At 63.2% G+C, this 112,657-nt stretch carries 109 protein-coding genes, 1 tRNA gene and 2 pseudogenes (2 of these 112 running past the window's edge); 55 read left to right on the top strand and 57 right to left on the bottom strand.

The features are described from left to right. Positions 1–491, bottom strand: partial view of an Rne/Rng family ribonuclease gene (locus tag OYT13_RS20845; protein ID WP_268566874.1) — the 5' portion only. It extends 2,734 nt beyond the left edge of the window; the window shows 491 of its 3,225 coding nt (coding positions 1–491); its start codon is at positions 489–491; its stop codon lies beyond the left edge, outside the window. 621 nt (positions 492–1,112) lie between these two features. On the opposite strand from OYT13_RS20845, the gene OYT13_RS20840 reads away from it, so the two are divergent. The 4 genes from OYT13_RS20840 (at position 1,113) to OYT13_RS20825 (ending at position 4,298) form a co-directional block, all read left to right on the top strand. Next, the gene (locus OYT13_RS20840) at positions 1,113–2,117 is read left to right on the top strand and encodes an RluA family pseudouridine synthase (protein ID WP_026131693.1); all 1,005 of its coding nucleotides are present in this window, start codon (positions 1,113–1,115) and stop codon (positions 2,115–2,117) included. Continuing rightward, complete coding sequence (locus OYT13_RS20835) at positions 2,104–2,766, top strand: HAD family hydrolase (protein ID WP_017232494.1); 663 nt, start codon at positions 2,104–2,106, stop codon at positions 2,764–2,766. The genes OYT13_RS20840 and OYT13_RS20835 overlap by 14 nt, the downstream gene beginning before the upstream one ends. After that, the gene (locus OYT13_RS20830; RefSeq protein WP_268566873.1) at positions 2,763–3,179 is read left to right on the top strand and encodes a Rieske (2Fe-2S) protein; all 417 of its coding nucleotides are present in this window, start codon (positions 2,763–2,765) and stop codon (positions 3,177–3,179) included. The genes OYT13_RS20835 and OYT13_RS20830 overlap by 4 nt, the downstream gene beginning before the upstream one ends. A gap of 63 nt (positions 3,180–3,242) precedes the next feature. Further along, positions 3,243–4,298: a S49 family peptidase gene (locus OYT13_RS20825; protein ID WP_268566872.1), complete on the top strand. Its 1,056-nt coding sequence runs from the start codon at positions 3,243–3,245 to the stop codon at positions 4,296–4,298. Positions 4,299–4,388: 90 nt separating this feature from the next. Here the strand turns inward: OYT13_RS20825 and OYT13_RS20820 are convergent, their stop codons facing one another. Beyond that, a complete protein-coding gene (locus tag OYT13_RS20820; protein ID WP_017232497.1) occupies positions 4,389–5,105 on the bottom strand; it encodes an SAM-dependent methyltransferase in 717 nt (238 codons plus the stop codon). Beyond that, positions 5,102–5,728: a Maf-like protein gene (locus OYT13_RS20815; RefSeq protein ID WP_026131694.1), complete on the bottom strand. Its 627-nt coding sequence runs from the start codon at positions 5,726–5,728 to the stop codon at positions 5,102–5,104. Before OYT13_RS20815 ends, OYT13_RS20820 begins: the two co-directional genes overlap by 4 nt. Before the next feature lie 179 nt (positions 5,729–5,907). Between OYT13_RS20815 and OYT13_RS20810 the strand changes: the two genes are divergently transcribed. The 21 genes and pseudogenes from OYT13_RS20810 (at position 5,908) to nagZ (ending at position 25,526) form a co-directional block, all read left to right on the top strand. After that, on the top strand, positions 5,908–6,510 hold the full coding sequence (locus OYT13_RS20810; RefSeq protein ID WP_017232499.1) for a YceD family protein: 603 nt from the start codon (positions 5,908–5,910) through the stop codon (positions 6,508–6,510). Positions 6,511–6,638: 128 nt separating this feature from the next. Next, the gene (rpmF, locus tag OYT13_RS20805; RefSeq protein WP_017232500.1) at positions 6,639–6,818 is read left to right on the top strand and encodes a 50S ribosomal protein L32; all 180 of its coding nucleotides are present in this window, start codon (positions 6,639–6,641) and stop codon (positions 6,816–6,818) included. A 118-nt stretch (positions 6,819–6,936) separates the two neighbouring features. Beyond that, positions 6,937–7,989, top strand: a complete 1,053-nt coding sequence (plsX, locus tag OYT13_RS20800; RefSeq protein ID WP_051060079.1) for a phosphate acyltransferase PlsX — start codon at positions 6,937–6,939, stop codon at positions 7,987–7,989. A 39-nt stretch (positions 7,990–8,028) separates the two neighbouring features. Further along, the gene (locus OYT13_RS20795; protein WP_017232502.1) at positions 8,029–9,018 is read left to right on the top strand and encodes a beta-ketoacyl-ACP synthase III; all 990 of its coding nucleotides are present in this window, start codon (positions 8,029–8,031) and stop codon (positions 9,016–9,018) included. A gap of 140 nt (positions 9,019–9,158) precedes the next feature. After that, a complete protein-coding gene (fabD, locus tag OYT13_RS20790) occupies positions 9,159–10,088 on the top strand; it encodes an ACP S-malonyltransferase (protein WP_268566871.1) in 930 nt (309 codons plus the stop codon). Between the two features lie 24 nt (positions 10,089–10,112). Further along, positions 10,113–10,862, top strand: a complete 750-nt coding sequence (gene fabG / locus OYT13_RS20785) for a 3-oxoacyl-ACP reductase FabG (RefSeq protein ID WP_017232504.1) — start codon at positions 10,113–10,115, stop codon at positions 10,860–10,862. A gap of 136 nt (positions 10,863–10,998) precedes the next feature. Then, positions 10,999–11,238, top strand: a complete 240-nt coding sequence (gene acpP / locus OYT13_RS20780; RefSeq protein ID WP_017232505.1) for an acyl carrier protein — start codon at positions 10,999–11,001, stop codon at positions 11,236–11,238. A gap of 147 nt (positions 11,239–11,385) precedes the next feature. Beyond that, a complete protein-coding gene (gene fabF, locus OYT13_RS20775) occupies positions 11,386–12,624 on the top strand; it encodes a beta-ketoacyl-ACP synthase II (RefSeq protein ID WP_017232506.1) in 1,239 nt (412 codons plus the stop codon). A gap of 167 nt (positions 12,625–12,791) precedes the next feature. Beyond that, a complete protein-coding gene (gene rpoE / locus OYT13_RS20770) occupies positions 12,792–13,391 on the top strand; it encodes an RNA polymerase sigma factor RpoE (RefSeq protein WP_017232507.1) in 600 nt (199 codons plus the stop codon). 38 nt (positions 13,392–13,429) lie between these two features. After that, a complete protein-coding gene (locus tag OYT13_RS20765) occupies positions 13,430–14,125 on the top strand; it encodes a sigma-E factor negative regulatory protein (protein WP_261939771.1) in 696 nt (231 codons plus the stop codon). Further along, positions 14,126–15,184 carry a MucB/RseB C-terminal domain-containing protein gene (locus tag OYT13_RS20760; RefSeq protein ID WP_017232509.1) on the top strand — a complete coding sequence of 353 codons (1,059 nt, stop codon included), beginning with the start codon at positions 14,126–14,128 and terminating at the stop codon, positions 15,182–15,184. Positions 15,185–15,314: 130 nt separating this feature from the next. Next, the gene (locus OYT13_RS20755; RefSeq protein WP_017232510.1) at positions 15,315–16,802 is read left to right on the top strand and encodes a DegQ family serine endoprotease; all 1,488 of its coding nucleotides are present in this window, start codon (positions 15,315–15,317) and stop codon (positions 16,800–16,802) included. Positions 16,803–16,814: 12 nt separating this feature from the next. Further along, a complete protein-coding gene (locus OYT13_RS20750; RefSeq protein WP_017232511.1) occupies positions 16,815–17,060 on the top strand; it encodes a glutaredoxin family protein in 246 nt (81 codons plus the stop codon). A gap of 199 nt (positions 17,061–17,259) precedes the next feature. Further along, positions 17,260–19,065 carry a translation elongation factor 4 gene (gene lepA, locus OYT13_RS20745; RefSeq protein ID WP_130026949.1) on the top strand — a complete coding sequence of 602 codons (1,806 nt, stop codon included), beginning with the start codon at positions 17,260–17,262 and terminating at the stop codon, positions 19,063–19,065. Between the two features lie 18 nt (positions 19,066–19,083). Next, positions 19,084–19,998 carry a signal peptidase I gene (gene lepB, locus OYT13_RS20740; RefSeq protein WP_017232513.1) on the top strand — a complete coding sequence of 305 codons (915 nt, stop codon included), beginning with the start codon at positions 19,084–19,086 and terminating at the stop codon, positions 19,996–19,998. A 276-nt stretch (positions 19,999–20,274) separates the two neighbouring features. Next, positions 20,275–21,225 (top strand): annotated as a pseudogene (gene rnc, locus OYT13_RS20735) (ribonuclease III); the annotation flags it as partial. A 59-nt stretch (positions 21,226–21,284) separates the two neighbouring features. Next, positions 21,285–22,178, top strand: coding sequence for a GTPase Era (era, locus tag OYT13_RS20730; protein ID WP_017232515.1), 894 nt, complete (start codon positions 21,285–21,287; stop codon positions 22,176–22,178). Further along, positions 22,165–23,178: a DNA repair protein RecO gene (gene recO, locus OYT13_RS20725; protein WP_261939773.1), complete on the top strand. Its 1,014-nt coding sequence runs from the start codon at positions 22,165–22,167 to the stop codon at positions 23,176–23,178. Before era ends, recO begins: the two co-directional genes overlap by 14 nt. Continuing rightward, positions 23,175–23,936 (top strand): pyridoxine 5'-phosphate synthase, encoded by a 762-nt coding sequence (pdxJ, locus tag OYT13_RS20720; RefSeq protein ID WP_017232517.1) that lies wholly within the window; start codon positions 23,175–23,177, stop codon positions 23,934–23,936. Before recO ends, pdxJ begins: the two co-directional genes overlap by 4 nt. A gap of 40 nt (positions 23,937–23,976) precedes the next feature. Beyond that, positions 23,977–24,495: a holo-ACP synthase gene (acpS, locus tag OYT13_RS20715; RefSeq protein ID WP_017232518.1), complete on the top strand. Its 519-nt coding sequence runs from the start codon at positions 23,977–23,979 to the stop codon at positions 24,493–24,495. Next, positions 24,492–25,526 (top strand): beta-N-acetylhexosaminidase, encoded by a 1,035-nt coding sequence (gene nagZ, locus OYT13_RS20710; RefSeq protein ID WP_261939774.1) that lies wholly within the window; start codon positions 24,492–24,494, stop codon positions 25,524–25,526. The genes acpS and nagZ overlap by 4 nt, the downstream gene beginning before the upstream one ends. A gap of 123 nt (positions 25,527–25,649) precedes the next feature. Here nagZ and efp read toward each other — a convergent pair whose 3' ends face one another. Beyond that, positions 25,650–26,207, bottom strand: a complete 558-nt coding sequence (gene efp, locus OYT13_RS20705; protein WP_017232520.1) for an elongation factor P — start codon at positions 26,205–26,207, stop codon at positions 25,650–25,652. Positions 26,208–26,346: 139 nt separating this feature from the next. Further along, positions 26,347–27,588, bottom strand: coding sequence for an elongation factor P maturation arginine rhamnosyltransferase EarP (earP, locus tag OYT13_RS20700; protein WP_268566870.1), 1,242 nt, complete (start codon positions 27,586–27,588; stop codon positions 26,347–26,349). Positions 27,589–27,733: 145 nt separating this feature from the next. Between earP and uvrC the strand changes: the two genes are divergently transcribed. Further along, entirely contained in the window at positions 27,734–29,971 is a 2,238-nt protein-coding gene (gene uvrC, locus OYT13_RS20695) for an excinuclease ABC subunit UvrC (RefSeq protein WP_157211368.1), read from the top strand. Positions 29,972–29,984: 13 nt separating this feature from the next. Here uvrC and kch read toward each other — a convergent pair whose 3' ends face one another. Then, positions 29,985–31,211: a voltage-gated potassium channel protein gene (gene kch / locus OYT13_RS20690; protein WP_261939775.1), complete on the bottom strand. Its 1,227-nt coding sequence runs from the start codon at positions 31,209–31,211 to the stop codon at positions 29,985–29,987. Positions 31,212–31,387: 176 nt separating this feature from the next. Here kch and pgsA point away from each other — a divergent pair, with 176 nt between their 5' ends. The 3 genes from pgsA to OYT13_RS20675 all read left to right on the top strand — a co-directional run bounded on the left by pgsA (position 31,388) and on the right by OYT13_RS20675 (position 34,405). Continuing rightward, positions 31,388–31,981: a CDP-diacylglycerol--glycerol-3-phosphate 3-phosphatidyltransferase gene (pgsA, locus tag OYT13_RS20685; RefSeq protein ID WP_026131696.1), complete on the top strand. Its 594-nt coding sequence runs from the start codon at positions 31,388–31,390 to the stop codon at positions 31,979–31,981. 177 nt (positions 31,982–32,158) lie between these two features. Next, a tRNA-Gly gene (locus tag OYT13_RS20680) sits at positions 32,159–32,234 on the top strand. A gap of 227 nt (positions 32,235–32,461) precedes the next feature. Continuing rightward, positions 32,462–34,405 carry a tyrosine-type recombinase/integrase gene (locus OYT13_RS20675; RefSeq protein WP_033996660.1) on the top strand — a complete coding sequence of 648 codons (1,944 nt, stop codon included), beginning with the start codon at positions 32,462–32,464 and terminating at the stop codon, positions 34,403–34,405. Positions 34,406–34,462: 57 nt separating this feature from the next. Here the strand turns inward: OYT13_RS20675 and OYT13_RS20670 are convergent, their stop codons facing one another. After that, positions 34,463–35,107, bottom strand: coding sequence for a LysR family substrate-binding domain-containing protein (locus OYT13_RS20670; protein ID WP_033996658.1), 645 nt, complete (start codon positions 35,105–35,107; stop codon positions 34,463–34,465). A gap of 117 nt (positions 35,108–35,224) precedes the next feature. Between OYT13_RS20670 and OYT13_RS20665 the strand changes: the two genes are divergently transcribed. After that, complete coding sequence (locus OYT13_RS20665) at positions 35,225–35,518, top strand: helix-turn-helix domain-containing protein (protein ID WP_079381700.1); 294 nt, start codon at positions 35,225–35,227, stop codon at positions 35,516–35,518. Positions 35,519–35,541: 23 nt separating this feature from the next. Here OYT13_RS20665 and OYT13_RS20660 read toward each other — a convergent pair whose 3' ends face one another. The 4 genes from OYT13_RS20660 to OYT13_RS20645 are packed head-to-tail and all read right to left on the bottom strand — an operon-like array spanning position 35,542 to position 39,274. Beyond that, on the bottom strand, positions 35,542–36,432 hold the full coding sequence (locus tag OYT13_RS20660) for a LysR family transcriptional regulator (RefSeq protein ID WP_033996657.1): 891 nt from the start codon (positions 36,430–36,432) through the stop codon (positions 35,542–35,544). 49 nt (positions 36,433–36,481) lie between these two features. Further along, the gene (locus tag OYT13_RS20655) at positions 36,482–37,459 is read right to left on the bottom strand and encodes a DMT family transporter (protein WP_033996656.1); all 978 of its coding nucleotides are present in this window, start codon (positions 37,457–37,459) and stop codon (positions 36,482–36,484) included. Then, a complete protein-coding gene (locus tag OYT13_RS20650) occupies positions 37,459–38,310 on the bottom strand; it encodes an alpha/beta fold hydrolase (protein WP_033996654.1) in 852 nt (283 codons plus the stop codon). The genes OYT13_RS20655 and OYT13_RS20650 overlap by 1 nt, the downstream gene beginning before the upstream one ends. Positions 38,311–38,353: 43 nt before the next feature. After that, the gene (locus OYT13_RS20645) at positions 38,354–39,274 is read right to left on the bottom strand and encodes a ketopantoate reductase family protein (protein WP_033996653.1); all 921 of its coding nucleotides are present in this window, start codon (positions 39,272–39,274) and stop codon (positions 38,354–38,356) included. 89 nt (positions 39,275–39,363) lie between these two features. Here OYT13_RS20645 and OYT13_RS20640 point away from each other — a divergent pair, with 89 nt between their 5' ends. Then, positions 39,364–39,978 (top strand): TetR/AcrR family transcriptional regulator, encoded by a 615-nt coding sequence (locus OYT13_RS20640; RefSeq protein ID WP_201969913.1) that lies wholly within the window; start codon positions 39,364–39,366, stop codon positions 39,976–39,978. An 18-nt stretch (positions 39,979–39,996) separates the two neighbouring features. Here OYT13_RS20640 and yczR read toward each other — a convergent pair whose 3' ends face one another. After that, on the bottom strand, positions 39,997–41,436 hold the full coding sequence (gene yczR / locus OYT13_RS20635; protein WP_047783232.1) for a MocR-like transcription factor YczR: 1,440 nt from the start codon (positions 41,434–41,436) through the stop codon (positions 39,997–39,999). 61 nt (positions 41,437–41,497) lie between these two features. On the opposite strand from yczR, the gene yczE reads away from it, so the two are divergent. Next, positions 41,498–42,169 (top strand): membrane protein YczE, encoded by a 672-nt coding sequence (gene yczE / locus OYT13_RS20630; RefSeq protein WP_033996651.1) that lies wholly within the window; start codon positions 41,498–41,500, stop codon positions 42,167–42,169. Between the two features lie 117 nt (positions 42,170–42,286). On the opposite strand, the gene OYT13_RS20625 is transcribed toward yczE, so the two are convergent. Together OYT13_RS20625 and OYT13_RS20620 are read right to left on the bottom strand one after the other, a co-directional pair. Then, positions 42,287–43,147 (bottom strand): EamA family transporter, encoded by an 861-nt coding sequence (locus OYT13_RS20625; protein WP_033996650.1) that lies wholly within the window; start codon positions 43,145–43,147, stop codon positions 42,287–42,289. Further along, a complete protein-coding gene (locus OYT13_RS20620; RefSeq protein ID WP_033996648.1) occupies positions 43,147–44,031 on the bottom strand; it encodes a MurR/RpiR family transcriptional regulator in 885 nt (294 codons plus the stop codon). Before OYT13_RS20620 ends, OYT13_RS20625 begins: the two co-directional genes overlap by 1 nt. Before the next feature lie 75 nt (positions 44,032–44,106). On the opposite strand from OYT13_RS20620, the gene OYT13_RS20615 reads away from it, so the two are divergent. Next, positions 44,107–45,003 carry an oxidoreductase gene (locus OYT13_RS20615; protein ID WP_033996647.1) on the top strand — a complete coding sequence of 299 codons (897 nt, stop codon included), beginning with the start codon at positions 44,107–44,109 and terminating at the stop codon, positions 45,001–45,003. A gap of 11 nt (positions 45,004–45,014) precedes the next feature. After that, positions 45,015–45,737, top strand: coding sequence for a sulfite exporter TauE/SafE family protein (locus tag OYT13_RS20610; protein ID WP_033996646.1), 723 nt, complete (start codon positions 45,015–45,017; stop codon positions 45,735–45,737). Positions 45,738–45,941: 204 nt separating this feature from the next. On the opposite strand, the gene OYT13_RS20605 is transcribed toward OYT13_RS20610, so the two are convergent. Continuing rightward, complete coding sequence (locus tag OYT13_RS20605) at positions 45,942–47,027, bottom strand: IS5-like element ISPst12 family transposase (protein ID WP_011913346.1); 1,086 nt, start codon at positions 47,025–47,027, stop codon at positions 45,942–45,944. Positions 47,028–47,181: 154 nt separating this feature from the next. After that, a complete protein-coding gene (locus OYT13_RS20600; RefSeq protein WP_230682781.1) occupies positions 47,182–48,090 on the bottom strand; it encodes an AraC family transcriptional regulator in 909 nt (302 codons plus the stop codon). A gap of 124 nt (positions 48,091–48,214) precedes the next feature. Here OYT13_RS20600 and OYT13_RS20595 point away from each other — a divergent pair, with 124 nt between their 5' ends. Next, positions 48,215–48,976, top strand: coding sequence for an SDR family NAD(P)-dependent oxidoreductase (locus OYT13_RS20595; protein ID WP_033999039.1), 762 nt, complete (start codon positions 48,215–48,217; stop codon positions 48,974–48,976). 36 nt (positions 48,977–49,012) lie between these two features. On the opposite strand, the gene OYT13_RS20590 is transcribed toward OYT13_RS20595, so the two are convergent. The 3 genes from OYT13_RS20590 to OYT13_RS20580 all read right to left on the bottom strand — a co-directional run bounded on the left by OYT13_RS20590 (position 49,013) and on the right by OYT13_RS20580 (position 51,647). Further along, complete coding sequence (locus OYT13_RS20590) at positions 49,013–49,636, bottom strand: TetR/AcrR family transcriptional regulator (RefSeq protein WP_052150458.1); 624 nt, start codon at positions 49,634–49,636, stop codon at positions 49,013–49,015. After that, positions 49,633–50,598, bottom strand: coding sequence for an aldo/keto reductase (locus OYT13_RS20585; RefSeq protein ID WP_033999041.1), 966 nt, complete (start codon positions 50,596–50,598; stop codon positions 49,633–49,635). Before OYT13_RS20585 ends, OYT13_RS20590 begins: the two co-directional genes overlap by 4 nt. Positions 50,599–50,741: 143 nt before the next feature. Continuing rightward, entirely contained in the window at positions 50,742–51,647 is a 906-nt protein-coding gene (locus OYT13_RS20580) for a LysR substrate-binding domain-containing protein (protein WP_047783233.1), read from the bottom strand. Between the two features lie 134 nt (positions 51,648–51,781). On the opposite strand from OYT13_RS20580, the gene phnD reads away from it, so the two are divergent. From phnD to OYT13_RS20550, 6 genes are all read left to right on the top strand, one after another. Beyond that, positions 51,782–52,636, top strand: a complete 855-nt coding sequence (gene phnD / locus OYT13_RS20575; RefSeq protein ID WP_033999043.1) for a phosphonate ABC transporter substrate-binding protein — start codon at positions 51,782–51,784, stop codon at positions 52,634–52,636. Beyond that, on the top strand, positions 52,633–53,457 hold the full coding sequence (gene phnC, locus OYT13_RS20570) for a phosphonate ABC transporter ATP-binding protein (protein ID WP_047783234.1): 825 nt from the start codon (positions 52,633–52,635) through the stop codon (positions 53,455–53,457). Before phnD ends, phnC begins: the two co-directional genes overlap by 4 nt. A gap of 16 nt (positions 53,458–53,473) precedes the next feature. Further along, positions 53,474–54,298 (top strand): phosphonate ABC transporter, permease protein PhnE, encoded by an 825-nt coding sequence (phnE, locus tag OYT13_RS20565; protein WP_033999045.1) that lies wholly within the window; start codon positions 53,474–53,476, stop codon positions 54,296–54,298. 87 nt (positions 54,299–54,385) lie between these two features. After that, the gene (gene psrA / locus OYT13_RS20560; protein ID WP_033999047.1) at positions 54,386–55,486 is read left to right on the top strand and encodes an iron-containing alcohol dehydrogenase PsrA; all 1,101 of its coding nucleotides are present in this window, start codon (positions 54,386–54,388) and stop codon (positions 55,484–55,486) included. A 34-nt stretch (positions 55,487–55,520) separates the two neighbouring features. Then, entirely contained in the window at positions 55,521–56,348 is an 828-nt protein-coding gene (phnX, locus tag OYT13_RS20555) for a phosphonoacetaldehyde hydrolase (RefSeq protein WP_033999049.1), read from the top strand. 30 nt (positions 56,349–56,378) lie between these two features. Then, positions 56,379–56,948 carry a phosphonate degradation HD-domain oxygenase gene (locus OYT13_RS20550; RefSeq protein ID WP_033999052.1) on the top strand — a complete coding sequence of 190 codons (570 nt, stop codon included), beginning with the start codon at positions 56,379–56,381 and terminating at the stop codon, positions 56,946–56,948. Positions 56,949–57,051: 103 nt separating this feature from the next. Here the strand turns inward: OYT13_RS20550 and OYT13_RS20545 are convergent, their stop codons facing one another. The 4 genes from OYT13_RS20545 to OYT13_RS20530 are packed head-to-tail and all read right to left on the bottom strand — an operon-like array spanning position 57,052 to position 60,305. After that, a complete protein-coding gene (locus OYT13_RS20545) occupies positions 57,052–57,465 on the bottom strand; it encodes a siderophore-interacting protein (RefSeq protein WP_052150459.1) in 414 nt (137 codons plus the stop codon). Then, positions 57,462–58,703, bottom strand: a complete 1,242-nt coding sequence (locus OYT13_RS20540; RefSeq protein WP_047783235.1) for an arabinose transporter — start codon at positions 58,701–58,703, stop codon at positions 57,462–57,464. Before OYT13_RS20540 ends, OYT13_RS20545 begins: the two co-directional genes overlap by 4 nt. 28 nt (positions 58,704–58,731) lie before the next feature. Beyond that, entirely contained in the window at positions 58,732–59,598 is an 867-nt protein-coding gene (locus OYT13_RS20535) for an SDR family oxidoreductase (RefSeq protein ID WP_033999055.1), read from the bottom strand. A gap of 47 nt (positions 59,599–59,645) precedes the next feature. Further along, the gene (locus OYT13_RS20530; RefSeq protein ID WP_033999058.1) at positions 59,646–60,305 is read right to left on the bottom strand and encodes an O-methyltransferase; all 660 of its coding nucleotides are present in this window, start codon (positions 60,303–60,305) and stop codon (positions 59,646–59,648) included. A 434-nt stretch (positions 60,306–60,739) separates the two neighbouring features. Between OYT13_RS20530 and OYT13_RS20525 the strand changes: the two genes are divergently transcribed. After that, a complete protein-coding gene (locus OYT13_RS20525; RefSeq protein WP_047783236.1) occupies positions 60,740–61,411 on the top strand; it encodes a TetR family transcriptional regulator in 672 nt (223 codons plus the stop codon). 135 nt (positions 61,412–61,546) lie between these two features. On the opposite strand, the gene OYT13_RS20520 is transcribed toward OYT13_RS20525, so the two are convergent. From OYT13_RS20520 to OYT13_RS20510, 3 genes are read right to left on the bottom strand one after another with little or no spacing between them, the layout of a single operon-like run. Next, positions 61,547–62,560 carry an alpha/beta hydrolase gene (locus OYT13_RS20520; RefSeq protein ID WP_033999062.1) on the bottom strand — a complete coding sequence of 338 codons (1,014 nt, stop codon included), beginning with the start codon at positions 62,558–62,560 and terminating at the stop codon, positions 61,547–61,549. Positions 62,561–62,582: 22 nt separating this feature from the next. After that, complete coding sequence (locus OYT13_RS20515; protein WP_033999065.1) at positions 62,583–63,476, bottom strand: MBL fold metallo-hydrolase; 894 nt, start codon at positions 63,474–63,476, stop codon at positions 62,583–62,585. A gap of 32 nt (positions 63,477–63,508) precedes the next feature. After that, positions 63,509–63,727, bottom strand: coding sequence for a hypothetical protein (locus OYT13_RS20510; RefSeq protein WP_033999068.1), 219 nt, complete (start codon positions 63,725–63,727; stop codon positions 63,509–63,511). 192 nt (positions 63,728–63,919) lie between these two features. Between OYT13_RS20510 and OYT13_RS20505 the strand changes: the two genes are divergently transcribed. Further along, complete coding sequence (locus tag OYT13_RS20505; protein WP_033999070.1) at positions 63,920–64,861, top strand: LysR family transcriptional regulator; 942 nt, start codon at positions 63,920–63,922, stop codon at positions 64,859–64,861. A 129-nt stretch (positions 64,862–64,990) separates the two neighbouring features. Here the strand turns inward: OYT13_RS20505 and OYT13_RS20500 are convergent, their stop codons facing one another. Beyond that, on the bottom strand, positions 64,991–66,136 hold the full coding sequence (locus tag OYT13_RS20500) for a YbfB/YjiJ family MFS transporter (protein ID WP_033999071.1): 1,146 nt from the start codon (positions 66,134–66,136) through the stop codon (positions 64,991–64,993). Further along, entirely contained in the window at positions 66,133–67,008 is an 876-nt protein-coding gene (locus OYT13_RS20495) for a LysR family transcriptional regulator (protein ID WP_033999074.1), read from the bottom strand. The genes OYT13_RS20500 and OYT13_RS20495 overlap by 4 nt, the downstream gene beginning before the upstream one ends. Positions 67,009–67,099: 91 nt before the next feature. Here OYT13_RS20495 and OYT13_RS20490 point away from each other — a divergent pair, with 91 nt between their 5' ends. Next, the gene (locus OYT13_RS20490) at positions 67,100–68,095 is read left to right on the top strand and encodes an NAD(P)H-dependent flavin oxidoreductase (protein ID WP_047783237.1); all 996 of its coding nucleotides are present in this window, start codon (positions 67,100–67,102) and stop codon (positions 68,093–68,095) included. Here the strand turns inward: OYT13_RS20490 and OYT13_RS20485 are convergent. Next, a protein-coding gene (locus OYT13_RS20485) for an IS3 family transposase (protein ID WP_153570567.1) occupies positions 68,088–69,229 on the bottom strand; the annotation gives its coding sequence in 2 pieces (ribosomal slippage) (positions 68,088–68,962 and positions 68,962–69,229; 1,143 coding nt in all). The genes OYT13_RS20490 and OYT13_RS20485 overlap by 8 nt on opposite strands. A 70-nt stretch (positions 69,230–69,299) precedes the next feature. Between OYT13_RS20485 and OYT13_RS20480 the strand changes: the two are divergent. Beyond that, positions 69,300–69,437, top strand: a pseudogene (locus tag OYT13_RS20480) (nitronate monooxygenase); the annotation flags it as partial. A gap of 178 nt (positions 69,438–69,615) precedes the next feature. Here OYT13_RS20480 and mobH read toward each other — a convergent pair. Beyond that, a complete protein-coding gene (gene mobH / locus OYT13_RS20475; RefSeq protein WP_033999079.1) occupies positions 69,616–71,472 on the bottom strand; it encodes a MobH family relaxase in 1,857 nt (618 codons plus the stop codon). Between the two features lie 313 nt (positions 71,473–71,785). Here mobH and OYT13_RS20470 point away from each other — a divergent pair, with 313 nt between their 5' ends. The 3 genes from OYT13_RS20470 (at position 71,786) to OYT13_RS20460 (ending at position 73,507) form a co-directional block, all read left to right on the top strand. Continuing rightward, positions 71,786–72,412 (top strand): hypothetical protein, encoded by a 627-nt coding sequence (locus tag OYT13_RS20470; RefSeq protein WP_033999081.1) that lies wholly within the window; start codon positions 71,786–71,788, stop codon positions 72,410–72,412. Between the two features lie 12 nt (positions 72,413–72,424). Further along, positions 72,425–73,057: an RES family NAD+ phosphorylase gene (locus OYT13_RS20465; RefSeq protein ID WP_033999083.1), complete on the top strand. Its 633-nt coding sequence runs from the start codon at positions 72,425–72,427 to the stop codon at positions 73,055–73,057. Positions 73,058–73,141: 84 nt separating this feature from the next. After that, a complete protein-coding gene (locus tag OYT13_RS20460) occupies positions 73,142–73,507 on the top strand; it encodes a DUF3742 family protein (protein ID WP_033999086.1) in 366 nt (121 codons plus the stop codon). A gap of 11 nt (positions 73,508–73,518) precedes the next feature. Here the strand turns inward: OYT13_RS20460 and OYT13_RS20455 are convergent, their stop codons facing one another. From OYT13_RS20455 to OYT13_RS20380, 16 genes are all read right to left on the bottom strand, one after another. Next, a complete protein-coding gene (locus OYT13_RS20455) occupies positions 73,519–75,039 on the bottom strand; it encodes a conjugal transfer protein TraG N-terminal domain-containing protein (RefSeq protein WP_033999089.1) in 1,521 nt (506 codons plus the stop codon). A gap of 15 nt (positions 75,040–75,054) precedes the next feature. Continuing rightward, complete coding sequence (locus OYT13_RS20450) at positions 75,055–75,423, bottom strand: hypothetical protein (protein WP_033999091.1); 369 nt, start codon at positions 75,421–75,423, stop codon at positions 75,055–75,057. Then, positions 75,420–76,814 (bottom strand): integrating conjugative element protein, encoded by a 1,395-nt coding sequence (locus OYT13_RS20445; protein WP_033999093.1) that lies wholly within the window; start codon positions 76,812–76,814, stop codon positions 75,420–75,422. Before OYT13_RS20445 ends, OYT13_RS20450 begins: the two co-directional genes overlap by 4 nt. Positions 76,815–76,823: 9 nt before the next feature. Beyond that, positions 76,824–77,771: a TIGR03756 family integrating conjugative element protein gene (locus OYT13_RS20440; protein ID WP_033999095.1), complete on the bottom strand. Its 948-nt coding sequence runs from the start codon at positions 77,769–77,771 to the stop codon at positions 76,824–76,826. Beyond that, positions 77,768–78,214 carry a TIGR03757 family integrating conjugative element protein gene (locus OYT13_RS20435; RefSeq protein WP_033999097.1) on the bottom strand — a complete coding sequence of 149 codons (447 nt, stop codon included), beginning with the start codon at positions 78,212–78,214 and terminating at the stop codon, positions 77,768–77,770. Before OYT13_RS20435 ends, OYT13_RS20440 begins: the two co-directional genes overlap by 4 nt. Before the next feature lie 165 nt (positions 78,215–78,379). Further along, positions 78,380–78,874 carry a RadC family protein gene (gene radC, locus OYT13_RS20430; protein WP_033999098.1) on the bottom strand — a complete coding sequence of 165 codons (495 nt, stop codon included), beginning with the start codon at positions 78,872–78,874 and terminating at the stop codon, positions 78,380–78,382. Positions 78,875–79,053: 179 nt separating this feature from the next. Beyond that, positions 79,054–79,824: a DsbA family protein gene (locus OYT13_RS20425; RefSeq protein ID WP_033999100.1), complete on the bottom strand. Its 771-nt coding sequence runs from the start codon at positions 79,822–79,824 to the stop codon at positions 79,054–79,056. A gap of 24 nt (positions 79,825–79,848) precedes the next feature. After that, positions 79,849–82,722: a conjugative transfer ATPase gene (locus OYT13_RS20420; protein WP_033999102.1), complete on the bottom strand. Its 2,874-nt coding sequence runs from the start codon at positions 82,720–82,722 to the stop codon at positions 79,849–79,851. Beyond that, positions 82,722–83,162 carry a TIGR03751 family conjugal transfer lipoprotein gene (locus OYT13_RS20415; protein ID WP_033999104.1) on the bottom strand — a complete coding sequence of 147 codons (441 nt, stop codon included), beginning with the start codon at positions 83,160–83,162 and terminating at the stop codon, positions 82,722–82,724. Before OYT13_RS20415 ends, OYT13_RS20420 begins: the two co-directional genes overlap by 1 nt. Beyond that, the gene (locus OYT13_RS20410; protein ID WP_033999105.1) at positions 83,143–84,561 is read right to left on the bottom strand and encodes a TIGR03752 family integrating conjugative element protein; all 1,419 of its coding nucleotides are present in this window, start codon (positions 84,559–84,561) and stop codon (positions 83,143–83,145) included. The genes OYT13_RS20415 and OYT13_RS20410 overlap by 20 nt, the downstream gene beginning before the upstream one ends. Further along, on the bottom strand, positions 84,551–85,468 hold the full coding sequence (locus OYT13_RS20405; protein WP_033999106.1) for a TIGR03749 family integrating conjugative element protein: 918 nt from the start codon (positions 85,466–85,468) through the stop codon (positions 84,551–84,553). Before OYT13_RS20405 ends, OYT13_RS20410 begins: the two co-directional genes overlap by 11 nt. Continuing rightward, positions 85,465–86,157: a PFL_4703 family integrating conjugative element protein gene (locus OYT13_RS20400; protein WP_003821110.1), complete on the bottom strand. Its 693-nt coding sequence runs from the start codon at positions 86,155–86,157 to the stop codon at positions 85,465–85,467. The genes OYT13_RS20405 and OYT13_RS20400 overlap by 4 nt, the downstream gene beginning before the upstream one ends. Continuing rightward, entirely contained in the window at positions 86,154–86,564 is a 411-nt protein-coding gene (locus OYT13_RS20395; protein WP_023095488.1) for a TIGR03750 family conjugal transfer protein, read from the bottom strand. Before OYT13_RS20395 ends, OYT13_RS20400 begins: the two co-directional genes overlap by 4 nt. Positions 86,565–86,576: 12 nt before the next feature. Beyond that, positions 86,577–86,936, bottom strand: a complete 360-nt coding sequence (locus tag OYT13_RS20390) for a TIGR03745 family integrating conjugative element membrane protein (RefSeq protein WP_023095489.1) — start codon at positions 86,934–86,936, stop codon at positions 86,577–86,579. A gap of 16 nt (positions 86,937–86,952) precedes the next feature. Further along, the gene (locus OYT13_RS20385) at positions 86,953–87,186 is read right to left on the bottom strand and encodes a TIGR03758 family integrating conjugative element protein (protein WP_003050225.1); all 234 of its coding nucleotides are present in this window, start codon (positions 87,184–87,186) and stop codon (positions 86,953–86,955) included. Then, the gene (locus OYT13_RS20380) at positions 87,183–87,563 is read right to left on the bottom strand and encodes an integrative conjugative element protein, RAQPRD family (protein ID WP_033999109.1); all 381 of its coding nucleotides are present in this window, start codon (positions 87,561–87,563) and stop codon (positions 87,183–87,185) included. Before OYT13_RS20380 ends, OYT13_RS20385 begins: the two co-directional genes overlap by 4 nt. A gap of 207 nt (positions 87,564–87,770) precedes the next feature. Between OYT13_RS20380 and OYT13_RS20375 the strand changes: the two genes are divergently transcribed. From OYT13_RS20375 to OYT13_RS20345, 7 genes are all read left to right on the top strand, one after another. Beyond that, on the top strand, positions 87,771–87,968 hold the full coding sequence (locus OYT13_RS20375; RefSeq protein ID WP_023095491.1) for a helix-turn-helix domain-containing protein: 198 nt from the start codon (positions 87,771–87,773) through the stop codon (positions 87,966–87,968). A 62-nt stretch (positions 87,969–88,030) separates the two neighbouring features. Continuing rightward, positions 88,031–90,943 (top strand): SNF2-related protein, encoded by a 2,913-nt coding sequence (locus OYT13_RS20370; RefSeq protein ID WP_033999112.1) that lies wholly within the window; start codon positions 88,031–88,033, stop codon positions 90,941–90,943. Continuing rightward, the gene (locus OYT13_RS20365) at positions 90,940–94,026 is read left to right on the top strand and encodes a TrlF family AAA-like ATPase (RefSeq protein ID WP_033999115.1); all 3,087 of its coding nucleotides are present in this window, start codon (positions 90,940–90,942) and stop codon (positions 94,024–94,026) included. Before OYT13_RS20370 ends, OYT13_RS20365 begins: the two co-directional genes overlap by 4 nt. A 25-nt stretch (positions 94,027–94,051) precedes the next feature. Then, positions 94,052–95,824, top strand: a complete 1,773-nt coding sequence (locus OYT13_RS20360) for an AIPR family protein (protein WP_228383604.1) — start codon at positions 94,052–94,054, stop codon at positions 95,822–95,824. 10 nt (positions 95,825–95,834) lie between these two features. Then, positions 95,835–97,553, top strand: a complete 1,719-nt coding sequence (locus tag OYT13_RS20355; RefSeq protein ID WP_023095495.1) for a site-specific DNA-methyltransferase — start codon at positions 95,835–95,837, stop codon at positions 97,551–97,553. Beyond that, complete coding sequence (locus tag OYT13_RS20350) at positions 97,553–100,303, top strand: DEAD/DEAH box helicase family protein (RefSeq protein WP_023095496.1); 2,751 nt, start codon at positions 97,553–97,555, stop codon at positions 100,301–100,303. The genes OYT13_RS20355 and OYT13_RS20350 overlap by 1 nt, the downstream gene beginning before the upstream one ends. 17 nt (positions 100,304–100,320) lie before the next feature. Then, on the top strand, positions 100,321–102,075 hold the full coding sequence (locus tag OYT13_RS20345) for an ATP-binding protein (protein WP_023095497.1): 1,755 nt from the start codon (positions 100,321–100,323) through the stop codon (positions 102,073–102,075). Between the two features lie 53 nt (positions 102,076–102,128). Here the strand turns inward: OYT13_RS20345 and OYT13_RS20340 are convergent, their stop codons facing one another. From OYT13_RS20340 to OYT13_RS20290, 11 genes are all read right to left on the bottom strand, one after another. After that, positions 102,129–102,878: a TIGR03747 family integrating conjugative element membrane protein gene (locus OYT13_RS20340; RefSeq protein ID WP_023095498.1), complete on the bottom strand. Its 750-nt coding sequence runs from the start codon at positions 102,876–102,878 to the stop codon at positions 102,129–102,131. Then, the gene (traD, locus tag OYT13_RS20335) at positions 102,875–105,061 is read right to left on the bottom strand and encodes a type IV conjugative transfer system coupling protein TraD (RefSeq protein WP_023095499.1); all 2,187 of its coding nucleotides are present in this window, start codon (positions 105,059–105,061) and stop codon (positions 102,875–102,877) included. Before traD ends, OYT13_RS20340 begins: the two co-directional genes overlap by 4 nt. A 4-nt stretch (positions 105,062–105,065) precedes the next feature. Next, positions 105,066–105,605 carry an integrating conjugative element protein gene (locus OYT13_RS20330; protein ID WP_023095500.1) on the bottom strand — a complete coding sequence of 180 codons (540 nt, stop codon included), beginning with the start codon at positions 105,603–105,605 and terminating at the stop codon, positions 105,066–105,068. Then, positions 105,602–106,213: a transglycosylase SLT domain-containing protein gene (locus OYT13_RS20325; RefSeq protein ID WP_033999119.1), complete on the bottom strand. Its 612-nt coding sequence runs from the start codon at positions 106,211–106,213 to the stop codon at positions 105,602–105,604. The genes OYT13_RS20330 and OYT13_RS20325 overlap by 4 nt, the downstream gene beginning before the upstream one ends. Continuing rightward, entirely contained in the window at positions 106,195–106,920 is a 726-nt protein-coding gene (locus OYT13_RS20320; protein WP_033999121.1) for a TIGR03759 family integrating conjugative element protein, read from the bottom strand. Before OYT13_RS20320 ends, OYT13_RS20325 begins: the two co-directional genes overlap by 19 nt. Positions 106,921–106,934: 14 nt before the next feature. Then, a complete protein-coding gene (locus OYT13_RS20315) occupies positions 106,935–107,576 on the bottom strand; it encodes a hypothetical protein (RefSeq protein WP_023095503.1) in 642 nt (213 codons plus the stop codon). Further along, the gene (gene pilL2 / locus OYT13_RS20310) at positions 107,573–108,172 is read right to left on the bottom strand and encodes a PFGI-1 class ICE element type IV pilus protein PilL2 (protein WP_023095504.1); all 600 of its coding nucleotides are present in this window, start codon (positions 108,170–108,172) and stop codon (positions 107,573–107,575) included. Before pilL2 ends, OYT13_RS20315 begins: the two co-directional genes overlap by 4 nt. A 227-nt stretch (positions 108,173–108,399) precedes the next feature. After that, a complete protein-coding gene (locus tag OYT13_RS20305; protein ID WP_268566869.1) occupies positions 108,400–110,679 on the bottom strand; it encodes a helicase-related protein in 2,280 nt (759 codons plus the stop codon). 135 nt (positions 110,680–110,814) lie between these two features. Continuing rightward, complete coding sequence (locus OYT13_RS20300) at positions 110,815–111,120, bottom strand: hypothetical protein (RefSeq protein WP_023095506.1); 306 nt, start codon at positions 111,118–111,120, stop codon at positions 110,815–110,817. An 88-nt stretch (positions 111,121–111,208) separates the two neighbouring features. Further along, positions 111,209–111,529, bottom strand: coding sequence for a hypothetical protein (locus OYT13_RS20295; protein WP_023095507.1), 321 nt, complete (start codon positions 111,527–111,529; stop codon positions 111,209–111,211). Positions 111,530–111,580: 51 nt separating this feature from the next. Then, on the bottom strand, positions 111,581–112,657 hold the 3' portion of the coding sequence (locus OYT13_RS20290) for a DUF6094 domain-containing protein (RefSeq protein ID WP_023095508.1). 33 nt of this gene lie beyond the right edge of the window; only the last 1,077 of its 1,110 coding nucleotides appear in the window; its start codon lies off the right edge, out of view — the gene reads right to left on this strand; its stop codon occupies positions 111,581–111,583.

Genomic DNA, 112,657 nt, shown 5'->3' with positions numbered 1-112,657 from the left:
CTCATGCCTTCCGGCAGTTCGAGCTGACCCATCGTCTCGCGCAGTTCCTGACGGTCTTCGCCCTCGATGCGGCGCGACACGCCACCGCCACGCGGGTTGTTCGGCATCAGCACGAGGTAGCGGCCGGCCAGCGAGATGAAGGTCGTGAGGGCGGCGCCCTTGTTGCCGCGTTCTTCCTTTTCGACCTGAACGATGAGTTCCTGGCCTTCGGAGAGGGCGTCCTGGATGCGCGCATTGCGCACATCGGCACCTTCGCGGAAGTACGCGCGGGCGACTTCCTTGAACGGCAGGAAGCCGTGACGGCCTTCGCCGTAGTTGACGAAGCAGGCTTCGAGGGAGGGTTCGATACGGGTAATAATACCCTTGTAGATATTGCCTTTGCGCTGTTCGCGGCCGGCCGTCTCGATATCGATATCGATGAGTTTCTGCCCATCGACAATTGCCACGCGCAGTTCTTCCTGCTGCGTGGCGTTGAACAACATGCGTTTCATGAAAACGACTCCCACCCGCCGCAGTTGCCAATGTGCAGTGCGTCGGGCACGTATCACTCGAGTTATCCAACACGCGAGGTTCGAGCCGGGAGTGGAAGAATTGCCGGGGGGTCCGGGCGATGAGGCCAACGGACGCAATGGCGCCAGCGAATACGTTATCGCGCTCACCCGGATCCGCCGAGGCACCGGAAAATTCCGGCCCGGCGCGGATCACTTCGGGCTTGCAGTCCCTACCAAGAGATACTGGACGAGAAACTTCATCAGCGTTTTCTCGGGGCGCCTGCCGACACTTTTTCTTCTTGTGACGGCGCCTCACCAAGACTCTTGCGCGAACGATACTCAGCAAAGCGATCAGCCCAGACAATCGAACCCGGGCTGACCACCAAAAAATTCTATAACCACCAACTCTATCCGCATCCCGCGCGCTGCGACCGAAGCGGCCTATGGGCCCACTTCCTGCCGACGCTGCGTGATGTGCGTGCGCTCGCTGCTCCAGGGTCACCGGACGAGCAGCCTGCCCGGGGTGCAAGTAAAATACCGTTTTGAGGTCAGCACCGACAGAGGTGGGGATTTGGCATGATTCCCGCTACCGCCACCTCTGTTGGGCAAATTATATTCATAATGAATGAGTTAGGCAAAAATCGGCAGAAAATGGTTTCGCCGGCGTCTCCGCCGCAGGTTCGACTGGTCGAAGTCGACGACGGCTCGGCCGGCCAGCGGATCGATAATTTCCTCTTGCGCGAGTGCAAAGGCGTGCCGAAAAGTCACATTTACCGCATTTTGCGTAGCGGTGAAGTGCGCGTAAACAAAGGAAGAATAGATGCTACCTATCGCCTTGTGCTTGGCGATATCATTCGTATTCCGCCGGTTCGCGTTGCGGCGCCGGCTGCCGAAGCGCCGGCCTACGTTCCCGCCGCCACCTTCCCCGTGTTGTTCGAAGACGATTACCTCATGGCGATCGACAAGCCGGCCGGGGTGGCGGTGCATGGCGGCAGCGGCGTGTCGTTTGGGGTGATCGAGCAACTGCGCCGCGCTCTGCCGCACCTGAAGTTTCTTGAACTGGTGCACCGTCTCGACCGAGAAACATCCGGGATCCTGCTGCTCGCGAAAAAGCGCTCGGCGCTGGTCGGCATGCACGAGCAGATCCGGCACAACCGGATGGACAAGCGTTACCTGGCTTGCGTCACGGGCGAATGGCGGGACCGTCAGCGTGCGGTCAAGGCCCCACTGTATAAGTATGTGACGGCAGAGGGCGAGCGTCGCGTGCGTGTACAGGAAGACGGTCAGGCATCGCACACGGTATTTCGCATGATGGAGTCGTATCCGCCCTATACGTTGCTCGAAGCGGAACTGAAAACGGGGCGGACCCATCAGATTCGCGTTCACCTGGCGCATTGCGGTACGCCGATCGTCGGTGACGACAAGTACGGCGACTTCACGCTGAACAAGACATTGGCCCGTCCCGGCGCCCGTCCCGGCATCAAGCGGATGTTTCTGCACGCGTGGCGGCTGAAGTTCAACCATCCGGTTTTAGATACGCCGATTGCGTTGGAAGCGGCGTTACCGCCAGAATGTCAGCAATTTCTGAACCAACTTCGAGGCGCTTCTGCCGATGCCAAGCCCTGAGTTCGACCTGGTCGTGTTCGACTGGGACGGGACGTTGATGGACTCGACGCCCACCATTACCCGCTGCATCCAGGCCGCCTGCCGCGATCTGGGGCTGCCCGTGCCGTCCGACGAGATCGCGAGCCACGTGATCGGCCTCGGCCTGCGCGATGCCCTGCAAATGGCCGTGCCATCCCTTGACCCCGCGCACTATCCGCGCCTGTCTGAGCGCTATCGCTTTCATTATTTGATAGGCGACAAGGAGACCGTGTTGTTCACCGGAATCCGTGAGTTGCTCGAAGCCTTGCGCGCGCGGGGGCGTTTTCTTGCCGTGGCGACGGGCAAGTCGCGTGTCGGTCTGAACCGGGCGCTCGAAGCCGCCGGGCTGATGCGGATGTTCGACGCAACGCGTTGCGCCGATGAGACATTTTCGAAACCGCATCCAGCCATGCTGCAAGAGCTGACGCGCGAACTCGGTCAGGACCTGCGTCGCACGGTCATGATCGGCGATACCACGCACGATTTGCAGATGGCGCACAGTGCAGGAACGTCCGCCGTGGCCGTGGCTTACGGCGGTGCGCATCCGCGCGAGCAACTGGTGGCGCTGGAGCCCGCGTATTGCGCCGGGAGCGTGGCCGAGCTGCGCGACTGGCTGCTGGAGCGCGTGTGAGCGAGTCCGTCGTGCCGCTGCCGATCTGCGCGGGCGCCGCGCTCGAGGATGGGGGGCGCGGCGTGCGTTTCGAGGTATGCGTGAGCGGTCGTCGTACCCCGGCGTTCGTGATTCGCTATGGCGGGCACGTCTACGCCTATCTCAATCAGTGCGCTCATGTGCCGATGGAACTCGACTGGTCTGAGGGGCAGTTCTTCGAAACGTCCGGCTTATACTTGATGTGCGCGACGCACGGCGCAACCTATGAGCCCGATACGGGGCATTGCGTTGGTGGCCCGTGTCGCGGCGGTGCGCTGCAGCCCGTGCACGTGGAGGAGCGCTCGGCTGACCCGAACGGGGGCGATGCCGCTCACACGACCGTCGTCTGGTGGCCCGATGCGTACATCGAAGCGCCCGGACCTTCGACACACTGACGACACGACATCCCGGTTTCAATCGCAGTTTTCGCTTTTTACCCAAAGTTCTCTGGATACTTTATGGCTGACGCCCTGCCGCCTGATTCGCCCCGCACCGAACCTGGTTTTCCTCCGCCCGGTGGGCGGTCGTCGTCGGCAGCGGGGGCCGGCGCGGGCCGCGATCCGGGCGAGGTGAAGCTCTGGGAGCGCGAAATGCTGGAAAAGGTGTTGATGGCCGGCATTCGCGAGCAACGCGCGTCGCGCCGCTGGAAAATATTCTTCCGGCTGCTGGCGCTGGCGATCGTCGCGCTTGTCATCTGGTCGATTTCCGATTTCGATGGCGGTACGGCAACGGTCGGCGCGGGCTCCGGCAAACATACCGCGCTGGTCACGCTGAGCGGCGAGATCGCGCCCGACAGTCAGGCGAGCGCCCGGAAGATCAACGCGGCGCTCGAATCGGCTTTCGAAGACTCGTCGGCGGCGGGCGTGATTCTACGCATCAACAGCCCTGGCGGCAGCCCGGTTCAGGCCGGCATGATCTACGACGACATCATGCGTTTGCGGGCGAAGTACCCGAAGAAGCCGCTGTATGTCGTGGTCGAAGAGATTTGTGCCTCGGGCGGCTACTACGTTGCGGCGGCCGCCGACAAGATCTACGTCGACAAGGCGAGCATCGTCGGTTCCATCGGCGTGTTGATGGATGGCTTCGGTTTCACCGGGTTGATGGACAAGCTCGGCATCGAGCGGCGATTGCTGACGGCTGGGCGTAACAAGGGGTTCCTTGACCCGTTCTCGCCGCAGACGGATCAACAGAAGACGTATGCCCTCGACATGCTCGAGCAGGTCCATCAGCAGTTCATCGGCGCGGTGAAGAAGGGGCGTGGCAATCGACTGAAGGACGACCCGGATCTGTTCAGCGGCCTGTTCTGGACGGGCCAGCGTTCAATCGAGCTGGGTTTGTCGGACGGCCTCGGCACGGTCGATTCGGTGGCCCGCGACGTACTCAAGGCGCCGAATCTCGTCGACTACACCGTCAAGGAAAACTTGCCTGAGCGCGTGGCGCGACGTTTCGGTGCGGCCGTGGGTGCCGCGGCGATGAAGACGATGATGATGGGCGCGACCCTCTCGCTCAAGTAACGCCCACGCATCGCGGAACGCAAGCACGCAAGCGACAACGCCACGGAAGATCTCCGTGGCGTTGTCTTTTGCTGAGGCCGATAGCGGGCGTTACTGGCCCAGAAATAGGAAAATGGCGGGGCGCTTGTGCAGATCGATACGCGTCTGAGGCCATCCCTGGATCCGATGCGTGACAATCTGCTCGCCGTCCTGCGTGACGTCGACCGCGACGCACAGCAGGGTGGAGGCGTCGCAGGTCTGCAGTAGCGCATCGAGCATGGCCTTGTTGCGATAGGGCGTCTCGATGAAGATTTGCGTCTGCTTCTCCTTGCGCGAGCGTTGTTCGAGTTCGCGCAAGCGCTTCGCTCGATCGGCCGCGTCCGTCGGCAGGTAGCCGTGGAAGGCGAAACTCTGCCCGTTCAGTCCGCTGGCCATCAAGGCGAGCAGGATCGAACTCGGGCCGACGAACGGCACCACGCGCACCCCTTTCTCGTGCGCCCGTCGCACCAGCAGCGCACCCGGGTCCGCCACGGCCGGGCAGCCGGCCTCCGAGACGAGGCCGCCATCGGCACCGGCAAGCATCGGCGCGAGGAGCGCATCGATGGCCGCTGCCGGCGTGTTGACGTTCAACTCGCGAATGTCGATTTCCTGAATCGGCGTGGACACCCCGACCAATTTGAGGAATGCTCGCGTGCTCTTGGCCTGTTCGCCGACAAAATACGTCAGACCGGCCGTCACGTTGCGGACGTCTTCAGGCAGTACCGCCGGCAGGCCGCCGCGGGTGTTCGTGCCAAGCGTATTCGGGATCAGATACAGCGTGCCGCTCATGCTGGCGCTCCTGTTGCGTCGGGGCCGGGGCCTGGCAGGCGAATGCCGGTGTTCATCAACATGGTCGTGAGCGCAATCAGCGGCAAGCCGATGAGCGCGGTCGGGTCGTCATTCTCGATGGTTTCGAGCAGCATGATGCCCAGTCCTTCGGATTTGGCGGCGCCGGCGCAGTCGTAGGGTGTCTCGGCATGAAGATAGGCGGCGAGCACCTCGTCGGGCAGATTGCGGAACTTCACCCGTGTCACGACATCTTTGGCCTGACTTTCGCCGTTGCGGGCATCGTGCACGCACAGGGCGGAGTGAAACTCGACGACCTTGCCGCGCATGTCGCGCAACTGTGTCATGGCGTTCTCGAAATTGCCGGGTTTGCCGATCTGGCGGCCTTCGAACGTGGCGACCTGGTCGGCGCCGATGACGATGGCGCCCGGTCGGCGCCCAGCCACCGCCCGGGCCTTCTGACGGGCCAGGCGCAGCGAGGTATCGTGCGGCGTCTCGCCGGGGACGGGCGTTTCGTCGATGTCCGGGACGTCGACCGTAAAGGGCACGCGCAGGCGCTCGAGCAACTCACGTCGATAGCGCGATCCGGAGGCCAGGATCATGGGTGGCGGGGGATGTGCGGTCATCAGGTTTAAGTGTTTGACGAGAAACGAAAAACTATTTAGAATTCACGGCTTTTGCAATCTGGCGCTCGGTCCCGCCAGTCTGCGCGGTACGGGTCCAAACGTCCGGAAACGGTGTTGGATCAAGGCGCTGCGGGTGGCAGGGGACGTTGAAAACGCGCTCAGATGCGCCAAAGGCAAGGATGAGCGTGATGAACGAATATATCGTCGATCTGTTCGAATTCGCGCGTACCGGCCGGGTGGCGGAAGGTGACGTGCAACTTGCGGCATTGCCGCGCATGGTAACCGAAGTGCCTGCCGAAGTCTCGGCGTCGGGGCGCGCCCAGGGCGTGTTCCACTGGCGCGCCGCAGGCGTCGAGAAGCAGGTGCTGCGTGCCGACGGGAAGCCTGCGGTGGCGCAGTTCCTGACGCTGTCGGTCGAAGGCCCGATGTGGCTCGAATGCCAGCGATGCCTTACGCCGTACCAGGAGCCGCTCGATTCGGAGACGACCTTCGAGGTTGTGCGTGACGAAGCGGCCGCGGAAGCCCGGCCCCTCGATGAAGATGAGTTCGAGGCGTTGGTCGGCTCCAAACATTTCGATTTGCGCGAGCTGATCGAGGAAGAATTGCTGTTGGCTTTGCCGATCGTGCCCAAGCACGAGGTGTGTCCGACTGTGCACGAAAGCCTGGCCACGGGCGACGACGGGTTGACCGAACCTGCCCCGCCGCCCGAAGAAGAGGATAAGCCGTCTCCGTTCGCGGCGCTGGCAGCGCTCAAGCGCTCGCCGGACAAGGACGGAAAGTAACGTGCGGCCGGGTCTCCGGCGCACCAAAGTACAAGTTTGCGTTAGTCGCACAGGTCGGGCCGACAGGCCGACACCGTAGGGCGGCGCTCGAACTGTGTTAAAATTTCGCGATATTTTGAGGAGTTATCATGGCCGTTCAACAGAACAAGAAGTCGCCGTCGAAGCGCGGCATGCACCGTTCGCACGATTTCCTGACCGCGCCGGCGACTGCCGTCGAGCCGACGTCGGGTGAGACGCATATGCGTCACCACATCTCGCCGAACGGTTTCTACCGTGGTCGCAAGGTCATCAAGACCAAGAACGACTAACTCGGCCCTCCAGGCGATACGCGCCCATCATGGCGCTGTTTGATCGTCCGATGTGGCAAAAGCGGCACTCATCCTGCCGCTTTTTTTGTTACCTGTACCGCAAGCCAATCACGTCGACATGACAGTCACCCTGACGATCGATTGCATGGGCGGAGATCACGGCCCATCGGTGACGGTGCCGGCCGCGGTTCGCTTCGTGCAGTCCACCGACGATGTCGAACTTGTGCTGGTCGGACAGCAGGAGGTCATTAACGCGCAACTCGCAAAGTTGCGCGCGACGGATCATCCGCGCCTGTCCGTGGTCAACGCGACCGAAGTTGTCGCGATGGACGACTCCGTCGAGACCGCCCTGCGCAGGAAGAAAGACTCCTCGATGCGTGTGGCGCTCAACCTGGTCAAGGACGCGCGCGCGCAAGCCTGCGTATCCGCCGGCAATACCGGCGCGTTAATGGCCGTTTCGCGCTATGTGCTCAAGACGCTGCCGGGCATCGAGCGGCCCGCCATCGCCACCGTGCTGCCGAACCAGAAGGGCGGTTACACCACGATGCTCGATCTCGGCGCGAACGTCGATTGCGAGCCGACCCATTTGCTGCAATTCGCCGAGATGGGTCATGCGCTCGTCGCGGCGGTCGATGGCAAGGAGCGTCCGTCGATCGGCCTGCTTAATATTGGCGAAGAAGTCATCAAGGGCAACGACGTCATCCGGCAGGCCGGCGAGCTGTTGCGCGGCTCCACGCTTAACTTCTACGGCAACGTGGAGGGCAACGATATCTATCGCGGCACGACCGACATCGTCGTGTGCGACGGATTCGTGGGCAATGTTGCCCTCAAGACTTCCGAAGGCCTGGCACAAATGCTCGGCGACATGATCCGCGAAGAATTCACCCGTACGTGGTGGACGAAGGTGATCGCTGTCGTTGCGCTGCCGATTCTCTCCCGCTTCAAAAGCCGCGTCGATCATCGCCGTTACAACGGGGCAGCATTGCTCGGGTTGCGTGCGCTCGTGATCAAGAGCCATGGCTCCGCCGATGCCTACTCGTTTGAATGGGCCATCAAACGCGGCTATGATGCAGTTCGCAACGGCGTGCTCGACCGTTTGTCGCGCGCCATGCATGAGAATCAGACCCAGCTCCAGGACAACAAGCCGGTGGGCGCCATTCCGGCGCTCTGACGCCGGCGGCCTCGCTCCGGCGCTCTAACCGATCATAAGATGACTCAGTCCGCGATTCATTCCCGCGTCGTTGGTACCGGCAGCTACCTGCCGGCGCGCCGCGTGACCAATCAGCAGTTGGCCGACGAGCTGGCCACCCGTGGCATCGAGACGAGCGACGAGTGGATCGTTGCTCGCACCGGTATCCAGGCTCGCCATTTCGCCGCGCCCGATCAAACGAGCAGCGACATGGCGGTGGAAGCCGCCAGGCGCGCGCTCGACATGGCCGGCTTGAGCGCCAACCAGCTCGACCTCATCATCGTCGCCACGTCGACGCCGGATTTCGTGTTCCCGAGCACCGCCTGCCTCGTGCAGAACAAGCTCGGTATCGACAACGGCTGCGCGGCGTTCGACATTCAGGCGGTTTGCTCCGGCTTTGCCTACGCCATGGCGACGGCCGACAACTTCATTCGCACCGGTGCGTACCGCAACGTCCTCGTGATCGGTGCCGAGACCTTCTCGCGCATTCTCGATTTCACGGACCGCACGACCTGCGTGCTGTTCGGCGACGGTGCGGGCGCGGTCGTGTTGCAGGCGTCCAGCGAGCCGGGCATTCTGGCGAGCGCGCTGCATGCGGACGGCAGCCACGCGAACATTCTGTGCGTGCCGGGCAATGTGAGCGGCGGCGCGGTGCAGGGTGAAGCGTTCCTCTATATGGACGGCCAGGCCGTGTTCAAGCTGGCGGTGCGCGTGCTGGAAAAAGTGGCCAACGAGGCCCTTGAGAAGGCCGGTTTGGCGGCGTCGGCGATCGACTGGCTGATTCCTCATCAGGCCAACCTGCGCATCATGACGAGCACGGCCCGCAAGCTCGGACTGCCGGAAGAGAAGATGGTCGTGACCGTCGACCAACATGGCAATACGTCGGCCGCGTCGATTCCGCTGGCGCTCGACGTCGCGGTTCGTGACGGGCGCATCAAGCCGGGCCAGAACGTCATGATCGAAGGCGTGGGCGGCGGCTTTACGTGGGGCGCCGTGCTGTTCCGCATGTAAGTGGACCCGGCGCCAAGGCGCCACGCGGACCTGACGGTGGGCCTTCGGGGCGCCGCGTGGGGCGGCGCGCCCCACGCCGCCAGGTCGGTGCGCGACAGGGGGCCGCAATGTTTCTGAATCTGACTGCAAAACCAGGCGCTATGACATTCGCTTTCGTTTTCCCGGGACAAGGTTCCCAATCGGTGGGCATGCTCGATGCCTTCGCGGACAACGCGGTAGTGCGCGAGACCCTTGCCGAAGCTTCGGATGCCCTTGGGCAGGATATGGCCACGCTTATCGCCGCCGGCCCGGCCGAAGACCTCAATCTGACGACCAACACTCAGCCGGTGATGCTCACCGCCGCCTACGCGATGTACCGCGCATGGTTGGCCGAGGGCGGTGCCAAGCCCGCGTTCGTTGCGGGCCACAGCCTCGGTGAATACACGGCGCTGGTCGCCGCGGGCGTCATCGCGTTCAAGGATGCCGTGCCGCTCGTGCGTTTTCGCGCGCAAGCGATGCAGGAGGCCGTGCCCGTCGGGCAAGGGGGCATGGCGGCCATTCTGGGGCTGGATGACGACACCGTTCGCAACGTCTGCGCCGAAGCATCGGCCGCGGGCGTCGTCGAGGCCGTCAATTTCAATGCTCCGGCACAGGTCGTGATTGCCGGCGCGAAGGCGGGCGTGGAAAAAGCCTGCGAACTGGCGAAGGCCGCCGGGGCAAAGCGCGCGCTCGTGCTGCCGGTGTCGGCGCCGTTCCACTCGTCGCTGCTCAAGCCGGCGTCGGATCGTCTGCGCGAATATCTGGCCGACGTGACGTTCAGCGCGCCGCAGATTCCGCTCGTCAACAACGTCGATGTCGCCGTCGAAACCGACGTGGCGCGCATCAAGGAGGCGTTGGTGCGTCAGGCCGCGGCGCCGGTGCGCTGGGTCGAATCGGTCAAATGGCTCGCGGCGCAGGGGGTGACCCAAGTCGTTGAATGTGGTCCGGGCAAGGTGCTGAGCGGCCTGACCAAGCGCATCGACGGCACGCTCACCGGGCTCGCGATCACCGATCCGGCGTCGCTCGGCGACGTGCGCGCGCAACTCTCGTAAGACACAGTCAAGGGTATTTCTCTCATGAGCAAGCAACTCGATAACCACGTGGCGCTGGTGACCGGCGCTTCGCGCGGCATCGGTCGTGCCATTGCCCTCGAACTCGCTCGCCAGGGGGCGACGGTTGTGGGCACCGCCACCAGCGAAGCCGGCGCGCAGGGCATTACCGCGTATTTCAGCGAGGCCGGTGTGACGGGCAAGGGCATCGTCCTGAATGTAACCGATGCCGAAGGCGTGGCTGCGGCACTCGACGACATCCTCAAGCAGTACGGCAAGCTCGACGTCCTCGTCAATAACGCCGGCATCACGCGCGATAATCTCGCCATGCGGATGAAGGACGACGAGTGGGACGACGTGATCGACACGAACCTCAAGGCGATCTTCCGTCTGTCGCGAGCGGTCATCAAGCCGATGATGAAGGCGCGCAGCGGCCGCATCATCAACGTGACGTCGGTCGTCGGCTCGGCGGGCAACCCGGGCCAGGCCAATTACGCGGCCGCCAAGGCGGGCGTTGCCGGGATGGCCCGTTCGCTGGCCGCTGAGATCGGCAGCCGAAACATCACCGTCAACTGTGTCGCCCCGGGCTTCATCGACACCGATATGACCAAGGCGCTGGGCGAAGCGCAGCACGAGGCGCTCAAGGCACGGATTCCGCTGGGCCGCCTCGGTGCGCCGGAAGACATCGCCAACGCCGTGGCGTTTCTCGCGTCGCCGCAGGCGGGTTACATCACCGGGACGACGCTGCACGTGAACGGTGGCATGTTCATGAATTAAGGGAATTTCGTCGGAATTGTGCTAATAATGCGCAATTTTGAGCGATATTGAACATTATTTGGCGCAGGCTAACTTTGCTTGGCAAACCTGTTAAAATGCGCGCACTTGTCTGAACTAACTACCCCGGAGGGTTTGAATGGATAACATTGAGCAACGCGTCAAGAAGATCGTCGCCGAACAACTTGGTGTGAACGAAGCTGACGTCAAGAACGAATCCAGCTTTGTGAACGATCTCGGCGCCGACTCGCTCGACACGGTTGAGCTGGTGATGGCACTGGAAGAAGAGTTCGAGACGGAAATCCCGGACGAGCAAGCTGAAAAGATCACCACGGTGCAGCAAGCCATCGATTACGTTCAAGGCAATTCCAAGGCCTAAGAGGCCCGCGGAGGATCGCCTGGACGGCCGGGGTGCCGACCGGTTCCCGGCGCCAGGCATGCCTGTCAGCCGCAGGGAGCACAGGGTCGAACCCTGTCGCCTCTGTGGCTTTTGTTTTGTAAGACCCAGCAGAAGAAGGGGAGTATCGTGAGTCGTCGTCGCGTCGTCATTACCGGTCTGGGCCTGATCTCGCCGGTCGGCAACACTGTTGCCGAGGGTTGGGAGAATCTGGTCGCAGGCCGTTCGGGCATCGCCAACATCACGAAGTTCGATGCGAGCGAATTCAAGGTGCAATTCGCCGGCGAAGTCAAAAACTTCGAGACCGAGAAGTATCTGTCGGCCAAAGAAGCGCGCCGCATGGATACCTTTATCCATTACGGCCTCGCCGCAGGCATTCAGGCGTTCGAAGACAGTGGCCTCGCCGTCACCGAAGCGAACGCGGAACGTATTGGCGTGCTGGTCGGTTCGGGCATTGGCGGTCTGCCGATGATCGAAGACACGCATGACGATTTGCTCAAAGGCGGCCCGCGCAAGATTTCCCCGTTCTTCGTGCCGGGCTCGATCATCAACATGATCTCGGGCCACCTGTCGATCAAGTACGGCCTGAAGGGGCCGAACCTGGCGATCGTTACCGCCTGCACGACCGGTCTTCACTGTATCGGTCAGGCCGCGCGCATGATCCAGTACGGCGACGCGGATGCGGTGCTTGCCGGTGGTGCAGAATCGACGGTGTCGCCGCTGGGGATTGGCGGTTTTGCCGCGATGACCGCGCTGTCCACGCGCAACGACGATCCGGCGACGGCCAGCCGTCCGTGGGACAAGGATCGCGACGGCTTCGTGCTGGGCGAAGGCGCCGGCGTGATGATGGTCGAAGAGTACGAGCACGCCAAGGCGCGCGGCGCGAAGATTTACGCCGAGCTGACGGGCTTCGGCATGAGCGCCGACGCGTATCACATGACGGCCCCGTGCGAAGACGGCGACGGCGCGCTGCGCGCCATGACCAACGCGCTGCGCGATGCCGGCATCAATGCCGATACCGTGAACTATGTGAATGCGCACGGCACGTCGACCCCGCTGGGCGATATCGCCGAGACGGTTGCCGTCAAGCGCCTGATGGGCGATGCCGCCAGGAACGTCGTGGTGAACTCGACCAAGTCGATGACCGGTCACCTGTTGGGTGGCGCGGGCGGCCTGGAGTCGGTGTTTACCGTGCTGGCCGTTCATCATCAGAAGTCGCCGCCGACGATCAACATCTTCAATCAGGACCCCGCTTGCGACCTGGATTACTGCGCAAACGTGGCGCGCGATCTGAAAATTGACGTCGCATTGAAGAACTCTTTCGGATTCGGCGGGACTAACGGCACGCTGGTCTTCCAGCGAGTCTAAGTTCGCGGGACGCCGCGCAGGCGTCCCGTTCCGCTGACCCACGCTCCGGTGAGTGTGCCCGGGCGTGCGGCGTAACAGACACTTCCCGCCGCGGTGGCCCGTGCTGCCGTGGAGCCATCAGGCCCGACCGGGGCCTGGCCGCCAGAGAAAATACGGATCCCAATCAGGTGAGTGAACGAGAAATCGACCAGGCGCTCGTCGAGCGCGTGCAAAAAGGCGACAAAGCCGCCTTCGAGCTGCTGGTCGCGAAATATCACCGCAAGATCATCCGCCTCGTATCGCGGCTCGTGCGCGACGCCGCCGAGGTCGAGGATGTGACGCAGGAGGCCTTTATCAAGGCCTACCGTGCCTTGCCGCAGTTTCGCGGCGAGTCGGCGTTCTATACCTGGCTGTATCGTATTGCTGTCAACACGGCAAAGAACCACCTGGCAACGCAGGGACGCCGTGCACCGACTTCGACTGAAGCGAACGCTGAAGAAGCGGAAACTTTTGCCGAGGCTGATCAACTAAGGGATATCAACACGCCTGAGTCGTTGCTGATGAGCAAGCAGATTGCTCAAACGGTCAACGCGGCGATGGAGGCTTTGCCCGATGAGCTTCGAACGGCCATTACCCTGCGGGAAATCGAGGGGTTGAGCTACGAAGAGATCGCCGAAGCCATGGGGTGCCCGATCGGAACGGTCCGTTCGCGAATTTTCCGGGCGCGTGAAGCGATTGCCAGCCGGCTCAGGCCGCTGCTGGACACGCCTGACGGCAAGCGCTGGTGAGCGCGCCGCCGGGGAAGTTATTTTCGTTAGGGGATATCATGGGATCAGCGACGGTGCAAACGCAGCGGGGGCTGCAAGCCGAGCGAATTTCCGCGTTGGTGGACGGGGAATTCGATTCGGACGAGCTGGCTGCCCTGCTGGATGAGGCTGACGCTTCCGGCCGGCCTTTGTGGGACGACTACCACCTGATTGGAGACGCCTTGCGTTCCGATGAGTTGACGTTGCCGCGATCGGAGTCGGCCTTCATGGCGGCCTTCTCGGCGCGCCTCGAAACCGAGCCTCACCTCCTCGCGCCGGCCGCACTGGTCGATGCCCAGGCAAGCGCCGCACAGGGCGCCAAGACCGCGGGCTCGCGCGTCACCCGTATCAATCCGTTCCTGCGCGTACGCCGCGTGCTGCCAACGGCGGCTGCCGCGGCGGCCGTGGCGGCGCTGTCATGGGTCGTGGTGCCGCGTCTACAGGATCACCCAGCCGGCGGCACGCAGCCGCAGGTGTTGGCTCAGGCCGCAACGCCGGCCGCCGGGGGCAGTAACCTCACGCGCGTTACGCTGTCGCAACCGTCGCAAGCCGCCGTGGCGGCCAACGGCGCGAGTGCGGGGGCGCCGAACGATCTGATCGTGCTGCGCGATGCGCGGCTTGACCAGTATCTGGCGGCACATCAGCAATATGCCCCGACGCCGATCGGCCAGGGCGTTTCCCCTTATATGCGAGCCTCGGCGCAAGCGGACGAATAAATGCAGCGCCTGAGTATCGAATCCTTGCCACGTGCGCCCATCGGGCGCACCTTCTTCCTGTTCGCCTTGCTGCTGGCGACCACGCTGCAATCGCAGGCGTGGGCCCAGGCTTCCGCGCCGACGAACGACCCGCTGATCGAGCGGCGCGAAGTCGGCGCGTGGCTCAACAAGATCCATCGCGCGGCGCAGACGCAAAACTACATCGGTACATTCGTTTATCAGCGTGGTTCGACCATGCGCTCTTCGAAGATCAGTCACTTCGCCGAGAAGGGTAACGAGTACGAAGCGCTCGAGACGCTGGACGGACGTCAGCGCCGCATTCTTCGGCAGAACGACGATGTCTACACGCTCATTCCCGAGCAGAAGACCGTGTTTCTGGAAAAGCGCGAGAGCAAGGACTCGTTCCCTGCCTTGCTCGCCACGCCCAATCGCGATGTGCTCGACTATTACGCACCGAAGCTGCTGCCGAATGAGCGCATGGCGGGCTTTGACTGCATGGTGATCGAACTCACGCCAAAGGACGAGTACCGCTTCGGCTACCGGCTGTGGGCCGATCGCAACACCGGCCTGTTGCTGCGCGCACAGACCCTCGATGCCGAAGGCCATTTGCTCGAGCAGGCGGCGTTCTCGCAGATCTCGATCGGTGTGCCGAGTGAGAAGGCGCGCATCGTGCACGCCATTCAGGCAACGCATGGCTGGCATGTCATCAAGCCGCAAATCGTACCGATGCATCTGTCCGATGCCGGCTGGAGCATCGACGTCGACAAGAAGGTGCCGGGGTTCAAGGCGGTGCGCGAAGTGCGTCGCACCATGCGATCGACGGCCGACGGCAAACCGTTGGAAGTCCAGCAGGTGGTATATTCAGACGGCATGGCCGGACTTTCGGTATTTATCGAACCGGCCACGCGAGAGCGCAAGGAAGGCCACGGCAGCGCCGGCGCGACGAATATTCTCATCAAGCGCTTTGGTGACTACTGGCTGACCTTGCTTGGCGAAGTGCCGCAGGCAACCTTGCAGCAGTTTGCTTCCAGTATCGAGTACAAACAGCCGGCGAAGTGACCGGCTGTCGGGTGGGCCGCGACCGGTGACGGTGCGGTCCGGGCAGCGAGGCACCGACAGACGCAATGCCCTGTCGGAGGGCTGGACTGCCTTCAAGCATTCCGAGACTATCGCGCACCACGATCTTCCAATGAAGAAGACCTTCCTGCTTCGTGTCATCCTTGGCGGTGCCATTGCCGCGCAATTGGCGGGGGCACCTGCTGCTTTTGCCGCCCCTGCCTCGGGGTCGGCGGCGCCACTTGTCAGCAATCTTCCCGATTTCACCCAGTTGGTCGACCGAGTCGGCCCGGCCGTCGTGAACATTCGGACGACCGAGCGCGTCAGCCGCAGTCAGAGTGGCTTGCCGCCCGGCATGGACGGCGACATGGCCGAGCTGTTCCGCCGCTTCTTCGGTGTGCCCCTGCCGCAGCAGCCGGGCCCGAAGGGCGGTACGCCCCGACGCGGCCAGCCGCAGCCGGATGAAGAGCAGAACAGCGGCGTCGGATCGGGCTTCATCGTCTCGGCCGACGGCTACATCCTGACCAACGCGCACGTGGTCGATGGCGCCGAAAGTATCTACGTCACCCTCACCGACAAACGCGAGTTCAAGGCGAAGCTGATGGGGGCGGACAAGCGCACCGACGTCGCCGTGGTCAAGGTCGACGCCAAGGACCTGCCGACCGTGCCGGTGGGCGACTCGAACAAACTGCGCGTTGGCGAATGGGTGGTGGCGATCGGTTCGCCGTTCGGTCTCGACAATACGGTAACGGCGGGCATCGTATCGGCCAAGGGCCGCGATACGGGCGATTACCTGCCGTTCATTCAGACGGACGTGGCCGTGAACCCGGGCAATTCGGGGGGGCCGCTCATCAACATGCGCGGCGAGGTGGTCGGCATCAACTCGATGATCTATAGCCAGACCGGTGGCTTCATGGGCATTTCGTTCGCGATCCCGATCGACGAAGTCATGCGCGTGGCCGACCAGCTCAAGAAGAGCGGCAAGGTCGTGCGCGGCCGGATCGGCGTGGCGATCAGCGAGGTCAGCAAGGAGGTCGCCGATTCGCTGGGGCTGCCGCGGGCGCAAGGCGCGCTGGTTCGCAGCATCGAGCCGGGGAGTCCGGCCGAGAAGGCGGGGGTGCAGCCGGGTGACATCATCATGAAGTTCGAGGGCCGGGCCGTCGATCATGCGACCGACCTGCCGCGCATGGTCGGCGAGACCAAGCCCGGTTCGAGCGCGATGCTGCAGGTGCTGCGCAAGGGCAAGAACCAGGACTTGCGCATCACCGTCGCGGAAGCCGATACCGATACGCCGAAGGCGTCCAAGGCGCAGAGCGGGAGTGCGGACACGCCCCACCCGAATGCGCTGGGCCTGGTGGTCTCCGACCTGACCGAGTCGCAGAAGAAGGACATGAAGCTGCGCGGTGGCGTGCAGGTCGAACTGGCCGAAGGTTCGGCGGGACGGGCCGGTTTGCAGCAGGGTGACATCATCCTGCGCGTGGGCGATGCAGACATCGTCAGCGCGAAGCAATTCGAGGACGTGGTCAAGGCGCTCGATCCGAAGCGCCTCGTGCCGATCCTCGTGCGGCGCGGCGATGCCACGCAATTCGTGCCGCTGCGTCCGCGCACGCCCGGCAAGTAATACCGCTGTCTCATGCATACGCCGGCGCTGACGCTCTATGGCCGCAAGTGGTGTCATCTTTGCGATGACATGCTTGCGGCGCTCGAAGCGATGCGTCCGGCGTGGAATTTCTCCGTCACCGTCATCGACGTCGACAGTGACCCGGCGCTGGAAGCGCAATACGACGAGATCGTGCCGGTGCTTGCGCTTGGCGAGCGCGAGTTGTGCCGGTATCGTTTCGACGCAGCGGCGGTCGCTGCCGCATTGCGCTCAGGTTGACGTTTCGCGCTATCCGCTCCCTGCCTCGAACGACGCCCGATCGTCTCAAGCTTCCCGCCATTTCCGATGGACTGCCGCGATACATGCGATTCCAGACGGCATCGCCACGCTTTCGGCTAAAATATCGTGTTTGCCGATTCTCTCGAAAGTCGCTGCCGAGCCGAATCCGATGGCACCGACTCTTCTCTAGCCTCGCCTCATGGACCATATCCGCAATTTTTCGATCATCGCCCACATCGACCACGGGAAATCGACCCTGGCCGATCGCATCATCCAGTTGAGCGGCGGTCTGTCCGATCGTGAAATGGAATCCCGGGTCCTCGACTCGATGGATCTCGAGCGAGAGCGTGGCATCACCATCAAGGCACAAACGGCCGCCCTGGAATACAAGGCGCGTGACGGCAAGGTGTACAACCTGAACCTCATCGATACGCCGGGCCACGTCGACTTCTCGTACGAGGTGAGCCGCTCGCTCTCCGCATGCGAGGGCGCACTGCTCGTGGTGGATGCCTCGCAGGGCGTGGAAGCGCAGACCGTGGCGAACTGCTACACGGCGATCGAGCTGGGCGTGGAAGTCGTGCCGGTGCTCAACAAGATTGACCTGCCGTCGGCCGAACCGGAGAACGCGATCCAGGAGATCGAGGACGTGATCGGTATCGAGGCAACCGACGCCGTGCGCTGCTCCGCGAAGACCGGCTTCGGCGTGGAAGAGGTGCTCGAAGCGCTCATCGCCAAGGTTCCGCCGCCCAAGGGCGATGCCGCCGCCCCGCTGCAAGCGTTGATCATCGACTCGTGGTTCGATAACTACGTGGGCGTGGTCATGCTGGTGCGCATCGTCAACGGCACGCTCAAGCCGAAGGAAAAAATTCAGTTGATGGCCACGGGCGCGACCTACCCGGTCGAGCAAGTGGGGGTCTTCACGCCGAAGTCGCAGCCGCGCCCGTCGCTGTCGGCCGGCCAGGTGGGCTTCATCATCTCGGGCATCAAGGAACTGGGCGCCGCGAAGGTCGGCGATACCGTCACGCATGCGCTGACGACCACGACCAAGCCAGCGCCCGAGGCGCTTCCGGGCTTCAAGGAAGTCAAGCCGCAGGTGTTCGCCGGCCTCTACCCGGTCGAGGCGAACCAGTACGACGCGCTGCGCGAATCGCTCGAAAAGCTCAAGCTCAACGACGCCTCGCTGCAATACGAACCTGAAGTTTCGCAGGCACTGGGATTCGGTTTCCGTTGCGGCTTCCTGGGCCTGCTGCACATGGAAATCGTGCAGGAGCGTCTGGAGCGCGAGTTCGACATGGACCTCATCACCACGGCGCCGACCGTGATCTATGAGGTGGTCGAGCGCGATGGCACGGTGACCACGGTGGAAAACCCGTCGAAGATGCCGGATCCGGGCCGTATTGAAGAAGTGCGCGAGCCGATCGTCACGGTCAACCTGTACATGCCGCAGGAGTATGTCGGCTCGGTGGTGACGCTGTGTCAGCAAAAGCGCGGCGTGCAGATCGATATGCAATACCACGGCCGTCAGGTGCGCCTCATTTACGAAATTCCGATGGCCGAGATCGTGCTCGACTTCTTCGATCGTCTGAAGTCGGTGTCGCGCGGTTACGCGTCGATGGACTACGAGTTCAAGGAGTACCGCACGTCGGACGTCGTCAAGGTCGACATGCTGATCAACGGCGACAAGATCGACGCGCTGTCGATCATCGTGCACCGTTCGGAGAGCCGCCGTCGCGGCGCGCAGGTCGCGTCGAAGATGCGCGAAATCATTCCGCGCCAGATGTACGATGTGGCGATTCAGGCGGCTATCGGCGCAAACATCATTGCCCGTGAGAACATCAAGGCTTTGCGCAAGAACGTGCTGGCCAAGTGCTATGGTGGCGACATCTCGCGCAAGAAGAAGCTGCTTGAGAAACAGAAGGAAGGTAAGAAGCGCATGAAGCAGGTGGGGAGTGTCGAGATTCCTCAGGAAGCGTTCCTTGCCATTTTGCAAGTCGAAGACAAATAACGTAGCGACAGGTCCCGCATGAATTTCGCCCTGATTCTTTTTGTCCTGGTGCTGGTGACCGGGGTGGCCTGGTTGGCCGACAAGTTGGTGTTTCAACCGGCGCGCCGCCGGGCAGCACAGGACGCCCTGGCGCAATTCGATCAACAGCAGCTTGCCACGCAGGGGTCTGGCATCCAGGGCTCCGGCTCACAGGATAGCGGCGTGATCGCAAGTGCGCGTGCGAAAGTGCGCGACGACAAGCTGCGTCAGCCCTGGTGGCTCGAGTATTCGGCGAGCTTCTTCCCCGTGATTCTCGCGGTGTTCGTGCTGCGCTCGTTCGTGGTCGAGCCGTTCAAGATTCCGTCGGGCTCCATGATTCCGACGCTGCTCGTGGGCGACTTCATCCTCGTGAACAAGTTCGACTACGGCATTCGCCTGCCGGTGGTCAACAAGAAGATCATCTCGATCGGTGAACCGAAGCGGGGCGATGTGATGGTGTTTCGCTACCCGAAAGATGAGTCGATGGACTACATCAAGCGCGTGATCGGCCTGCCGGGCGACGTGGTGGCCTACGAGAACAAGAAGCTCACGGTGAACGGCCAGCCGGTGTCGGAGACCGCCATGCCGGACTACTTCGACGAGGAGCATATCGCCTACTTCAAGCAGTTCGAAGAGACGGTGGGCGGCGTGAAGCACCGCATTCTGAACGACCCGAACGTGCCGCCATACATCCTGGGCGCCGACGACTTTCCGAACAAGCAGAACTGCCAGTACAACAGCCAGGGCGTGATCTGCAAGGTGCCGGAGGGCAACTACTTCATGATGGGCGATAACCGCGACAATAGCGCGGACAGCCGTTACTGGGGCTTCGTGCCCGAGCAAAACATCGTGGGCCGGGCCTTCTTCATCTGGATGAATTTCTCGAACCTCAAGCGCTTGGGCGGCTTCCAGTAAGCTTGCCGGTCGACGGGGAGGCCATCCCCCCCGGGCGACGGTTTGATTAATGCGGAAATTGGCGATAAAAAGCCGATTTCCGCATTATTATTTTCAATTTTGAATTAAATGATGCGACGGGAAAGGGACACGGGGGAGATCGATGTATCGTCACCCCGGAAATGTCCGATCCCGCCCCCTCTCGCGAGTCCGAAAAGCCCGCCGCAAGGCGGTCCGGCCCGTCGTTTCTTGGCGACGACGCGCGCCGGGGCGGGAGCGTCGCGCTATACTTGCGCCATGCCTCAATCTCTGAACCCACTGGAAGAACGTCTCCAGTACCGCTTCCACGATGCGGAATTGCTTTGCCAAGCACTGACGCACCGTAGCCATAGTGCCGCCAATAATGAGCGGTTGGAGTTTCTTGGCGATTCCATCCTCAACTGTTCGGTCGCAGCGATCCTGTTCCGTCGCTACGGCAAGCTCGACGAAGGCGACCTCTCGCGTGTGCGCGCCAATCTCGTCAAGCAGCAATCCTTGTACGAAATCGCGCAGACATTGGGCGTCTCCGAATTCCTGCGCCTGGGCGAAGGCGAACTCAAGAGCGGTGGTTTCCGTCGCCCGTCGATTCTGGCCGATACCCTTGAAGCGCTGTTCGGGGCAATGTATCTCGATGGCGGGTTCGAGGCGGCGTATGCCGTGATCGAGCGGTTGTACACGCCCGTGCTTGAACATGTCGATCCGAAAACGCTCGGCAAGGACGCCAAGACGCTGCTCCAGGAATACCTGCAAGGCCACAAGATTGCGCTGCCGCAGTATACGGTGACCGCGACGCACGGCGCTGCGCACAACCAGCAGTTCGAGGTGGAGTGCACGGTGCCGAAGCTCGACATCAAGGCCGGCGGATCGGGCGCGAGCCGACGAGCGGCCGAGCAGGCGGCTGCCAAGAAGGCGCTGGAGGAAGTGCAGAAGATGCCGGCACTTGCCAAGCCGAAGGCCGAAAAGAGCGCCAAGGCCGCAAAGAAGCGGGCGGCGAAGGCTGCGGCATCCGAGGCGAAAATGGCGGAGAGCGTCGGGCAGATGCGCGCTGCGCCGGCCATGACGGCGCCCGTTGGCAACGGTGCCGCTCGCACGGCGACAGCGCCCGCGGAAAAAACGGCCGACAAGGCAGCCGATAAGGCCACCGACAAGTCTGCCGAAAAACCTGCGGCTGAGAAGTCGGACGCCGCCAAGCAGCCCCCGGCCGCCGCCTGAGCCCCATTCAGGGGAAGGGCGCAACGCGCCGCCCCCTTTCAAGAGAGTTTCCAAACATGAACGATAAGACGGATTTTCGCTGCGGGACCGTGGCGATCGTCGGGCGTCCGAACGTCGGCAAATCGACACTGCTCAACGCCCTCGTCGGTCAGAAGATCAGCATCACCTCGCGCAAGGCGCAGACGACGCGGCATCGCATTACCGGCATTTGCACCACGGACGATGCGCAGTACATCTTCGTCGACACGCCGGGGTTTCAGACGCGTCACGCCACTGCGCTGAACCGATCGCTCAATCGCGCCGTGACCTCCACGCTGTCCAGCGTCGATGTCGTCATGTTCGTCATCGAAGCGGGCAACTTCGGGCCGGACGACGAGAAGGTGCTCAAGCTGCTGCCCGACAACACCCCGGTGCTGCTCATCGTCAACAAGTTCGATCGCATTGCCGACAGAGCGGAAATTCTGCCGTTCCTGAAAAGGGTGGGCGACCTGCGCGACTTCCGCGAGATCGTGCCGCTGTCCGCGAAGCGTCCAGACGATACCCAGCGGTTGCTTGGGGTGTTGCGTCCGTACCTGCTCGAAGGCGAGCCGATCTATGGCGAAGACGATCTCACCGACCGAAGCGAGCGGTTCATGGCGGCCGAGATCCTGCGTGAGAAGGTGTTCCGCTGGACGGGCGACGAGCTGCCGTACACAAGCACGGTGATCATCGACAAATTCGAGCAGGAAGGGGATCTGCGCCGCGTGTTCGCAACGATTCTGGTCGATCGCGACAGCCACAAGGCGATGATCATCGGCAACAAGGGGGCGAAGCTCAAACAGATTTCCACCGATGCCCGTCTCGATATGGCGAAGCTCTTCGACGGGCCCGTGTACCTGGAAGTCTGGATCAAGGTGAAGGGTGGCTGGGCCGACAACGAGGCCGGCCTGCGGGCGTATGGCTACGAGTGAACCGGACACCTTACGTGACGAGATTGCACCGCCGGACGATGTGACGTTGGCGGCAAGCAGCGCCTCGGCTGCCGGTGCGCCGCTGACGTCGGTCCCTCGTACCTCGCACGCCGGGGCAATCGGAGCGCGGCCGGCTCGCCAGGCGCGCAGTGCGCGCGCGCGGAGTGTCGACGACGATGCGTCGGACGCATTCCAGCACGCCGAAGCCACCGCCGATACCGTCAAGCGCGAAGCGAAACGCGTGCGCCGTGCGCCATCGCCCGCCCGGGCGGCCGAGCGCGAGCAAAGCCGCGTGACCGAGCAGCCCGGCTTTGTGCTGCACAGCTATCCCTACCGCGAAACCAGCCTGATCATCGACGTGCTCACGCGCGACCACGGCCGCGTCGCGCTCGTGGCGAAGGGGGCCAAACGTCCGCACTCGGCGCTGCGTGGCGTACTCCAGACGTTTCAGCCGCTCTCGCTCGCCTGGCTTGGCAAGGCAGAGCTGCGTACGCTGACCAAGGCTGAGTGGGTTGGCGGATTGCGTCCGCTTGAAGGCGATGCGCTGCTCAGCGGCTTCTACCTGAACGAATTGCTGGTGAAGTTCTGCGCGCGCGACGATCCGCACGACAAGCTCTTCCAGCACTATCTGACCACGCTGCATCATCTCGCGCATGGTGAGCCGGCGGGTATCATCCTGCGGGCATTCGAGCGCGTGCTGCTGCGTGAGACCGGTTACGCCGTGGCGTTCGACCGCTGCACGCAGACGCGCGGCAAGGTCGCGCCCGAGCGCCGCTACGTGTTTCATCCAGACCGGGGGGTACGCCCGGCGGGCGGCGATGAACCGTCGGACTGGCCGGTCGTCATCGGGCAGACGTTGCTCGACATGGAGCAAGACGATTATTCCCGGGCGCAGACCGTGCAGCAAAGCAAGCTGCTCATGCGCTTTCTTCTCAACCACCACTTGGGCGGCGTTCCGCTCAACACGCGGCAGATCCTGCTCGACCTGCAAAAACTATGAGCCTCTTCTTCCACGGCAACCCCATCGACCTCGGGGTGAACATCGATCACGTCGCCACGGTGCGCAACGCGCGCGGCACGGCCTATCCCGACCCGGTCAGGGCGGCATTGCTGGCTGAAGCGGCGGGCGCCGATGTCATCACGCTGCACCTGCGTGAAGACCGTCGTCATATTCGCGACGACGATGTGGCGAATCTGCGCGACAAGCTGCTCACGCGGATGAACCTCGAGTGTGCCGTGACGGACGAGATGCTGGCGATCGCATGCCGCACCAAGCCGCACGACGTTTGTCTGGTGCCGGAGCGTCGTCAGGAACTGACGACCGAAGGCGGGCTGGACGTCGTCGGTCAGTACGACCGTGTGGCTGCCGCGACGCAGCAACTCGGCGAAGTGGGCAGCCGTGTGTCGCTGTTCATCGATCCGGACGAAGCGCCGATCCGCGCGGCGGCGCGCATGGGCGCGCCGGTGGTCGAGCTGCACACCGGCCGCTACGCGGAGGCGCACGACGAGGCCACGCGCGAGGCCGAGTTCGCCCGCATCGAACGCGCCGTCGCGCTCGGTCTGTCGTTGGGCCTGCGCGTCAACGCCGGACATGGCTTGCATTATGAAAATGTGCAGCCGATCGCCGCGATCGAGGGCATTTCCGAACTGAACATCGGACACGCGATCGTCGCCCACGCCCTTTTCGTGGGCTGGGAGAACGCCGTGCGCGAGATGAAGGCCATCATGGTCGCCAGCCGCATCGCGGCGCGCGGCTGAGTCACGACGCCTTTCCCCCCCCCACCATCAGGCGCTGCCCATGAGCGATCCGACGATGCCGTCGCCTTCGTCCCCCGACGTGCCGCCACCAGGCGAGCGTGCCGCTGGCCCTGAGTCCGGGGGCACGGCGATTTACGGCGTAGGCACGGACATCCTCCAGATCAGCCGTGTTGTCGGCGTCATGACGCGCACCCATGGGCGGTTCGCCGAGCGCGTGCTGGGGCCCGAGGAACTCAAGGTTTATCACGCGCGTCAGAGCCGGTCCGCCGTGCGCGGACTCGCGTATCTGTGCACGCGCTTCGCGGCGAAAGAGGCCGTGTCGAAGGCCATCGGGCTGGGTATGCGGTGGCCGATGACGTGGCGTGCCGTGCAAACGCTCAATGCGCCGTCGGGCAAGCCGGTCGTGGTGGCGTCGGGGGAGTTGGTGCAGTGGCTGGCCGAGCGGCAACTGTCGATCGAGATTTCGATCACGGACGAGAAAGAGTATGCGGTCGCCTTTGCGATCGCATCACGTAATGTAGGCAACATTCGCAATATTGCATCGGAGAAAACGCAATGACGAAGCGCAGGCCGGGCCCGGTGATGCTGGACGTCGTCGGGCTGACCCTCAGCGAAGACGACGTCCGTCGCATCGACCATCCGTTGACCGGGGGGGTGATCCTGTTCGCCCGCAACTTTGACGATCGCGCGCAACTGTGCGCGCTCACGAAGCAGATTCGCGACCTGCGCGACGACATCGTGATCGCTGTCGATCATGAGGGCGGGCGCGTGCAGCGCTTTCGTACCGACGGCTTCACGCACCTGCCGGCCATGGGCAAGCTGGGCAAGCTCTGGCACGACGACGTGTTCAAGGCGACGCGCGTGGCGACGGCCGTCGGCTATGTGCTGGCGGCCGAATTGCGCGCGTGCGATATCGACCTGAGCTTCACACCCGTGCTGGACCTGGACTACGGAACGTCGGCGGTCATCGGCGATCGTGCGTTTGACGCCGACCCGCGCGTGGTGGCCATGCTGGCCAAGAGCCTCAATCACGGCCTGCTTCTCGCCGGGATGGCGAACTGCGGCAAGCACTTCCCGGGGCATGGTTTCGTGGCGGCCGACTCGCACCACGAAATTCCGGTTGACGAGCGCTCGCTCGACGAGATCCTCAGCGTCGATGCGCAACCGTATGACTGGCTCGGCATGTCGCTGGCGGCGGTCATGCCGGCGCACGTGATTTATCCGCAGGTCGATCCGAACCCCGCCGGATTCTCGGCCAAGTGGCTCAAGGAAATCCTGCGCGGCAAGTATGCGTTCGACGGTGTGATTTTCAGCGACGACCTGTCGATGCAAGGGGCGAGCGCCGCTGGCGATGTCGTGACGGCGGCGCATGCCGCCATGGCGGCCGGCTGCGACATGGTCCTCATCTGCAACAGTCCGGAAAAGGCGGACCGATTGCTGCATGAGATGAAGTCGGTGCCCGATACCGCGTCTCAGCGCCGCATCAAGCATCTGCAGGGCCGCGGCAAGGTGCACGGCTGGGAAAAGATGCTCGCGCAGCCGGAATATCAGGCGGCGAAGCGTCTGATCGTGGAGACGTTCGGCGCGTAAGCGAGACACGCCCGCCAAGCAAAAAAGCGCTCAACCCTGACGGGAAGAGCGCTTTTTTTGTTGCCTGACGGTCGCGGATCGCGCCGCGTCGTCCGTAGACGGCGCGGGCGGCGTCGCAATCGTTTAGACGCGGCTGCGGTACTCGTCGGTACGCGTATCGATTTCGATCTTGTCGCCGGTGTTGACGAACAGCGGCACCTGGATTTCCAGCAGATCGTTGATCTTGGCGTTCTTCAGCACGCGGCCCGACGACGTATCGCCCTTGACGGCCGGTTCGGTGTATTCCACAACGCGCACGAGCGAGGTCGGCAGGTCGACCGAGATGGCCTTTTCATTGTAGAAAACGACTTCGCACTTCATGCCGTCTTCGAGGTACTTGATCGCGTCGCCCATGTTTTCGGCTTCGACTTCGTACTGGTTGTAGTCGGCGTCCATGAACACGTACATCGGGTCGGCGAAGTACGAGTAGGTCACTTCCTTCTTGTCGAGCACAACGACGTCGAACTTGTCGTCGGCCTTGTAGGCGAATTCGCCACGGCCTTCGCCCATCAACTTCTTGTACTTCATCTTGACGACGCTGGAGTTGCGGCCCGACTTGACGTATTCGGTCTTCAGCACGACATTGGGCTCACCGTCGATCATGACGACGTTACCGACGCGGAGTTCTTGAGCGGTTTTCATAAAAAACGAGATCCTGTGACGAAATAAGCGATTTGCCGCTTGTTGAGCGCTTCCATACGCCCACTCGCCGCTTGATTCCCGCGCCCGCCTGGAAACGGTCCGGTGCAGCAGGTTCAGCAGCAAAGCGTTGAAAAACCAGCTATTTTACCTGATTTTCGGCGAAGCTTGCCAACTGTCGCGCGAGGTCGGGGAGGGCCGCCTGCCTGCCTGCCCACGCCCGCGCATGGCGATTCAGTTCGGGCAGGACGGCGGCCAGTGCCGGCCAGTCGGGCGGGGGGCTGGCGTAGCCGTTCCAGAGATGCCAGAAAGTGCGCAGCGCCTCGCGTGCATCGTGTCCCAAGGCGCCGGTTGCCGGCGAGTCGGCGCTCGGATCGCTCAGATAGCGGTCGAGAAACGCGTCGAGTTTCACGTGGTGCGCGTTGTCGTCCTGCGGATAGATATGCCAGACGAGCGGCTTCGCCGCCCATTGCGCGCGCACGAACGAATCTTCTCCACGCACAAAATTGAGATCGCACGCCCACAGCAGCGCGTCGAACTCGGATTGCGCAACGAATGGCAGTCCATACGCCGTCAGTGCTCCTTGCGTTGCACAGTCGCGTGGCGCCAGTACCTCGCGGCCAAACCACGCGCCGACCGACGGTGCGATCCGACCTGGCGGGACCAGGCAGACGATGGGCGTCTCGCTGGCGGCCCATTGCGCAAGCAACCCCGGAAGCGCGGCGTTCTCATACGTGAAGAGCGATACCACCAGCGTGTCCCTCGGTGCGCCCGGGCGTCCGAGCGTGCGCTGCCACCAGGCGTCGCGAAGCGCCGGCGATGCAAGGAAGGCGTCTCTGCGCGAGAACAGCTCCCGTTCGCGCGCGAGCCCACCCGTGCGTTCCGTGAAGCCCGGGAAGAAGAACGTTTTGACGAGCCCCAGTTGCGGGTGTATCGACTTTTGCAGATGACATCCCTCGACCCAGTCTTCGGCGCTCAGGTACTCGAGGTTGATCCACACCGGCGCGTGTCCCGCCTGTTTGCGCACATGCATCGCCTGAACGCAGGCGTCGGGAATCTGGCAGGCAAACGCTTCGATGACGACATCGCCCGGCGCATTGTCGTCAGTGATCGGGCCGAAGTCGGCATCCCATCGGCGTACGTCCACGCCGTCGCAGCGTTGTCGGGCCAGGGAGGGATCGATGTCGGGACGCAGGTGACGGAAGCTCGCGAGGTCGTCGACCCATAGCCGCACCGACCAGCCATGTTCGCGCACGAGTTGTCGCGCGAGCCGCCAGCACACGCCGATGTCGCCGAAATTGTCGACGACGGTGCAGAACAGATCGCAGCGCGGCACCGGAGGCAGGGTGGTTGCGGCGGGCGAGAACGTAGTGGGCAGGGACATTGAGAGGCGGCAACCCGGATTGGTCTAAACTTCGGATTCTAGTCCCTGCGCCTGCTGGCGACGCGTGACGATGCCGTCGCACACAATTTGCGTGCCGCCGCGATCGCACGGTTTCGCCCCCGGGGACGCTCCGATGCCTGAGTTCATGACTGAAGACGCCCACGACGTCACGCCGCCGCGCAAGTCCCGCAAAGCCAAATCCGCCACGGCCCCCGCGGTCGCCACGACGGCGGATGCCGCTCAGCCCCCCGCCGAGGCGTTGCCCGACAGCGCGGCGTTCGACGCCCGCACGGTGCTTGCCCAGTTGCCGAACCTGCCTGGCGTCTATCGCTACTACGACGCAGCGGGCAGCGTGCTGTACGTCGGCAAGGCTCGCAATCTGAAGAAGCGCGTGTCGAGCTACTTCAACAAGACGCAGCTTTCCCCACGCATTGCGCTCATGGTTGCGCGCATCGCGAAGCTCGAGACGACTGTCACGCGCTCGGAGACCGAAGCGCTGCTGCTTGAGAACAATCTGATCAAGGCGTTGCATCCGCGTTACAACATCCTGTTTCGCGACGACAAGTCGTATCCGTTTCTCAAGCTCACGCAGCACAAGTATCCGCGCATGGCCTACTATCGCGGCTCGGTGGATCGCCGTGGACAGTATTTCGGACCATTTCCCAGCGCTTGGGCCGTGCGCGAGAGCATTCAGATCCTGCAGAAAGTATTCCAACTGCGTACCTGCGAGGACTCCGTCTTCACGAATCGCACGCGGCCGTGCCTGCTGCATCAGATCGCGCGGTGCAGCGCGCCTTGCGTGGGCGCCATTCAGGATGAAGATTACGCACGCGATGTGAATAACGCGGCGGCGTTTCTCTCGGGGCGTCAGAGCGAAGTGCTCAGTGCGCTCGAAGCGAAGATGATGACGTACGCTCAGGCGCTCCAGTTCGAGCAGGCCGCCGTGGTGCGTAATCAGATGCAGGCGCTCTCGGGCGTGCTGCAACAGCAGTCCGTCGAGACGGCGGGGGATGTCGATGCCGATATCCTCGCCGTCGCCTATGCGGGCGGGCGCGCGTGTGTGAACCTCGCGATGGTGCGGGGTGGGCGCCATCTTGGCGACAAGGCGTATTTTCCGGCGCACGTGGAGCGCGGTGTCGAAGGCGGGATTGCCGACGAATTCGAGCCGGACGAGGCGCTCGCGCCGGACACGTCCGAGGCCAACGCGGACGATGCCGCCACACAGGCGCGCGAGATCGCCAACGACATGCCGTCGGATACCCCGTTGGCATCGCTCGAATCGCGTTTGCTCGAGGCCTTCGTCGCGCAGCACTACCTGGGCCAGTCGGTGCCGCCGGTACTGGTCGTGAGCCATGCGTTGCCGAGCGACGAGTTGCTCGCCGCGTTGTCCGAGCAAGCGGGCAGGCGCATTGCGATGGTGCGTCAGCCGCAGGGGCAACGGCGTGCCTGGCTCGACATGGCGCTGCAGGGCGCGCAGCTCGCGCTCACGCGATTGTTGACGGAGCAGGGGAGTCAGCAGGCGCGCACGCACGCGTTGGTGCAAACGATCGGACTCGACATCGACGATCCGGCGCGGTTGCGGGTGGAGTGCTTCGACATCAGCCACACGCAAGGCGAGGCGACGCAGGCGTCGTGCGTGGTGTTCCATCATCACAAGATGCAGACGAGCGAATACCGGCGCTACAACATCGCGGGCATTACGCCGGGCGACGACTATGCGGCAATGCGCCAGGTGCTCACGCGCCGCTATGGTCGTTTGATGGAGGCGGCCGCTCACGTGACCGATGCGGCCGATCCGTCCTCCGTGGCCGCCGACGTGGCGCGCGCCGAAGCCGAGACGCGCGTGCTGCCGGACGACGGGGCGGCGCTGCCGGCCGGCGAGTCTGCCGATGCAGGCGCCGCAACGGCCGCGCCCGAAGCGTCTGACGGGGAAGCGAATTTGCCGCAGCTCGTGCTGATCGACGGTGGCAAGGGGCAGGTCGAGGTGGCGCGCCAGGTGTTCGTCGAACTGGGGATCGACATCGGTCGATTGGTCGGCGTGGCGAAGGGCGAGGGCCGCAAAGTGGGGCTTGAGACGCTGATCTTTGCCGATGGACGCGCGCCGCTGGAATTGGGGCGCGAGAGTGCCGTGCTGATGCTGATCGCGCAGATTCGTGACGAGGCGCACCGGTTTGCGATCACGGGCATGCGGGCCAAGCGCGCGAAGGCGCGTCAGACGTCACGGCTTGAGGAGATCGAGGGCATCGGAGCGAAGCGCCGTCAGCGCCTGCTGATGCGGTTCGGCGGGTTGCAAGGGGTGGCGTCGGCCAGCGTGGACGAACTGGCCAGTGTCGACGGCATTTCGACAACGCTCGCCGAGCAGATCTATCGCCAACTGCACTGACGCGCGCAGCGCGTCACGTATCGCCGTGGAACAGCAGGCGCATGACGGTCTCGTTGTCGACGGTCTCGCCGGACAGCGTGCGGGCGAGCAGCTCGCCGCCGACGACGGGCGGCGCAAAAATCATGTCGGGCTGAACACGTTTGAGTTTGCTCAGGTGCTTGCTGTCGTTGACGGACGCGATGGTGCGCACCGTTGGCGCGATCTCTTTCGCGGCGAGCACGATGAAGGCGTTCTCCGAGTCGTCGGCCCGCAGGGCGAGCACGGCCTTGGCGTGTTCGATGCCGGCGTGGGTGAGCACGGTGTTGTCGCTGGCATCGCCGTGCATGACATCCGCCTCCTCGGGATACGGGTTATCGCTCCCGCTCGCGATGATGACCGTGACCGACCAGCCGCGCTTGGTGAGTTCGTGGTGCACGTTGATCGCGAGCGGCGATGCGCCGGCCACGATGAAGTGGTTCTTTCGTATCACGTGAGTGAACCTCCCCGAGAGAATTTTCTTTAGGTTGCCGCCGACGAGCGGGCCGATGACGACGGTCAGCGACGTTGCGAAGACACTGATCCCGAAGACGATGACCGAGGCGGTGAACAGGCGTGCGTCGACGCTGTGCGGCACGATGTCGCCGTAGCCGACGGTCGTCATCGTGACGATGGCGAAGTAGAACGCCGTGGCCAGGTCGGTGACGGGCGGCGCGAACTCGTGGCCGAGATACATGGTGCCGAACGTCGCGTAGACGAGCAGCGCGAACACGGCGACGAGCGTGTAGAGCGTGGCCGCCGCGAAGCTGGCGCGGTCGAATTCCCGCCAGTACCAGAGCAAAAGCGCAATGCAGGCGAGCGAGAGCGCGAACGTCAGGTCGAAGCGAAGGTTCAGGTGGAAATTGATGGCGGCGGCCAGCACGAGCATGACGAGCGTGAAGGCCCAGGCGGTGCGCGCGCGGATGACGAGTCCGCAGGCGAGCGCGATGAGCGACAGGCCGGAGAGCGCACGGGGCAGATGCGAGAAGTCGATGCGCTCGATGGCGTTCAAGCCGAAGAGCAACCGCGGCAGGTGGCTGGCTTCGATGCGCGCGAGCGCCGAGAGGTCGCCGCGCACGAAGAGATCGATGAGCAGTGAACCGGGCACGCGCAGCAGCACGGAGGCGACGAGCAGCAGGCCGTCGATCCCGACCAGTGCCGCGATGAGGATGTGGGGTGACAGCAGCGGTCGTCGTAATGTGGGCAAGGGCCAGGGCGGTTTCACGAGATCGGCGCTATTGGCGGAGGGTTGCAAGCAAGATAGGGGCACACCGACGCACATGTCAACCGCTGCGCGGCGCCTCGGCCTTGTCGCTACGGGGCAGACACGGCACAATGCGGGTCTGGTACGGCTGCCGAGGGCGCCGTGTGTCGACCGCCGTTTGCCGAACTCATGCTGCCATGCCCTTTAACGTCCCGATATTACTGACCTGGCTCCGGATCGTGCTGATCCCGCTGGTGGTCGGCGTCTATTACGTGCCGCCGACCTGGTTGTCGCCGGTCGAGATGAATTGGGTGGCCTGCGGCGTGTTTGTGCTGGCGGCGCTGACCGACTGGTTCGATGGCTTTCTCGCACGGCGCTGGAACCAGACGTCGGCGTTCGGCGCGTTCCTGGACCCGGTGGCGGACAAGCTGATGGTCGCGGCGGCGCTGCTGATGCTGTTGCAGATGGGGCGGATCAATGCGTTGGTGGCGTTGATCATCATTGGCCGCGAGATCACGATTTCGGCGTTGCGTGAGTGGATGGCGCAGATTGGCGCGTCGCGCAGCGTGGCGGTGCATCAGTTGGGCAAGGTCAAGACGGCGGCGCAGATGGTGGCGATTCCGCTGTTGCTGTTCAACGGCACGGTCGTCTGGGGGGCGTGGCACTTCGACTCACGGTTCTGGGGGACATGGTTGATCTACGTGGCGGCGATTCTCACGTTGTGGTCGATGATGTATTATCTGCGCCGCGCGTGGCCGCAGATTCGAGAGCGGGGCGCGGGCAAGATGTGAGTGCAAGTCCCTGAAGACGCGGGATTTGCGCGGTCGGAGAGAATAATCTTCACAAATTTTCGGTGCGGATGCTTGACACTGAATCACGGTTTAGACATAATCTCCTTCTCGCTGCTACGGCGCTAGCCCAGCAGCGAAGTTTTAAGAAACGGTTGGATTGGTAGTACGCATGACAATGCGGGAGTAGCTCAGTTGGTAGAGCGCAACCTTGCCAAGGTTGAGGTCGCGAGTTCGAGACTCGTCTCCCGCTCCAAGTTATGATCTACAGACTTCCACTGACGTCTGTAGGTCGTTGAAAAGAGGGGCTTCGGCCCCTTTTTTCATTCCAGCGAGCGCCACGGAAATCCACCCACAGCCAGCCTTTTTTAGGCGCCAATTTAGGCACAGGAATACGGGTGGGGCGGCTTCCGGATAGTTGCTGGGGGCTGAGCGGGAACCATGACGAGCATAGGACCTAAGTCATCACTTAGGAGCCTCGAAATGGCACTCTCTGATCTGATCGTCCGGCAGGCCAAGACCACCGGCAAACGCTACACCCTCTACGACAACGACTGCCTGAGCCTGATGGTCTCTGCCGCAGGCGGCAAGTCGTGGATGTTCCGCTACTCCTGGCTGGGCAATCAAAAGCGCATGTCCCTGGGCGCCTATCCCGCCCTCAGCCTGCGCGAGGCCCGCGCCGAGCGGGACAAGGCCCAAGCCCTGCTCGCCAGGGGGATCGATCCCCAGATCGAACGCGACCAGCGCCGACACGCGGCCAGGCTGGCGGGCGAATACACCTTCAAGAACGTCTTCGATGCTTGGGTCGAGCATCGCCGCAAGGAACTCAAGGAAGGCCGGCAGAGCACGATGTCGCAGATCCTGCGCATCTTCAACAAGGACGTGCTGCCCACCCTGGGGAAGATGTCCATCTACGACATTCGCAGGCCCCAGCTCCTGGGCGTCTTGGCAGCGATCGAGAAACGCAAGGCGTTCACCACCGCCGAGAAGGTCCGCACCTGGTTCAACCAGTTGTTCCGCTATGCCCTGGTCGTCGCCGAGGGGCTGGAGGTCAACCCGGCCGCCGACCTGGACGTGGTGGCCGAGCCCAAGCCCCCCGTGGCCCACAACCCCTACCTGCACCTGCCCGAGATGCCCGACTTCCTCCAGAAGCTGCGGCGCTACAACCCCCGTGGCTGGCAGACCCAGCTTGGCGTCCGGCTGCTGTTCCTGACGGGGGTGCGCACCGGCGAGCTGCGGCTGGCGGAACCTGGACAGTTCGACCTCGACCGGGGCTTGTGGATCATCCCGCCACAGGTCGTCAAGCAGCTCCAGGACGAGATGCGCAAGGCCGGCAAGCGGCCGCAGGACGTGCCGCCCTACATCGTGCCCCTGTCCCTGCAGGCCATCGAGATCGTGCGCTACCTCCTGGGCGTGATGCGGCCGGCGCAGAAGTACCTGCTGTCGCACCGTAGCGAACTCAAGAAGCGCATCAGCGAGAACACCCTCAACAAGGCCGTGCAGCTCATGGGCTATGAGGGACGCCTGACCGGCCACGGCATCCGCGGCACTATCTCGACGGCGCTCAACGAGATCGGCTATCCGAAGATTTGGGTGGATGCGCAGCTTTCGCACTCCGATCCCAACAAGGTGAGTTCGGCCTACAACCACGCCAAGTACGTGGAACCGCGCCGCCGGATGATGCAGGACTGGGCCGATCGCCTCGACTTGCTCGAACAGGGCGAAGTGGAAGCCGCCAGCGCGCACCTGACCATTCGTATCGACGGGGTGCCGGTGATGGCAGAAGTGGAGGAAGCGGCGGATGCTGTCCCCACGGTGGCCGAGCCCACTCCCCCCGGAGTCCCGCCAGTCGTGGCCACGCCCATTGTCGTGACCCCGAACAGCGGCGGGATCACGTTCCAGCGGTTGTCGCAGGTGCCGCCGCCCCCGACGCACGCCCCGGAGCCGGAAGTCTCCGCAATTCAGCGCGAGCGCGAGGAAATGCTGGCCATCTACGAGTCGCCGAACAATCTGCCGGTGCCGCTGTTCGGCAAGCTGGCCGGGAAGTCCAAGGATCAGATCAACCGCGAGTTGAAGGCGGGCAAGCTGCTGTCCATCAGCCTGGGCAATCGGGGCCAGCGCGTTCCCGACTGGCAATTGGTGCCGCTCAAGCACAGGCTGGTCCAAGTGCTCATGAACCAGTGCCCGCACGCGGATTCTTGGGACCTGTACCGCATGCTGACCCAGCCGCACCCGGACCTGGGCGATCGCGCCGCCATCGATGCGGTCACTCCGACCAACGTGCCCGCGATCATCCGGGTCATCATGGGCGACTATCGGCATCACACGGATGTGGCCGAGGCCATTGCCCCGCAGCCCATCCCCGAAGATGTGCGGCAGAGTGTCCGTCGGCTGGTGGACAGCGCAGTGGTGTTTGAGGGGGCCTAACCCTTACGCTTCAACCCATGGCCGGGGTGAGATGCCCCGGCCATAGGGGAGCGTCCGCTATGCCGCACCTGCCCTGGCAACTTGCAGTGCTCTACGCTCGAACCGCTCGGAAACGGAGTTGGTCTGCCCGTGAGGCCGTTGCAGATACGTCACGATTTCATAGGGGCCGTCGCGGAGCGGCCGCATGCCGATCCCCCATCCATGTGCGTCCTCAATGCGCGATTGCGCAGATACCCCGACGCCGTAGCCAGCAGCGACCCATAGCGCCATCATCTCGAAGGAAGTCACGTACTCAACGATGTCCGGTTTGCCCGCCGACATGAGGGAGGACAGCCGCTGATCCAGCAGAGGGCAAGTCTCCGCCTGCCAGCGGAAAATGGGATAGGCCAGTAGTTCGGCGATCGTGAGCTTCGCCTGGCCCAGTAAGGGGCACCGCATTGGCATGGCAATGGCCATGCCCTCGCTCCACAGAGGTTGACTCTTCATGGTTGAAGCACTCACGTTCTGAAGCGAAATACCTGCGTCGTAGCGGCCTTCATGAAGGCCTGTCACCAGTTCATCGCCCGAGGTCTCAAAGAACGCGATGGTGGTGTCCGGCTCTTCCGCGCGCTGCAGGGCAAGAAGCGTCGAGAGAGATGGCGACGGCACCCCAAGTGCTATGGCGAGCCGCAAGTGGGAAGACTGGCTGGTGGCATCAGTCATTGAAGGCCCCCAAGAAGGGATCTGGTCAGAACGGCGAATCAATGCAGCAAAGAGTGAAGTTTAACGTCGTTAACTATAACGTGGTTAATTTTGGTAGATTGTTCGACGCTTCTGCTGATGCAGAAATCGACAATTAAGCCAGGCCGTCCTTCTGGCACACCGACATATGAATCCGAGGCGGCGTCAGCCTTCGGACAGGCCGTGCGCGCTGCGCGCGTCGCCCAAGGAGTCGCGCAAGACGTGTTCGCATCTCGGGCAGGCGTTTCTCGCTCGCACATGGGCAAGATCGAGCGCGGTGTGCATGTGCCCACGCTTCCGCTCATACTGAAAATTTCTACGGCGCTCAGGATAAGCGCGGCTGAACTGATGGCCGCAACCGAACGCAATCTGGGTGCCGAAACCGATACTTGAGGATGTCCGCCGGCGGGGCTTCGTCAGCCGACCGAAGAGTCGCGCAGGCGGTCGATAAACCGCTCCAGCGAAGCCGACAAATTGCTGTTGTCGGACCGAAGCAGGTAGGTCGTGATCACGGCGGAATCCATCGCCAGCGGACGGATCACCACATCCGGCCGTTGGGAGACCGGAATCTTGGTCGCCGTCATGAAGCCGACGCCATAGCCTGCGCCGACTAAGGTAAGCATCATGTCCAGCGAGGACACTTTCTCCACGACGTTCAGCTTGTGCTCCACCGCTTGCAGGAGGCGTCCCAGCTCGCGGCAATAGCCCTCGCATGCGTGCGGGTTGCACAAGACAAGCGGATGCCCTCCCAGTTCGTGGAGTGGAACCTCCTTGTGGACGAGCAATGCGTGCCGGGCTGGCACCGCGATCACCAGCGGGTCTTGCCAGATTGGTTCGGCAACAACGCCGTCGCCGACGTCGGCCGTATGTGCGAACCCGATCATGAAATCGCCCGAGCGCAGGCCGCGCAACTGCTCGGCCAAAGGCACTTCTGATAGACGTATCTCGACCTCCGGCTCTTCTGCACGACAACGGGCAAGAAACGCCGACAGTCGGGGGTCGATGGCCCCGTCGGATATCGCGATGCGCAGACTACCTCGCAAGCCTGCCGCAACAGCCTTTGCGTTCTCTCGCGCCTGATCCAGAACGGTGAACAACCGACGGACATCTTGCAGGAAGGCTGCACCCGCTGCAGTCAGTAACGTCCCCCGGCGGTTTCGATTGAAAAGTACGACCCCCAGCTCGTCCTCAAGCTCCTTGATGGCCCGCGAAAGAGGGGGTTGTTCAATATGCAAGCGCTCCGCAGCACGGGTGAAATGCAACTCTTCCGCCAATACTACGAAGCAACGCAAATGCCGAATTTCCATGTTGGCCTGCTGCGGTGACCCGATGACTAACAGAAATAACGTATCTTCATCACGGCTCGCCCTCAGCGATTACCTCGTCAGCCCTCTCGCGCCGACTTCTTGCCGGCAGTTCTCGGTTGACTAGCCATAAAGCAAGGCCTATCAATATTCCGCCAGCAGCCTGCATCCAGGAAATTTCCGTGTCCAAGATGAAATACGCAAGGATGACCGTGAACAGCGGAGCCAAGAACAGAAATCCGCTGGTTCTTGTTGCACCACCTCTTTTAAGCGCCACGAACCAGAGGCCAAATGAGCCCGTTGATGCAGGGATGGAAAGCCAGAGAAACCATCCCCATTGCTCCCGCGTTACGTTATCGGGCCATTGCTCGCCATTGATGTAGGCGATGACTAGAATGGCGATCGCACCCACCAGCATTTGCCAGAAACTCAAGGCCCAAGGCGCGAACGGCAATGCCGCCCGTTTATTGATGAGCGTCGCGCTTGCCCAGCAAAGCGCAGAGACGATGCCGATGATTTCGCCAGCCAAGGTCATCCCGCCAGAAAACATGGATGGGCTGATACCAATGGCAAGCGCAACACCGACAACGCCAAGAAGCAACCCAAGGAGCCTCGCTCTGTGCAGGCTTTCGCCAAGGAAGATGCGACCCAGAACAGCAACCCAGATCGGATTGGTGAAAAGCAGGATGGCGGCCGTCGATGCGGAGATGAACTGCATGGCCCAGAACAGCAGCCCCATGACGGCGGCTGTCTGAAGCAAGCCAATCAGGATCACCAGCGCAACATCACGCAGCCCTGCTTTGGCTGGCAGGAGCGCGGCCACAATATTTCGCTCGCCGGCCAGCACCAGCGGCAAGGTCGCCAAGGCCGCGACAAAGAAGCGCCACCCGACCAAGATCATCGGCGTGAAGCCCTGCTGTAGCAGGATTTTTCCTGCGACGAAGCTGGACCCCATCAAGAAGGTCGATGCGAAAAGCGTGACAAGGAAGCCAGCCTGACTGGATGCAGGAGCGGGGGCATTTCGCGCCATCAGCGTGCTCCTTCCTGGGTACTTGTAAATTCAGCGACACGGGAAGCCAGCGCTTCCGGTACATCCTCTGGCAGGAAATGCCCAGCGTCATCAAAAACCTGGAGTTGGGCGTTGGACATCTTCCCTGCCAAACGCTCTGCGAAGCGCAATGGCTGGAATGTGTCGTGCAGCCCCCAGATGATGAGCGTGGGCAGGGCCAGCTTCTCGACGTCTTCCATGCGCGAAGAAAGCTCCTCTGACCTCAATGCCCGGGCCGCACGTAGGTAGGCACGCCGCCCTTCGACGCCACGGAACGGACGCTCATAGGCCTCGACCAGTTCAGCGGTCACCCGATCGGTATGGAACATGCCTCGTGAAAAGCCTTTCGCCAGACCCTTTCTCAGATCGAAGTCCGGTGCACCAAGAATTTCGTCCCACGCCGGCTCCTTCAAGCGGGCAATTCCTGGCTCTGGAAACGAGTCATAGAGGATGGAGTCAATCAAAACGAGGCGATCAAGGATTTCGGGATGGTTGATAGCCACGAGCTGGGCAATCCCACCTCCGATGTCGTGGCCCACCATGGTTGCGCGCTTCCACCCCAGGGCCGAAAGTGCCTGAAAGATGATTTCGGATTGCGCCTGGATTCCGAGTTCCGCGTCCGAAGGCTTGTCGGAATCACCATAACCGAGAAGGTCGATCGCAAGCGCTTCATGGCCTGATGCGGCGAGAAGCGGCATGACGTTGCGCCAAAGATGGCGGCTCGTGGGAATGCCGTGAACAAGGGCGATGGCACTCCCGTGGCCCTGGCGTGTGTAGGCGATGCGGTGACCGGCCACGTCAAGAAAGCCATTTTCAAGAATTTCGTTTTTCATGGCACTTCCTCATGTTGAAAGGGCAGAAACAATCACTGATGACTCACTGCGCTCCGTCCGCATGAACCGCAAGGATTTCGCAGACCACTGAATTTCGCGGCGTGGGCACGCCGAGCCGCCGGCCTCTGCTGCTGACGTCGCCGCTGAGCCACTGCACCTCCAGCCGGTTTCCGCGTTCCAGGTCGCGCAACATGGAAGCAGTCATGTCGGCGGGCAGTTGGTCGCAGAAGCGAAGCCGGTCCAGGGCAAAGTCAGTGGCGAGGTTGACGCCTTCAGCACGTCCGACGTCGACCACCTCCTGCATGACGCCTTCGAGCAACTTGCGGGAGGCCGGGTTGCCGCGCACCACGCCTATCGGGCGCCGTGTGGACGCGGTGGTCGCCGACAGGCCAACCAGGAAGACGAACTTCTCCCAGATCACTCTGGCAATGTCGTCGCTGATCTCGGCGTCGATCCCCGACTGGATGCAGGCTCGATGGAAGCGCTCGATACGCGCGCTGCGATGGCCGCCGTACTCGCCAAAGACCAGCTTCTGCAGGTTGTTGGCATGACCGATGACGCCCGGGGCCGCGATGGTTGCCGCGATGTAGCAAACGCCACCTGCTACCGGCTTTTCTCCGAGCGTGGCTCTCAGCAATTCGTCCTTGATCACCCCGTTCTGGAAGGAGATCACCATCGTTTCGGGTCCGATCAGCGGCTTGATCGCGTTGGCGGCCGTCTCGGTATCCCAAAGCTTGACACCGAACAGAACGACATCGACTGGCCCGACGTCCGACGGCGTGTCGGTTGCTCTGGGCGTGGGGACATGCATGTCCCCTAGCGGACTGCGCACAGTGAGGCCTTGGGACTTGATGGCAGCCAGGTGCGCCCCTCTGGCAATGAAGCTGACGTCGTTGCCTCCGAGGGCCAGTTTGGCTCCGAAATAACCACCTACGCCTCCGGTGCCCATGATCGCGATCTTCATCCACGGCTCCATTATTGAATATGAATTCAAGAAGATTCTAGCTTCAACAAGTCTTCATGGCAATGTATGCTTGAGTCATGTGAAAATTCTTGATTGATGAATCATCAAAAGCCATGGGCCGAGTACGAAACTTTGACCGCGATGCGGTGCTTGAAAGCGCGGTGGACGTCTTCTGGGAGCGGGGCTATGACGGGGCTGGCATGCAGGAGATCTGCCGGGTCACCGGGCTCAACCCGGGCAGCGTCTACGCCGCCTTCGGTGACAAGCACGGCCTCTTCATCGAGGCTTTGAAGAGCTACATGGCGTCCATGTCGCGAGAGACGATCGCGCGCCTGAACAGCAATCCGTCCGGTCGGGCCGGGATTGCCGACTACTACGCGGCGCTCATCGAAGCGATGCTGGACGGCAAACGGCGCTGGGGATGCCTTGTGACGAACTCGATCGTTGAGTTCGCCATGAATGATCCGCAGATCAGCGAAGCCTTCCAACTCCACCTGGCCAGGCTGGAAACGGCCCTATCTGGCGCGATCGAGCGGGCAAAGCAAGCGGGAGAACTATCGCGGGACGTCGATGCGGCCGAAGCGGCCGTATTTCTCGTATGCACGACGCAAGGACTCAATGTCCTGGCCAAGACCCGGCCCAGCCGGCGCACACTGGAGGCGATCACGCGGCATGCGTTCACGGCGTTGGGATTCGAGGCCTGAATCAGCCGAGGTCATCGCTTAGACGACGATGAACCGCCCGTGTGTGGGGGTTGGATGTCCGTGGTGGCCATGTTGCTCAATGCGATGCCATGCGATGGCGATACGCTCGACGGCATCCTGCAACTCGTTTGCCGGCCGAGTCCAAGGCAGGCGAACGAATTTATCCAGCCCGCCCCCCAGGGAAAAGACCGGGCCGGGCGAAATGATGACATTGTTGGCGGCCACCATGGAGGCCAATGCGGTTGCGCCTCGGCGTGGAAGCTCGCACCACAGCGCCATCCCGCCAGCAGGTGGGACGAAGCGCCAGCCCGGTAAATGTGATTCTACTGCGTGGATCAGTGCATCACGCTGTAGTCGCAAACGATGAAGATGTCCGGTAGCGGCCGGTCCACTTCGCAGCAGGTGCGTCGCCGCGAGTTGCTCCAGAACGGGCACGCCAAGATCGAGAGATAGGCGTGCCCTGGTCAGGCGCTCGACGAGGTGACGAGGGGCTCGAATCCAGCCCACGCGCAATCCTCCCCAGAACGCCTTGCTCATGCTGCCGAGCGTGATCGCATTAGGATGGAAGGCCGCAAACGGAGGCGGCATCTGCTGACCATCCAACGCCAGCGCGTAGTTCGTTTCGTCCACGATGGGCAGCGCGGCGTGTGCAAGAAGATGCTTCCCCAATCGCTTGCGGTGGTCTGCGGTCATGACGGCACCCGTGGGGTTCTGAAAATCGGGAACGAGATACACGAAGTCCGGCTTCACTTGCTTCACGGTTTCCATGATGCCGGCGATGTCCCATCCGTGGGCATCCAATGGCGCTTCGTGCAATCGCGCGCCGGATGCCCTCAGTGCTTCGGCCGCATTGGGGTACGTGGGGGACTCGACCAGTGCGCGCGTGCGACGCGAAGCAAGTGCGCGGGCCACGACGCTGGCGGCAGCCAGCGAACCCGGTGTGACCACGATCTGGTCAGGAGTGGTTGGCAGTCCGCGCATCGCGTAGGCCGCAGCAACGGCTTCCTGCAACACCGGCAAGCCTCCCGGAAAATATCCGTGACCGCCCAAGTAGGCGGGGAGTTGCGAAAGCGCGGCTGTGTAGGCGCTCATTACGTCGGCGGGCGCCGAGTCCGCAGTGCAGTTCAGGTCGATCCAGTCCTCGCCGACACCTTTCGGAGCAAGCACACGGTCATGGGCTCGTTCGCGCCCGCCGGGGACGGCGGTGAAGGTTCCTGCACCTTGTGTCGCGTGAGCGTAGCCGCTGTCTCGCAGCGCGGCATATGCACGCGACACGGTGGTGCGCGACAGGCCGATAGCCGCTGTTAGCTCACGCTCGCTGGGCAGGCGAACGCCAAGAGGAATGCGGCCGTCCCCAATGAGCAGCGTAAGCGCATCGGCCAGATTGGCCCAAGCTGGGCCTGGAGCAAGGTCGCCCATGAGTTCTCGAACACGGCGCGCTGAGATGGTCTCTTTCATGGTGTCCACTTTTCCATGATTGGCTATTTTTCACAATGCCAATTTTCGGCAATATGGCTACATGAAAAAAACAGTCCATCTCGTCCAACTCGGGCCTATTGAACAATTACGCGCCGGCAAGCTAATTCGACGGCTGGCGCAACTGATGCTCGGGCTGACCTTTTACGGCATTTCGATGGCAATGATGGTACGGGGCAATCTTGGACAAGCGCCGTGGGACGCGCTCCATCTTGGAATAACGGCGCATCTCCCTGTGAGCTTCGGCTGGGTTGTCGTCGGCCTTTCCTTCGTCGTGCTGTTGCTGTGGGTCCCTTTGCGCGAAATGCCGGGGCTTGGCACCCTCGCCAATGCCATCACCATCGGTGTGGTCGCGGGCCTTGCATTGCAGGTGCTGAAAACGCCCGAACTACTCTGGGGGCGTGCTGCACTCACTGTGGGCGGAGTCCTCTTGTGCGGCCTGGGTTCCGCACTCTATATCGGTGCGCAGTTGGGGCGAGGTCCTCGCGATGGCTTGATGACGGGCCTTCAGCGGGTGACTGGCCTATCGCTGAGATTGGTGCGCACTGGCTTGGAAATCGCGGTGCTGACCATCGGCCTCACGCTAGGCGGATTTGGACTTTTCGGTGTCGGTACCGTTCTGTTCGCTCTATGTATCGGCCCACTCACGCAAGCATTGCTGCCTTGGGTGCTCATTCCTCTTGACGCTGTGACGGCGGTAGCCGAGGAACAGTAACGCTTATTTCTTGAGGGAATATCCGGCTTTCCGCAGAGGACAATGTAGTTGTCCGTAGGACTTTGTCGACCCATCAGTGAACTAATCCAGAGAACAAAATGGGGTCTGTCGATAAAATCAAGAACTAATCGCCGCGATCCCTGTTAATACGATCACCGCTCCAACTATGCGGCGCGCGAGATGACCCTCACGGAAGAGCCTGTACGCGAAAAGAGAGCCGATGATGATGGACGACTCACGCAGAGGGGCGACGAGCGCGAGCGGTGCCGTCAGCATGGCGGTGAGCACAAGGATGTAGGCCAGTGGAGAGAATACTGCCACGATGAGTATAGGCACGGCATCAGCACGGATAACTGCGTGAATGTGATGCCATCGGCGCAGTGCACTTGGCGTCAGGATCAGGGTTTGCAGAAGCAGTGTGCCAGCGTAGTAGCTCACGGGCGCCAAATGCAGCGACGTGACTGCGTAGCTGTCCCAGACGGTATAGCTTGCGATGGTGGCCCCCGTGGCCCCTCCCCAAAACATCCCCTGGAGCGGGCGGTGGCTTCCGCTTCCAAACGGGTTTCCGGTAACGACAAGAATGCCTGAGACGACGAGAAGCGCCCCTAAAAGCGCGACGACGGAGAGCCGCTCCCCCAAAATAAGAATCGCAAACAGCATCGTCAGCACCGGCCCTGTGCCACGGGCGATCGGGTAAACCACCCCGAGTTCGGCACGATCGTAGCCAGCCTGCAAGGTCAGGGAGTACGCAATGTGCAATGCCGCCGAAACGGCCGCTCCCACCCCGAGCCGCCAATCGATCGCCCCTTGGTCCTGAACCATAAGAACGAGACCGATCGGGACCCACAGCAGCGTCGAAGCACAGCTATAAGCCCACACGAACAGTAAAGTGTCTCCCCGCTTGTACTTCGAGGCCAGGTTCCACACCGCATGGGCTACCGCTGCGGCGAGAACCATTGCGATGGTGCCGGGCTGCATCAGGAAATATCGGGCAGATCGATGCCCGCCCGCTCCGCCAAGCGGGTCCGCTCTTGATCGCGCAGCGCCAGGGATGCGACCACCGCATCGATAACGACGAGCTGAGCCAATCGACTTCCCGCAGCGGCCATCTGTGCCGGTAGCGGTACGCCGCCAACGACGAGCGCGACGTCGGCGAGGGTCGCCAGGGGCGTGTCGTACTGATTGGTGACGGCAATCAGCGAGGCGCCAGCCGAGGAGGCCGCATCCGCGACGGCTAGCGTTGAAGATGTGCGGCCGGTCGAGCTGACCGCGATGACGACGTCTTCTGCTCCCAGGAGCCGTGCCGCGATCATGGCCGACAAATGATCCGTGATGCCCACGGTCAGCACGCCGATCGTACGCAGACGGAAGACTGCATCGGCAGCAACCGTCGAGGAAGGTCCAGCACCGAACGCAAACACCTGGCGCGCGCGCTGGATCAAGCCGACGGCCTTATCCAGCGCAGAGAGTTCAATGGCCCCGCCGAGCGCGGTCAGTGCATCGGTACCCGCACGAATGGATGTTTCAAGCACTGAGGCCGACGTCGCATCCGCGGCGAGTGCTTCAGGAGGCGCGAAGAACCGGGCTGTGCCGCGAGCACGCGCGATCTCGATCTTGAGTTCGGTGAATCCGGTGAACCCGAGCGCACGCGCGGCGCGGACCACCGTCGGCGGAGAAACGCCGGCACGGGCGGCAACCTGGGCGGTCGTGCTTGCTCCGACAAACAAAGGATCGGTGAGCAGGAGATCGACAACTTTCGCCTCGCTTGCGGCGAGATCGCCGCTTCGGGCTTGAATGCTGCCGATCCATTGCTGCAAGCGTTGCTCGTTCTCTGAAACACCATTACCGATTTCGTTTTTCATGTGTAATATATTACATTCGCCGCGTGAAGGGCACAACCACCACGTGGGCATATGCCGTTAAAGGAGTCCGCTTTCATGAATCCTGAAATCAACCCTGGCGTCGCTGTCGTCGGTCCCGGTGCCATTGGCACCACGATCGCGGCGGCGCTACACGAGGTCGGCCGCACGCCGTTGCTGTGTGGACGTAGCCCCCGCGATCACCTGACATTGCAAGATGGCGACCGCTTTATCACCGTACCTGGTCCTGTTCGGACGAATCCGACACACATCGCTCGCACGGCTGATCTTGTCTTTTTGGCCGTCAAGGCAACACAAATCGAGGCGGCAGCAGAATGGCTCGCGGTGTTGACCGGTCCAGAAACGGTGGTGTGCGTTTTGCAGAACGGGATCGAACAGTTGGACAGGGTTCGTCCGCTCTCGCCACACGGGCAAATCGTTCCTGCCGTCGTGTGGTTCCCTGCGCAGTCGCAATCCGACGGCTCGGTACGCTTGCGTGGCGACGCGCGCCTCAGCCTGCCAGACACGTCCGCTTCCCGCGTAGTGGCCGCAGCGCTGCAAGGCACACGGTGCGCCGTAGATTTGGCCGCGAACTTCAGCTCGCTGGCTTGGCGCAAGCTGATGCAGAACGCGGTGGCTGGCCTCATGGCACTCACGCACCGCCGCTCAGGCATGTTCGGTCGCGCTGATATCGCCAGACTTACGCTGGCTTATTTGCAGGAATGCCTGGCCGTGGCACGTGCTGAGGGCGCTGACCTCGGCGACGAAGTGCCGCAAGAGATCCTCGACAAGTTCCGGGCGGCGCCCACAGACATGAGCACCTCCATCCTCACAGATCGAGAAGCTGGCCGACCGCTCGAATGGGATATCCGCAACGGCGTCATTGCGCGTCGCGGCCGGGTTCACGGCATTCCGACCCCGATCAGCGACATCTTGGTGCCGCTTCTTGCGGCTGCGAGCGACGGCCCCGGTTGACCCTAGAGCCGATGATCGCGCTGTTACTTCTCTTCTTTCTCGCCCTCGGTGCCGGCGTGCTCAGCGGCATCGTCGGCACCGGCTCGTCGCTCATCATGCTGCCCGTCCTCGTCACGCTGTACGGGCCGCGGATCGCTGTACCTGTTATGGCGATTGCATCCTTGTTCGGCAACATCGGGCGGGTGATTGCCTGGTGGCACGAGATCCGTTGGCGGCCGGTGTTTGCCTATTCGTTGGCGGGAGTTCCTGCGGCTGTGCTCGGGGCGCACACGCTGCTGACGATCTCTCCTGCCACTGTGGACGTGTTCCTGGCAGCTTTCTTCCTTGCGATGATCCCGCTGCGTCGCCTCATCAGACGATCGAACCTCCATCTGAACCTCTGGCACATGAGTTTTGCCGGGGCGATTGTCGGCTTCCTGACCGGATTCGTGCTGTCCACCGGGCCGCTCAGCGTGCCGGTATTCACCGGGTACGGAATGAGTGGTGGCGCGTTTCTCGGATCGGAGGCGGCAAGCGCTATCCTGCTCTACGCAGGCAAGCTGGGTACGTTCGGAGTGTCGGGCGTACTTGCACCGCCCGTCATCACACTTGGACTTGCCATCGGCATCGCATTGCTTGCCGGTTCCATGATTGCGAAACGTCTCGTTCAGCGGCTCCAGATGCACACGTTCGAGCTTCTCATCGATGCGGTTCTCGTCGCCGGGGCGGCAGGAATGATCCTCTCCCTAAAATGACATTGCACGCCGGGGCTGCCAGTCCGCTTCCGCTCGCTAACAGGCCGTTGAAAAACTCGGCTTCAACTGCCCCAACCCGTCCGGTTTGGCGCTTTTTCAAGCGCTTTGGCCTAACGGAGTCCACACAAGGCCTGACTTCAGGCCTTTTTGACAGGTTTCAGCACCACGTTCACGCCTTTCGGCGTTTTTTGGGCGTAACTCGCCCTATACATGCGATCCTCGCCACCAACCCGACAGGCTACCCAGTCGGATCAGGTTGTAGACCGAGAAACCCAGCAATAACTGAGCACTCAGCTTGGCGCGACCGATCAGCTTGGTCTTGCGCAGGCCGCCAACCGTCTTCAGCCAGCCAAAACCTTCTTCGATCCGCTTGCGGATCTTCTGGCTGGCGGCATACCCCGGATGCCGCGTGGTGCGCCCATCGATGGCGCTGCCCTTGCGCTTCTGCGCCACATGCGGTGTCACTTTCAGCTCGCGCGCCCTCTGCACGAAACGCTTCTGGTCGTAATTCTTGTCTGCACCTACCGTGCTGCCCGGCTTGGCCGTGCGCTCCAGCATCTCCAGCGCCGCCTCTACCTCGGCACGTCCATTGAACTCGGTGCATTCCACATCCACGATCAGACCGTTGCGGTGCTCCATCATCGTGTGGGCCATGTGCGCCAGACGACTGGCATCGCCATTGCTCTTGCGCGCCAGCCGGGCCTCGGGATCGCTGGTCGATTGGTGGGTCGCGTTGCTGCGCTTCTCGCCCTTGAAGTCGGCATCGGGGTTGCGCGTGCCATCCTCCGGTGGGTCGCCGCCATCCTTCTTGATAAAGGACTTGTGCGAGGCCCAGGCGTCGATCAGCGTGCCATCGACGCTGAAATGCTCGTTGCTGGCGTACTCGGACCATGCGGCCAGCGACTTGATGCGCTGGAAGAACAGCCGCGCTACATCCTGGTTGAACAAGCGGTCACGGTTCTGGCTGAAGGTCGAGTGATCCCACATGCGCTCGTCCATCGACAAGCCGACGAACCAGCGAAACAGCAGGTTGAAATCAATCTGCTCGACCAACTGCCGCTCGGAGCGAATGGTGTAAATCACCTGCAGCAACGAGGCGCGCAGCAGCCGCTCCGGCGCAATCGAGGCCCGTCCCAGGGTGGAGTACAGCCCGTCGAAGTCCCGATCCATCGAAGCCAGAACGGTATCGACCAGGCCTCGCAGGGGACGCAGCGGGTGATCGTTCGGGATGCGCTGCTCCAGCGTCGTATAACTGAACAGCTCGTTTTGTTTGAGGTCGAGTCCACGCATCGGCTTGGGCTGGCTTCGGCAGAAGAGGATGGCCGCCATTTTGCCAGAGCCACGCGGGCTCTGGCTTTTTTCAACGGCCTGCTAACCGGGAGGACGGCAAATCTCGCTACGGACGTGTAGGAAAGCTATTTGGCTTCGTGCTTTTGCCACACCATTACGCCAACTCCACAGCCCCAGTATTCGCATCCTGCTTCGGCGACCGCCCAAACATGCGCGCGTACTCCCGGCTGAACTGCGAAGGGCTCTCGTAGCCCGTTGCATATGCGGCAGATTCAACCTTGGTTCGCTGCGTCAGGATCATGCGCCGCGCTTCCAGCAAGCGAAGTTGCTTCTGATATTGGATGGGGGTCATTGACGTGACCGCCTTGAACTGGCGATGGAAGGCCGAAGGGCTGAGGCCGGCCTCGGCAGCGAGATCGGCGATGCGAAGAGGCTCGGTGAATTGCTCGCGCAGCCGGCCTATCGTGCGTGTGATCTGATCCCAGCGATCATGCCCCAAGGTCATACCGACAATCCGGCCTCCCATAGGGCCGACAAGCAGCCAATAGCTCAGCTCTCGAATCAGCAGTGGAGCGAGAATCGGAATGGCTTCGGGCCGATCGAGCAGCCGCACCATGCGCAACACGCAATCCGTTATCGGCTGATCCATCTTGATGACGGCCGCGCCTCCACGGCCGGGCTCATTATTCGTCGCTGGCGGCAACGTCAATTGTTTCAGCACGTCCCGTAGCACCACAGGAGAAAACTCAATGACCGCGGCAAGGAACGGGGCATCCGGGCTGGCCTCGAAAACTCGCCCCACCGAGGGCATCTCGATGGTGACCACGAGCGCTTCCCCGGCGTGGTAGGTATGGCGCTCGTCGCCAAAGCTGGTCCATTTCGCGCCCTGCACGACGACGCAGAGCGCTGGCCGAGAAATGATGGGGTTCGGCGGCTTCTCGTGATCCGAGCGCAACAGCAACAGCCCAGCTATTGCCGTTTCCCAGAAAGGGCTACCGGGATGAGCTTCGGTGTAGGCCGCGATGGCCCGGGCTAGATCGCGCATCTTTACGCTCAAGTTCATATCCTTTGCTTCAGGGCAGAAGGCAGGAATAGGCATGAATTTGGCATTTTTATGCCTTCAAAATCCTTCACATAGGCAGCATAGTGCAAATACTACGAAATTGACCACCCATAAGGAGCCCAACATGACCGACCTGATCAAAATCGCCCTCGTCACGGGCGGCAGCCGTGGCCTTGGCCGCAACACCGCCGAAAACCTAGCCAAGCGCGGGTTCGACGTTGTCCTCACCTATCGGAACAACAAGGATGAGGCCGAACGCGTGGTCTCGCTCATCGAAGCGGCAGGTCGTCGGGCCATTGCCCTGCAACTCGATACAGGCAACAGCGCGTCGTTCGACAGCTTCATCAAAACACTCCAATCGGCGTTGGCCAAACTAGGCGCCGAAGGCATCGACGCACTCGTCAACAATGCCGGAAATTCGAGCGGCATGAGCTTCCTGAATGCGCAGGAGGATGAGTTCGATGCTCTCTACAGAATCCATGTGAAGGGCGTGTTTTTCCTCACTCAAAAGCTTGCGCCCCTGATCAAGGGTGGTGGTCGCATCGTGAATGTCTCATCGGGCCTGACGAGGGTCATAATGGCAAACCGCGCCGCCTACGCCACGATGAAGGCTGCTGTCGAAACGATGACCAAATATATGGCGTTCGAACTGGGCGAGCGACGCATCGCCGTGAACTGCGTTGCGCCCGGGGCTATTGCAACCGATTTCAGCGGCGGTGTCGTGCGCGATAATCCTGATGTCGCCAAGGCCATTGCCCGAATGACCGCTCTTGGCCGACCAGGCCAGCCCGACGACATCGGGCCGATGATTGCCTCGCTGCTGTCGGAGGATCATCGCTGGGTGAACGCACAGAGGATCGAGGTTTCCGGCGGAATGCGAATCTGAGTTGCCAATGTCCATTACGACGGCAAGAAGCCCTGGCTAGGACGATTTTTCTTGGTTTGGTGCGATGCCCATCATGGCCATATCAACGATGTGTTCGATGAACGACTTGTCGATGGCGTCGTGTCCAAGCAGGAGCCGGAAGTAGAGCGGGCCGTAGAGTGCGTCGATCAAGGCACTGCTGTCGATACCATCGCGAAGCTCTCCTGCTTTCTGTGCGGCCTGAAAGTATGCGCAGGCCACCGTCCGCCGAGGAATGAGCCAATTCTCACGGATGGCGTCGGCAAGCGCTGCATCAGTTTGCGCTACGGCGATAAGGTCGGTGATCGTCCTGCCGCCGGGTGTGGTCTGGAAGAATTTCGCGAGAGCCGTCATCTGAGCGATAACGGTGTCGCGAAACGGAAGGTTGTCAGGAGGCGTGATGAGCGGTTCGGCGGCAACAAGAAAGGCCTCCATGACGATGGCGGCCTTCTTGGGCCATCGTCGGTAGATCGCGGTCTTGCTCGTTTTGGCGCGTTCGGCGATCGCGTCGATCGTCACGGCCGCGTAGCCTCGTTCATCGACGAGGTCGATCGCCGCGCGCATGATGGCCGTATCGAGCGTCTCGTCACGAGGGCGGCCCGTGGAGCGGTTAGAAGTCATTGGGAAACGGCTATCGCTCATCGAGTTCCGTAGCGTTCGCCCTGCACGAGGCCTGCGAGCGGGTCCAGCGCCGCCAAGGCCTCCGGCGGCAATTTCACGTGGGTGGCAGCCTCGTTCTCTACTACACGTTCCGGACGGGTGGTCCCTGGGATGACGACGATCGGGATGCCCAGCCGTTCACTCTGCTCGTACACCCATGCCAAGGCAATGGTGGCCGGGCTAAGTTCCAGTTCACCTGCTACCAGTTGGACAGCGCGGACGATGGCCTCGTTGGCATCGCCCGCAGTGCCCGCAAAGCGCGCATTGCGGAAGCGGAAATCGCCGGGTTTCAGTGCTGAGCGATCTACGGCACCGGTCAAGAAGCCGCGACCCAGAGGTGCGAAGGCAACCAGTCCCACTCCAAGCTCTGCCATGACCGGTGCAATTGCTTCGGGATCACGGGTCCACAGGGAATACTCGCTCTCCATCACAGCGATCGGGTGTACCGCGCACGCACGTCGCAGCTGCTCGCTGCTGAATTCGGAAACACCCAGATGGCGAACTTTGCCAGCCGCTACCAGCTCGGACATGGCGCCGATGGTCTCTTCAATCGGCACGTTCTCCGGCGGGCGATGGATGTAGTAGATGTCGATCTCGTCGATGCCGAGGCGTAGCAGCGACGCCTCGCAACATGCTTTTACATACGCCGCATCGCCCCGGATAACCTGGTTGTCGTGGCCGAGGCGCCTGTCGATGCCGAACTTCGTGGCGATCGTTACGCGCTCTCTACGGTCATGCACTGCACGCCCTACGAGAACTTCGTTGTGCCCCAGGCCATAGACGTCAGCCGTATCAAGCAGCGTGACGCCTAAGTCTATCGCGCGATGGATCGTTGCTATCGACCGCTCCCAACTTGCGGTCCCATAGGTTCCGCTCATGCCCATGCAGCCCAAGCCCATGGAACTGAGCACAAGCCCATCGCCCATTTTCGTCGCTGTAACCACCGCAATCTCCTATGACGAGTCTTCTCGTGGAGATATTAAACCATTTACGCTACTTCAAGTAGCGTAATGATGGGCTGTTCGCTGCAGCGTGGCGCCGCAATGGCTGACGAGGTCGATCTAATGAGGCCCGGGGCACGCAGCAGTCATTGCCTCGGAGGAGGTCCGCCACGCTCTCGTACTGGTTTTCCTCGCAACTCCTGGACGACTTCGATGAACGAGTTCAGCAGCAGGCTTGAGCGCCGCTCCTTCAGGCAGTAGAGACAGGTCTCGATCCAGACCGGCTCGCCGGAGAAATGCACAAGGCGCAACTGTGGATCGGGGCTGTACTCGCCTTCTGAGACAGCTCCGATCCCGATGCCGCGGATGACGGCTTCTCGCAGGGCTTCGCGGCTACCGATCTCCATCGTGAAGGCAAGTCGCACCCCAGCGTTTTGCGCTGCCTGCTCCAAAGCTCGTCGGGTGACAGAGCCGCTTTCCCGTTGCAGCAGTCGTTCGCCTTCGAGCTCACGGATATCAATCTTGTCACGCGAGGCGAACGGATGCTTGGCATTCACGCACAGTGCGACCGCATCGCGCGCGTAGGGGATGACCTCATAGCCTTCCGCTTCATGGAAACGGGCCAGTACAGCGAGGTCGACCGCGTACTCCTCCAGATCCTTGAAAACGCTGCCGGAGTTGCCGACCTTGATGGAAATCTTGATCAGCGGATAGCGCTTGAGGTAGGTATCCACCATCTCGATGGCGTGGAAAGGACTCACAGCGCCCAGCTTGAGGTGACCTGCATTCAACTGACCGCTGTCATGCAGCATGCTGGCAGCCTCGACTTCCAAGGCACTCAATTTTCGTGCGATTGGCAGCAGCCGTAGACCTACATCGGTCAATTCGATGCGGTGGCCCCTGCGGATGAACAGTTGGACGCCGTGCTGCTTCTCCAACCCTTGAACCTGCGTCGTCAAGGTCGGTTGGCTGACTCCCAGCAGACGCGCTGCTGCACTGAAGCTACCGCACTGCGCGACGGCAAGGAAGGCGCGGATCTTGGTCGTGGACATCTATAGATTTTATATATAGTTAACTGTAGAAAATTTCTAGAAATTTATATGAAGGTGTAACACGTCGTCCATAGCATGGCTACATCTTCATGACTCAAGAGAGATTCTTCATGCGTTCATGCACCTTCGCCCCCATGCGCCGCGCCCTTTTCGGGCTGCTGCTTCCGCTGATCACCCTACCTGCGCTGGCTGAGACGCCTCGGACGCTCACCATCGGCCTGGTTCCCAATGAAGACTCCCAGGCCATGATGGAAAACAGTCGCTTGGTCATCGACGGCCTCCAAAAGCAGTTGGGAATGCCGGTCAAGGCTTTCGTCGCAACGGACTTCAGTGGCGTGATCGAGGCCATGCGCTCCAAGAAGCTGGATGTCGGCTACCTGGGGCCGTTTTCCTATGTATTGGCCCACCAGGTGGCGGGAGCGGAGGCTTTCACGGTGGGCGTACCCAAGAAAACCGGGCAGAGCGCGTACAAGAGCGTCATCATCACGCGCAGCGACAGCGGTGCGACCAGCCTCGACGCGCTCAAGGGAAAAAGCTTCGCCTTCGTCGATCCTGTTTCGACCTCGGGCCATATGTTCCCCAAGGCCGGCCTTCTCAAGTCAGGCGTCGACCCTGACCGCTACTTCGGTCGGGTGATCTTCTCCGGCTCGCACGATGCAAGCATCCTCGCGGTCGCGAACAAAAAGGTGGACGCCGCTGCCGTGGCCGACCGCATTCTGCAGTCGGCCATCGCCAAGGGACAGGTCAAGCCGGATGAGTTGCGCATCGTCTGGTCTTCCGCGCCCATTCCTGAATCTCCCATGGCTTGGCGCAAGGATCTCGATCCGGCGCTGAAGGAAAAGGTCGCCAGGGCGTTTGCCAATGTCAAGGATCTGCCTTGGGGCGACCAAGGTGTGCTCGACGGCTTCCAGGCGACCAACGATGCCGCCTACGACGTCATCCGCGATACGGCCAAGACACTCGATATCGACTTGCGGAGCATGAAATGATCAGTGCCCGGCAACTGGCCAAGCGTTACGGCAGCAATACCGTCTTGCAGGGCATCGACTTCGAAGCCGCAGCGGGGGAGTTCGTTGTCATTCTGGGGCAGTCCGGGGCTGGCAAGTCCACGCTTTTGCGGTGCATGAACCGGCTACTGGTGGCTGACGGCGGAGAACTTCACATAGACGGCATCGACGCCATGCGTTGTCGGGACCCTCGGCTGCTGCGGCGCAAGGTGGCGATGATCTTCCAGCACCACCATGTGGTGCCGCGCCTGACGGCGCTCAAGAATGTGCTGACCGGCCGGCTTGGATCGACCTCCGTGCTGGGCTCCTGTCTGCATCTGTACCGGCGGCACGATATCGCGCTGGCGCACGAGTGCCTTGCCCGTGTGGGCCTGGCGCATAAAGCGCATGAGCGCACGGATGCCTTATCCGGGGGGCAGATGCAGCGCGTGGGCATTGCGCGTGCGCTGGCGCAGCAGCCGCGCGTGATATTGGCCGACGAACCCGTGGCGAGTCTCGATCCACGTACTGCGCGCACGGTGCTTCAGTATTTGCGAGATGCCTCGCGCGAATTGGGCATCACGGTGGTGTGCAACCTGCACCAGGTGGACTATGCCCGTGAGTTCGGTGATCGCATCGTAGGGTTGGCGCGCGGCCGCGTGGTCTTCGACGACGACGCCCAGGCGCTCACCGATGCCGATATCGACCGCATCTACGAACAGCCGGCACAGGCTCCGGCAAAAGCGGAAACAAACAGTGCTACCGAAGCCACCATGTCGATCGTGACTTCGGCTGTGATCGCGGCCAAACCCGCGGCCCGTTGAGGAAAGGAACATGGCAATGACCGATGCAGACAGCCGATATCGCTGGACCGGCTATTCCCCCCGCGGCACGCGTGGCTGGGTGACGCTGACGATGAGTGCGCTGGCACTCGCATATGTACTCCACTGGAGCGCGCTGGGCGCACAGTTGAGCTGGGGTGAACTGGCTGCGGGCCTGCCGCAGATCGCTGACTTTGCCAGCCGCGCCCTCCCGCCGGACACGGGGGTGCTGGGGCGCCTCATGGCGCCGGCCCTGGAGACGGTGCAGATCGCCGTGTGGGGCACGCTTCTGGCCGTGCCGCCCGCCGTGGTGCTGTCGTTCCTGGCCGCGCGCAATCTGCAATCCAGGCGTTGGCTTTATCAGAGCACACGGCAGCTGCTCAACGGGGTTCGCAGCATCAACGAACTGATTCTGGCGTTGGTCTTTGTCTCGGCCGTTGGGCTGGGGCCGTTCCCCGGTGTACTGGCGCTGGCCGTGCATGGCGCGGGCATGCTGGGCAAGTTCTTCGCCGAAGCCATCGAGGAAATCGACCAGGGACCGCTGGAGGCACTGCGCGCCACGGGGGCGCGCCCGTTGCAGGTGATCGTCTACGGCGTGCTGCCACAGGTACTGACGGCCTGGATTGCCGTGCTGCTCTATCGCTTCGAGGTCAACCTGCGCTCGGCGACCGTGCTGGGCATGGTCGGTGCCGGCGGGCTGGGCTTCGAGCTGGTGGGTAGCCTCAAGCTCTTCCGCTACCAGGAAACCGCGACCTGCATCCTGGTGATCATGGGCATGGTGATCGTGGCCGACATGATCTCCAGCCAGTTGCGCCACCGCATCCAGAACAGCGGCCGGCACTAGCCACCGCTTCCTTCATCCACCTTGCCATACCGGCGTGCCTCAGGGCCGCGCCGGCTTGGCCCTGCGCGTCGATTTTTCGTACTCCTTATGTCATCCACGCTCTGGAACTACCGAAATCCCGTGGCTGTCCACGCCGGCGCGGGATCGCTTGCCCAACTTTCGGAATGGGTGGGGGATCGCCGCACCCTTCTCGTGACTTTTCCCGAGGCGGTCCCCTTGGGGCTGCTGTCCCGGATCGAGCCACTGCTGGGCGACCGTCTCGTCGCCGTGGAATCCGATATCCAGCCCAACCCGGATGTGAGCTGGATCGCGCCTATGTACGAGCGCCTGTGGCGCGAACACGCCGACGCCGAGTGCATCGTGGCCTTGGGCGGCGGTAGTGCCATCGACTGCGCCAAGATCATGCTCGTGCGCACGGCGAACGGGTGCTTCGATGAGTTGATGGACATTCTGGAAGGTCGCGCCCCCGTCCCTCCCGAGTCCGGCCATCGTGCCCTCATTGCCGTTCCAACCACGGCAGGCACCGGCAGCGAGGTCACGCCGTGGGCCACGCTGTGGGACCAAGCCGGGGCACGCAAGCTGTCGTTGCATCTGCCTTGTACCTGGCCGCAAGCGGCCATCGTGGATGCCGCGCTCATGTGCAGCCTGCCCGCCGCGACGACGCTCGCCAGTGGGCTGGATGCGCTGTCCCATGCGCTGGAATCCATCTGGAACAAGCACCGAAACCCCGTCTCGGCGGCGCTGGCCATGAATGCGGCACGTGCCATTGTCCAGACACTCCCAGCGCTGATGCGGGAGCCGGCTCGCATTGATTTGCGCGAAGCCATGGCGACAGCGGCGCTCCAGGCTGGAATGGCGTTCTCCAATACCAAGACGGCGCTGGCCCATTCGCTCTCCTACGACGTCACGCTGGCTACCGGCACCGCACACGGTATCGCCTGCTCCTTCTGTCTTCCGAAGGTGATGGCATTGGCCTTTGGACATGACGCGGCCGTGGATTCGCAAATGTTGGCCGTGTTCGGCGCAAGCGATGCGCAGCAGGCGATATCAGTGCTGGAGGACTTTCTGCACTCCTTGGGCGTGAGCACCGATCCCGCCGACTACGGCATCGCCGCGTCCGAATGGCAGCAGCGCGTGCAAACGGCGCTTGCCGGCCCACGTGGGCAGAACTTCATCGCAACGCCATAGACCGGTTCCCTTCACTTACCTGGAAAGAAAACCCATGCAACCCAACGAATCCCGCTTCAAACAACTGCAAGCCGTCATCTTCGACTGGTCCGGCACGCTGGTGGACTTCGGCTCCCTCGCGCCCACTCAGATTTTCGTGGATGCGTTCGCCAGCTTCGACATCCCTCTCAGCCTGGAGCAGGCGCGAGGCCCCATGGGCCTGTCCAAGAAGGCGCATATCCGCCAGTTGCTGGCCCAGCCGGAGATCGGCGCGCAATGGCAGATCCGCTTCGGCCGTGCCTGGGAAGAGGCAGACGTGTCGGCGCTCTACGAGCGTTTCATGCCGATGCAGATCGAGAAGGTTGGCGACTACTGCGCACCGATCGAAGGCGCCGCCGATGTGCTGGCGCTGCTGCACCGCGCAGGGGTGAAGGTGGGAGGCTGCACCGGCTATCCGCGCGAGGTGCTCGACGTACTGCTGCCCCTGGCCGCCGCCCAGGGCTTGGAGGCCGATCACGTCGTGGCGGGCGACGAACTGGCCGCGGGAGGCCGGCCAGGCCCCTGGATGGCCCTCGCCAACGTCCTGGCCCTGCGCATCGGCCGCGTCTCGGCGTGCATCAAGGTGGATGACACGGTGCCCGGCATCGAGGAAGGGCGCAATGCCGGCATGTGGTCCGTGGGCCTGAGCGTCTCGGGCAATGAGGTCGGCTTGAGCGCGCCGGCTTGGCAAGCGTTGGATGCCTCTCGCCAAACCGGGCTTCGGGCAGCGGCGGAAAAGCGCCTCTACGGCGCCGGCGCGCATTTCGTCATCGACACGGTGGCCGACCTCCCGGGCGTGCTGGCCGAAATCGACCGCCGCCTCGCCATCGGCGAGCGCCCCTGATTCTTTCAACTGACCAAGGAGTCACGAAACATGGCTATTGAGCTGAACGACATCCACTCGCTGTTCGAGATTTATGGGCCGCGCTCCTACGGAAGCGAAGCCGTCACCCAGATGGAGCATGCGCTTCAGTCCGCCTACCTGGGCGAGCAGGAAGGCGCGTCCAAGGAACTGGTGGTCGCGGCATTCCTGCATGACCTCGGGCACATGTTGGGGAGCAACAAGCGCGGCGATACAGAGACCACGCGGAAGAACGACGATCTGCACCAGTTCGTGGCGCTCCCGTTCCTGCGGCCGGTTTTTCCCAGTGCCGTTGTTGAGCCCATCGGGATGCACGTCGAGGCCAAGCGTTGCCTGTGTGCCATCGACCCTGCATATCAGGGGGGGTTGAGCCCGCAATCGGTCCGCTCCCTCGAACAACAAGGCGGCATCCACACGCCGGAGCAGGCGGCAGAATTCCAGCAAAAGCCCTTCGCCGCCGATGCGCTGCGGCTACGCCGATGGGATGACCTCGCCAAAGTTCCGGGAGCGCCCACGCCGCCCTTCGAGCACTATTTCGCCATGGTGACGGAGCTGTACGGCAGACAGAGCACCGTGGCTTGAGAAAGAGCCGGGATATCCTATGCGCCGTGCTGGTTATCCTGCTCGGCGCAATGGCGATGAAGTCCTAACCTTGCCGTGATCATGTGGTATTCGGCACGCATACTCAGTAGTCGAGCCGATCATGCGCATCGGCCTTGCCGGCGATCCAGTAGCCTCCCGCCTTAAGGCAGGACTTCGGATGGCGACGTTCCTCAATGAGCCAGGACCGGATAGCGGGCCCAGCATCGTGGACTGCGAAGTCGATGACAAGCGTTCTTGCTTGTTGATGGTACCTGCGGGGCGTGTAGTCGCGATGAACGGTATCTCCCGGCGCCGACGGCACGAACAGCTTGAGGTGATCGTCCGGCGACAGGCTCACGAAATCCGAAAGATCATCACCAGCGAAGGTGATCCGCAGCATGCCCGGTGTCAGCCGTTCGACGGCGTTGACCTGCACGGTACGGAGTTTGGATTCATGACGGATGCGCTCGGTGCGTGGTCCGGGCGGCTGTTTGTCGAAGAAGGACAACAGTTTCACGGTGTTCTCCCAAGGCTGGCATGCGTAGTCGTTGCCGGTGTTCCGAAGGCCAACCGCAAGGCGATGATCAGCGCCAACGCGACGGTGATGGCCCCGGCCAGGTAGACCGAACCGATGCCCTGTACACCGGCCAGCGCCCCGGCCAGCGGGCTGGTCAGGCCCAGCGCGATGTCCATGAAGGCCACGTAGGCGCCCATCGCCAGGCTGCGGGTCTGTGGCGGGGCGCGGCGCACGGCTTCCACGCCGAAGCCGGGGTAGGCCAGTGAATAGCCCAGGCCGGTCAGCGCCGCGCCCACGTAGGCGAACGATGGCGTCTGGGCTCGCCAGATGAACAACTGCCCGACCACCTCGACGGCCACGCTCACGAGCGCCACCTTGGCGCCTCCCAGCTTGTCCGGCAGATGCCCGAAGAAAATGCGTGCGCCGATGAATGCCAACCCGAACGCGGTGAACGCCAGCGAGGCATTGCCCCACTGTCTCGCGGCAAAGAGCAGCGCGATGAACGCGGTGATCAGGCCAAAACCCACGCTCGACAGCGCCAGGCCCATGCCGGGCCATAGCACCGCGCCCAAGACCTTGTAGAACGGCGTTCGACGGCTTGCCGAAGGGGCGATGGCCCGCACCCGCGCGACCACGGCCAGGGCCAGCAACGGAATGACCCCCACAGCGCCGGCAACGCCGGCGAATCCCCACTGTGCATTCACCGCGACACCCAAGGGGGCCCCCAGCGCATAGGCGCCGTAGATGGCGATGCCGACCCAGACCATCACCTTGCCGGCGTTCTGCGGCCCGACCAGCCCGAGGGCCCAACCCAGCGCTCCCGTGGCGATCAGGCTTTCGCCGAGCGCCAGCAGGATGCGGCCCAGTACCACGATCCATACCGACGTGGCCGGCGTCGCGACGAAGGCCAGTGAGGCCAGATAGGCCAGGCCGGAACTGGCGGCGAACAGGGTTCCGGTGATCACCGCACGCTTTGCGCCCCGCAGGTCGGCGAGGTTGCCGGCCCAGGGGCGGGACAGCAATGCCACGGCGAACTGCAAGCCGATGACCAGGCCGATGACCAACGTGCCCATGCCAAGGGTGTCGTGCAGATGCAGCGGAAGGACCGGCATCTGCATCCCGATGGTCAGGAAGCTGATGAAGACCGCCAGGGTGATGGGCAGCATCGCCAGGAAGACGTGGCCACCGGGAGGAGACGCCATTGCCGGACCCGGCGCGGAGGATGGTTGTCGAGGCATGGGAAGCTCGGAAATGAAGTGCCGCGGATCAGCCGGCGTAATAGCCGGGCTGGTCCAGGTCGACGAGCAGGCTCGGACCTTCGGGCTTCCAGCCGAGCCGCTCGCGCGTGCGGGCGCTGGACACGGCCATGTCGGCTCCGGCCATGCTGGCGAACCAGCCGAAGTGGTCGCGGCCACGCGATTCCACCGGAAGGTCCAGACGGCTGCCGATCGCCTCGGCGATCGCCTTGAAGGGAACGGCTTCATCGGCGACGGCGTGATAGACCGACTCGGTCACGCCTTGCTCCAGGGCCAGGCGATAGACACGCGCGGCATCGCGGCGGTACACGCCGGCCCAGCAGTTGGCGCCATCCTCCACGTAGGCGGACACACCTTTCTGGCGGGCCGTGCGGATGAGGATCGGCACGAAGCCGTGATCGCCCAGTCCGTGCACCGACGGCGCCAAGCGTACCGTGGCGGCGTGGACACCACGCGCCGCCGCCGCCCGGGCGGCTTCTTCCGACTTGCGGGGCGAGGCGGGGTTGGGCAGGTCGGCTTCGGTGGCCCCGCGCGGCAACCCGGACAGCCCCGAGGTGACGAGCAGCGGCCGGTCCGATCCTTGCAGCGCGCTGCCCAGCGCCTCGATCGCACGCCGATCCTGTTCGGCATTTTCGAGGAACCTGGAAAAGTCATGGTTGAACGCGGTATGGACCACCGCATCGGCCGTCGATGCGGCCGAACGCAGCGTTTCCAGATCGTCCAGCGAGCCTTGGACGACGTTCGCACCCGCCGCAACGAGGGAAGCGGCCTTGTCGGCGGAGCGGGCCAAGCCGGTGACCTGATGACCGGCAGCGAGGAGGTCTTCGACCACGGCCGAGCCGACCCAGCCGGTGGCGCCTGTGACAAATACGTGCATTGCAAGAACTCCTATTGGGATGTTGGGAAGGAAATGACGGGCTTGCTTCAGCCCAGGCGGATCGACAGTTCCACGTCTTCGCCGAACGGGATGGACAGGTAGCCGTCGTCCGGGGAGCGCACGCGCGCCAGATACTCAGGGCTGAAGTCGGCGTTGTCGGCCACGACCAGTGCGCCGGGACGCAGGTGGGGTTCGACCAGGTCGAGGACTTCGCAGTAGATCGACTTGGCACCGTCGAGCAGCAGCAGGTCGACGGTTTCGGGAAGGTCGGTCGCCAGCGTCTTCAAGGCGTCGCCCTCGCGGATTTCGACCAGGTCGTCCACGCCGCCCTCGGCCAGATGCCGACGGGCCTTGGCGACCTTTGAGGGTTCAAATTCGCTGCTGATCACTCGACCGCCGCCGTTGTCGCGCAGCGCCGCCGCCAGGTGCAACGTCGACAGGCCGAACGAGGTGCCGAACTCGACGACGTTGCGGGCGTGGGTGCTGCGTGCCAACTGGTACAGCAGCACGCCGGTTTCCCGCGAGACGGGCAGCCACAGGTCCTTGGCCAGGCTGTAGAAACGGGTGTATTCGGTTTTGCTGCCCATCAGCCGCGCGCGTTCGTCGCCGGAGAGTGCCGCCAGGGCCGGGCTGGTGGCTTGGTCGGCCTGTTCGAACAGGCGGTGCAGCAAGGGCGCCAGTGGGGCGCTGGTCAGTGTCGATGCCATGAGGGGCCTTTCTTCTGTGGACGGAGGTGCTTTCGTGTGCTTTTAAAACGCGATCGTTTATTCGTATTGGTGGAATAATATGACGAAATATTCGCATTGAAAATTCGCATACCAGTTCGCGTTTTCCGGGCCACCCTTCTGAGCCAGGTGGCATGCGTGGTGCCCGGAAAACGGTGCGTTTCCAGGTCTAGTGGATGCCCCCAAGGTCTAGTGGGGTTTGAGATGCTCAGGTTTTTCGTCAGGAAAGCCCTACATCGCCAACGCAGCCGGTCGGCTCGCTCGGCTATGGTGTTCCATGTCCGTTGGCATCCGATGTGCCGACTGCAGCGCTCTTTCGCGTCCAGGGTGAGTGCTCATAAAGATCGGTGACGCAGGTTGAGCAAGAGGCTGACGTTGCGCTAGTATGTGAATGATTCATCGCATTTGAAGTGTCGATGGAATCACTCGATTCTTTGTATAACGCCTTGCCATGCCCCATGACCACTCGCCGACGTCCCCAAATCGCTTCGCGCAAGCAGCCACAACAGGCACGCTCCACGGAACTGGTTGCTGCCATCCTTGAGGCAGCCACCCAAGTCTTGGCACAGGAAGGCGCGACCCGCTTCACCACGGCTCGGGTGGCAGAGAAGGCGGGGGTCAGCGTGGGATCGGTCTACCAGTACTTCCCCAACAAGGCGGCGATCCTGTTCCGCTTACAGACTGATGAGTGGATGCAGACAACCCGGATGCTGCGGGAGATTCTGGAGGACGCGGAGCGTTCGCACTTTGAGCGATTGCGAAGGCTTGTCCATGCCTTCCTGCAATCCGAATGCGAAGAGGCCGAGGTTCGGGGCGCACTCAACGACGCCGCGCCGCTCTACCGGGACAGCCCTGAGGCGAAAAAGGCCCAAGCCGAGGGCGACCGGATGATCGAAGACTTCATCGCTGAAGTACTGCCGAACGCATCGGCATCGGTCCGTGCGCTGGCTGGCGATCTTGTCTTCACGACGCTCAGTGCGGTGGGGAACGATTTCTCCCGAACACGCCGAACCAAGGCGGAAATCAAGGCCTATGCCGATGCAATGGCCGATATGTTTTGTGCTTACTTTCAGGCTATCGGTAGATAGCAGGCCGAGTAAGTCGGTCCGGCATCGTCCGTCGTTGATCCGAAAACAGTGCTGACAAGGGTTCGACAATGGCGATCACTGGATGCGCGTGGCGTCCGTCACTCCGGCCTCCGGCCGCTCGTCCGTTCGGGTTGTCTAGCGGTTCTGAAGGGAGACTTCGGGCACGAATTCTTCATCGAAGAAATCACGGATCGCTTGGTACGCGAGGAGCCGATTCTTCTCCAGCAGAACGAGATGCGTGGCTTCGCCAATCTCGACCCATTTGCGGTATGGCGCATTCCTCAGTTCGAGAAAGAAGGCCTGGGCGAGGTCGATGGGGACGTCGATATCCCACTCGCCGTGCACCAGCAGCACGGGAACCCGGATGTCCGACGGGTCGTAATACTGGCGGCCGGCGCGCCAATAGTCGCGGATGTCCTGGATCGGCCCGTTGCTCGCACGGATCAAATCGGGTGTGCGTCCCTGGCTCCACGGATCTTCGGCCAGGGTGAAGTCCGCCCACTGCTCGAACCAGCCATCCGGTACCAAGGTGGCGCGCCCATGCTCGGGCGCGGTGCTCAGCCACCGCGCCTTGGCTTCCCGTACAGGCACCAAGCGATAGGCGCTCAGCGGGCCGCCGGCATCGATCGGGATCGGCTTGTCGCTCAGCCATTGAGGCGCGAGCAGCGAAAGCTTCTCGACCTTGTCCTCGTTGCGGCTCGTATAGGCGCCCGCCACGGTGCCGCCCCAGGACATGCCGAACACGCAGACGCGCGCCAGGCCACGAAGCGAGCGGACGTGATCCACCACCACGCCCAGGTCGTGGACGCCGGTATCGGTCCCGACCATGGGAGCGGAATCGCCCGCGGGCGACTCCATCTCCGGCGGTCGTGACGAATGCCCGTAGCCGCGGACATCCAGAGCGTGGACGTCGTAGCCCGCCGCCGCCAGGTAATCCAGGAAGGACATGCCGTTGAACGGCACATCGTAAAGACTGCCCGATGAGAACGTCGCACCGTGAATCATCACGATGGTGCGGTCTGCGCGAAAGTCCGTCATCGAGGCGGGACGCTTGTTGCGCACGTGAAGCTCGATGCCCGTGTCGCCGGTCGGCACGCGGTATTGCTCGAAAACGAGCTCTGGGCCGCCGGATGCGTATTTGCTGGTCATGATGCGTGTCCTGAAAGTGGATTTACTCGTAGCGCCAATCAAAGCGATCGCCGTGGCGCGTCACGTAGCCGGCAGAGCTCTCTGCGAAATGGGGGGTGAAGAAGAGCAACCGGCGTTCGGCCGCATGTTCGAGTGCCCACCGGCGCGATGCGCGTGCCTCGTCCTGCCATTCACAGAAGACGGAGTTCCAGTCTGGACGAACGACTTGCAATGGGTGGTGCATGACGTCGCCACTGAACAGCGCCTCTTCGTCCCCGGAGCGCAGCTCGATCGACATGTGTCCGATGCTGTGTCCCTTCGACGGACGGAAGACAAAGTGATCGAGAAACGCGCCACCGGCATCGCCGATGCGTTCGACCTGTCCAGACGCGATGATGGGCGCAACGCTGTCTTCGTAGACGCCCAGGCTGGGCACGTTGACGTCGTTATGGCTCGCTGGACTGCTGTAGTAGTCCTCTTCGGCCCGGGCGAACACATGGCGGGCATTCGGAAAGGTAGGGACCCAGCGGCCGCCTACGAGTCTCGTATTCCAGCCGACATGGTCGACGTGGAGATGCGTATGCAGAACGTAGTCCACATCCTCCGGCTTCACGCCTGCCGCGGCCAGACGCTGCAGGTACGGGGTCTGCAGTCGATGGAAGATCGTGTTGAGCGGCCGCTCCTTGTCGTTGCCAGAGCCGGTGTCGATGAGGATCGTGTGGCGCCTGGTCCGTACCAGCCAGGTGTGGATGCTTTGAATCAGGTGTCCCGTGGTTGCATCCATGTTGCTGGGGGTGAGCCAGTGCAGGTTTCTTTCCAGTTCTTCGGCATCCCATTGCGGGTACAGAAAGGAAGGTGGAGCGACGTTCAGCCGCATCTCTTCGATCTTCGTGACGGTCACGTCACCGATCCGGTAGATCTTGTTTGTATGGCGCATATTCAACGGACCTGTCAAATATTGAAGTTGAATCAGAAAGCCTCGCCCTTGACGTCGAGGTCAAGCAAGGCCATCACCGTGTGGGGGCGAGGAGGCGCCGGCCTTCTTGGCAAGGTGCAAGAGCGGAGGGGTAAGAGGATGGCAGAGCCATCAAATATTGCGATACCATTCTCCGCCGCCACAGGCACTTTGCCATTCGGGTTGAGGGCCCTGAACTCGGCTGAATGCTGGTCGCCCTTGGCGATGTCCACCGGAATCGGTCGATAGGAAATCCCCGATTCTTCAAGGAAAAGTTCGATTTTGGGGAGTTTTCTGTCGGATGATAGTAAAAGTCGACGGGCTGCTGCATGGATCGTCCTTGCTCGCTTTCGTGGAATACGGTGAAAGCTTAAGGGGGATATCCGCAGGGCTGTTAGTCGTTAGATTCGATATGAGGTATCGGAATGCTCGATATGAAAAGATCGGAGTTGTACCTCCTGATCTCGTTGGACATCTTGCTGGACGAACTGAACGTGACACGCGCGGCACAGCGCCTGCACATCAGCCAGCCGACCCTGTCGGGCCACCTGTCTCGCTTGCGCGAGTTGTTCCAGGACCCGCTGCTTGTGCCCTCGGAAACGGGCCGCGGCATGGTGCCTACCGAACGCGCGCTGGCGTTGCGTTCAAGCCTGGCGGATGCGCTTGCGAGGCTGCGCGAGGCGGTGGCGCAGCCGCACGAATTCGATCCTCAGACCTCGGCAAGGACCTTTGTCGTTGCATCGAACGACAGCGTGTTCACGATCCTGGCGCTGGATGTGATGACGGAGGTGATGAGTTACGGCAATCCCGAATTGCGGATGTCCGTTGTGCCCGCCGACGACGCCGGGCTGGTTGAGCGCATGGCGCGCCGTGAGGTCGACTTGTTTCTCGGGGATATCGACAAGGTGCCGGAGACCCTGAAGGCACGGTTTCTACTCAGCGATGATTTCGTGCTGGCGCAGCGCCGTGGCCACCCCCGGGGGATCGGCGCGCCGAGTCTGGCGGAGTACTGCGCCCTGCACCATGTCGTTGTTTCATCCCGCGCGGATTTCTCCACGCCGGTGGACGCGGTTCTCGCAAAGCTGGGCGTGCAGAGGAACGTCGTCGCTTCCGTGCCCAGCTATAACCAGGTGGCGCTGGTTCTGTCTCAGACTGACGGCGTCGCCAGTCTTCCGAGGAAGCTGCTCCAGCGCTATGCCGCATTTGTTGATCTGATTCCGCTCCCATTTCGCATTCCGTCGTTTCGCTTGGCGATGGCATGGCATCCACGCGCACAAAGCGATCCCGCCGGCATCTGGATCAGAGATCGCTTTCTGAAAATAGGCGAGCAGGCAAGAATCGAGCATCCAGGCTTGGACTCGCCCTAGCTTCCCGGCCTCGCTCCAGAGTGGCGGCAACGGTCGGAGCAGAGGGCTGCGTGGCTGCGCTCCCAATCCAGCGCCGCGGATTGATGCTGCGAAGACCTGCGGTACGCTCAACGCTATTCTGCGGCCCGCTTAGAGGAGAACCGTCGTAAGCGCCGCCACTACCAGCGCGGCGGCTGCCGCGGCCAATGAGCTGGAGAAGGAGTGGCTGAGCGCACGCAAGGTCTCGGCCAACCCCGGGCCGAGGATCTGGCCGATGCCGTAGACGAGCGTCATAGTCGCGAGCAGGTTCATCTTCATATTGCGTGCAGCCCGCTGCGCCGCGGGCATGGCGATGGTGGCGGTGCCCATGAAAGTCCCCCCGACCAGTAGTGCGCTCAAAAGATAGCTGGCCGCCGAAGGGATGAATGCCGGCAGTGCGACCCCCACGGCCTGAAGCGCGAGATTGAGCCGCAAGGCACGGGGGGTCCCCCATCGCTCATGGATGCGATGCCATAGCAGGCAAGAGGGCGCGGCGCAGAGCCCGAACACCGCCCAGACGTGGGCCGGGTCCAAGTCGGGCAGGACGGTGTGGACGAGCAGCGGCAGGTAGGTCGCGGTCACGATGTAGCCCAGGCCGGCCAATCCGTAGATCGTGACCAAGGGCCACGCGGCCGCTGGTCGCGATACCGGCGTCGCGGAAGCGGGCATGGCGGCAGCGTGCTGCGCCTGGGAGGCGCTGGCGACCAGGCCAGGCGCCGATGCCAGGCCGAAGGCTAGCGCCACGATGCCTAGCATCAGCCACATGCCGTGGCTGCGCAGGCCGAGATGCGTCCCCAGCACCAGCAGCTCGGCGGACACTGCGATGCCGATGCCAACGCCGGCGTAGAGCAGCGGCGCACCCCGGAAGTGGCCCCGATGCTCCAGCAGCCACAGCGAAGCTGCCACCATCGAGAGCGCGCTGAACGCACCGGCTAGGCCACGTAGCATCACGATCACCGGGACGGGGGCCGACAACGCCAGCGCGGCCAGGCAGGCGGCGGTGCCTATGACGGCCCACAGACAGAGGCAGTGCGCATGGTGGGCGCGAGCCCGGACGGCCAGGAGCGCGCCAAGCAGGTAGCCGGCGTAGTTGGCCGAGGCGGCGAGACTGCCTTCACCCAGGCTCAGCACGTCTTCTTCCACCATGTGCGGCAAGATGGCGGTGAAGGCGAAGCGGCCGAAGCCCATACCGACGGCCAGGACCAGTGCGGCTTCGGCAGCGGAGCGCAAGTTCCGGGACCGGATGAAGGCGGTCATCTGCCAGCCTCGCTCAGCTCGTCGCGCAGATGCCGGAACGCAGGGACGTCGTAGTCTTCGCGCCAGACCAGCAGCGTGTCGGCGCGACCGGCGGGCAGCGCTTTCATGGCGGCGGGCACATTTCCCAACGCGAGCACGCTCGCGGGCAGCAGGGTGACGCAGCCGCCTGCGGCAACGCAGGCGATCATGGCGTGGTAGGACGCCATTTCCTGCACCTTCCACTCGGGCGAACCGGCAACGCCCAGCAGATCCTCGGCGATGCTGCGGTAGGCGCAACCTTGCGGAAACGCCGCCAGGGAGCGTGTGCGCACGTCGGCGGCGCGGCGTGTCCCTGATTCGGTGGCCGGCAGCAGCAGCCGCAGGTCCTCTCGCCAGACGCGCACCGCCGCCAGCCCCAGTTCCTTGAGTATGGCGTTGTCGCCGAACGATGGCGGCAGCGCGGCGAATGCGCAGTCAAGCCGGCCGGTGCGCACTTGTTCGAGCAGCAGGCGTGACGGGCCCGTGCTCACTTCCACCCGCGTTTCCGGATGGCCTGCATGGTAGGCGGACAGCAGCGGGACCAGACGGCTGGCCGCGGTGCTTTCCATGCTGCCGATGCGCAGCGTGCCGCCGTCGCGGCCGCCCGTCACGACATGCCTGGCCTCCTCTCCCAGCGCGAGCATGCGCTGCGCGTAGTCGAGAAAGCGCTCCCCGGCAGCCGACAAGGCCATGCGCTTGCCGGTGCGGACGAACAAGTCCGCGCCCAGCTCGGTTTCGAGTTGCTGGACGCGGGTGCTTACGTTCGACTGCACGCGCCCGAGCCGCGCCGCCGCATGCGTGATGCTCAGCTCGCTGGCAACTGCGCGAAAAATCCTGAGAGACTCCAGATCCACATCGTTCCCAATAAAAGATCGTTTTATGTATGATATTCCTAAATTGAGAATTTATCACGTTAACGATTTCTAACGACAGGAAGGTCGCATCATGAGCACATCCGAACAGTTCTTGGCTCGCGTGGGCATCCGTTACCCCATCATCCAGGCACCGATGGCTGGGGTTTCCTCACCGCAGCTAGCTGCCGCTGTAGCCAACGCTGGTGCCTTGGGTTCGTTGGGACTTGGTGCGAGCACGGCGGCGCAGGCGCGGCAAGCTATCGAGGAGACCCGGGCGCTTACCGACAAGCCGTTCAACGTCAATGTCTTTTGTCATCTACCCGCACAGCGTAATGACGGGCTTGAAACCGCCTGGATCGAGCGACTGGCTCCTCTCTTTGCCGAGGTGGACGCTGCACCGCCGACGGAGCTTGGCGAGATCTATACGTCCTTTCTGCACAGCGAAGATGTGTTCGAAACTCTTCTTGATCTCAAGCCCACTATCGTCAGCTTCCACTTTGGCCTGCCGACCCGGGAGCAACTCGGGGCGTTGCGCAAAGCCGGGATCTACACGCTGGCGACCGCCACCAGCCTGCAAGAAGCGCAACTGATAGAAGAGGCAGGAGTGGATGCCATCATTGCTCAAGGAATTGAAGCAGGCGGTCACCGGGGAAATTTCGATCGAGAAGTGATCACGTCTCAGTCGGGGGAGTATGCAATTGACGAGCGCCTGCCGACCTCGGTTCTGACTCGTCTGCTAGTGCAACGCGTCAAACTACCGGTCATTGCGGCGGGCGGCATTATGGACGGCCAAGGCATCAAGGCCGCCCTCGATCTTGGCGCCGTAGCCGCGCAACTCGGCACAGCCTTCATCCTATGCCCCGAATCGACTGCCAATGAGGGCTATCGCCGGAACCTGAAAAGTGAACGTGCAGCGGCGACCCGGTTGACCAACGTCTTGTCCGGGCGCCCGGCCCGGGGCATCGTGAATCGCCTTATCTCATATTGCGAATCCGCGGATGGTGCAGTTCCTAGGTACCCTGTCGCTTACGACGCGGCCTGTCGTGGTCAAGTTTTGGTGGACACCGCGATAGGTGATTTCAGGTAGTGGCCTTCTCGTAGTCGGCGGGTGATTGGTAGCCGAGGGTGGAGTGCAGGCGGTGGGTGTTGTAGAAGCCGACGATGTAGTGGGTGATGTCGGCAATGGCTTCGCTGTGATTGGCGTAGCGGCGCTGCCAGACCCGTTCCATCTTCAGGTTCAGGAAGAACCGCTCCATGACGGCGTTGTCCCAGCAGTTGCCCTTGCGGCTCATGCTGGCGACCAGCTTGTGCCGGGTCAGAAGATCGCGATGTGCCTGGCTGGCGTACTGGCTGCCCCGGTCGGTGTGTACGATCAGCCCTGGCTTGGGCTGGCGCAGGACGATGGCCATCTGCAAGGCGGTGCACACCAACTCGGCGGGCATGTTCGGCGCCATCGCCCAGCCCACGACCTTGCGCGAGTACAGGTCCAGCACCGCGGCCAGGTACAGCCAGCCGCGGTCGGTGCGGATGTAGGTGATGTCGGCCACCCAGGCCTGATCGGGGCGGCCGGGATTGAACTGTCGATCCAGGAGGTTGGCCGCCACCGGCAGCCCATGCCGGCTGTCGGTGGTGTGGACGAACTTGCGCTTCCAGCGCGCCTGCAGGCCCTGCTGCTTCATCAGGCGGCGGACGCGGTGGCGGCCCACTGCCAAGCCCTGGGCCTTCAAGGCTGCACACAGCCGACGGCTGCCGTAGTTGCCACCACTGGCCTGGAAAGCGGCCTGCAGCGGCATTGTGAGCGCGCATACGCGCGGTGCTTTCCGCCGCCGGCGGGCGGCATAGACGCCGGAGCGACTGACGTCCAGCAGCCGGCACAGGCGGGCGGTGTCGGCCTTCTTCTGCCACTGGTCGATCACCTGCTGGATCACTTCAGTTCCCGGGCGAAGAAGGCCGATGCTTTTTTTAGCAGCGACACGTCCTCACGCAGGCGCTGGTTCTCCCGCTCCAACTGGCGGATGCGTTGCTGCTCGGGCGTCAGCGGCTTGCCTTGCCCCGGCTGACCGGCGCGCTCGGCATCGTACTGTTCCAGCCAGCGTCGCACCGCGCTGTCCACCAGGCCCAGGTCGCGGCACACCTGAGCCACGCTCAGGCCCTGCTCTCGGATCATCTGCGCCACCTGCAGCTTGAAGGTGGCATCAAAGCTTCTACGGATTCTTGTCATGTCTTGCGCGGTCTCGTTGGGGATGATCATCCCCTATCGAGGTGTCCACGAGAATTAGACCAGGACAGCCAAGCAATTAGTGAGCGCTGCGGCAAAGCAAGGCAATCACGACTACGCTGCCCATTGGGCCGGTCAAGGAGCTCCGCTGGCACGCGAAATGCCCGCGTCGCAACTCGTCGCAACCTTGGTGAGAGAGCTATCGGCGTAGGCCGATTTTTTCGACGGCGTGGAGTGCTCGATTGTATTGAAATTCTTGCCAAGCAGCCTACAGCGAGCAGCCGCCAAGGCACCATACAGACGAATGGTATGCAATATCTTTCTGACGGATTTCACCACAATGCTCTCTGGGATCGGGTAGTCTGCTTTGAAACGATAGGTTTGCCTTTTTAGTCAGATTTCCTGGGTCGGATTGCTGGCACAACAAGGGAGAGATATGGGTTATTAGCAGGTAGCGGATTGAGTATCGAAGTCGGATCATCCAGCAGGTAGCCGTGAACTCGGCGGGTTTTACGCGGCCCCTTCACATCACACGTCCAAATGTTGAGGCCGTTGCTCTGCTTGCGATGCAAGCGCAATCTCTCGAACTGTTTCTGAACCCATTGCCAGTCGGCCATGTTTTCCTGCCGTGCTAGGCCAGCGATCTGTGGATGTTCTTGGGCATACCGTTGAAACAGGCCGGGGCTGATCAAGTAGGCCGTGTTGCCTACGGTATGCACCAGTGCTTTGGCGTCGTTGATGATGAGCCGGCGCGAGGCAACGGCCTGCTGCAGCCATGTTATGAAGTGCTCGCCGGATGGCTGCGTCGCCGTGGGCGCAGGCGCTTGTGACGGAGGCAGACGCTTTGCCAAGGACGGTGCAGGAGCTTCGGGGCCAGCGGCAGGCGCTTCGACCGAGGTGGCTTCTGGCAAATCACCCATTCCAACCATCGCCAGCATGTCTTCCATGACGTCGGGCACGGTTTGGGCGGTGGGTAGATGAACCGCGGTAGCGGCGCCGCTGGTATCTTCGCAAGGATCGGGCTGCTGACCTTTGGCGGGCGGTGTCGTCGCGCTCGCTGGCGTTGGCATCGAGGCATCGGCGTCTTTGTCTGCCGGTGTCGTGTCGATCGCTACCGTCCCAGCAAACGGCGCCGGTCGCTCGACAGGCTCCCAAATCAGCGCGGGTGCGAGGCGCAGCAAGGTGAACAAGTGGGACCAGCCGGTGGAACTGGTCACGGTCGCACGCCAGATCGCCTTACCATCGGGCGCAGGTTGCAACATGCCGTGGTCCTGGAGGACGTTGAATACTGCCGTATTGTTCGCGGGGATGCCATCGACCCCCTGGGACAGCAGGTGCGCGCGCAGCTTGTCCGATACCGTCTTGCTCACCAGCCACAGCGAGTCCTCGGTGAGCCAGCCATCGGACGCTTCGGGTTGGTTCAGCTTCAACTCTTCTTTGAGCAGATAGCGCAACCCGTCCAGCAGCTTGCGTTGCAGCGCGTGTTTCGGTGCTGCCATGGCGCGGGCAGGATCGCCGCCCAGTTCCTGGGCGACGGAAGCGCGGTCGGCCTGCACGACCAGTTCGCCCAGCACCCCGGCGTGCTCATATTGCCCGGCCAGGACGTAGAGCAGTGGTGCCCACACGGACGGATAGCCGCTGAGCCAGTCCAGCAGCGGAGCATCGAGCAGTTGGCGGTAGAGCAGGCCCGTCGCGGCACTGTGCAGGCGGTACTCGCGGTCGTCGCAGTAGCGGAAGCGGTACGGCTGGTGCAGCGGGCCGTGCCAGGGATGCCACAGCGAACCGTCGGCCAGCTCGACCTGCAGATCGACGGCGATCTTGCCGATGTCGTGCAGCAGCGCGGCGTAGGCGACGGCGGCGGTCCAGGCTTCGGCCTGCGCCGCCTGGTCTTCGGGGCTGGCGCCGATGGGCAACAGATGGGACTGCCGCAGCTTGAGCGCATAGGCGACGATTTCCAGGCCGTGATCCAGCATGCCGCCCGGGTACGCATGGTGATGGCTCTCGGAAGCGGGGAATTGCTGGATCAGTTCGGCGTAGCGCTCCAGCGGCGTGCGGTACAGGGTGGCGAACTGCCTACGCGACAGCGACGTGCGTTGCCAGATGTGTTCCAGCAGCTTCTGCCGCCGCTGCGTCGCCAGCAGCGATGCGGCCGATTCGGGCCGCATCAGCCCTTTGGGAAGGTTGGTGGCGGGCGCCGGCGACGGGGCAGCGACCGGGGGCCGTTTTCGCTGGAACAGGGAGAGCATGCGGGTGTCCTCTGGGGGGCCGGCCGGGAGGCCTTTTGGCCTTTTCGAGGTAGGGCCTTTCCCCTTGCACCCCATTCCCTTGCCGTTTCGGCCCTTTGGCCTTTAACCGTTTCGGTATAGCGGGGCATGGGGTGCGGTTCCAGCGTCAATGGGGAACCCGCCGGAATGGATTGGACGGCGAGCCGGGGCCGGTCGCGGCTCTATGCTGGGTTGACGCCGCTTTCGCCAGGCAGGCGTGAAAGGCGACAAAGTTGACAAACGAGACAAGGGAGACTAGAGTGAATCCTGTCTCAAACCTGCCTGGGAGATCACCATGCCCAATGCCACTGAATTCATTGCCGACCGTCTGCCGCGCGTCACGGTGGAGGATGTGCGCCGCTTCGCCGATACCGTCGAAATCCGGGATGCTACGGCTTTCGCGGCCGAACTGCAGGCGTTCGTCCACGAGCGTGTGGAGGCGGTGAAGCTGCCCGCCGGCCTGGAAGCGGAGACGGTGCGAGAGGCCTTGGCACGCAAAGCGGGCGCGCTGCGCGCCGAGACGCGCTGGGCGCCGAGCGAAACCGACGTCCAGCGCGGCCGCGCTGCGCTGCTGGAAACCTTCAACCAGCCGCACAACCTGGCGATCCCCGAGTACGCCAAGCTGGCGGACAAGTCGCGCCAGCAGATCTACAAGGACATCCTCGCGCGTCGGCTGCTGGCGCTGAACGTGGGGCCGCGCGGCCAGAAGCTGCCCGACTGGCAGCTCGACCCGATGAAGCAGCAGTTGACCCAAACCGTGCTTCAGGAGGTCGAGGGCATCGACCACTGGACGATCTACCGAGCGCTGTCCGAACCGCTCGAAGGCTTGGGCGGTCGCTCGCCGGTGGATGCGGTGACGCATGGCACGATCGACGACGTGGCCGAAGCCGTGTTCAACGTGCTGGGCGTCCAGGTGCATTGAGGCAAGACCGCCATGAGCCGCGAACTGCCCTTGTTCCTGATCGACGCGGGTGAACTGCTCCAGCACGTGAGCCGCGTCGCCTATCAGGGCAGCCCGCTGAACTATGGCCGCAGCAGCACCAATCGCTACGACGACCCGGAGCGGACCTACGGCGTGCTCTACCTGGGCCGCGACCTGCCCACGGCGCTGATGGAGTCGGTGTTTCACAAGCACCAGTGGCTGGCGGACGAGAAACGCTCGATCGCGCTGAAGGAAGTCGCGAGCCGGCTCGTGCGCGCCGTGGGCGTCCTGGACGACGTGCGCCTGGCCGATCTCACGGCCGAGGGTGTCATGGCGGGCTACTTCGGCCTGAACCTGGAACAGTTGGCCAGCCGGGACTACACGCACACGCAGCGGGTATCTACCCAGGTGCACGCGATGCTCGGCGATGACGGCCAGCCGCTGTTCGACGGAGTGCTCTATCCGTCGCGCAACAACTATCCCGCCAAGAGCATCGCCCTGTTCGAGCGTGCGGCAGCAAAGGTTGGCGTTGTCGATGACATCGACCTGGTGGACCATGTGGACTGGCCGCGCTTCGTTGCCACGTATCGCGTCGGCGTGGAGCCCGATCCCGGCCCGGTGGAACCGGATGACGAAGCGTCCTGAAGCAGCAAGAGCGCACATTGAAGCCCCAAGCAGAATGAAATGAACCAAACTGGAATAGGCATCCCTCTGTAGCAGGAGACGACCATGAACACCACGACCCGCATCAGCACCGCAGAGCGCCTCGGCCGCACCTTTGGCCGCGGATGGCGCGCCTACGCGCACGGCGAACGTCGGGCGTCGAACTGGTTGGTGTCCAAAGGGGTGCCGGCGGCCGTTGCCACCGCGCTCGTGTGGGTGGTCAAGCTGTCTGTGGTGGGATTGCTGCTCTACGTTGCTTTTTGGTTCGCACTCGTGTTGTTGGGCGTCGTGGCGGCGGCGTGGGCTGCTGCTGCCAATACCTCTGACGAGGACGAGTGGCCTTTCACCGATCTCACAGAACTGCGCAAGACACCGGGCTACGATCCCAATCTGTACAACGATACGTCGCACGAGTTGTACACCGACGACTGACGGACTCCGGGCTACTTCAGCTTGCCTCCCGTCAGTGCCCCAGCCCCCTTGCCCCCGGCTTGGCCGGCGCTCTTGCTGCCGTCCGACAGCCCCTGAATGGCATGTCCGGCCCGAATTCCAACCCAGGTCAGGCTTGCCAGCCAGAATCCTGGCAGCACCAGGAACATCGTGCCCGCGACGAACATCAAGAGCATGTCGCCGAACGCATTGTTCAGCCCCACCAGCGGGTCGAAGTTCGTGTGTGGCCGGTTCCAGCCAAAGCCCCAGCCATAGAGCGCATCGAGGATAGTGCTGTCGATCCAGCGAGCGAGCTGGAACCAGAAATCCACGAAGAACAGCGCGAATTGCACGACGCTGACCGTGACGACCGTCTTCAGGTCATAGGTGCCCACGACCAGCACGAGTGGGATGCAGATGACCAGCGCCATCTTGAGCAAGGCGAGGACCATGGGCAGAGACTGTCTCACGACGTCCATGGCGGGAAACGCAGCAAGCGCACCGACTGCCATCCCAACGTCCCCCGTGGCCCGTGTCACGATGTTCGGCAATGTCTTGTCGATCTGGCCGCCATAGTCCGTATAGACGCTACCCTGGTTCAACTTCTGCTGCCTCGGTGACGCGATGGCGCGGATTACTGAGTCGTCCACGTCGGCCCGGCTCAGGAATCCGGCCCAGCTCGCCAGGCGATTCAACAGGCTCGGGTCCACCCGACCCAGCAGGCGTGACCGCAGGCCGTTGCTTCCATCGCTCCACCACTGGCGGCAGGTCGGGTAGCCGCCACCGCTCGCTACCTGCGCAAGCCCTGCGTCGCGGGTGCTGTCGTAGGGCCAGTCCTCGCGTGGCGTGCTGGAGCGATAGGTGTCGTAGTAGCCGCTCGTGTCCGTGAAGAAGCGCGAGCCGATCCAGGTCACGTCGTGCATCTGCGCCTCATCGAGGTTCGGGCGCTGCATGAACAGCTTGGCGCGCGCAGCCCCATAGCAATCCCGCGAGAAATCCGCCACTTCCTGGGCCAGCACCGGGTCGTCGATGCGCGTCGCGTCGATCTCCATGCGCATCTGCCGCAGATCGGTGCCGCAGGGAATCGCCGCCACCGATGCGCCCGTGACGGCGCGCGAGAGCGCGTGCATGAAAGCCCACCAGACCGGCACCTTCGCCGACTGGCTGTTGATGGTGCTGAAGGACTGCGACCAGCCGGTCTCCGTAGGCTGCGGCACGCTGACCTGGCACTGCGCCGAGCGCGAGCTGTCGTACTGGATGGTGTTGAGATCCACGTCGATGAACGGGATGCCGGCGAACATCACCACCACGATGGCCACGAACACCCGGTTCTCGATACGCGCGGCCGAGAGCACGCCTTTGTTGCCCTCGTCGGCACCTTCCGAGCGGGCCTTTAGCCACTCCTGCACGATGATGGCGACGAACGGCAGCGCGAAGACGCCACTGGATACCAGCACGGCCCAGATGCCGTTGTGGACGATCCAGGACACCAGCGTCAGGTAGTACTCCAGGTAGTCGGTCGTGAAGAGCGTCATGGTCCGAATCTCCCCTCAGCCCTGCATCAACAGGCTGGCTTCCAGCGCCACGATGGCGACGACGCCCGCGATCTCGCTGCGCATCAGGCGGCGCCGTGCCTGCCCATCTGTCCCGTCCTGGTCTTCACGCGCCAGCAGCCGCCGGCGCATCCAGACCCAGCCATAGGCCGTCGCCCCGTAGAGGCACAGCCGCCAGATGAAGAAGTACCCCGCAGAGGCCGCCAGCCACCGCTCCCAGCCGGCCACGCTGCCGACCAGGTAGATGCCGGCGATGTTGGCTCCCGCCGCAGCGGCGACGATCACCACCGTCCACAGCAGCGCCTTCGCCGCGCGCCGGCTGAACAGCCAGCGCAAGGGGCGCCAGGTCATGCGCACCGCGCTCATGGCCGATTCCCCGGATTGCCCTTCTGCAACTGGTCGAGGCGGTCGGGCACCGGATCGCCCTCGTAGATGCCGCGCGAGCCGGCCGCGCGCGTACCGTGGCGCTGGATGATCGCCATCGGCGAGTTGTTCGCCAGCTCGCGGCGCAGCTCCAGCTCCGTTTTCAGGTTGCGAATCTCCCGGTCGAGCGTGTCGCTCTCGTGGTTCACGGCCTCGACCGCCAACTCGTTCGCCGCGACATTGGGCTCCTTCTTACCCGTGAGCAGCGTGCGCTGGAGCAACAACGCCTTCTCCAGCACCGACGACAGCGCCACCTCGGACGCGAGGCGCCGCGCCAGCAGGTCCTGGTCGGGCTCGTCGCGCAGCGCCTCGATGACGCCGCGCGTGATCGGCAGCGACGTGCTGCCGGCCTCGCGCAGGTTCTCGAACGTCGTGTTGCGCGTGCCGGCAATCAGCTCCTGCAGAACTTCCAGCTTCGCCTCGTACTCCTCCTGGATCAGCGGCGTCAGCCCGACGCCGGGCACCGTCTCGGTCTTGGTGCAGGAATCGCACGTGCGCTGCACCTGTTCTCCGAGGACCCGCGTGGCCCATTCGGTTGCCTGCTGCGGCGACGTCCACGTCTGGCAGGAGAGGCTCGCGCAACTGGCGGGCGAGATGGAGGACGTGTCGGTCACGCCGCGCCCGTTGACCAGGTTGTAGCCCGCGCGGGTGACGTCGCCGACCACCCGGATGGCGGACTGGCCCGCGCCGCCGGCATTGCTGCCGCCCACCCAGGGAACGCCGTCGTTACCGCGGCGCGTCTCGGCCTGCTCGATCGCAGACACGGCGTCCGTGCTCGATACCGCGTCCCGCAGCGCCATGCCTTCGGCCACCTGGCTCCATCCGAGTTGGCCGCCCGCCGTCTCGGCCATCTTCTCGGCCATCGCGCGGCACGTCAGCTTGGAGCGGTCGAAGTCCAGCCGCGCCTGCAGCACGCCGTTGGTCAGCAGGTTATACAGGCCCGGATCGGCGCGCTGGATGATCAGCGCCGGCAGGGACGCCACCGCGCTGGTGGCGCTCTGGATCACGTTGCTCATGATCTGCTGGAAGCCGTTCGTGATGCCGTTGAGCTGATTGCGCAGCGTGGTCTGGATGCTCATGTCGCCGCAGATCAGGTTGCTGTTCCACCCCACGCCGACCCCGATGGAGCGCATGCCAGCCGCGCGGCCCATGGACACCGCGCTGCCGCCGCCGATCGAGTACATGACGTCATCGCCAATGACGGGGCCGCTGTTCTGGTATCCAACCTGCGCCCATGCCAGGCCGCAGACCAGGGCGAGCGTGCCGGCCAGTGCCGTCGGGCGCAGAACACGGCACGCCTTGGTGGACAGGTTCTTCGGTTCAGGACGCTTCATCGTGGCACCTCAGAGGAAATCGACGCTGCCGAGGAACACCTGGCCCCGACGTTCGCAGCACGCATAGGGACGCCACAGCGCCCAGGCGTAGTCGCCTTGCTGGGCCTGGGTCAGCGTGCCGCTGTGGGGGAACACCACGCAGGTGTTGGACAGGCGCGGCGTCAGCTCCTGCCACTTGCCGGTCGAGGCATCGCCTTCCATCAGTGCGCCGGCCGGCCAGTAGCCGTCACGGGCGTTGGCGAGCAGCGGCTGGTACACGTGCAACTGCCCGCGCCGCGTGACGACATCACCGGCGCGCTGGGCCACGACGGCCCCGGACTTGTGGTCGTCGGTCTGGTGCAGGAAGCCGCCGCGCGGATAGACATTGCCCCAGAGGTTCATCGTGGTGCGCGCACCCACCTCGCGCCGGCCCGGGATCAGCGCCTCCGGGTAGGCCATCTCGGGCACGTTGTAGCGCCAGGCCAGCGTGTCCAGGGTGCTGAGCAGATACGGCATGAAGGCCGTGCCCGCGCCTTGGCAGAAATAGCCCGAGGACGAGGCGAACTGGTTGAACACCTCGCCGCCGGGATGGCCGATGACATCGGCGTTCTTGAATTTGGCGAGGTTGTTTTCGTGATCCTCGTTCGTGGTCCCATCGCCGCCGGCCTGTGCGGAGGGATTGGGCGTGCTCATCGCCTGCACCTCGACCCAGGGGTTCTCGCCGGTGTTGCTGTAGCTGGAGACGACCGCATCGGGCACGTAGTGCCTGACCTTCACGGAGGTGCGCACCGAGCAGCCGCCATAGGTGCAATACAGCCAGTAGCAGATGCCCACCACCCGGTACTCCAGGCAGTCCGGCGACATGACCGACGAGACGATGGTGGCAGTGTTCAGCGCATAGCTGCCCGTGGCGCTGGCCAGCAGCAGCGAGGCCACGGCCACGCGCAGGCGGCGCAGCAGATTGAATGGGCGCGTCATGGCTGCGTCCTCCGGTGCTGCTCAATGCGCGCGACGGCCCGGGCGACGTCCGGCTCGCCATAGACCACATAGCGCTGGTCCACCACGACGGCCGGGATGCTGGTGATGCCCAAGCTCCATGCGTCGGTCACGCCCTGGTAGGCGGAAGCGATGCGGCGCTGGAGATCGGCGCCGCCGGTGCTCAGCCGGCGCTTGACCATGGCTGTCGCCTGGTCGGGGTCGGTAGGCAGGCTCGCGGAAAGCTCGGCCTCGATCCGGGGTCCTTCGTCCAGCTCGATCAGCCGCTCGCCACCCATGATCTTCACCGAATGGCGGCTGTCGGTGACGACCAGCACGTCGGCGGCGAAGGTGGCCGGGCTGAGGACGGCCAGAGCCGCCGGCAGGGCCACGGCCAAGCTAAGGGTTCGCCAGCCTGGCGCGAACCTGGAAAAAGCTGCTGGCATGTCACGCGCCCCGAAAAGTTGATCAGGGCCATAGTCAAACGCTGAACCCCATGTGGCCCCAACAAACAATGCGCATCGCGGCTACCCCGCATACCTGCTTGTGTCGGCGCAAAGAAAAAAGCGGAGGCCGAAGCCCCCGCGTTGATCGACGAAGCGATGCGACCGTTACAGCAGGCCCGACTCCGCAAAGGAGAACGGCGCGCCTTGGCCGACGATGATGTGGTCCAGTACCCGCACATCGATGAGCGCCAGCGCGGCTTGCAGTTGCTGGGTCAGCATGCGATCCGCGCTCGACGGCTCGGAGACACCCGAGGGATGCTGGTGGGCGAAGACCACCGCGGCGGCATTCAACTGCAGGACACGCTGCACAACGACACGCGGATAGACCGACGTCGAGTTGATCGTGCCCTTGAACAGCGGCTCGTAGGCCAGAACCTGGTGCATGCTGTCCAGGAACACGGCAGCGAATATCTCATTGGGCTCAGCGACCAGTTTCAGGCGCAGGTAGTCCCGCACGGCGGCCGGTTGGCTGAGGCACGGTCCAGCTTTGAAGATCCGTCTCTCCAGCAGCACGATGGCTTGCTGGATGATCCAGTCCTCGTGCTGGGCAGCGACGGCGGAAAGCGACTCCATAGAGGAGTCATTGACGACGAAAGACATGGCGAACCTCCAGACGGTGAGATCGGAGGACGCGCGCCCTGGAGGGCAAGCCCTCCTGGGGATGAGAACGAACAAGGTGCATCCATCACCACGGCTGCGGTGATCGTCCGCGGCCAGGATGCGAAGCGAACGGGTCGCGGTCAGCGCAGAGGCCTGCGCCGTAGCCTTGAAGACCGGGGCTACCTGGGCATGTCGCCGACGACGTCGGCAGGCATTTCCGATTCCGATGTGGGTGTGGCGGCGGGATCGTCGGCCGCCAGCATGTCCATGGCCGACAGCAAGGCGTCGCCCTCGATCGGCCCCTGCAGCAGGATTGCCTTGCCGGTCTGGCGATCGTGCAGCCGCAGCGACGGCGTGGCGGTCACGCCGCTGTTCGTGGCTTCCGCCGCTTGGGTGCGGATCGGCGCATCGGGCCGCTCGCTCGCCAGGCACTGCTCGATCGCTGGCGTCAGGTCGGGGTAGCGAAGGCCCTCGGGCAAGCCCTGGCTGTCGCTGCGCGTGTGGGCATAGACCCATTCGACGGCCTGCCAGAAGGCGGCATGGCCGCCGGCTTCGCCCGCGCATTCCGCCAGGCGCGCTTCGGCGGACGCGGCCGGCTCATGCGCGGCCAATGGCAGGTGGTGCCATTGCAAGGCCACGTCGGCGTTGCCGTCCACCCAGCGCTTGAGCACCGGAAAGTAAGAGCGGCAGAACGGGCATTCGAGGTCCGCGTAGAGCGTCAGCGTGAAACGGCCGTCCGGGTTGCCCATCTGCCACGGAGGCCCAGCCACCTGCGTCTCGCTAGACGGCGCCGAAGTCTGAGGCGTGGACTCGCCAGGCGAGCGGGATACGAGCCAGATCAGCAGCAGCGCAACCACCACGGCGGCCAACGCCCAGGGCCAGCGGGGCCGCCAGCGCCGACGGCGGAACGCCTGGACCTGCATCGGAATGGATGGGCGTTTCTGTTCCATGGCGTTCTCCGGTGTACGGCAGAATCAGGGCAGGTCCAGGGCCGGCGACTCGATGCCGCGCGCCCGGTCGATCTTCTCGGCCACCTTGAAGGCGGCATCCAGTTCGCTGACCCCGTGCTGCTGCATGAGCTGGTAGCGCTCGGCCTTTTCTTCGGGTTCGGTCTGCGCAAGCGCGAGGTACAGGCTCGGCGGCACGGCGCGGAACAGCACTTCCATGCTCTTGGAGAGGATGACGCCTTCCGTGAACTTGCCGGCCTCTTTACGGGCCGAGAGCATCAGCGCTTTCTGCGCTTGGCTCAGTTCGCGGAACCGCGCGATCTTCTCCACTTCATCGGGGGGCATCGACAGGCAGATCCACCACTCGATCATGTTGAGCATCGGCTCCGCGGCGCGCGGTAGGTCGTCGATATTTTGTGTAGCTAGCCAGTACCAGGCGCCCAATTTGCGCCACATCTTGGTAATTTTCACGGTATACGGCGCGAGCAGCGGGTTCTTGGTGATCACGTGACCTTCGTCGGTCACGTTGACGATCGGGCGGCCCAGGTACTGGTCGCGCTCGGCGATGTTGTTCACCGTGCTGATCAGGCTGATGTAGGCGATCGAGAGCTGCGCGTTGTAGCCCTCGCGGGCGTAGGTCGCCAGATCGACCAGCGTGATGTCGGCCTCGGGCCACGGCGTGCCGTCGCGGTCGAACATCTCGCCGTCCGTGCCTTGGCAGAACATGTCCATCGCGTCCGCCATCTCCAGCAGCCGCACACGGCGCATCTCGGGCAGCGTCGGGTCCTGGCCACGGTTGCGCAGCGCATTGCGCACGTCGCGCGTGAGTACGGTGCGCTTCTCCGCCACGCAATGTTCGGCGGTGTCGAGGATGCACTGGCGGATCAGCGAGCGATCGGCCCGCGTCATCCGCGCCTCTTCCTTGTCTTCGCCGCCCGTAATCATCAGCCGTGCCGTGATCTCCAGCTCGCCCAGCACGTCGCGCTGCTCGTCCGCATCCATGGCCGAGGCGTCCGGTGGCAGGTCTTCGTCCAGTGCATCGGCATCGAGCGTCTGCACGTCGCTGGGCGTTTCGATCAGCCGGCGCGCGTCGGCGAACGGCGCCAGGCTGATGCCCGAGCCGGGTGCCAGCTTGACCCGGTTCACGGTCAGTCCCAGACGCTTGGCGAAGTCGCTGAAAAGCCCGAAGGAATTTCCAGCCTCCACGATGAAGAGGCGCGGCCGATAGATCGCGGTGATCTGGTTCAGCAGGTTGTTGAGCGTGGCGCTCTTGCCCGAGCCCGTGGGACCGAACAGGAACAGATGGGCATTCATCTGCCGATCCAACCTGTTCAAGGGGTCAAACGTAATCGGGCCGCCTCCGCGATTGAACATCGTGATGCCGGGGTGCCCCGTGCCCTGGGCACGGCCCCACACCGGCGATAGGTTCGCCGCGTGCTGGGCGAACATCAGTTGCGTGTACCACTTCTTCCGATCCTTGCTGGGGTTGTAGCAGCACGGCAACCAGCGCAGGTAGCTGTTGAGCGGCGCCACCTCGTCGTCCTCGCGCACCGGCTGCAGGGCGGCGTTGAGCATCACGTTCGCGAGATCCAGCCCGCGCCGGTCCAGCTCCGCCTCGTCGCGCCCGCGCAGATAGAACGCCAGCGTGCCCCGATAGAGCTTGTGTGCGCTGCCGATCAGCGAGCGCGCCTCGTGCACGTCCTTGAGCGTCTGCTCCGACGCCAGCGTCTCGCCCACGGCTTTTTTCGCCAGATGGTTGAGGTCCGATTCGAGGACGTCCTGCGGCGTGGCGACCATCGTCAGGCACATCACCGTGTCTTCGGGCATCTGGTCGAACAGTGTGTTGATCGCATCGCCCTTGCGGGTCTCGCCGGTCAGGTGCCCCGTGCCGGGCGGCATGCGCAGCCGGTCGGTGACCAGCACGCGATGCGGCATGCCATCGAAGTACCAGGCCCCTTGCGCCACGTCCGAGCGCGGCTGACCGAAGAACAGCCGCTGGCTGAAGTCGCGCCCGCTCGCCAGCTCGATCTCGCCGTCTTCGGTTTCGTCGGGATAGCGGGCCAGCGCATAGAAGCGCTCCCGGTCCTCGGCCCCAGGTCCGAGCAGCGTGGGACGCGGGTTGAACCACCGCAGCAGCCAGTCGTGGACATCCGCGGCCACCATGCGCCGGGCCTGAATGCCGGCGTTGGCCAGGCCACCGCACAGGCGGTCGCAGACGATGCTGAGCATCTGCTCGGGTGTCTGGCCGCGGCGGTTCGCCTGGCCCTGTCCGGTCGCGCGGCGGTACACCACCATGCGCACACGCCGCGTCTGGCCGCGCCAGCGCAGCCGCGTGACCACCGTGTCCTCGAACAGGCCGCCCGGCTTGGCCACCGAGCGCAGGTGGTGGCCGAAGAAGCGCAGGTAGAACTCGGTGAATGCCGTGCCGCACGCACGTGGCTGCACGTAGTCGCGCAGGGTCTGCATGTACTGGTCGAAGCTGGGCTCGTCCTGGGCGTAGAGCTGGAGCACCCAGGGGTTTTCGTCCAGCTCATCGAATGAGTCCTGGAGCGCGTTCTCCAAGGCGTCGCGGGCATGCGCGAGCCAGCCGGGTTCCCGGCCCTCGGTGCCCAGCGGCACCAGCTCGTAGAAGGCAGCGACCGACTGCCCATCCTCCAGCAGCATGGACTTCGACTGCGGCAGGAACTCCACCCAAGGCAGCAGTTCCGCGAACGACGGTGCGACGTCGTACAGCGCCTGCTCGTCGGCTACCGTCGCCGGCCTGCGGCCCTGGACCGCTGCACCGGGTTCGGGGACGCCGGCCTGGCGCAAGGCCTCGACGTGGCGCTGCCAGCCGTCCGGCTTCTCTTCGTCGCCGGTGCCGGATGCGGCCAGCTTCGGCCAGGGAAGTTTCCAGCGCATCAATAGTCCTCCAGCCGTTCACCGGGCATGGCGTACTGCACGCGCTGGTACAGCGGGAAGACCGTCGTGTAGCCCGGAACCGGCACGGGGTCCGTGCCCGCCAGGTGCGGGTACACGTACATGACGAGATCGGGATTGGGCAGGCGCTGGAACTGGCGATAGACCTCGCTCTGCGCCGTGCGCGTGTAGCGCATCTGCTCGGCGGGCGCGGCCTGCACATTGGCGTCGGTCAGCGGCCGGCGCAGGCTCTGGCGCGCGTCGAGCAACTGCCGGCGGGCGACCTGGCCGGTGCCACTGCCGCCGCCACCCGTTTCCTGCTGCCAGACGTCCATCATGGTGCGGTCGCTATGGGTCAGCAGCTCTTCCTTGCTGGTGGCGCAGCCGCCGAGCACGACGACGGCGAGGGCCAGCGCGAGGCCCTTAATCGAGTTCGAGCGCATGGCTTTCTCCTGCACGGTGATCGACGCGCCTGCCTTCGGGGTCGTGATCGATGGCGAGCGGCTTTTCGAGGTGGACGGCGACCTTGGCGCCAGGCTGCACATACACGGCGGCGAAGGCCTGGCCATAGAGCTTGTTGACCCAGGCCGACATGTCCCGCACGCCGCCCGCGAGGATCTGGCCGACTGCTTCCTGGCCGCTGATGCCCACGGTGCCGATGGCGCCGTCCGGGCCGACGTAGGACATGCGGCCGCTGTCGCTTTCGATGAGCGAGGCCACGCCGGCGCCGGCCGCGGTGATCAGGGCCTGGGAGCCGAGGTACTGCTGGGCGTTGCTGCGCCGCTCGCCGCTGACGCAGGGGATGCCGTGCGGGTCGCTGATCCAGCCCAGGCCGTCGCGCTGCTGGTTGTTCTGCTGATTGCCTTCGCGGTCTTCGGGGATCGTGCGGATCGTGCCGTCGTGGAAGACGAAGGTGATGCTCCGCACCTGACCGCGCACGCATGAAAGCGTCCAGTCGCCCGAGGCGGTTCCGCTGAACACGGCACCGGCCACGTCGGGAATGTCGATGCCATTGGCCGTGAGGTTGTCCGGCCCGACCAGCACCTTGAAGGGGTACGGATCGTTCACCGTCCCGTCGATCGGCACGCGGCCGATCAGCGCCGTCATCGCGACCGACCCCATCAGTGTCGAGTTGGTCGGCACGGTATAGACCGGCTTGGCGCTCTTGACGCCTGCCGTACGTGCGCCGGCGTTCGCCACGGTTTCCGCGGTGGTTTCCAGCGTGCTTTGCGCCGGGCCGAAGCTCGTCGGGAAGCTCATGCCGCTGCCCGCGCCACGACCGTTGTTGCGGCCCTCGGCCTTCTTCGCATCATCCGGTTCGACCCAGCGCATGCCGCCTTCCATGCCGGCCTCGTCGCCATCGCGCAGCCCCAGGCCCACGGGCAGATCGGCATGGCCGCCGCCGCGCCCACCGATGCTGTCCAGACGCCGCTGCAGGTCGGCGAGCAGCCCTTCGGTCTGCTGGCGCGCACTGGCCGCCTGTTCCTGGTCGCGGCGCAGGTTGGAGCGCTCGGATTCGAGGGCCGAATTGATGCGCTGATCGATGGAATTCTCGCGCTGGCGCAGCCGCTGGTTTTCCTCGCGCTGCGACTTGTTGTCGGTCAGCGCGGTCTGAAGCTCGGTGCGCAACTGCTTCACCTGGGCGACGAGCGTTGCCACGGTATCGCGGGGGGTATCGCCTTCGATGCCCAACGCCTTCATTTCCTCCGGCGTGAGCTTGGAGCCGGCATCCGCGGCGGGCGGTGCCGACGTGCTTCCGCCGGAGAACAGCCGGATGGCAACGAACAGCACCAGCAAGGCGACCGGGATCATCAGCCACTTGAGCAAGCCGTTACTGCGCATGGCGGGTCTCCTTGCCGTCGCCGGCTTCAGCTTCCGGCTGTGGCAGGTGCGCAGCCGGGTCGAAGCGGTGGATCGCCGGCAGCACTGACTGCGCCAGGCCGCGCCCGCGCGTCACCAGGTACAGGACGGTCGTGTCCTCGGGCGTCCCGCGGGGGCCGAGCGCTTCGTGCTGGAAGGTGGCGGTGAGGAAATCGCCTTGCAGAACGCGCGGGTCGAGCGTGACCCAGCCGCTGCTGCTGTTGATCAGACGCACGGCGGTGACCCACTGGTCTTCCAGACGCCACGACGCGAGCGCGACCGCGCGCACCGGCAGCGTCGGGATCAGCGTGCCGAGGTCGAGGTCGCGGCGCAGGTTCACCCGCATGACGCCGGGCAGCGGCTCCACGGTGCGCAGGGGCGCGTAGAGGTTCTGCGCAGCGAAGCGCGTCAGGACGACCGGAATCGGCGTCTCGCGCCGCGCAGCCCGAGCGACTGCCTGGCCCTGGGCGCGCGCCGGGGCCTCATCGGCACCGCCTGCCTGATCGCCATAGCGCGTCAGGGTGCTGCTGCCCTCGACGATGCGCACCGGCTCCAGCTCGGCTTCGCCGTCCTTGGGCGGCTCGGCCGCGATGTCGAGCAGGATCAGCGCGCCCGTGTCGGCGTCCTGCAATTGCAGCCGTGTGGGCTCGATCGGCTCGCTGGCCCGCAGGTACACCGCGCCACCCGCGCTCTGCACGCGCAGGCGTTCGCCCACGCCCGCAGGCACGCCCACGCGGACGTTCCGGTCGATGAACACGATGCGCTCCTGGCCGACCTTCAGCGGCACCGCCAGCGGCATGCGCTCCCAGCGCAGAATCTCCACAGCATGGGAGACGGGTGCCGCGGCCGCGGCCAGCAGCCCCAGCAGCACGAGTACAGGATGCTTCATGGGGTGTTTCCTCCTTGGGGCGCTTGCGGAGACAGGCCGCCAGGCGCCGGGCGCGTCGGCTCCGGGGCGCTGATGCGCTGGGGCGCACCGTCGTAGCAGTCCAGCGCCAGGCCGAACGGGTTGCGGGCGGGATCGACGTCCACCCGCGTGACCTTCACCGGGTAGCGCACGAGCGCGCGCTTGACCTGCTCGGCGCCGTAGTACTCGTCGGCGGTGATGTCGAGCGTCACCACCCAGTCGCGGTCAGAGACCACGCGCACGCGCGCCGTGGGGTCGTCGCCGTAGCCGCGGCCGGGGATTTCATAAATCCCGCGCACGCGCTGGCGCAGTTCGCCCGTGCTGCGGCGGTAGTCGTAGTCCGCGCGCAGGAAGGCCTGGCAGGACGGGGTGAGATACGGCGAGAGCGTATGGAGGTTGCGCGGGTAGTCCTCTTCGCCGTTCGTCGGCCAGCGATTGAGGGTCTGGAACACGTAGAACGTGAACGCATAGACCGATTCGGGCGGCACTTCCCACCACTTGCGGGTACTGCCGGAGCGCAGGTCGGGCGGGACGTGGATGGTCAGGTCGCGCGGCGCGCTCCACCATCCACCGCCCATGACTAGGGCGACGATGACAAGCGCGCCAGCACCCAGGCGAAGCGTCTTGATGTGCGCCTGCAGGTGGGTGATCTCGTTCTTGAAGCGGCTCATCGTGTCCCCCTTGAGGCAGACCTTCGGGTGGTCCAGAAGCCGGAGCGCGAGATCAGCACGTGGCCGCTCACCCAGCCCGCCATCAGCGGATGGCGCGTGGCGATGCGCCATTGCAGTTGCCGGTACAGCCAGGTGTCGGGACGCCCGCGCTTGAGCCGGCGCAGGATGCCGCCGCCGATGAAGACGCCCAGGGCCACACCCAGGACGACGAACGTCGGCGCGATGGCGATCGTGCGGAACGCCCAGGACAGCGGCGCGCCGACCAGCAGGCCGGCGGCGCCGGACAGGCCGCAGCAGATCCACAGCTCGTCGGCGGTCAGGCCGCGCACAACAACGGGATGGCGGTTGAGCCGGTGCGGAAGGAACGTGACCGTCCCGTCCGCACGGACGTGCTGCTGCTCGGACATACCGGCCTCGCCTTACAGGATGCCGGTGGCTTCGGTGAGCAACCAGATGCCGATCACGAGCAGCACGGCACCGATCGCGACGGTGAGGCCGAACTGGCCCCAGGTCTTGCGGCCGGTGTGGATTTCCGCGTAGGTCCCGTAGGCGTGGTAGCAGACGCCGATAAACATCGACGCCACGACCAGGAGCGCCACGAGCATGATGATGTCGTAGCCGTAGTTCCTGATCGTTTCCATGATGCCGTTGCCGGTGCCGCGGGTCGGGTTCTCCAACTGCGGCAAGCCTTGCGCAAACGACAGCGCGGGCAGCGCGGCGGCGCCCAGTGCCACAGCGGCGCGCTGGGCAAGACGGGAATGGAGGATGCGGTTTTGCATGGTCGTGCCTTTCAGGTCAGGAGAGGAGGAAGAAGCTCAGGACGAGGTACATCGCGACGAAGCGGATGCAGACTCCGAGGAACTGGCGTTGGTTGAGGCGGCTCTCGGACCACCCCACGTAGGCCGTTCGGATGGCCCAGACGCCCCACACGAGCAGGACCGCGAACACGACGCCGACCAGGACGGTCGCCATCGCCGAAGGTGCGATGCCGCTGTTGGCTTGAAATGCCGAGACCTGGGCGCCGTTCATTGCTTGGCTTCCGTAGTCGTCGGCGATGGCGAGGCGGCCCGCTCGGTGCGGTAGTCGCCGGCCAGTTCGGAGGGGTCGCGCGGCTGGGCACGCGACGGTGTGAGATGGGCCTGGATGCCGGCGCGCACGCGCGCCAGGTCAGCCAGCAGCCGCGGGTAATCGAAGTGGTAGCGCTCGCCCGGCTGGATGGGGGCACGCGCGGCGCTGTCGGCTACGGTGCGCTCCAGCGCATCGAGCTGGCGCAGCGCGGCGACCAGCTCCTGGCGCTGTGCGGGGGACTCGGCCAACGCCATCGGGGACTGACCCAGCAGCAGGGCCGTCACGAGAAAAATGGGCACGCCGCGATGCGCGGCGCGCTGCCAGACCGGAGCCAACATCGCGCCATTCCTGTGTGATCAGCAATGGCTTGATCGTGGAGATCAGGGCGACTTCATGCTGCAAACAATAGGAACTGCGCGGTAACCGGGTTATCGAGAGCTTCGAAACTCGCCAACTGAATAGTGGCCTGCAACAAGTGTTCGTTAGTAGAATTGAGCAGACTTGGCAAACTAAGGCTATGAAAGACCAACCGAGAAGGTTTGCAGATGACTGATGCCGAAAACGAAATCCTCACACTTGAAGAGGTGGCGGTTTACCTCAAAGCAGGAAAAAGGACGGTCTATCGCCTGGCTCAAAAGGGAGAGATTCCCGCGTTCAAGCTGGGGGGAACCTGGCGCTTCTGTCGTTCTGATCTTGAGCGCTGGATTGCCGAAAGCACCAACAAGCAGAAGCCGGGGGCTTGAGTGAGTTTTTGCCACACTTGCCACCACATCAAGTCCGGGACAGGACAAGGGGAGAATCACCGTTGACGACGCAGCAACCTTTGACGCCGTATCAAAGCCAGTACGTCGCGTGGCTGCTCACCCGTCGCGCGGCGGGCGACACCGTTGAATCGCTGGCCTCGACACTGGTCGATTCGCAGGTCGATCTCAACCCGCATCAGGTTGACGCCGCCCTTTTTGCCTGCCGCAACCCGCTTTCGCGTGGCGTCATACTGGCCGACGAAGTGGGTCTTGGCAAAACCATCGAGGCAGGCTTGGTGATTTCACAGCGCTGGGCGGAGAGACGGCGCAAGGTGCTCATCATCGTCCCGGCCAACCTGCGCAAGCAGTGGCATCAGGAACTGCAGGACAAGTTCAGTCTGCAGGGGCTAATCCTCGAAGCCAAGAGTTACAACGCGGCCCGCAAACAGGGGCAGCAGGCCCCCTTTCTGTCGGAATCCGGCCCGATCATCTGCTCCTATCAGTTCGCCAAGGCCAAGGCCAAAGATATCAAGGAAATCGAGTGGGACTTGGTCGTCTTGGACGAGGCCCATCGCCTGCGCAACGTCTACAAGACCAGCAACGTCATCGCCAAGACGCTCAAGGACGCAATGGCGCACGTCCATTCCAAGGTGCTGCTCACGGCCACACCCTTGCAGAACTCGCTGGTGGAACTCTATGGTCTCGTCAGCATTATCGATGATCGTGTATTCGGCGACCTTGACAGCTTCCGCGCGCAATTCACCTCCAGCGGGCGCGATCAAGCCTTCGGAGCATTGCGCGAACGGCTGGCCACCGTCTGCAAACGCACCCTGCGCAAGCAGGTGCAGCCTTACGTCTCCTACACGGCGCGCAAGGCCATCGTGCAGGAATTCACCCCGTCAAACGAGGAGCAGGAACTGTCCCGCCTCGTCGCCGACTACCTGCGCCGCCCCAACCTGCAAGCGCTGCCGCAAAGCCAGCGGCAACTGATCTCCCTCGTCTTGTGGAAGCTGCTCGCGTCCAGCACGCACGCCATTGCGGGCGCGCTGGAAACGATGGCCAAGCGCCTGCAAGGCGTGCTCGATGCATCGCCGGTGGTCGATCTGACGGACGAGCTGGACGAGGACTACGAGTCGCTCGATGAGGTTGCTGACGAAAGCGGCGCAGAGGATTTCGCCGACGGCGAGGACGACCCGGCAGCGGATGCGGCCGGGCCTAGCCAAGAGGAGCGCACCGCCATCTCCAACGAGATCGACGAGCTGCGCCACTTCAAAACGCTGGCCACCAGTATCCGCGACAACGCCAAAGGCAAGGCGCTACTCACGGCCTTGGACAAAGCATTCGCCGAACTGAATCGGCTGGGCGCGGCCAAGAAGGCCATCATCTTCACCGAATCCAGGCGCACGCAGGATTACCTACTGAGCCTGCTGGCGGACACGTCCTACGGCGACGGCATCGTCCTCTTCAACGGCACCAACAGCGACGCCCGCGCGCAGGCCATCTACAAGGACTGGCTCAAACGCCACGAAGGCACTGACCACATCACCGGCTCCAAGACCGCCGACACGCGCGCCGCACTGGTCGAGCACTTCAAGGAACGCGGCACGGTGATGATTGCCACCGAAGCGGGCGCGGAAGGCATCAACCTGCAGTTCTGCTCACTGGTCATCAACTACGACCTGCCGTGGAACCCGCAGCGCATTGAGCAGCGCATTGGGCGCTGCCACCGCTATGGGCAGAAGCACGACGTGGTAGTGGTCAACTTCGTGGATCGCAGCAACGAGGCCGACGCCCGCGTGTACGAACTGCTGGAGCAGAAATTCCAACTGTTCGACGGCGTGTTCGGGGCCAGCGATGAAGTGCTGGGCACGATTGGCTCCGGCGTGGACTTTGAACGCCGCATCGCTGACATCTATCAGAACTGCCGCAACCCGAGCGAAATCAAGGCCAGCTTCGAACAGCTCCAACTCGACCTCTCCGGCGAGATCAGCGAAGCGATGGTCAAGACCCGACAGATTTTGCTGGAGAACTTCGATGAGGAAGTGCAGGACAAACTCCGCGTCCGCGCCGAGGACAGCCGCAGCGCCCGCAGCCGCTTCGAGCGGATGCTGATGGACTTGAGTCGGGCAGAGTTGGGCGATTGCGCCAGCTTCGATGACGACGGCTTTCACCTGTGGCGCGCGCCGGATGGCATCGAAGGCAGCAGCATTGAAGGCATCGAACTGGGGCGCTACGAACTGCCACGCCGCTCCGGTGACGCGCACCTGTACCGCATCAATCATCCGCTGGCGCTGTGGATCGCGCAGCAGGCCAAGACCCGCACGCTCGATGGGGCCAAGCTGGTGTTCGATTATGAAGGCTATGGCAGCAAGGTCAGCACCCTGGAGCCGTATCGCGGCAAGGCTGGTTGGCTCACGCTCAAGCTGCTTGTCGTCGAAGCCCTGGGCAATCAGGAGCAGCATCTCTTGGTTGCAGCCACCACTACTGACGGCGTGTCGCTGGACGAAGAAGACCCGGAGAAGCTGCTGCGCCTGCCCGCGACCACGCAGGCAGCGAGCCTGTTCAATAACGCAGGCGACGCCACGCTGGTAGCCAACGTGGCAACCCGCAAGACGGAGCTGCTGCGCGACATCAACCAACGCAACCTTGGCTACTTCGAGCAGGAAGTGCAGAAGTTGGACGCCTGGGCCGATGACCTGAAACTCGGCCTTGAGCAAGAAATCAAGGAGATCGACCGCGAGATCAAGGAAGTTCGCCGCACGGCAGCCACCTCGCCCACGCTGGAAGAAAAACTGTCATGGCAGAAGAAGCAGCGCGAACTGGAAGGCAAGCGCAGCAAGCTGCGGCGGGAACTGTTCAATCGGCAGGATGAGGTCGAAGCGCAGCGCAACGACTTGATCAGTCAGTTGGAGGTGCAGCTCCATCAACGGGTGGAAGAGCGCACGCTGTTCACTATCGAGTGGGGGCTGACATGATTACAAAAAGAGATATTTCTCGGGGTGCAATTTGGCGGCAGTGGGATCTGCATGTCCATACACCAGCATCGTTTCATTGGTCGGGAGATAGGTTCGATGTCGATCTCTCTTCTGCAAAGAGCAAGAAGCTGGTCGATGAAATGATCGAAGCCATGAACAAGGCAGAACCGGCTGTGTTCGCGATCATGGATTACTGGACCTTTGACGGCTGGCTTGCACTACGAAAGCGCCTCAAGGACGAGGACGCCCCCGTCCTGAAAAAAACCGTCCTTCCAGGGATCGAACTTCGGCTTGCCGCGCCAATGAAGGGGCGACTGAATGCACACGTACTGTTCTCGAACGAGGTCGATGAACAGGTGCTCAGGGATTTCATATCTGCCTTGCGCATTGAGTTAGTGGACAGGCCACTTTCCGAGCCTGCGTTGAGAGAGCTTGCCAGGAAGGTCGGCGAGGACAAGTTGAAGCATCACGGCTTCAAAAAGGCCGATGTAGATGCTTCCGACGAGAAGGCTCTGCTTGCTGGGGCGGTGATTGCGGAGATCAACGCTGACTCATACAGGGAAGCGATTCGGAAGGTCCCGAACGAGCACGCGATTGGCCTTATGCCGTTTGATACGAATGACGGACTGGCCGAGGTTGGGTGGCAAGAGCACTACGCCTATGCCATGAACCTCTTTCAAACTTCTCCGATCTTCGAGACACGAGACACCGACCTGCGTGGCGCATTTGTTGGCGAGCAGACAGCCGGCAACGCCAAGTGGTTCAAGAATTTTCAAGCAGGTCTGAATAATATTCCGCGCTTGGCAGTCTCAGGAAGCGACGCCCACTGCTTCGTTGGAACACCTGGCGACAACAACAAGCGGGGCTATGGCGACTTCCCCTCCGGGAAAAGGACGTGGATCAAAGCCGACCCGACGTTCCACGGCCTCAAGCAAGCCATTCTTGAGCCAGCGAAACGCTCCTTCATTGGTGACAAGCCGCCCAAGGTTCAAGAAGTCGAGTCCAACAAGACCTTCTACATCGAGTCGATCGAGATCACCAAAACAGGGGACAAGGCTGGCGTTGGGCGGTGGCTGCATGGCTGTGACATCCTGCTGAACCCCGATCTTGTCGCCGTTATTGGGAACAAGGGAAGTGGCAAGAGTGCATTGGCGGATGTCATCGCGACGCTCGGCAACTCCAAGCAGTCCAAGCACTTCAGCTTCTTGAAGAGGGATCGCTTTTGGGGCAAGACCGGCGAGCCCGCTCGCCACTTCACCGGAACGCTAACCTGGCGAGACGAAAGCACCGAGTCCAGGCCGTTGAATGAGTCACCTTCAGAGGAGAAGGCCGAGCTTGTTCGCTACATCCCGCAGGGCTATTTCGAAGAGCTTTGCAATGAGCACGTATCGGGTAAGTCGAACGCATTTGAGAAAGAGCTGAGGTCAGTGATCTTCTCCCATGCGAGCGAAGAAATGAGGCTTGGCGCACTCGACTTCGATCAGTTGACCGAGCAGCAGGAGCAATCGCTCAGGAACCGATTGGGTGAATACCGCAAGGAACTGACATCGACCAACGCAACCATCGTTCGCATCGAGGAGCAGCTTCAACCCATTGAACTGAAAAAACTCACTGATCTGCTCCTGCTGAAGAGCAAGCAGATCGAGGAACACGACAAGCTGAAGCCTGCGGAGGTTGCGGTGCCGACCGAAGCTATGAGCCCCGAGCAGAAACAAGCGGCTGAAGGCTTGGCGGCAGCAAGTCAACAGGTGGACGCTGCCAGAAAGCGCAGCCAAGAGATCGCTGGCGAGACCACTGAACTGGCCAAACGTCAAAAGGCCATAGGAAATATTCGTGAGCAGTTGAGATTGCTGCAACGTGCTTTCGATCAAGCCGAAAAAACCGTCTCCGACGATCTCAATCTTCTTGGCTTCGCTTGGTCCGATCTTGCCGCCATCGACATCAAGACCGCCGTTCTGGAAGAAAAATCGACCGAGTTGGCGACGAAGCAAGGCGAGATAAAGATCGAGGCTGAAAAACTGGCGGAAGTCCTCAATTCCGCCACTGCAACCCAGCAAGGTTTCACCGCAAAGTTGAACGCGCCGCAACAGCAATATGAGGCCTACCAGCGCCAGCTTGCGGAATGGAACACGAAGCGCGACGAACTCATCGGCTCAATCACCGACCCTGAGACCAAGGTCGGCTTGGAAACCAGAATCGAGCAGATCGAGGAGCTTCCGCAGCAGCTCAAGGTTTTGGAAGCGAGGCGTTTGCAGTTGTCCGGGGAAATCTTCGATACCCTCGATGCACAGCGGCGTGCACGTGCGGAACTGTTCAAGCCGGTGCAAGACCTGATTCAGAAAAATGTCCTGATACGCGAGGACTACAGGCTGCAGTTCCAGGCAACGCTGGCGGCATCCGCCGACGCCATCGCCGACCAGTTGTTTGCTCTGATCAAGCAGACCGCAGGTGACTTTCGCGGGCAGGACGAAGCACCGGCGACCATCAGAAGATTGTTCGATGGCCATGACCTGAACAGCAAGGATGGGGCGCTAGCCTTCATTGCCTCCTTGCAGGAGAAGGTTTTGGCAGCGGCGAAGGCCTCCGGCTCGGATGCCGGGATATTCAGTTTGCTGAAGAAGGGGCAGCCGGCCGCGGCCGTCTATGACCTCATCTTTGGCTTGAACTTCCTTGAGCCTCGCTACTCGCTCCTCTTCCAGGACACGCAGATCGAGCAACTGTCCCCTGGTCAACGTGGCGCGCTCTTGCTGATCTTCTACTTGCTGGTGGACAAGGGAAAAACCCCCATCATTCTTGATCAGCCGGAAGAGAATCTTGACAACGAGACGGTGTTCCGTCTGCTCGTTCCCGTTCTCTCCGAAGCCAAAAAGCAGCGGCAGATCATCATGGTCACGCACAACCCCAATTTGGCGGTTGTGTGCGACGCCGAACAAATCATCCACGCAAGATTCGACCGCGCATCGGACTCCACTATCCGCTACGAATCGGGAGCCATCGAGAACACGGGGCTGAACGAAGCTGTCGTGACCATCTTGGAGGGGACGAAACCCGCATTCGAGAACCGCTACGGGAAGTACCACTGACATGGCGGCCCTTGAACCACAGCACATGACCGTCCTGAAGAAGATTCTGGCGGAGCGCTTCGTGCCGTTCCTTCCGCCCCTCCTGGGTGCGGCGAAGCCGGAGGATCAGGCTGCCAAGCAGCTCTCGCGTGCCTTCAGCGCCTTCGCCCTGAACAAGCTGCTCAACATCACGCCAAAGGACGCCGCCGCTTCCGTGGTGGACGATTTCAACGACAAGGGGCTGGATGCGATCCACTACCACGCCCCCACGGAAACGCTCTACCTCCTGCAAACCAAGCTGAAGGAATCCGAGCAGTTCAAGCAGGATGAAGCACAATCGTTCTGCACCGGCATCCGGCTGCTGCTGAAGCAGGATTTCACCGGGTTCAATGGGAACGTCCACAACCGCAAGGCCGAGATCGAAGGCGCGCTCGATGCGTGCAGTCGCATCAAACTGGTCGTGCCCTACACTGGGGACGGTGTGTCGCAGTCGGCCATCGATGCGCTGCAAGTGCTGCTGGACGACGATGATCTCGACGAAGAGCGGCTCGACAAGCAGGTGGACTACTACGCGGCAGTCGACATCACCCGCGACCTGCTGGCGGAGCAAGCCTATCCGCCGGTTCATACCGACATCGCCTTGCAGAAGCACGCGAAGGTCGAGAACCCGCGCACGACGTACTACGGCATCGCCCGTTTGACCGACCTGGTCGCGCTGCACAAGGACAAGGGCAAGGCGCTGTACGAGCGCAACATCCGCTACTTCCTCGGCAGCAGCCGATCCGACGTCAACAAGGCCATCAAGACGACCCTGCGCGACGATCCCGGCAGCTTCTTCTACCTCAACAACGGCGTGACGGCGGTCTGCGACGAGATTGAGTTGAAGGGAAAGAACCCCAGCAGTGGGTTCCGGAAGTTCAAGGTTCGTGGCCTGTCGATCATCAACGGCGCGCAGACGGTCGCGTCCGCCGCCGAGTTCGTGGCCCAGCATCCAGGCAGCAACATCGACGATGCCAAGGTGATGCTCACCTTGATCAAGGCCCCGGCGGACGGCCCGTTCGGTAAGCGCGTCACCAAGGCGCGCAACCACCAGAACCCAGTGCAGACAGCGAACTTCGCTTCGCTGGACGAAAACCAGGAGCGGTTGCGGCAAGAAATCGCGCATCTCGGCTTCGCCTACCACTACCGTCCGGAAGCCTCGGCCACCGGCCTCCAGGCTATTTCGCTCGACGAGGCGCTGCGCGCGCTCGCCTCGCGCCAGGACGATCCGCGCTACGCGGTCTGGCTCAAAAGCGAACCGGCGCGGCTGGCCAATCCGGAATCCGCCGAATACCAGGCGCTGTTCCCGGCCACCCTGACCGGCGTGGCCCTGCTCAACGCCGTGCTGTGCCACCGGGCCATCCGCACGCTGGTGGTCGACTACGAGCAGAAGGCGGCGGCGCGCAGCCAAGAAAAGCTGATCTACCGCCACGCCACTCATGTCATCACGGCTGTGATGATGAAGCGCCTGCGCCAACGCATCGGCGCGGCGACGGTCATGGACGCCGCAGCAATTCCCGGCTTGATCAGCCAGCCGCTCGACGAGTTGCGGCAGCAGACCTTCGACCTCGGGCGGCAACGCCTGCTCGGCGAGGGGCCACTGGCCTACTTCCGCAATCAGGGCAGCGTCGCCTCGTTCATGGCCGACCTGATGGAAACGCATTTCGCGCTGACCGCCGATCCAACGCTACCCACTCTGCGCAATATCGATACTGCGGCGGATGCCTATCCGCGCAAGCGCCTGCTCGACTACTTGTCGGGCAAGGCCCCCCAACTATGAGAGCGATGCCATGAGCAAGCAAAAACTAGAACTGACATGGATCGGCAAGGAAAAGCGCCCCAAGCTGGAGCCGCGCATTCTGCTCGAAGACCCGGACAAGTCGTACCACGCCCAGCATCGCGTTACAGAGAACGATATCTTCGATAACAGGCTGATCTTCGGAGATAACCTGCTGGCGCTGAAGGCTCTCGAGCAAGATTTCTCGGGGAAGGTGAAGTGCGTGTTCATTGACCCGCCTTACAACACAGGCAGCGCGTTCAAGCAGTACGACGATGGATTAGAACACTCCATTTGGCTGGGGCTGATGCGCGACCGGCTGGAGATCATTCGGCGATTGCTAGCAGATGATGGTTCGCTGTGGATCACTATTGACGACAACGAAGCGCAATACCTGAAGGTGCTGTGCGATGAGGTGTTTGGACGAGCTTGTTTCGTCACGACGTTTATCTGGAAAAAGGTAGATAGCCCGAACGATAACAAAGTACCAATCACGCCAGATCACGAGTATTTGTTGTGTTTTACGAAAACTCCTGGATCTCGCCCATTCAGACAGAAATACGATGATTCGATATTGGCGGCGTACCGTAAGCCAGATGCCGAATCTGACAGACCGTATCGCGACCGTCTCTTGAAAAAGAACGGCAAGAATAGCCTTCGCTCTGACCGTCCGTCGATGTTCTTTCCATTAACCGCTCCTGACGGAACGGAAGTACTGCCGATTCACGATGATGGCAGGGAGGCACGATGGGCAATGGGGAAAACCTCTGTTGAGGATTTGATTGAAAAAAACGAGTTGATTTGGAAAAAGCGCGAAACCGGCTGGATTCCGTATACCCGAGAGTTTGCACCGGATAGTCCATCGCGGCCTTATCCAACGATATGGAATGACCTCGACACAACACGGCAAACCAAGGCGCATCAAAAGACATTGTTTGGAGAAGATGTTTTTGATACTCCAAAGCCAGAAGACATGCTGAAGCGCATTTTTGATATGTCTACTAACCCCGGGGATCTTGTCCTCGATTCCTTTGCTGGCTCTGGAACCACTGGCGCGGTCGCGCACAAGATGGGCCTTCGCTGGATCATGGTGGAACTGGGAGAGCACTGTCACACGCACATCATTCCGCGCCTGCAGAAAGTCATCGCCGGTGAAGACAAAGGCGGCGTCACGGAAAGCGTGAACTGGCAAGGCGGAGGCGGCTTCCGCTACTACAGCCTCGCGCCCAGCCTGATCGTCAACGACCGCTGGGGCAACCCGGTCATCAATCCTGAATACAACGCCGCGCAACTAGCCGAAGCGCTGGCGAAAGTGGAAGGTTTTACCTACGCACCCTCCGAGGTGCAGTGGTGGCAGCACGGCCACTCCAGCGAGCGCGACTTCATCTACGTTACCACGCAGAACTTGTCTGCCGACCAGTTGCAGGCACTCTCCGACGAAGTGGGTTCCGACCGGAGCCTGCTGGTCTGCTGCTCTGCCTTCCGAGGCGTGACAGCGGCGAAGGCGGCAGAACGCTGGCCGAACCTGACCTTGAAGAAGATTCCGAAGATGGTGCTGGCCCGCTGCGAATGGGGCCACGACGACTACAGCCTCAACGTGGCGAACCTGCCGATGGCCAAGCCCGATCCCGTTGATGCCTCGGCAGCCGCCGGAGCGAACAAGAAAACCAAGAGCAGGAAAGTGCCCGCTGCGCATTTGAATCAGGGCGGTCTGTTTGGGGAGAACGAGTAATGAACAGCCGTGTCCTGCACGCCGTCACCGGTCGTCTGTCGCTGCGCCCGCCGCAGGAGGAATCTCTCAAACGCTTGGTTCGCGCGCTCGAAACCTCGCCTGACCTCTTGGGCCATGAGCGGGATATCGCCGCCGTTCTTTCCACGCTGAAGGCCGAGTTCCCCACGCTGGAGGACTTTGAGCGCGAGTTTCCCTCGCTGTGCTTCGCGCTGGCCACGGGCGTCGGCAAGACGCGGTTGATGGGCGCGTTCATCGCCTATTTGCATCTGGCGCATGGCATCAACAACTTCTTCGTGCTCGCGCCCAACCTGACCATCTACAACAAGCTGATCACGGACTTCACACGCAACACGCCGAAGTACGTGTTCAAGGGCATTGCCGAGTTTGCGCAGCAGCCACCGCTGATCATCACCGGTGACAACTACGACCAGACTGGCGCAGCGGTGGACGACCAACCGCAGGGTTTCGCCCACGACGTGCGCGTCAACATCTTCAACATCTCCAAGATCAACTCCGAAGTGCGCGGCGGCAAGGAGCCGCGCATCAAGCGGATGAAGGAAGTGCTGGGCGACAGCTACTTCAACCACTTGGCGAACCTGCCCGATCTGGTGCTGTTGATGGACGAATCGCACCGCTACCGCGCCAGCGCGGGCGTGCGTGCCATCAACGAGCTGAAGCCGCTGTTCGGCCTGGAAGTAACGGCGACGCCGTTCGTCGAAAGCAGCAAGGGGCCGGTGCCGTTCAAGAACGTGGTGATGGACTACCCGCTGGCGCGGGCGATGGAGGATGGTTTCGTCAAGGAGCCTGCGGTTGTCACCCAACGCAACTTCAAGGCCAGCGACCACACGCCGGAAGAAGTGGAGAAGACCAAGCTGGAAGACGGCGTGCGCTTGCACGAAACCACGAAGGTCGAGCTGCTCACTTATGCCCGCGAGAACGGTGTCAAGCCGGTGAAGCCCTTCATGCTCGTCATCGCACGCGACACCACGCACGCTGCGAGTCTTTTGGCACTTCTGGAATCGGAAGCCTTCTACGAAGGGCGTTACGCGGGCAAGGTGATCCAGGTCGATTCCAGCCGCACCGGCGCGGAAGAGGAAGAGATGATTTCGCGCCTGCTGGCTGTGGAGAGTGTGGACGAGCCGACCGAGATCGTGATTCACGTCAACATGCTCAAGGAGGGCTGGGACGTGACCAACCTCTACACCATCGTGCCGCTGCGCGCCGCCAACGCGCGCACGCTGATCGAGCAGAGCATCGGGCGCGGCCTGCGCCTGCCTTATGGCAAGCGCACCGGCGTGGCGGCGGTGGATCGCCTGAACATCGTTGCCCACGACAAGTTTCAGGAGATCATCGACGAGGCCAACCGTGGCGATTCGCCGATTCGCCTGAAGCAGATCATCCTCGACGTGCCCAGTGCCGACGACAAGAAGGTAAGCGTGCAGGTCGGCTCCGGTGCTGCAGCGCGGCTTGGACTGGCGGATGCCGCGCCCGCAGTTGATCCAGCCTCGGCGGCTGCCTACTCTGACTCGGATGGTGGCGAGGCAAAACCCGCGCCGACGCCGGTGTTCACCACCGAGGCCGAGAAGCAAGCGGCGCGCGTGGTGATCGAAGTCATCGGCAAGCTGGAGACGCAGCGTGATCTAGTGCCGACCAGTGGCGCACTGCTCACGCCCGAGGTGCAGAAGGTCATTCAAGCGGAGGTGGCAGAACGCCTGAAGCCGATGCAGGGCAACCTGCTGGCAGGCGCGGACGATGCGGCACCGGTGATTGATCTGACCAAAGTGGTAGCCAAGACCACCGAGATCGTGGTGCAACAGACTATCGACATCCCGCGCATTGCCGTTGTACCCAAGGGTGAGGTCACGACCGGCTTTCGCCCGTTCTTGCTGGACGTGAGCCAGCTTCGCCTGCAACCGGGCGAGCGCGAGATCGTCGGCCAGATGCTGCGCACCAACGAACAATTTGCGCTGGCGGCGGAAATCGGCCTGAAAGAACAGCGCCCGGAGGACTACATCGTCCACGCGCTGGTGGACTTCGACGACATCGACTACTTCACCCACGCCGACCTGCTCTATGACCTGGCGGGCCAGATGGTGCGGCACCTGCAGAGCTACCTCTCGGAATCCGAGGCGGTCAACGTGCTGAATGGGCAGCGCAAGACCATCGCAAAGGAAATCCACTCGCAGATGATGGCGCACTTCTTCGAGGAAGCGACCGAGTTCGAGGTGCAGGTCAGTCGCGGCTTCACGGAACTGAAAGCCTGCAACTACACCGCTACGGCGGGACAAGCCCCGCGCCATTTCCGCGAAACGGTGGAGGACGTGGGCCGCATCAAGCAGATGCTGTTCGGCGGGTTCACCAAGTGCCTTTACCCATTGCAAAAGTTCGACTCGGACACCGAGCGCCGCTTCGCCGTCATCCTCGAACGCGACGCGAACAAGTGGTTCAAGCCCGCGAAGGGACAGTTCCAGATCTACTACAAGCTCGGCACCGAGCAGCCGGAGTACGTGCCGGATTTCGTGGTGGAAATGGATGCGTTCATCCTGCTGGCCGAGACCAAGAAGCGCGACGATCTGAAATCGGATGAAGTCGTCGCCAAGGCTGCGGCGGCATTGCGCTGGTGCAAATACGCTTCAGATCACGCCAGAAACGTCGGTGGCAAGCCGTGGAAATACATCCTGGTGCCACACGATGAAATCGCAGAGTCGAAGCGGCTGGCCGATTTCCTGCGGTTCGAAGTGAAGGACTGATTTGAAGGAGCGTTGATATGAGCCGTGCCCAGCTGCGTTTTCAGGTTGATTCCCGACTCGCCACATTGCTGAGTCAGGAATACCCGTCATCAGAGCGGGCGTTGAAGGAGCTCGTCGATAACGCGTGGGATGCCGACGCCGAGCACGTATCTGTCACTCTCCCGAAGCCACTGAGCGGTGGCTCCATCGTCATTGAGGACGATGGAAGCGGTATGACCGAAGAGGAGCTGCGGCGGCATTATTTGGCCATTGCATCCGATCGCCGCTCACGGCGCGGAGAACGTACCGCCGGGAAGAGCCGCCCGGTCAAGGGCAGAAAAGGCATCGGCAAGTTTTCTGGCCTCATGGCGGCGGCCACCATGATGCTCGAAACGCGTGCGCGCGGCCGCCTGTGCCGGATTTCGCTGCGCTTGGATGACCTTGCGCGCGTTGAAGATATCGAGCAGTTGGATATCAGCTTGCACAGCGAACCGTGCGCGCCCGAACTCCACGGGACAACCATTACGCTCAACGACTTGCACCAGGGTTTGGCTTACCCGGATGCCAACCGCCTACGCCAGATCCTGTTACAGGATTACGGTCGGCAGGATGACTTCGCGATCACGGTTGACGACAAGCGTCTGGATGTTGACGACGTATCAGGGCGTTATGCAGAGCAGGATCAGTCCTTGCCAAATGTGGGCAAGGTGAAACTGCGGTTCTCTATCAGCGATGGCAAGTCAGGATTGCGTCAGCCTGGCATTACCTTGCGCGTGGATGGCAAGGCCGTGGGGCGGCCAGGATTCTTTGGCTTGGATCAACGGGATGACTTCCCGCGCAAGTTACTTCGCAAGCTCTACGGCGAAGTCGAGGCGGACGGACTGCGCGATCACATCACTGCTGGTTGGGATGCTGCCGTTGAGAATAGTGAACTTTTGAAGGAGGTTGAGGCATACGTCCAGCCCATTCTCCGGGAGGCGTATGAGCAGCAGTACCGGCAAGAGATCCAGCTTGCACAGGCTCGACTGCAAAAAGCGATCCTTACTCGACTCTCAGCGCTGCCGGAACACAAAAGGGTTTTTGCAGATCGGGCGATCAAGAAAATCCTCGACAAGTATTACGGCGAACCGGAGAGCAAGGTCGAGCCGGTGGTGAATGTGTTGCTGGAGGCAATGGAACGATCCGATTACCGTATTCTTCTTGAGCACATTGCGGAAGCAACTTCGAGCGACGTTGCAGTGGTGGCCGAGCGGCTGGATGAGTTTGGCTTGGCAGAGATGGCATTCCTGGTTCAGCAAGCCGCAGCGCGCCAAGTTTTTCTTGATCAACTGGAACTGCTTGTTCGTGACGCAACAACTACCGAGGCCGTCTTGCACAAAGCCCTGGAACGTAACTTGTGGGTGTTTGGTCCGGAGTATTCCCTGTTCAGCTCAAACAGCACATTGCGGCGACAAGTGGAAGATGTTCTTGGGAAGGTCTATACGGGAGACAAGGCCGACAAACGTCCTGACCTGCTTCTCAACGAGAATCTGAGCGGCAAGTACTTATTGATCGAATTCAAACGGCCAAGCCACGCGCTGAATCACGGTGATTACGTACAGGCAATCGGCTATAGGCATGAACTGACAAAGTACGTTGGCTCTGCTGTTCAGGTTTTGTTGGTCGGTGGAGGCAGGTCTGCCGACTTTCCTACTGGAAATCGTGAGCCGGATGTTGAGGAGCGAATCTTTGGACAGATCATCTCCACAGCACGGCGACAGATTGAGTGGCTGCTCCGGACGGAGAGCTCTTGATCTCTTTCGGTTCTAAATATGCACCGAACGTCGATATTCGGTGCTGTGTGTGGTTATAAGTACTTCTTGAAGCTACCCGCAGTCAGGCTCACGGCCAGTCCCAGCAAGGCGGCGCTGGGCAGCAGGATCAGCAGTGGATGCACCGAGATCGGCAAGGCCAGGTACGTGATCCACGGCAGCACGGCCAGCGGCATCAGGCTCGCCTTCGCGCGGTGGTAGATGAAGCCGGATTCCCGGCCCGCGCCGAACCGGCGCACGTCCCGCCGCACAAGACCGTCGATCAGGCCGACGAACGCCGCGGTGAAGATCAGCGGCAGCGTGAGCACCAGAACCAGCAGGCGCACCAGGAACGTGAGGGTGGTGAAGGCCGCGGCAATCAGGTAGTTCTCGGCCCAGACATAGACCTGACTGATGTAGTAGCGGAAATTGAGCGTCTGCCCCTGGCTGGGCGTGCGCGCACGCTCGGCAGTCTGGCTCATACGCTCCAGCAGCCCCGAGCGCACGAAAACCCATTCGTAGCCGGTATCCACCAGTTCGTGCGCCGTGCGGCCCGGCTCCTGTACGACGACGCTGCGCGTGAAGTGGCTGGACAGATGCCCCAGCTCGTACTGCAACATCTGCTGGGAATGGCGCCAGCCCTGATCCTTCCAGAACAGGTGCATGCCGACGCACTCCATCACGATCGAGAACAGCAGCGAGCCGATCAGCACCCCGAGCAGCCGAAATGGCAGCGTTATCGTGCCGATAATCAAACCCCGACGGCGGTTCTGCTCTCGCTGGGTGGTGCTGGCCGCGTCGCTCATGGCGCTGCCTCGTCGCTATCCGTATCGCCTGCGCCAAAGGCGGCCGGTTCGGCTAGCGCGGCGTCATCCAGCAGATCATCAGGCAAGGCTGCGTCCTGCAATGCCGGGGCGCTGGTGAACTCCCACCACTGCGTCGCTTCGCTGTAGCTCTGGCGCATGTACCCGGCCAGTTGCTGCAAGTCTGCCGGCATCACCTCGTCCGGGTCCGGGGCCGGCAGCGGCATGCGCACTTTCCAAAGCTGGCCGCCCTGCAGCAGCGCGAAGCACTGGCCCTTGGGCAGGCCGACGACGTGCGACGGCTCGATCATCGGCACGCTGGACATGCTGATGCGGTCCTGGGTGTTCGACGTGAAATCCGTCGCCCCGCGAATGTCGGAGCTGTCGGTCGCGCCGCTGACGATGGTGGTGGTATAGACCTCGACCTTCGGCAGTTGCCGAGTCAGCAGTTCAGCGGTCGCGGTTTCGCGCACACGCAGCATGAACAGGTTGTTGAAGTTGCCGATCACCTGACCGGCCTTGGCGCGGTTGCCGATGCGGGCCTCGATGTCCGAGAGGGTCTGCGTGTACGCGGTGACCTGGAGGCCTGCGCCACCCCCCTTGTTGATCAATGGAATGAACTCGTCGCCCATCAACTCGTTGAATTCGTCGGCGTGGACATTGATGGGCACGCGCGCACCGGCCGATGCGCCCGGCAGGCCGTCGTCGATCCCGTGCTTGTAGATATGCCCGGCGACCGACACGAGATCGCTGAACATCGAGTTGCCGACCGCTGCGGCGACCTCGGCGTCGGAGAGTGCATCCAGGCCCACATAGACGATGGCCCTCTTACGGATGATCTGCATCCAATCGAAGATCGGGCGCGGGTCGGCCAGGTCGGAGTAGTTCGGGGCCAGGAGCTGCGCGATCTTGCCGCTGGTGAGCTTCTCCAGCAGCGGCAAGAGGCTGGCGACGATCTTGTCGAAATAGGTCTTGTCGTATCGGACAGCAGAGCGCAGACCATCCAGCACCGGGTCATAGTTGCGTGCCTGCGAGAGGTACTGCTCCAGCGCCACCACGCGCTTCTCGCGCCCGATCATGTTGCGCGGAATGTTCTTCTCGTTGAGCTTGGCCTCGATCTGGACGATCACCTCCCAGGCCTTGGGCTCGGTCTTGGCGAAGTAATGCTGGGCGTACTCGATGAACAGCGCGTCGATGTTGATGACGTGCCGCTGGATCAGCATGTAGTCCGGTCGCTGTCCCAGTTCCACCAGGGCGCGCGCGATGATGTTGACGAAGCGCCAGGCGAACTCGCGGAACGCCGCGCTGTTGCCTTCGCCGGAAAGCTGCCCCGCGACGCGGGTGGCCACCTCGCTGATGCGGCCGAAGCGCCCCACGGCGTTGTAGCGCGCGGAAATGTCCGGCCAGCCCAAATGAAAGACGTAGAACTCGCCTTCGCGGCCCGCGCGCTTGGCCTCGACGTACATCCTCTTCAGGAGATCGGCATCGCCCTTGGGGTCAATGACGATCACCACCTCGTGCTCGCCCGCGGCGTTCACGCGCCGGATGTCCTGGGTCACGAACAGTTCGGCCAGCCGGGTCTTGCCGACGCGCGTGGTGCCCAGCACCAGCGAGTGACCGACGCGCTCGCCGAGCGGCAAGCTGACGTCCACCTCGTCGGGCTCGATGCCGTGCAGACGGGGCAAGCCGCCCACGGGCGGAAGCGGCTGCACCGGGTTGAAAGGCACGTCCCAGCCGGTAAGCGCGGACAGCCCAGACAGCGGGAACGGCGCGAACTCCAATCGTTCTTCCAGCCGTCGAGCCAGCCGGTAGGCCGGCGTCGGCTCGACGTAGCGGCGGAACTCCGGCCGGTACGTCTGCATCAGCCTATGGGTGTGCTTCTGCTCCCACAGGAAACCGCGCCCCACGAACAGCCGCTGCTGGCTGACCGGCACGTCCTTGCTGGTCATCACGTAGCGCGGCAGGCGGCGGATGTTGCGCCGGTAGCGCAGGATGACGCGGGCATCGCGGTAGCGGATCGCGCCGTAGGCGCCGAACGCCAGCGCGCTGCCGACGCCCATGGACGGGCTCAGCGCGAGCGACCATGGGGCCACCAGGGACAGAAACGCGGCGCCCGCGCATGCGGCAACGGTGTATAGCTCCACCGCTGGGCGAAGCAGTACCTCGACCGGCTGTTTCCCCGACATGGCTTCATTGCTCGATGCCGGTGGCCGTGATCAGCGCCGGGTAGTGCCGCAAGCCGAGGCGCTCGGCCAGGTCGTCGCCGGACGCGGGCGCGAGGGGTACACCGGGCACCAGTGCGCGCAGCCGCGCCAGGCCCTGCATGGTCTCGACGTTGACCACCAGGCCGACCGCGCCACGCTCGCGCAGCGCGGTCGCCTGGCGGCGAAGCCAGGCATGGGACGCCTCGTCGTCGCCGACGACCACGAAAGGACGCAGGCCCGGGGCCTCGATGACCCGCCGCGCGACGGTGCCGGGCGTGAGCTTGGCGCTGCGCACCGGCAGCATCGCGGCCTCGTCCGCCGGCGTGGCGGGAACCTGGGGTGTCGGGATCGGCGGCCGGGCCGGCGCGTTGGCACGCGGCTGGAGGTTCAGGGCTTCGTAGTACGGCAGCGCCGACGCGCCGCCGCGGTCTTCGACCACGATCAGCGGCTCGCCGGCAAGCGAGGCCAGCGGCAAGCCTGCCAGCAGTACGAGCAGGCCCCGCAAGGCCAGATGGGATGTCGTCATGGGGATGTCTCCTGGCGTGCGGCGAGAACCGCGGCGGTTGCGCGCGCGCCCTGTACGCGGGCAAGGTGGCGCGACACGCTGCGGCGATAGCGGGCGGCGGGCTCACCGCCCGCAGGACGGTGATAGCGGCCGATCGCGAGCAACCAGTCCTCGCCGGGGGTGTGCTGCTCGCGCAGGATCTCGGCGGCGATGGCGAGGTTGCGGTACGGGTCCAGCAGGTCGCACGCGGTGGCGTAGCGCTGCTGGTGGTAGCCGAGGTTGATCTGGCCCAGACCCGCGTCGATGCGCGTGTGCGGCGTGGAGCGCATCGCCCGCTGCAAGCCCGCGCAGGCGTCGGCGCGGGTCGCATAGCGGCGCGACTGGCCGGCGACGTTGAGCGACCACGGCCACGGGACGATGCGCCCATTGCGGCGGATGCCGCTCTCCTGCAAGGCCACGGCGTAGAGCACCGTCGAGGGGATGCCTGCGCGCTGCGCGGCGAGCTGGTAGGCCGGCGGCGGAACCTCCTGGGCCTGGGCCTGGGCGACGCAGGCGCACAGGCCGGCGGCGAGCGTCAGTGCGCGCAAGAACTGCGAAACAGAGGTGGCGACTACGGCTGGCGCTGCCATTGGCCGTTCACCTCGCGCACGACTGCGGGCAAGTCGCCGGGCAGGCCCAGCGACAGCCAGCGACCGCCGTCGTGGTTGAGCGTGATGGTGCCGCGGCGCACGCGCGCCGGATCGACGTTCGCGCGCTTGGCCCAGTCGCGGATGCGCCCGTCGTCCTGGCGGCTGCCGACCATGTACAGATCGAATTCGGTGCCCGCCGATTGCAGGCGCTGCACGAGCTGGCCGCAGGCATCGCAGCCGTCCTTGACGAACACCGCTGTGCGGCCGGAGCCGCGCGTGGCTCCGGCGACCGGCTTGTCGTCCGGCAGGTTCACTCGCTGCATGCCGGGGTTCAGGCGCTGCCAGGCCTCGTCGTAGGCGCGCTGATAGGCAAGCAGCTTCTCCACGCGGCGCGCTTCGACCTGCACCTGCAGCTCTGCGTAGCGGCGCCGTTCCTCGTCGGTGCGGGCCTCGATGCCCAGGGCCGACAGCGGGTCCAGGTTGGGCGAGTAGATGCCCAGCGGCCCGTCCATCAGTTCGCGGTAGCGCGCCCACTCCTGCGGTTGCAGGCCCCAGTCGCTCGCCACCCGGTCATCCAGAACGCGAGCGACCAGCGGGCGCTCCTGGCTTTGCGCATTGCGGGCGGGGGCTGTGGCGGGCTGCTGCGCCCAGGCGGGCCACTGGGTGGACGCCAGCAAGAGCGCGGAAAGGATGATCGATGGCTTCATGCGATCTGCTCCGGTCAGGGGATCGCCACGCGGCGGGTCTGGTCGCCGGCCTGGAACACGGCGGTGTTGCCCTCGACGGCCTGCAAGCGCCACGGGCCGACCGCATCGCCGGGTAGCAGCACCTGAAGCTGGTCGGGCGTGAAGTCGCCATTGCTTGGCGCGACGGACACGCTGCGCTCGCCGGCACGCAGTTCGGCCCCGACGATGCGGAACGGGAGCGGCGGTGGTTCGGGCTTGGCGGTGGGCTTGTTCCTGGTGCGCGGCTGGGCGGGTGTAGCGGCGCGCGCAGCGGTCTGCCGCGCCTTGACCTGCTCGACTTCGGCGCGCAGCGCCTGAAGGTCGTCGGCAGCGGCATAGGCGCTCAGCGTTTTCTCGACCTGGGCTGCACGAGCTTCCAGGAATTGGCGGATGTCTTTGAGATCCGCCGCCGTTGCGACGGCCGGACGCTGCTGGATGGCCTCGATGGTCTCGGCCAGGCCTGTTGCCTGCGCTTCGAGGCGTTGCAGGCGGGAATCGAGGCGCTCCTGGTCGGCCTGGTCGTTCATCGCCTGGTAACCCAGGGCAACGAGGACACTGAGGCCGATCAGCCAGAGCCACATCAGGCTCTGCACCACCACGGCGGCCGTTGAACGATGGGCGGGCTGCGGGCTGTTCATGGCTGGCCTCCCGATGCCGCGGGCGCCAGCGGAAAGGTCTGCGCCGCCTCGGTGGCGGGCAGCGCGTGGGCGTTGTCGGCGGCCATGCTGTCGCCGGGCCGCTCGAAGCAGATTTGCCGTGCGCGGTCATCCGAATGCAGTTCCCAGGCCGGGCCAGCCAGCGTGAGCAGCGCATCGCGCAGGGTCATGGGGCCGAGGTGCAAGTGCGCTGCCGGCAGTGGCAGTGCGTACAGCTCGACCACGGCATGCGCGGTTTCGCAGAGTCGGTAACCGCTGCGCCTGAGCACATGCCGCAGCCCGTCGCCGACCGTGGCGCGGGCGTCTTCCGGCATGGCGACATCGATGGTCTGCAAAAGCAGGTCGCGCTGCGCCGCCGTGGGTGCGAGTTCCACGAGGGTATAGCGGCCGTAGCGCACGACGGGGATGTACTCCGGCGCCTCGGGTTCGGGCGCGGCCGAGACTTCCTCGATGGTGTGGGGCGCGACCGGCGCGGTCGTCGTCGCGCAGCCACCGGCCAGCACCGACCAAAGCAGGCCGAGAAAACCCGCCAGCAGGCGGCGTTCGGGATGGTGAAACCAGGGTGGAGAGGGGCACATGGCGCGTCGTCCTGAAACATCGAGCCCTCACCATCGCCGCTCGGGCCACGAGCGGCAGCAAACAATGCGAACCAGGCAGCGCCCGATTTACCGAAAGCCTCCCTCCAAAGAAAAAGGCCCCCGAAGGGGCCAGTGAAGATGCAGCCACGTCCACGGAGACCGTGGGCGTGGCTGCAAGGTGGGAACAATGGAAAGCCGGCGGCGCGAGGCCGGCGTTGGCGTGGGGATCAGGCGGCGACCAGTTGCCGGGCCAGCGCGACTTCGACGGAATCACCGTCTTGGTTGAGCACATCCAGGCCCGATTCGGGCACGTCGCCGGAGGTGGACTGCGAGACCATGATCTTCTTGGCCATCAGCTCCAGGCAGGTCATCTGCGAGGAACCGGCGTAGCCGAGGTAGATCACGCGCACCGGCTGTTTCTGTCCGATGCGCCAGGAGCGGCGTGCCGCCTGCTGGAGCGAGTACACGTTGTAGCCCGACTGCATGAAAACGATCGTCGGGAAGTCCAACAGGTCCAAGCCCGTCTTGACCAGCTCGGGGTTGGTGATGAGCACGTCGATGCCACGGTCCAGTTGCTCGGCGATCCAGTCTTCGCGGCGGCTGGCGTCCACGCTTGCGCGCAGCACTGCCACCCGAAAACCTTCTTGCTCCAGCAATACCTTCAAGCGCGACGTGGTGTCGCGCGTGCCGGTATAGACCGTGTAGGCCAGAACCTTGCGGCCCTGCGCCTTCTCCTCTTTGCAGATGTCGATCAGCACGCGCTCTTTCGGCGTCACCTCGAACTCGTTGAACTGAGCCTGGACGAACGCCAAGGTGTTGCGCGTGCGCGGATGCACCACGGTTTCCGACCGGAAGCAGCAGTCCGGCCAGGCCAGCAGCACGTTGAGCACCACACCCAGCAGCGTCGTATCGCGTCGCGCCAGAGCCTGTTTCAGCTCCGCGGTCAGCCGACCCGCCAGGTCGCGGTAGGCCGCGGCTTGCGCCGTGTCCATTGCGACTTCACGGAACTCCTCGTCATACGGCGGCAGGACGTTGCCGCCGATGTCCTTGAGTTTGAGGAAGATCGTGAACGGCAGGATGCACCGCAAGACCCCCTTCGGCCCGAAGCCGGGAGCCTTGACCGTGCGCACCGATACCTTGGTGCCCCTTGCCGTCTTGTGCGCCGTGCCGGTGCTTTCGGAGTAGATGTCCTTGAGGACCCCGTGGTCCCTCATGAACGCCATGGCCGCCGAGGTCATGCTGCCGCTCGTGGTCGGGCGGTAGCCGTCTTCGATCATCCGCCCAGGCAGGGCTCGGAACAGCAGGTAGAACAGGTCGTCCCCGTAGCCGCCCATCAGCGTGCCTGTCAGCAGCAAGGTCTTGCGAGCCTTCGCCGCCAGCACGCCCATGGCCTGGCCCTGGGCACTGCCACCGTTCTTGTACTCGTGAGCCTCGTCCGCTATGCACAGGTCGAACGTGCCTTGCGGCAGGTAGCGCTTGATGAACTCGGACGGCTGGTAGCCGCCCTCGCCAAAGCCGAACTCCATGTTGGCCATCGCACGCTCCATGCGCGTGGCCTGACGGTCGGAAAACACCAGCTCGCCGTTGCCGTCCATGAGGTTGATGAACTCATGGATGTTGTCGCCCAGCATCGACGCCAGGAACCCGTCGCCGAACTTCTGCATCAGCTTCTGCGCGGTGACTTCCCCGATAGTCGGGATGCGCTTCAAGGCTTTCAGCACGGCTGAGGACTGGTCGCTGCCAGACAGGCTGCGTGGGCGGATCAGCGTCCACAGGGGCGCGGCGCAATGGCTGCACTTCCTGCGGTATTCCTCGGCTTGGAGTGCGACCGGGTTGACCGGCTCGCCGTCGAGGTCGGTGATGACCGTGCCGCAGTCCGGGCAAGCCGCCACGTTGCCGTGACGGGTGCGTCGCTGGGTGAAGACGGGCTTCCAGTGGAACCCCATCCGCATCCTGACCCGGCCCAAGACAAAGAACTCCTGGCCCGTGGGCTGGACGTTCAACTGCTCGCGCAGCTTGATGAGCTTGACGAGCGTATCCGGCCCGTTGAGCGCCCACACCTTGGCACCCGCCACTGTTTCCTGGATCTCGCGCCGCCACTTGTAAACAAGGTGCGGCGGGGAAAGAACCAGGGTGCGGCGGTAGCCTTCGGCGTTGAGCACGGCGGCCGTGGCGATGCCGACGGTCGTCTTACCGCAGCCCATTTCGCCATTGACGATCGCGGCGCGTTCGCCACGATCGATCAGCAGCTCCGCGGCGGCGTGGACGACTTCGGCCTGGGCCTGGAAGAGCTTGCGCTTGAGGCTGGCGACGATGAGTTGTCGGTGCGCCTGCGGCTGGCCGTTATAGACCGGCGGGTTGGCGCTGTTGAGGGCGTCGAGCAGTTCGTCACCGAACTCGCCGACGAAATCCTGAAGGCTCAGGGTCAGAGGGGAAGATTCCGCATCGAGCAGTTCGCCCTGTACGGGCGCGGCTTCAGCGGCAGTGGTTTCGAGATCGAGGGACATGGTGATGCTCCAATGAAAAATGGGGCATGCACCACCCCCAGCGGGGCAATGGCATGCCCCGCAGTGGGAAGGAAATCGGCGCTTGGCCGAGGTGGTCGAAGTTGCCGGCCGTGGCGGCCTGCTGGTGAATCGTGCTCAGTCTTCGGACGGCAGCACGATGACGGTGGCGCTGCGCTGCGCATCGGTGACGATGCGGATGGCCAGCCCCGGATGGATCACGTAGCGGGATTCCAGCGATGCACCTGATTGCAGTGCAGTGCTGTTGGCCTGCCATTGCTGGAGGTTGACGTCGCCCCAGTCGCCACGGGTGTGGCGCCTGAAGTACGGGATCGGGTCGAGGCGACCCGTGCGGACCAGGCGGTCGATGCCTCTGCTGAAGATGAGCGCACCGATTGGAAACGCCAGCCTGTGGCAGTAGGTTTCAACGCGATGTGATGCCATGGGCTCCTCCTTGATGAGTCATTGAGCCACGACACCCCTGGCGGAGTGAAGTGGCTCCGTCAGGTGGATGAAGACGACGATGGTGCTGTCAGATCATGTCCCGTTCTTCGGGAAGCTGGATCACCGTGGTCTGGTGGTCCTCGCTGGTTTTGACGATCAACACCAGTTCGGGCGTGATCCTGAAGTGGGAGATCATCGGATCGTCCCCACGGATTGCGACATCTTTGGCTTGACGGGTGGCCTCATCGGTCTCGCCCCAGTCACCGCGCACATGGCGCTGGACAAGAGCCAAGGGGTCGATCAGGCCTTTGCGGGCCAGCCAATGCACCTTCTCGCTCAACTGCAACGTACCTGGTGCGAACAACGGTTGCTTCTGCGGCGCGGGCCGCTTGAACAGGCTTGAGAACATGGGTGTTTCTCCTTCGAGGTGGTACAGCAGGACGGCAGCGCGTCCGGTGGATTAACGGATGGTCAGGACCTCGCCCCGTGTAGCGGAGCCGGGCGTCATGTCCCACGCGCGGATGACGGGCACGAACTTGTCGGTGAGGATGCGGGTCTCGGCGATGGAGCCGTCTTCGCGTTCGGTGAATTCGCGTTGAAGCGTCTTGTCCTTGTGGGTGTCACCTTTGACGACGAGCACGCGCCCGGTCTTGGAGCGCACAACCCCCGAGATCGCGCCCGCGGCCAGGGCCAGGGCGAGATGCCAGTGGGACAAAGCACGCGCTGGCGGACGCAGCGACTGCTGCGCGGCCCCCAGGTGCGTGTCCTGCGACGGCCAGAGGCCTTGCAGCCGGCCGACTTCATCGGCGAACTGCTCCGGCTCCATCGTCACGCGGAAGAAGTGCTCTGGCTCGGCCGGACTGGCGGGGACGATGTACGGCAGGAACGGCCATTCGCTCGGCAGCTCCTCGGCTTCGACTTCACCAAGCCCGACCTGCAGCAGCAGATTGCGCACGGCCTTGAGCCCATCGGGTGCCAGCTCGCGCTGACGCACCCTGCGGCCGAAGATCACCACTTGCTTGAACTGCGTCTCCACCGCTCGGTAGATCCGCAGATCGGTGTAGTGGCGCGTCAGCCAGCCGACCAGCTCGGCGTCGAGCACGTAGCCGGGGACGATGAAGACCAGCACGCCGCCATACTGCAATAGCGAGAGGCTGCGCTGATAGAAGAGCTTCTCGAAGCGGGCACGGCCCTGGCCCTGATAGCCGATGTTGCCGTTGACGTCCTTGGACAGGTCGCCATACGGTGGGTTGAGCCAGAGCAGCCCGAACGATTGCTTGGAGATCATCGTGTCCATCAGGTCCGCGTGCAGGCAGTGATCGACCAGGCCGCGGGCATGGCGTGCCCGTTCCGCGTCGAACTCGACGGCGAACGCCTTGGCCTGCTCGCGCCCGAGGGCATGAGCGGCTTCGGCGATCGCCACGCCTTCGCCGGCGCAGGGATCGAGGATGCACATCGGCCCATCGCTGGGCATCAGTGCGTTGAGGGCTCTTTCGAGCGTGGGTTCGTCGGTCGGGTAATACCCGTTCTTGGCGAA

The organism is Pandoraea sp. XJJ-1, from assembly GCF_026802345.1.
In the GTDB taxonomy this organism is placed as follows: domain Bacteria; phylum Pseudomonadota; class Gammaproteobacteria; order Burkholderiales; family Burkholderiaceae; genus Pandoraea; species Pandoraea cepalis.
The sequence above is the reverse complement of the archived record's forward strand: the minus strand, read 5'-3'. Positions and strand labels throughout refer to the sequence as shown.

Coding starts and splice junctions, on each gene's coding strand:
- yczE (WP_033996651.1), top strand. CDS start 41,498: ATGAAAAAAACAGTCCATCTCGTCCAACTCGGGCCTATTGAACAATTA.
- OYT13_RS20795 (WP_017232502.1), top strand. CDS start 8,029: ATGACTCAGTCCGCGATTCATTCCCGCGTCGTTGGTACCGGCAGCTAC.
- OYT13_RS20305 (WP_268566869.1), bottom strand. CDS start 110,679: ATGTCCCTCGATCTCGAAACCACTGCCGCTGAAGCCGCGCCCGTACAG.
- OYT13_RS20425 (WP_033999100.1), bottom strand. CDS start 79,824: ATGGAACAGAAACGCCCATCCATTCCGATGCAGGTCCAGGCGTTCCGC.
- OYT13_RS20620 (WP_033996648.1), bottom strand. CDS start 44,031: ATGAAAAACGAAATCGGTAATGGTGTTTCAGAGAACGAGCAACGCTTG.
- OYT13_RS20580 (WP_047783233.1), bottom strand. CDS start 51,647: ATGTCCACGACCAAGATCCGCGCCTTCCTTGCCGTCGCGCAGTGCGGT.
- OYT13_RS20550 (WP_033999052.1), top strand. CDS start 56,379: ATGGCTATTGAGCTGAACGACATCCACTCGCTGTTCGAGATTTATGGG.
- OYT13_RS20490 (WP_047783237.1), top strand. CDS start 67,100: ATGAGCACATCCGAACAGTTCTTGGCTCGCGTGGGCATCCGTTACCCC.
- OYT13_RS20815 (WP_026131694.1), bottom strand. CDS start 5,728: ATGACCGCACATCCCCCGCCACCCATGATCCTGGCCTCCGGATCGCGC.
- OYT13_RS20300 (WP_023095506.1), bottom strand. CDS start 111,120: ATGGCATCACATCGCGTTGAAACCTACTGCCACAGGCTGGCGTTTCCA.
- OYT13_RS20595 (WP_033999039.1), top strand. CDS start 48,215: ATGACCGACCTGATCAAAATCGCCCTCGTCACGGGCGGCAGCCGTGGC.
- OYT13_RS20655 (WP_033996656.1), bottom strand. CDS start 37,459: ATGGCGCGAAATGCCCCCGCTCCTGCATCCAGTCAGGCTGGCTTCCTT.
- OYT13_RS20665 (WP_079381700.1), top strand. CDS start 35,225: ATGCAGAAATCGACAATTAAGCCAGGCCGTCCTTCTGGCACACCGACA.
- OYT13_RS20380 (WP_033999109.1), bottom strand. CDS start 87,563: ATGTTGGCTCCGGTCTGGCAGCGCGCCGCGCATCGCGGCGTGCCCATT.
- OYT13_RS20605 (WP_011913346.1), bottom strand. CDS start 47,027: ATGCGTGGACTCGACCTCAAACAAAACGAGCTGTTCAGTTATACGACG.
- OYT13_RS20820 (WP_017232497.1), bottom strand. CDS start 5,105: ATGAGCGGCACGCTGTATCTGATCCCGAATACGCTTGGCACGAACACC.
- fabD (WP_268566871.1), top strand. CDS start 9,159: ATGACATTCGCTTTCGTTTTCCCGGGACAAGGTTCCCAATCGGTGGGC.
- OYT13_RS20365 (WP_033999115.1), top strand. CDS start 90,940: ATGATTACAAAAAGAGATATTTCTCGGGGTGCAATTTGGCGGCAGTGG.
- radC (WP_033999098.1), bottom strand. CDS start 78,874: ATGTCTTTCGTCGTCAATGACTCCTCTATGGAGTCGCTTTCCGCCGTC.
- OYT13_RS20455 (WP_033999089.1), bottom strand. CDS start 75,039: ATGACGCTCTTCACGACCGACTACCTGGAGTACTACCTGACGCTGGTG.
- OYT13_RS20470 (WP_033999081.1), top strand. CDS start 71,786: ATGCCCAATGCCACTGAATTCATTGCCGACCGTCTGCCGCGCGTCACG.
- OYT13_RS20670 (WP_033996658.1), bottom strand. CDS start 35,107: ATGACTGATGCCACCAGCCAGTCTTCCCACTTGCGGCTCGCCATAGCA.
- yczR (WP_047783232.1), bottom strand. CDS start 41,436: ATGAAAGAGACCATCTCAGCGCGCCGTGTTCGAGAACTCATGGGCGAC.
- OYT13_RS20835 (WP_017232494.1), top strand. CDS start 2,104: ATGCCAAGCCCTGAGTTCGACCTGGTCGTGTTCGACTGGGACGGGACG.
- OYT13_RS20530 (WP_033999058.1), bottom strand. CDS start 60,305: ATGGCATCGACACTGACCAGCGCCCCACTGGCGCCCTTGCTGCACCGC.
- OYT13_RS20340 (WP_023095498.1), bottom strand. CDS start 102,878: ATGAGCGACGCGGCCAGCACCACCCAGCGAGAGCAGAACCGCCGTCGG.
- OYT13_RS20645 (WP_033996653.1), bottom strand. CDS start 39,274: ATGAAGATCGCGATCATGGGCACCGGAGGCGTAGGTGGTTATTTCGGA.
- recO (WP_261939773.1), top strand. CDS start 22,165: ATGGCTACGAGTGAACCGGACACCTTACGTGACGAGATTGCACCGCCG.
- OYT13_RS20450 (WP_033999091.1), bottom strand. CDS start 75,423: ATGAGCGCGGTGCGCATGACCTGGCGCCCCTTGCGCTGGCTGTTCAGC.
- lepB (WP_017232513.1), top strand. CDS start 19,084: ATGAATTTCGCCCTGATTCTTTTTGTCCTGGTGCTGGTGACCGGGGTG.
- mobH (WP_033999079.1), bottom strand. CDS start 71,472: ATGCTCTCCCTGTTCCAGCGAAAACGGCCCCCGGTCGCTGCCCCGTCG.
- traD (WP_023095499.1), bottom strand. CDS start 105,061: ATGTCGGGGAAACAGCCGGTCGAGGTACTGCTTCGCCCAGCGGTGGAG.
- OYT13_RS20515 (WP_033999065.1), bottom strand. CDS start 63,476: ATGCGCCATACAAACAAGATCTACCGGATCGGTGACGTGACCGTCACG.
- OYT13_RS20405 (WP_033999106.1), bottom strand. CDS start 85,468: ATGAAGCATCCTGTACTCGTGCTGCTGGGGCTGCTGGCCGCGGCCGCG.
- OYT13_RS20600 (WP_230682781.1), bottom strand. CDS start 48,090: ATGAACTTGAGCGTAAAGATGCGCGATCTAGCCCGGGCCATCGCGGCC.
- lepA (WP_130026949.1), top strand. CDS start 17,260: ATGGACCATATCCGCAATTTTTCGATCATCGCCCACATCGACCACGGG.
- earP (WP_268566870.1), bottom strand. CDS start 27,588: ATGTCCCTGCCCACTACGTTCTCGCCCGCCGCAACCACCCTGCCTCCG.
- OYT13_RS20610 (WP_033996646.1), top strand. CDS start 45,015: ATGATCGCGCTGTTACTTCTCTTCTTTCTCGCCCTCGGTGCCGGCGTG.
- OYT13_RS20315 (WP_023095503.1), bottom strand. CDS start 107,576: ATGAACAGCCCGCAGCCCGCCCATCGTTCAACGGCCGCCGTGGTGGTG.
- OYT13_RS20410 (WP_033999105.1), bottom strand. CDS start 84,561: ATGCGCAGTAACGGCTTGCTCAAGTGGCTGATGATCCCGGTCGCCTTG.
- uvrC (WP_157211368.1), top strand. CDS start 27,734: ATGACTGAAGACGCCCACGACGTCACGCCGCCGCGCAAGTCCCGCAAA.
- OYT13_RS20505 (WP_033999070.1), top strand. CDS start 63,920: ATGCTCGATATGAAAAGATCGGAGTTGTACCTCCTGATCTCGTTGGAC.
- OYT13_RS20840 (WP_026131693.1), top strand. CDS start 1,113: ATGAATGAGTTAGGCAAAAATCGGCAGAAAATGGTTTCGCCGGCGTCT.
- acpS (WP_017232518.1), top strand. CDS start 23,977: ATGAGCGATCCGACGATGCCGTCGCCTTCGTCCCCCGACGTGCCGCCA.
- OYT13_RS20325 (WP_033999119.1), bottom strand. CDS start 106,213: ATGGCAGCGCCAGCCGTAGTCGCCACCTCTGTTTCGCAGTTCTTGCGC.
- OYT13_RS20395 (WP_023095488.1), bottom strand. CDS start 86,564: ATGTCCGAGCAGCAGCACGTCCGTGCGGACGGGACGGTCACGTTCCTT.
- OYT13_RS20465 (WP_033999083.1), top strand. CDS start 72,425: ATGAGCCGCGAACTGCCCTTGTTCCTGATCGACGCGGGTGAACTGCTC.
- OYT13_RS20445 (WP_033999093.1), bottom strand. CDS start 76,814: ATGAAGCGTCCTGAACCGAAGAACCTGTCCACCAAGGCGTGCCGTGTT.
- plsX (WP_051060079.1), top strand. CDS start 6,937: ATGACAGTCACCCTGACGATCGATTGCATGGGCGGAGATCACGGCCCA.
- OYT13_RS20660 (WP_033996657.1), bottom strand. CDS start 36,432: ATGGAAATTCGGCATTTGCGTTGCTTCGTAGTATTGGCGGAAGAGTTG.
- OYT13_RS20810 (WP_017232499.1), top strand. CDS start 5,908: ATGAGCGTGATGAACGAATATATCGTCGATCTGTTCGAATTCGCGCGT.
- pgsA (WP_026131696.1), top strand. CDS start 31,388: ATGCCCTTTAACGTCCCGATATTACTGACCTGGCTCCGGATCGTGCTG.
- OYT13_RS20375 (WP_023095491.1), top strand. CDS start 87,771: ATGACTGATGCCGAAAACGAAATCCTCACACTTGAAGAGGTGGCGGTT.
- OYT13_RS20350 (WP_023095496.1), top strand. CDS start 97,553: ATGAACAGCCGTGTCCTGCACGCCGTCACCGGTCGTCTGTCGCTGCGC.
- pdxJ (WP_017232517.1), top strand. CDS start 23,175: ATGAGCCTCTTCTTCCACGGCAACCCCATCGACCTCGGGGTGAACATC.
- phnC (WP_047783234.1), top strand. CDS start 52,633: ATGATCAGTGCCCGGCAACTGGCCAAGCGTTACGGCAGCAATACCGTC.
- OYT13_RS20330 (WP_023095500.1), bottom strand. CDS start 105,605: ATGACGACATCCCATCTGGCCTTGCGGGGCCTGCTCGTACTGCTGGCA.
- OYT13_RS20390 (WP_023095489.1), bottom strand. CDS start 86,936: ATGCAAAACCGCATCCTCCATTCCCGTCTTGCCCAGCGCGCCGCTGTG.
- phnX (WP_033999049.1), top strand. CDS start 55,521: ATGCAACCCAACGAATCCCGCTTCAAACAACTGCAAGCCGTCATCTTC.
- rpmF (WP_017232500.1), top strand. CDS start 6,639: ATGGCCGTTCAACAGAACAAGAAGTCGCCGTCGAAGCGCGGCATGCAC.
- OYT13_RS20760 (WP_017232509.1), top strand. CDS start 14,126: ATGCAGCGCCTGAGTATCGAATCCTTGCCACGTGCGCCCATCGGGCGC.
- OYT13_RS20415 (WP_033999104.1), bottom strand. CDS start 83,162: ATGCGCTCGAACTCGATTAAGGGCCTCGCGCTGGCCCTCGCCGTCGTC.
- OYT13_RS20590 (WP_052150458.1), bottom strand. CDS start 49,636: ATGAGCGATAGCCGTTTCCCAATGACTTCTAACCGCTCCACGGGCCGC.
- OYT13_RS20765 (WP_261939771.1), top strand. CDS start 13,430: ATGGGATCAGCGACGGTGCAAACGCAGCGGGGGCTGCAAGCCGAGCGA.
- OYT13_RS20650 (WP_033996654.1), bottom strand. CDS start 38,310: ATGAAAAACGAAATTCTTGAAAATGGCTTTCTTGACGTGGCCGGTCAC.
- OYT13_RS20520 (WP_033999062.1), bottom strand. CDS start 62,560: ATGACCAGCAAATACGCATCCGGCGGCCCAGAGCTCGTTTTCGAGCAA.
- era (WP_017232515.1), top strand. CDS start 21,285: ATGAACGATAAGACGGATTTTCGCTGCGGGACCGTGGCGATCGTCGGG.
- OYT13_RS20750 (WP_017232511.1), top strand. CDS start 16,815: ATGCATACGCCGGCGCTGACGCTCTATGGCCGCAAGTGGTGTCATCTT.
- OYT13_RS20420 (WP_033999102.1), bottom strand. CDS start 82,722: ATGCGCTGGAAACTTCCCTGGCCGAAGCTGGCCGCATCCGGCACCGGC.
- phnD (WP_033999043.1), top strand. CDS start 51,782: ATGCGCCGCGCCCTTTTCGGGCTGCTGCTTCCGCTGATCACCCTACCT.
- OYT13_RS20755 (WP_017232510.1), top strand. CDS start 15,315: ATGAAGAAGACCTTCCTGCTTCGTGTCATCCTTGGCGGTGCCATTGCC.
- efp (WP_017232520.1), bottom strand. CDS start 26,207: ATGAAAACCGCTCAAGAACTCCGCGTCGGTAACGTCGTCATGATCGAC.
- OYT13_RS20320 (WP_033999121.1), bottom strand. CDS start 106,920: ATGAAGCCATCGATCATCCTTTCCGCGCTCTTGCTGGCGTCCACCCAG.
- OYT13_RS20440 (WP_033999095.1), bottom strand. CDS start 77,771: ATGACGCGCCCATTCAATCTGCTGCGCCGCCTGCGCGTGGCCGTGGCC.
- OYT13_RS20675 (WP_033996660.1), top strand. CDS start 32,462: ATGGCACTCTCTGATCTGATCGTCCGGCAGGCCAAGACCACCGGCAAA.
- OYT13_RS20360 (WP_228383604.1), top strand. CDS start 94,052: ATGACCGTCCTGAAGAAGATTCTGGCGGAGCGCTTCGTGCCGTTCCTT.
- OYT13_RS20385 (WP_003050225.1), bottom strand. CDS start 87,186: ATGAACGGCGCCCAGGTCTCGGCATTTCAAGCCAACAGCGGCATCGCA.
- phnE (WP_033999045.1), top strand. CDS start 53,474: ATGACCGATGCAGACAGCCGATATCGCTGGACCGGCTATTCCCCCCGC.
- acpP (WP_017232505.1), top strand. CDS start 10,999: ATGGATAACATTGAGCAACGCGTCAAGAAGATCGTCGCCGAACAACTT.
- OYT13_RS20540 (WP_047783235.1), bottom strand. CDS start 58,703: ATGCCTCGACAACCATCCTCCGCGCCGGGTCCGGCAATGGCGTCTCCT.
- OYT13_RS20525 (WP_047783236.1), top strand. CDS start 60,740: ATGGAATCACTCGATTCTTTGTATAACGCCTTGCCATGCCCCATGACC.
- OYT13_RS20625 (WP_033996650.1), bottom strand. CDS start 43,147: ATGCAGCCCGGCACCATCGCAATGGTTCTCGCCGCAGCGGTAGCCCAT.
- nagZ (WP_261939774.1), top strand. CDS start 24,492: ATGACGAAGCGCAGGCCGGGCCCGGTGATGCTGGACGTCGTCGGGCTG.
- OYT13_RS20535 (WP_033999055.1), bottom strand. CDS start 59,598: ATGCACGTATTTGTCACAGGCGCCACCGGCTGGGTCGGCTCGGCCGTG.
- OYT13_RS20615 (WP_033996647.1), top strand. CDS start 44,107: ATGAATCCTGAAATCAACCCTGGCGTCGCTGTCGTCGGTCCCGGTGCC.
- pilL2 (WP_023095504.1), bottom strand. CDS start 108,172: ATGTGCCCCTCTCCACCCTGGTTTCACCATCCCGAACGCCGCCTGCTG.
- fabG (WP_017232504.1), top strand. CDS start 10,113: ATGAGCAAGCAACTCGATAACCACGTGGCGCTGGTGACCGGCGCTTCG.
- OYT13_RS20345 (WP_023095497.1), top strand. CDS start 100,321: ATGAGCCGTGCCCAGCTGCGTTTTCAGGTTGATTCCCGACTCGCCACA.
- psrA (WP_033999047.1), top strand. CDS start 54,386: ATGTCATCCACGCTCTGGAACTACCGAAATCCCGTGGCTGTCCACGCC.
- OYT13_RS20295 (WP_023095507.1), bottom strand. CDS start 111,529: ATGTTCTCAAGCCTGTTCAAGCGGCCCGCGCCGCAGAAGCAACCGTTG.
- OYT13_RS20500 (WP_033999071.1), bottom strand. CDS start 66,136: ATGACCGCCTTCATCCGGTCCCGGAACTTGCGCTCCGCTGCCGAAGCC.
- OYT13_RS20400 (WP_003821110.1), bottom strand. CDS start 86,157: ATGAGCCGCTTCAAGAACGAGATCACCCACCTGCAGGCGCACATCAAG.
- OYT13_RS20435 (WP_033999097.1), bottom strand. CDS start 78,214: ATGCCAGCAGCTTTTTCCAGGTTCGCGCCAGGCTGGCGAACCCTTAGC.
- OYT13_RS20355 (WP_023095495.1), top strand. CDS start 95,835: ATGAGCAAGCAAAAACTAGAACTGACATGGATCGGCAAGGAAAAGCGC.
- OYT13_RS20825 (WP_268566872.1), top strand. CDS start 3,243: ATGGCTGACGCCCTGCCGCCTGATTCGCCCCGCACCGAACCTGGTTTT.
- OYT13_RS20460 (WP_033999086.1), top strand. CDS start 73,142: ATGAACACCACGACCCGCATCAGCACCGCAGAGCGCCTCGGCCGCACC.